Below are 111,214 nucleotides of genomic sequence, written 5' to 3' on the forward strand. Positions count from 1 at the left end.
CCAGGGTGTGCACATAAACCACAGGCTTGCCGGATTCGAAGCTCACATAGGCCAGTTTGCTGCCATCGGGCGACCAGGCGGGCGAGATCACGGGCTCGCGGGACCGCAGGGCCACTTGCGGGTTCTGGCCGTCGGCGTCGGCCACCTGCAGCTCGTAGGTATTGCCGCGCTTGAGTACGTAGGCGATGCGGGTCGAGAACACGCCGCGCACGCCGGTGATCTTTTCGTAGATGCGGTCGGCGATCTGGTGCGCCACCCGGCGCAGTTCCTGTTCGGAGCCGGAGAACGCCACGCCGTCGAGCTGGCCCTTCTGGACGGTGTCGGCCAGGCGGTAGCGCACGTCGTAGCGGCCGTCGGCGCCGCGCGTGACGCTGCCATAGGCCAGGAAGTCGGCGCCCTTGTTGCGCCAGTCGTCATGGGCGATGGGCGAATCGACATTCAGGCCCGAGCCGGCGGCGCTGATCAGGCGGAACTGGCCGGTACGGGTCAGGTCGGCGCGGATGACCTCGGCGATTGCCCGGCCATGGACGTCATCTACCGCGAAATCGGCGATCGCCACCGGATACTGGGTGGCTCCGGTGCCCGAGATATCGACCCGCAGCTGGGCGTGGGCCGGCTGCCAGACCAGCAGGGCGGCGGCCGTCAGCAGGGTGAACAGCGCGCCGTACATGCGCGCGAGCCCTGGTGGAAAGGGGCGGCTGGAGGCGGGAGTCATGGTCAGCAATCTCCTGTCAGTCATACATGCGGTACACGACATCGATGACGGGCGCGTAGCGGCCTGTCGAGGGTTTGGGGAACGGGTTGCAACGCCGGATGCCGGTTTCCACGGCGCGGTCGAAGCCGCTGTTGCCCGACGAGCGCGTCAGGGTCACATTGTTGACCTTGCCGTCTGAACTCAACTGTACCCGGTATTGGGCGGTGGGGTTGGCCGAGCCGCTGCGGGGCGGGGTCGGATACGACACGCCTGGCCGCACGCAGGCGCGCACCTTGGCGCCGTAGCCGTCGTCGCGGCCGCCGCCGGCCTGGTTGCGGTCGGCGGTGCCGCCCGGGATCCCGGCGGCGCCCAGCGCGTCATTGCGGAAGGCCTCGCGCAGGGCTTTGTCGGCCGCGGCTTTCTTGGCTGCGGCCGCTTTTTCGGCGGCAGCCTTCTTGGCCGCTTCTTCCTTGGCTTTTTTCTCCGCCGCCGCTTTCTTCTCGGCAGCGGCTTTCTCGGCCGCGGCCTTCTCCGCCGCCTTTTTCTCGGCCGCGGCCTTTTCAGCGGCGGCTTTTTCCGCGGCGGCCTTCTCGGCAGCGGCTTTTTCGGCGGCCGCCTTCTCGGCAGCGGCTTTCTTCTCGGCCGCAGCTTTTTCAGCCGCGGCCTTTTCGGCGGCCTTGCGTTCCTGGTCCAGGCGCTGCTTTTCCTTCAGTTCGGCCTGGCGGCGTTCTTCCTCCAGGCGAGCCTTTTCCTTGGCGGCCTCGGCTTCCTGGCGGGCCTGCTCTTCCTGCTCGCGCTTCTTGCGCGCTGCTTCGAGCGCGATTTCGGGATCGGGCTGCGGCGGCATGGGGCGCTCTACCGGCGGCGGGGCGGGCTGCGGCTGCGGCTCGGGCTCCGGCTCGGGCTGCGGCGCCGGCTCCGGCTGCGGCTCGGGTTCGGGCCGCGGTTGCGGCGTTGGCTCGTCGGGCTGTTCTTCCGGCGGCGGCGAGTCGGGCGAGTCGCCCGCGGCCCACAATTCGACCTGCACCGGGCCAGGGTTCTCGGAATGCCAGTTGACACCGAAAATGAGGGCGACCAGCAGCAGCAGGTGCACCAGGATGGCCAGCCCCAGCGCCTTGCGGTTGTCCTGCTTGGCGGGCGCGGCCGGCGCGGTGCTGTCGTGTCGGATGATAGGCGGCGTCATAAGCGTTGCGAAAGCGGCGCGTCCAGGGGGGCGCATCAGCGCTTTTGGGGTTCCTGCGCGGCTCCGCCCTGGTCGACCAGCAGGCCCAGCCGCGTTACCCCATTGCTGCGCAGCTCATCCATGATCTTGACCACGGTTTCATAGGGCACCTTGCCGTCGGCCGCGATCACCACCGGCGTTTCGGCCGTGATGCGCTGGCGTACCTGGTCGACCAGCTGGTCGCGCGGGATGTCCTGCGGCGTGGCGCCCGCTTCGCGCATGCGCAGCGCCACCTGGCCGTCTTCCGAGATCTGCACTTCCAGGGGTTTGACCGGCACGTCCGAGGCCTGCCCGACCGAGGGCAGGTTGATCAGTCCGGGGGTGATCAGCGGCGCGGTGACCATGAAAATCACCAGCAGCACCAGCATCACGTCGATATACGGCACGACGTTGATGTCCGCTTTCATGCGGCGGCCCGCGCGGCCGTTCGAACGTACCGAAGGCATCAGCGCACCTGGCGTTGGAGGATGTTCAGGAATTCATCGACGAAACTGTCGAAGCGGATCGACAGCCGGTCGATGTCGTGGGTGTAGCGGTTGTAGGCCACCACCGCCGGGATGGCCGCGAACAGGCCGATGGCCGTGGCGATCAGCGCCTCGGCGATGCCGGGCGCCACCGAGGCCAGGGTAGCCTGCTGCATGTTCGACAGGCCGATGAAAGCGTGCATGATGCCCCACACGGTGCCCAGCAGGCCGATGTACGGGCTGACCGAGCCGGCCGAGGCCAGGAAATTCAGGTGCGATTCGAGCGAATCCATCTCGCGCTGGTAGGCGGCGCGCATGGCGCGGCGGGGGCCGTCCAGCATGGTGTTGGCGTCGCCGCCGGCGCGGCGTGCCTTCAGGAATTCCGTCATGCCTGCGTCGAAGATGCGCGCCAGCGCGCCCTGTTCGTCGCGCCGGCTGGCGACCGCCTGCTGCAGCATGGACAGGTCGCCGCCCGACCAGAAATCGTCCTCGAAGCGGCGGGTCTGGGCGTGCGCGCGCTTGATCGCCAGCCGCTTGGCGAAGATGTAGGTCCAGGACATGATGGAAATGCCCAGCAGCAGCAGCATGATGAGCTGGACGGGGACGCTGGCGTGCGCGATCAGCGAAAGCAACGACATGTCGTTGGTGACTTGCATGGTTATTCCTGAAGGGATTCCAGTTTGGTGCGGACCACTGCCGGCAGGGCCGCCGGCCGCATGTGCACGGCGTCGACACAGCAGACTTGGATATTGCCTTGCGCGAGCAGTTCCCCGTCGCGCTCGGCGCGTTGGGCGAAATCGATCGACGCGCGGCCTACTCGGGTGACGCGGCTGCGTATGATAAGCAAATCGTCCAGCCGGGCCGGTTTACGGTAAGACATGTCCAGGGAATGGACGACAAACAGCCGGCCTTCGCCGGCGACCAGCGCCGATTGCTCCACGCCCAGTTCGCGCAGCCACTCGGTGCGCGCGCGCTCCATGTACTTCAGGTAGTTGGCGTAGAACACCACGCCGCCCGCGTCCGTGTCTTCATAGTAGACACGGATGTTCAGGGCGGATTCGGCGGACTTCGGTTCGATCACAATGGCAATGGCAGCGCTCGGTGCCCGCGGGCGGGGCGGTCTACAGCGTTTCCAGCCTGGCCAGCACCTGTTCCAGGGCCGACCCGGCGGGAATCCGCGCGGCTTCGCTTTCGCGGCGGGCCTGCAATTCCACCACACCGTCGTTGAGGCCGCGTTCTCCAACTGTTACTCGCAGTGGCACGCCGATCAGCTCCCATTCAGCGAACATGACCCCTGGCCGGGCGTCACGATCGTCCAGAATGACATCCACGCCGCGAGCGCGCAGTTCGTCATATAATTTTACAGATTCGTTACGTACGGTTTCACTTTTCCCCCAGCCCACCGGGCAGATCACCACTTCGAACGGCGCAATGGCGCGCGGCCAGATGATGCCGCGGGCATCGTGGTTCTGCTCGATGGCGGCGCCGGCGATGCGGGTGATGCCGATGCCGTAGCAGCCCATCTGCAGGGTGGCCGGCTTGCCGGTCTCGTCCAGGAAGGTGGCCTTCAGGGCGTCCGAATACTTGGTGCCCAGGAAGAACACGTGGCCGACCTCGATGCCGCGCTGGATCGCCAGCCGGCCGGTGCCGTCGGGCGCCGGGTCGCCCTCGACCACGTTGCGCAGGTCGGCCACCAGTTCGGGCTCGGGCAGGTCGCGGCCCCAGTTCGCGCCGGTGTAGTGGAAGTCTTCGCGGTTGGCGCCGCAGACGAAGTCGGCCATGTTGGCGACGGTGCGGTCGGCCACCACGCGGACCGGCAGCGCCGTGCCGATCGGGCCGAGATAACCCGGCTTGCAGCCGAAATGCGCGACGATTTCGTCTTCGGTGGCAAAGCGGAAGCCGGCCAGCCCCGGCAGCTTGCCGGTCTTGATCTCGTTGAGCTCGTGGTCGCCGCGCAGCAGCAGCAGCCATACCTGCACCTTGCCGGGCTCGGGCTCGGTGGCCAGCACGATGGATTTCAGGGTGCGCTCGAGCGGCAGGCCCAGCAGGCGGGCCACGTCCTCGCACTTGGCGGCGCCCGGAGTGGGCACCGCTTCCAGGGGCTGGCCGGCCGGCGCGCGCTCGGCCAGCAGGCCGGGCGCCTCGGCCAGCTCGATGTTGGCGGCGTACTGGGAGTCGGGGTTGTAGACCAGCAGGTCTTCGCCGGTGTCGGCGATCACCTGGAATTCATGGCTGCGCGACCCGCCGATCGAGCCGGTATCGGCCGCCACCGCGCGGAATTCCAGCCCGAGCCGGCCGAAGATGCGCATGTAGGCGTCATACATCCTGTCGTAGCTCTGCTGGGCGCCAGCTTCGTCGCGGTCGAATGAATAGGCGTCCTTCATGGTGAACTCGCGGCCCCGCATCAGCCCGAAGCGGGGGCGGCGCTCGTCGCGGAACTTGGTCTGTATATGGTAGAAGTTCAGCGGCAGCTGCCGGTAGCTGTGGATCTCGTTGCGGGCGATGTCGGTGATGACTTCTTCCGAGGTCGGCTGCAGCACGAAATCCCGCTGGTGGCGGTCCTTGATGCGCAATAATTCGGGGCCGTATTGCACCCAGCGGCCGGACTCCTGCCACAGCTCGGCCGGCTGGACCACCGGCATCAGCAGCTCGATGGCGCCGGCGGCGTCCATTTCCTCGCGCACGATGGCTTCGATCTTGCGGATCACCTTCAGGCCCAGCGGCATGTAGGTATAGATGCCGCCGGCCAGCTTGCGGATCATGCCGGCCCGCGTCATCAGCCGGTGGCTGGCGACTTCGGCCTCGGCGGGGGCTTCTTTCAGCGTGTTCAGGTGGTAGGTGGATGCGCGCATATTTAAAGGTGGCTGCAGATACGTATAATCGACCGTAATTGTATTGAATTCGGTGGGGGTGGCCCATGCTCGATCGTGAAGGCTACCGCCCCAATGTCGGCATCATTCTCGTCAACGGTAAAAACGAGGTCTTTTGGGGCAAGCGAATCCGGGAACACGCATGGCAATTCCCGCAAGGCGGCATCAAGTACGGCGAAAGCCCGGTGCAGGCCATGTATCGCGAACTCCACGAGGAAGTGGGCCTGAAGCCCGAACATGTCCGCATTTTGGGGCGCACGCGCGACTGGCTGCGTTATAACGTGCCGGATCATTTCGTCCGGCGTGAATGGCGTGGCCACTATAAAGGACAAAAGCAGATCTGGTTCCTGCTGCGGCTGGTCGGCCGCGATTGCGACGTGTGCCTGCGTGCCACGTCGCATCCCGAGTTCGACGCCTGGCGCTGGAGCCAATACTGGGTGCCGCTGGATGCCGTCATCGAGTTCAAGCGCGAAGTCTACACGCTGGCGCTGAACGAGCTGTCCGGCATCCTGTTCCGCCGCCAGCACGAAACCCGCTATCTGCGCCAGCGGGTGCATGGCCAGTCGCGCGCGGCCGAGAACGCGCCGGACCCCGACAACCATGCGCATCTTGCTGGTTGAAGACGAACTCGAAATGGCGTCGTGGCTGGTGCGCGCCCTGGCGCAAAGCGGCTTCACGCCCGAGCATGCGCCCGACGCCCGCACCGCCGAGGCGCTCATGGCCGAGCACGAGTACGACGCCATCGTCATGGACCTGCGCCTGCCCGACAAGCACGGGCTGGTGGTGCTGCGCGACATGCGCGGGCGCGACGACCGCACGCCGGTGCTGCTGCTGACCGCGCAAGGGGCGCTGCAGGACCGCGTGCGCGGGCTCAACCTGGGCGCCGATGACTTCCTCACCAAGCCGTTCGCCCTGGAAGAGCTCGAGGCCCGGGTGGCGGCGCTGGTGCGGCGCAGCCGTGGCCGGCAGTTTCCCCGCCTGCAATGCGGCTCGCTGTCCTACGACGGCGAAAGCCGCGCCTTCACCCTGGACGGCGCCCTGTTGTTCCTGACCCCGCGCGAACACGCGGCGCTGGTGGCGCTGCTCACGCGCAGCGGCTATCCGGTCGACAAGGCCCAATTGTTCGACAAGGTCTTCACCCAGGACAGCGAAGCCAGCCTCGACGCCATCGAAGTGGTGCTGCACCGCCTGCGCAAGAAGCTGGCCGGCAGCGACGTGCGCATCGTCACGGTGCGCGGCCTGGGCTACATGCTGGAAAGCGTCGCCAGTGAGCCCGCCGGAACCTGACCGCCCGCGTTTCCCGCTGCTCGGCATCCGGACCCTGCTGATCACGCTATTGTTGCCTGGCGTGATCCTGCTGCTGGTCATCGACAGCTGGAACGACTACCGCACCCTGGCGGCCATTACCAACGAAGCCTACGACAGCGCGCTGCTCGAGCCGGCGCGGGTGCTCGAGAGCAGCATCGAGTTCACGCCGGACGGCGAGCTGGTCGTTTCCACGCCCGTGTACGCGCAGGTCATCCTGGAATCCAAGGCCGGGCTGCGCAAGTATTTCCGCATCGAAGAGGTGGTGCCGCCACTGCCGGAAGGGGCGGCCGGCGTGCCGGCCGCCGGCCCGACGCTGGCCGGCATGCCGGAGATGCCGCGGCCGCCGGTCTGGCCGTCCGCCCGTGGCGAGCCGGTGTTTTTCAACAGCGTCTATCGCAACGATCCCGTGCGTGTCGTGGCGGTGCTGCGCGACCTCTATTACCGGGGCCAGCACCGGCAGGTATTGGTGCTGGTGGCGGAAAGCATCGGCCGCCGCCTGCAGGCTGAATCCAGCGCGCGGCGCCAGGAACTGTTGCGCGACGCCCGCATGCTGGCGCTCGTCGCGGTGCTGGTGTGGTGGGGCGTGGCCTGGTCGCTGCGTCCGCTGGCCCGCCTGCGCAACGACATCCGGGCGCGCCGGCCCGACGACCTGACGCCGCTGGACGCTTCCCGGGTGCCCGGGGAGGTCATCCCGCTGGTCGAAGCGGTCAACTATCACGTCGCGCGGCACCGGCGGGTGCTGGACGAGCAGTCCCAGTTCCTGGCCGACGCGTCGCATCAATTGCGGACGCCGCTGGCGATCATGCTGACCCAGGCCCAGTATGCCCTGCGCGAACCCGATCCCAAGCGCGCCCAGGAAGGGCTGCGCGCCATTGTCGACCAGCTCGGGCGCACCCGCCGGCTGACCGAGCAATTGCTATCGCTGGCACACGCCAGCCAGGCCGAGCCCACCACGCGCCAACCACTGGACCTCAACGAAGTCGCGCGCAGCGTCGTGTTGCAGTACCTGCCCCTGTCGCACGAGAAGCGGCAGGACCTGGGCTGGGCGGCGGCGCCCGGCGCAGACGGCGTGCGCGATGCGGCGGTTCCCGTCCTGGGCAGCGAGGTCGAGCTGCACGAGGCCCTCTCCAACCTGGTGCACAACGCCATCCACTATGCGCCCGCCGGTTCGCGCATAACCGTGTCGGTCGCGCGCGCGGACGGGCGCGCCGAGGTCTGCGTCTCGGACAACGGCCCCGGCATCGACGCCCAGGCCCGCGCCCGTGCCTTCGCCCGCTTCGACCGCCTGGGGCCGGGCCGCCCGCCGGCGTCTTCCGGCTCCGGGCTGGGCCTGTCGATCGCGCGCGCCTATGCGCGCCGCAACGACGGCGACATCGAGTTGCGCGATGGCGAGCCCAACGAGCAGGGCGGAGTAGGCCTGGCGGCGGTGCTGTGGCTGCCGCTGGCCGAGCCTGGCACGGCCGGGAGCCAGGCTTGAGTGTCCTGGCTCAGCGCGCCCCGCTTGTGCCGCGCTCCATCCGCGCATAGACATCCGGCAGCCGGTCGGAGATGAAATCCAGCAGCGCGCGCACTGCCGGCGCCATGCCGCGCCGCGACGGATAAATACAGTGGACGATGCCGGTGGGCGAGCGCCAGTCGGGCAGCACCGGCACGAGCTGGCCCTGGCGCAGTTCCTCGTAGGTCGCCACCGTGGGCAGCAGCGCGATGCCGCGGCCGCGCACCGCCGCTTCGGTCAGCACGATGAAATCATTGCAGCAAAGTTGCGGCCGCAGCGGCACCGACACTTCTTCGTCGCGGCTATTGCGCAATGGCCAGTGCACTTCCGGTTGCGGGTCGTTGAAGCTCAGGGTGGTATGCGCGGCCAGTTCGTGCGGCGTCTCGGGCATGCCATGGCGCTGCACGTAGGCGGGGCTGGCCACCAGCGTGCTGCTGGCGACGCCCAGGTGCTTGACGACCAGCTCGGCATCGGTGTCCAGGCGGGTGCGCACGCGCAGCGCCAGGTCCACGCCTTCGCGTATGACGTCGACCCGCCGGTTGGTGGCCAGCAGCTGCACCGACACGGCGGGCCAGGTATCCAGGAACTCGGGCAGCAGCGGCGCCAGCATCTGCTGGGCAATGGAAATCGGGCAGCTCACCACCACCGGCCCGCAGGGCTCGGCCTGGAATTGGCGCATCGCTTCGGTGGCGGCCCGCGCCGAGGCCGTCATTTCGCGGCAATAGTGCAGGTAGCGCTCGCCCGCCAGAGTCAGCCGCAGGCGCCGTGTCGTGCGCTGCAGCAGGCGCACCCCCAGTGTTTCCTCCAACTGCGAGATGCGGCGCGACAGGCGGGACTTGGGGATATTCAGTGCCCGGGAAGCGGCGCTGAAGCCGCCATGCTCCACCACTTGCGAGAAATAGAACAGATCGTTCAGGTCGTGCATGAGGCACCATTGTTCTGAAAATGGAACAAGCAGTTCATCTTAATCGGGTTTATGCATTCAATGGAGATCTTTACAGTGTCTTCATGTCCACAGCGCCGCCACGCGGCTCCAAGAGAACCCCATGAAGACTCTGGTCATCCTCTCGTCCATTCTCGGCGAACGTTCCAATTCCCGGCAGCTGGCCGACCACTTGGTGCAGCGCCTGCGCCAGGTCGAGCCCGGCGGCTCGATCCGCATTCGCGACCTCGGGGCTGATCCCGTCCCTTATTTTGATGGCGCCACGGCTGGGGCGCTCTTCACGCCGGCCGAGCAACGCACCGCGGAGCAGCGCGCCATCGTTGCCCGCAGCGATGAGCTGGTGGCCGAGCTGTTCGACGCCGACCGCATCGTGTTCGCGGTGCCGGTCTACAACTTCAGCCTGCCCGCCCAGTTCAAGAGTTATCTGGACTACGTCGCCCGTGCCGGCGTGACGTTCCGCTATACCGCCGAGGGGACGTCCGAAGGGCTGATCAAGAACAAGCAGGTGATCGTGCTCAGTACCCGAGGCGGCAAGGCCGTGGGCACGCCCGACGACACGCTCACGCCGTACCTGGCGCAGATGCTGGCGTTCATCGGGTTGGAGGGCCCCGTGTTCGTGCAGGCCGAGGGCATGGCCCTGGGCCAGCCGACCGCCGAGGCGGGTTTGGCGGCGGCCCAGCAGCGCATCGATGCGCTGCTGTCCGCTGCCGCCGAAGTCCGCCAGGCCGCCTGACGGCGGCCGGCGCGCCATGCCGGCTCAGTCCCGCAGGCGCTTGATCAGGCTGGAGGTATCCCAGCGGCCGCCGCCCAGTTTCTGCACGTCGCCATAGAATTGGTCGACCAGCGCGGTGAGCGGCAGGCGGGCGCCATTGTGGCGGGCCTCGGCCAGCACCAGCCCGAGATCTTTGCGCATCCAGTCGACAGCGAAGCCGAAGTCGAACTTGTCGTCGACCATGGTGCTGCCGCGGTTTTCCATCTGCCAGCTCTGCGCGGCCCCTTTGCTGATCACGTCCAGCACCAGCTTCATGTCCAGGTCGGCCGCCTGGCCGAACGCGATGGCCTCCGACAGGCCCTGCACGATACCGGCGATGCAGATCTGGTTCACCATCTTGGCGAGCTGGCCGGCGCCCGGGCCGCCCACGCGCGTCACGGCGCGGCCGTAGGCCTGGGCCACCGGCTTGATGGCGTCGAATACCTGGGCTTCGCCGCCGCACATCACCGTCAGCACGCCATTGACGGCGCCCGCCTGGCCGCCCGAAACCGGTGCGTCGATGAACTGCAGGCCCTGTTCGCGGGCCTTGGCGTAGAGCTCGCGCGCCACGTCGGCCGACGCGGTGGTGTGGTCGACGAAGATGGCGCCGGACGCCATGCCCGCGAACGCGCCGTCTTCACCCAGCACCACACTGCGCAGGTCGTCGTCGTTGCCGACGCAGGCGAACACGATCTGGGCCCCGGCCACGGCTTCCCGTGGCGTGGCGGCGCTCTTGCCGCCGAATTCCTGGGTCCAGGCCTGGGCCTTGGCGGGGGTGCGGTTGTAGACCGTGACCTCGTGGCCGGCGCGCGCCAGGTGGCCCGCCATGGGCAGACCCATGACTCCCAGGCCGAGGAACGCGACTTTCTGGGCCACGACCTTGTCGTAGTCCCTGGAACCGATGGATGCCATTGCTGTGTCTCCCGGGTTTGAGCAGTGTGGAAAGCAGAACATTACCCCAATCCGCCCGCCGTGCGCGACCGCGCGGGACCGGCCAGGCACCAGGCTCCCCGGGGGGATCAGGTGTCAGACACCCCGATGGGGTGTCTGACACCTCCGGCGCGCCTTGACCCAAGACAGGCCGGCCGCCAGGCCCTCCGTGCCGGTCGGTTGCCGCAAAAAAACCAGGCCCCCGAGGGGGCCTGGTTCGTCCGCCATGGCGCCGTCGCCGGCGCAACGGGTCAGTCTTCTTCGACGAAGGTTTCTTCGCGCTTCTTGCGGATCGACGGCAGGGCCACCAGCACCACCAGGATCACCGCGGCGGCCAGCAGCGAGGCCGACAGGGGCCGCTCGACGAAAGTGAAGAAATCGCCGCGCGACAGCAGCAGGGCGCGCCGGAAGTTCTCCTCCATCATGGGGCCGAGCACCAGGCCCAGCAGCAGCGGGGCGCCTTCGCACTTCAACTTGGCCCAGACATAGCCCACCACGCCGAAGATGGCCGTGGTGAAGATGTCGAAGGTGTTGTAGTTCAGCGAATAGACCCCGATGGTGCAGAACACCAGGATGGCCGGGAACAGGATGCGGTAGGGCACCTTCAGCAGCTTGATCCACAGGCCGATCAGCGGCAGGTTCAGCACCACCAGCATCAGGTTGCCGATCCACATCGAGGCGATCAGGCCCCAGAACAGTTCCGGATGGCTGGTCATGACCTGCGGGCCGGGCTGGATGTTGTGGATGGTCATGGCGCCAACCATCAGCGCCATTACGGCGTTGCCCGGGATGCCCAGGGTCAGCAGGGGGATGAACGAGGTCTGCGCCGCGGCGTTGTTGGCCGATTCCGGACCGCCCAGGCCGGCCGGGTGGCCCTTGCCGAAGCGTTCGGGGTTCTTGGACAGCTTCTTTTCCAGGGTGTAGGACGCGAACGACGACAGCACCGCCCCGCCGCCCGGCAGGATGCCCAGCATCGAGCCCAGCACCGTGCCGCGCACGGCGGCCGGCGCGGCTTCCTTGAACTCCTGCTTGTTGGGGTACAGCGTGCCGATCTTGTCGGTGATGTCGACGCGGTTCTCTTTCTGCTCCAGGTTGGTCATGATCTCGGCGAAGCCGAACACGCCCATGGCCACGATGGCGAAGTCGATGCCGTCCTGCAGTTCGGGGATGCCGAAGTCGAAGCGGGCCACGCCGGAGTTCACGTCGGTGCCCACCATGCCCAGCAGCAGGCCCAGCACGATCATGGCGATCGCCTTGGGCAGTGAGCCCGAGGCCAGCACCACGGCGCCCACCAGGCCCAGGGTCATCAGCGAGAAGTACTCGGCCGGGCCGAACTTGAACGCCACTTCGGCCAGCGGGGGCGCGAAGGCGGCCAGCAGCAGCGTCGCCACGCAGCCGGCGAAGAACGAACCGATCGCGGCGATGGCCAGCGCGGCGCCGGCGCGCCCGTTACGGGCCATCTGGTGGCCGTCGAGCACGGTCACCACCGCGGATGTCTCGCCTGGCAGCGCCACCAGAATGGCGGTGGTCGAGCCGCCGTACTGCGCGCCGTAGTAAATACCCGCCAGCATGATCAGCCCGGCCACCGGCGGCAGCACGTAGGTGATCGGCAGCAGCATGGCGATGGTCGGCACCGGGCCGATGCCGGGCAGCACCCCGATCAGCGTGCCCAGGATGCAGCCCAGCAGGGCGTAGGCCAGGTTCTCGGGCGTGAACGCCACCGAGAAGCCCAGCGACAAATGTTCCAGCAATTCCATGACAGTCTCTTCCCTTTAACTCAGTTCATGCCCAGAAACGACGGCCACAGCGGGAAGATCAAGCCCAGGCCCTTGATGAACGCCAGGTATGAGAACACCACCAGGAAAATGCCGTTGGCCACCGCCACTTTGAGATTGAACTCATGGCTTGCCAGGCTGCTCGCCACCACCAGCACGAAGACCGAGATATACACGCCCAGCAGCTTCAGGATCAGGGCGTACAGGACCACCGAGCCGATCACCAGGAAGGTGATCCGCCAATCGAATTTGTCGACATGGGTTTCCGTGGCGTTCTTGGCCAGCGAGCCGAGCAGCACGATGGCGCCCAGCACGGCCAGGACCAGGCCCAGCGCGAAAGGGAAATATCCCGGTCCCATCCGGGCGGCGGTACCCATTTGGTAGCTCGCCGCTTTCCAGGCGAATCCCAGTCCAAGGGCAATGAACATCACCCCCGACCAGAAGTCCTGCCTATTGCGTAGCTGCATGATGGTCTACTCCTATTTACAGCATGTGAGTTGAAGCCGGTCCCATGCGGAAGCGGCGCACGAAGGCATTCGGTATGCCATTTGTTCTTGGAGAAGGAGGCGCCTTTTGGGCAGCGCGCATGGTAATGGAGGGGTCAGGGGCTGCAAACCCGCGCAAACGGCCGCAAATATGGGGTTTTCCCTAGAACGGGCGTCCAAGTTGTAACCCCGGGGCAGAACGGCTCCGGAATGAAAGCAAAGTGAAAGTAAATAGAAAGAAGGGCGAAAGCCGCCACCGGCTCGACGGACGTTTTATGCTTCTGGTTCGTACGCCCGGGCCTGTCCCGAAGTCCTACCGAATATTGCCGTATTTCTCACCTTGCGTGCGGCCGCCCGGCCAGCCCGCGGATGGTTTACGATAGCGCCCATGCTGCAAGACCTCGATCAACTCGCCGCCCGTATCGGGCAACTGGTGCAACGCACGCGGCAACTGCATGCCGAGCGTGATGCGTTGCGTGTCCGCCTGAGCCAAAGTGAAGCCAGCCAGCGCTCGCTCGAGCAGCGTTGCGCCGAGCACCAGGCCGAAATCCAGGCCTTGCAAGCCAAGCTGCAGGAGCACGACGGCACCGTCGCCGGCATGCTGGCGGAAGCCCGCCAGGCCGAAGCCGACCTGCGCGAGCAGCTCGCCCGCGAAGCCGCCGAGCGCCAGGCCGTCGAGTCGCGCTCCAGCGCTCGCGAGGCCGAGCTGCAGGGCAGCCTCAGCGCGCGCGACACCGATCTCCAGCGCCTGCGCGTCGCCGCCGCCGCCGCGCGCGAACGCATCGACACCGTCCTGGCCAAGCTGCCGGGCGCGCCGACCGGAGAACAGCCGTAATGGAACGCATCGATGTCACCATCCTGGGCCGCGACTACTCGCTCGCCTGCTCCGCCGACGAAAAACCCGCGCTAATGGCCGCGGTGCGCCATGTCGACCACCTCATGCTTCGCATCCAGGGTTCCGGCAAGGTTTCCAGCAACGAACGCATCGCCGTCATGGCCGCGCTGCAGATCGCCGGCGAGCTGCTGGCCATGAAAGCGCCCGACGGACCTCTGGGCGGTTTGGCGGTCGGCGACTTCAAGCGTAGAATCGAGGACATGAACTCCTTGCTCGACGACGCCTTGTCCGGGCAGGAAAAATTGCTGTAGGGCGCAAGCCCCCAGCGTGTCGGTCATCACGCATTGTTTTTCAGTTTGTCCCTGCCGTGTTCGTGACTCGGCCATACATTCTCTGAACCTATGTCTTACGGCATATGGTTGCGTGAATGGCGAGCTGGAGCGATCGTCTCTCGCAGACGAACCCGACGCTCGACGGAACGCGACCACCTTGAACCTTACGGTTCGAGATGCCGGCCTAGACGGCACAGGCGGGGCATCTACTCCGGCGGGCCTGCACAGCGGCAGGTCCGCGCCGGACATCCACTTCCTCTCTTTCCCTCCACTCTGACAGGTTTGCCATGCACTCCTATCCCGCGTTCTCGTTGACTCGGATCGCCGCCGCGTGCTGCGCCGCCCTGGCCCTGGCGGCCGCCCAGCCGGCCTGGGCGCAGCCGCAGCAGGCGCCGCAGGCCGAAGCACCCGCCAAGCGCGCGCCCGAGCTCACGCTCCAGGCTTCCGCCTCGTCCGATGTGCAACAGGATACGGTACGCATCACCCTGGCCACCGAGCTCGAGGCGGCCTCCCAGGCGGCCGCCGGCAAGGCCCTGACCGCCGCGCTGGACGAAGTCGTCAAGCGGGCCCAGGGAACCAAGGGCGTGGAAGTGCGCACCGGCGGCTACAACGTCTGGCCCAATGCCAACGACAAGGGCAAGATCCAGAACTGGCGCGCCCGCGGTGAAATCACGCTGGAATCCAAGGACTTCGCCGCCGCCTCGGCGCTCGCGTCCAAGCTGGGCGACAAGGCCGCCATCGCGCAGATCAGCTTCCTGCTGTCACGCGAAGCGCGCGAGGCCGAAGAGCGCAAGCTGCTCGGCCAGGCCGCCGAAGCCTTCCGCGACCGCGCGCTGGCGGCCGCCACGGCCTTCGGCTTCAGCGGCTACCAGGTGCGGCAGCTCGAACTGAGCGGCGGCGGCTCGCCGGTGCCGGTGCCGCGCCCCATGGGCGCCCAGATGATGGCCAAGAGCAGCATGGCCGAAGCGGCCGATGTGCCGCTCGAGGCGGGCAAGGTCACCGTCAGCATCGCCGTCAACGGGACGGTTGTCTTGCACTGAGCACGTACATCGCGATTCCGGCCAGCACCATGGGCAGGGACAGCCACTGTCCCATGCTCATGCCGCCGGCCAGCAGGCCCAGGAAGTCGTCCGGCTCGCGGGTGAATTCCACCAGGAACCGGAACGCGCCATAGCCGATCAGGAACAGCGCGCTCACCTGGCCTGTGGGGCGCGGCTTGCTGGAAAACCACCACAACAGCGCGAACAGCGCGATGCCCTCCAGTCCCAGTTCATAGAGCTGCGACGGATGGCGCGGCAGCCCGTCGCCCGACTGCGGGAACACCATCGCCCAGGGCACATCCGTGGGCCGGCCCCACAGTTCGCCATTGATGAAGTTGCCCAGCCGGCCCGCGCCCAGGCCCAGGGGGATCAGCGGCGCGATGAAATCGCTGACCGTGAAGAACGACACGCCTTTCTTGCGCGCGAACAGCAGCATCACCAGGATGACGCCGATCAGCCCGCCGTGGAAGGACATGCCGCCTTCCCACAGGTAGAGCGTTTCCAGCGGGTGCGCCAGGTAATAGCCGGGCTTGTAGAACAGCACATAGCCCAGCCGGCCGCCCAGCACCACGCCCAGCACGCTGTAGAAAATCAGGTCTTCCAGGTCGCGCGGGGTGAAGGCCGGCGTGTGGCCGCGCGCCAGGCGCACGCGGCCCAGCGCATAGACGAGCGCGAAGCCCACCAAGTACATCAGGCCATACCAATGGATGGCCAGGGGGCCGATGCGCAGGGCCACGGGATCGAATTCGGGATAGTGCAGCATATTCCGCCACGCAGAAAAAGATTGGTCGATAATAACCGGCGAACGTGTCGCCCCGGCATCGCGGGCGACCGCGCCATCGCGCAATACCGGAGACAGACCATGCCGAACAACGAACGTTCACGCCATATCACCCACGGCGTCGCCCGCGCGCCCAACCGGGCCATGTACTACGCCCTGGGCTACCAGGAGGCGGATTTCGAAAACCCCATGATCGGCGTGGCCAATGGCCATTCCACCATCACGCCCTGCAACAGCGGCCTGCAGCGCCTGGCCGACGCTGCCATCGAGGCGGTGCGGGCGGCGCGCGCCAATCCGCAGGTGTTCGGCACGCCCACCATCTCCGACGGCATGTCCATGGGCACCGAGGGCATGAAATACTCGCTGGTGTCGCGCGAAGTCATCGCCGACTGTATCGAGACCGCCGTGCAGGGCCAGTGGATGGACGGCGTGGTGGTCATCGGCGGCTGCGACAAGAACATGCCGGGCGGCATGATCGCGCTGGCCCGCATGAACGTGCCCGGCATCTATGTCTACGGCGGCACCATCAAGCCGGGCCGCTACCAGGGCAAGGACCTCACCATCGTGTCGGTGTTCGAGGCCGTGGGCGAGTTCACCATGGGCCGCATGGACCAGGAGGACTTCAAGCAGATCGAGAAATGCGCCATTCCCGGGTCGGGCTCGTGCGGCGGCATGTACACCGCCAACACCATGAGCTCGGCCTTCGAGGCGCTGGGCATGAGCCTGCCGTATTCCAGCACCATGGCCAACGAAGACGACGAGAAGGTCGCCTCCGCGGCCGAGTCGGCGCGCGTGCTGGTGGATGCCGTGCGGCGCGGCGTGCGTCCGCGCGACATCATTACCCGCGAATCGATCGAGAACGCCGTCTCGGTCATCATGGCCACGGGCGGCTCCACCAACGCCGTGCTGCACTTCCTGGCCATTGCCCACGCCGCCGAAGTGCCCTGGACCATCGACGATTTCGAGCGCATCCGCCAGCGCGTGCCGGTCATCTGCGACCTCAAGCCGTCGGGCCGCTACGTGGCCACCGACCTGCACCGGGCCGGCGGCATCCCGCAGGTCATGAAGCTCCTGCTCGACGCCGGCCTCTTGCACGGGCATTGCATGACCATCACCGGCAAGACCATCGCCGAGACGCTGGCCGACGTGCCGTCCGCGCCGCGCGCCGACCAGGACGTCATCCGCCCCATCGACCGTCCGCTGTATCCGCACGGGCACCTGGCCATCCTCAAGGGCAACTTGTCGCCCGAAGGCTGCGTGGCCAAGATCACCGGCCTGAAGAATCCCTCCATTACCGGTCCCGCGCGCGTCTTCGATTCCGAAGACGACGCCATGGCCGCCATCATGGACCGCCGCATCCGCGACGGCGACGTGGTGGTGATCCGCTACGAAGGCCCCAAGGGCGGTCCCGGCATGCGCGAGATGCTGGCCCCCACCTCCGCCCTGATCGGCCAAGGACTGGGCGAGACCGTCGGGCTCATCACCGACGGGCGCTTCTCCGGCGGGACCTGGGGCATGGTCGTGGGGCACGTCGCGCCCGAGGCCTATGTGGGCGGCCCCATCGCCCTGATCCGCGAGGGCGATTCGGTTACCATCGACGCTCACCAGCTTTTGCTGCAACTCAATATTTCTGACGAGGAAATGGCGGCGCGCCGCGAGGCCTGGGTCCAGCCCAAGCCCCGGTACACGCGCGGTGTGCTTGCCAAGTTCGGCAAGCTGGCCGGCACCGCCAGCCGTGGGGCAGTCACCGATGCGTTTGAAGAGTAGTCTGGCGGCAGTGGCCGCCTGCGTCCTGTCTGCGGGCCTGCCGGCCGCCGCGCCGGCCCAGGAAACCGGCGCCGAGCTGGCGCGCAACAAGGCCTGCATGGCCTGTCACCAAGTCGATAGCAAGCGCGTAGGGCCGCCCCTGCGCAGCGTGGCGGAACGCTATGCCGGGCAGGGCGACGCCATGGTGCAGTATCTGGCGGACAAGATCCGCAACGGCGGCCGCGGCGCCTGGGGGGCGGTCCCCATGCCGGCCCAGCGCCAGGTCGGCGAAGACGAAGCGCGCCAACTGGCGCAATGGATCCTCTCCCTGGCGCCCGCCAAGCCCCAATAACCTCGCTCGGCGCGCCCGGCGGGCCGTCCGCGGCACCGCCCTTTGAACAAGGAATCGCCATGTCGGAACAAGCTTCTGCAGCAAATAACCAGGTCGCCGTGCTGGGCGGCGGCTGCTTCTGGTGCGTCGAGGCCGTGCTGGCCGACCTGCGCGGCGTGGTCAGCGTCGTGCCGGGCTATAGCGGCGGCCACGTCGACCACCCCACCTATGAGCAAGTGTGCGGCAAGCAGACCGGCCACGTCGAGGTGGCGCGGGTCGAGTTCGACCCCGCCGTGCTCTCGTACAGCGACCTGCTGCGCGTCTTCTTCGCCACCCACGACCCCACCACGCCGGGCCGCCAGGGCAACGACGTCGGCCCCCAATACGAATCCACCATCTTCTGGCAGGACGAATCGCAGCGCCAGCAGGCGCAGGAGGTCATGGCCGAGATCGAGGCGCAGCAAATCTACGACGCCCCGCTGGTCACGCACCTGCGTGAGCCGGCCACTTTCTGGCCGGCCGAAGACTACCACCGCAATTATTTCGCCATGCACCCCGAGCAGGGTTATTGCCAGTTCGTCATCGCGCCCAAGGTGGCCAAGTTCCGCAAGCAGTTCCGCGACCGCCTGGCGCGATGACGCTGCAGGCCGGTGTCAGTCCACGGCCTTGACGACGCCGCGACGCATCTGGTCCAGCTCGATGGATTCGAACAACGCCTTGAAATTACCTTCGCCGAAGCCGTCGTTGCCCTTGCGTTGGATGATCTCGAAGAAGATCGGACCGATCTGGTTCTCGGTGAAGATCTGCAGCAGCAGGCCGCCGCCGGGGGCGCCGTCGAGCAGGATGCGGTTCTTCTGCAGGCGCGCCACGTCTTCGCCATGGTTCGGCAGGCGCCGGTCCAGCAGCTCATAGTAGGTGTCCGGCGTATCCAGGAACGCCACGCCGTTCTGGCGCAGCGCCTCGACCGTCGCGTAGATGTCGTCGGTCGCCATGGCGATATGCTGGATCCCTTCGCCGCGGTACAGGTCCAGGTATTCCTGAATCTGGCCTTTCTCTTCCGTGCCTTCCTCGTTGATCGGGATGCGGATGTTGCCGCATGGCGAGGTCATGGCCTTGGACTTCACCCCGGTGACCTTGCCCTCGATGTCGAAATAGCGGATCTCGCGGAAGTTGAACAGCCGCTCATAGAATTCGGACCATTCGGCCATGCGGCCCTTGTGCACGTTGTGCGTCAGGTGGTCCACCAGCGTCAGCCCCGCGCCGGCGTGCGTCAGGTCGCTGGCGGCGGTCTGCACGTCCAGCGGCTCGAAGTCCACGTCATAGATGCTGATGTCCCCGATGCCGCCATGGCCGTTCTTGCCGCGCCAGCGGTCCACCAGGTAGATGAGCGAATCGCCAATGCCCTTGATGGCCGGAATGTTCAGTTCCATCGGGCCGCTGTGCGAATCAAAACCCCACGCGCCCAGCTCCAGCGCGCGCTTATAGGCCTTGGCCGCGTCCTGTACGCGAAAGCCAATGGCACAGATCGACGGGCCGTGCAGGCGGGCGAAGCGCTGCGCGAACGAGTCGGGTTCGGCGTTGATCAGGAAATTCACGCCGCCCTGGCGGTACAGCGTTACGTCCTTGTGGCGGTGCCGGGCGATCGCCTTGAAGCCCAGTGTCTCGAATACCTTGCGCAGCGCGGCCGGGTCCGGCGCGGCATATTCGATGAACTCGAAGCCGGCGGTCCCCATCGGGTTGTCCCAGGTCTGGAAAGAGGTGTTCATGAGAGGCGCTCCCTTGTGTCGTGTTGGAGGACTCGAAAATCAAGTCTAGGACGGAGATTGTAGGTAGCAAAGCGCAGCAGACGATTGCAAACATGCCCCGATAAGGCCGGTATTGAGCAATAATATTGCTCATCAATATATATTCGAGGCAGATAATGTCAGATACAGAGCTGGACAGGACAGATCGACGAATTCTGGCCGAATTGCAGCGCGACGGCCGCCTCAGCAACCAGGAACTGGCCGACCGGGTCTCCTTGTCGCCCAGCCCGTGCCTGCGCCGGGTGCGCCGGCTCGAAGAGCGGGGTTTCATCAAGCGCTACGTCGCCCTGGTCGACGCCGAGAAAGTCGGCCTGGGCCTGCTGGCGTACGTCACCATCCGCCTGAACAAGCATGTCGGCGGCAGCCACGCGCCCATGGGCGAGTTCGCCCGCGACGTGCAGCGCTGGCCCGAAGTGGTGGAGTGCTATGCCATGTCCGGCGACATGGACTACCTGCTGCGCGTGCAAGTGGCCGACCTGGCCCATTTTTCGCGCTTCGCCATGGACACGCTCATGCGCCATCCCGCGGTGGTGGACATGAAGTCCTTCTTCGCGTTGCAGCAAATCAAAGAAACCACCGAGCTGCGCCTGTAGCTATAGGTATAGAAGGGCGGTCTGCCCCTGGCCGTCCCTGTTTGTTTTGGCGGTTTCAAAAAATAGTGTCGTACTGGCCGTCACGCCGTTGTCATCTGTGCTATAGTCTCGCTCCTTCGCTTCCTGAACGTGATTTTCCAGGTGGCGAAGGGCCGGAATCTTTTGCGGCGAATGGCACGATGCCTCACAGCGTTGTTGCACGAATTGCAAAAGTCGTGTTAAGATTTCGGGCTTGGCAGTTGACGAAAACATCAGGGTTAACCCTGATGTCCAGGCAGCAAGCCAACAGCAAGTCAGATTCGATCGATTTGACAGGTTTTAAAAAAGGCCTCATAATCTCGTTTCTGTGCTGCTGAGACAGCAAGCCGGTTGCGAAGCAGCTGGCGGGCAGTGAGCGGTACCTGTTCTTTAACAACGAAACAACCGATAAGTGTGGGCGCTTGGTGGGCCGCGCGAGGCGGGTCTGGCGTAAGCCGGGCTTGCCAGGCCAAAGAGAACCAAGTGCTCACATCGAAGTGAAGAACCTTGAATATGTCAAAGATATTCATCGAACCTCACTTCCTTTGAGCAAAGTGCTGCTACTTCGGTAGCGGTGCGCGAACTACAGAGATTGAACTGAAGAGTTTGATCCTGGCTCAGATTGAACGCTAGCGGGATGCTTTACACATGCAAGTCGAACGGCAGCGCGGACTTCGGTCTGGCGGCGAGTGGCGAACGGGTGAGTAATGTATCGGAACGTGCCCAGTAGCGGGGGATAACTACGCGAAAGCGTAGCTAATACCGCATACGCCCCATGGGGGAAAGCGGGGGACCTTCGGGCCTCGCACTATTGGAGCGGCCGATATCGGATTAGCTAGTTGGTGGGGTAAAGGCCTACCAAGGCGACGATCCGTAGCTGGTTTGAGAGGACGACCAGCCACACTGGGACTGAGACACGGCCCAGACTCCTACGGGAGGCAGCAGTGGGGAATTTTGGACAATGGGGGCAACCCTGATCCAGCCATCCCGCGTGTGCGATGAAGGCCTTCGGGTTGTAAAGCACTTTTGGCAGGAAAGAAACGGCCCTGGCTAATACCTGGGGCAACTGACGGTACCTGCAGAATAAGCACCGGCTAACTACGTGCCAGCAGCCGCGGTAATACGTAGGGTGCAAGCGTTAATCGGAATTACTGGGCGTAAAGCGTGCGCAGGCGGTTCGGAAAGAAAGATGTGAAATCCCAGGGCTTAACCTTGGAACTGCATTTTTAACTACCGGGCTAGAGTGTGTCAGAGGGAGGTGGAATTCCGCGTGTAGCAGTGAAATGCGTAGAGATGCGGAGGAACACCGATGGCGAAGGCAGCCTCCTGGGATAACACTGACGCTCATGCACGAAAGCGTGGGGAGCAAACAGGATTAGATACCCTGGTAGTCCACGCCCTAAACGATGTCAACTAGCTGTTGGGGGCTTCGGCCCTTGGTAGCGCAGCTAACGCGTGAAGTTGACCGCCTGGGGAGTACGGTCGCAAGATTAAAACTCAAAGGAATTGACGGGGACCCGCACAAGCGGTGGATGATGTGGATTAATTCGATGCAACGCGAAAAACCTTACCTACCCTTGACATGTCTGGAATGCCGAAGAGATTTGGCAGTGCTCGCAAGAGAACCGGAACACAGGTGCTGCATGGCTGTCGTCAGCTCGTGTCGTGAGATGTTGGGTTAAGTCCCGCAACGAGCGCAACCCTTGTCATTAGTTGCTACGAAAGGGCACTCTAATGAGACTGCCGGTGACAAACCGGAGGAAGGTGGGGATGACGTCAAGTCCTCATGGCCCTTATGGGTAGGGCTTCACACGTCATACAATGGTCGGGACAGAGGGCAGCCAACCCGCGAGGGGGAGCCAATCCCAGAAACCCGATCGTAGTCCGGATCGCAGTCTGCAACTCGACTGCGTGAAGTCGGAATCGCTAGTAATCGCGGATCAGCATGTCGCGGTGAATACGTTCCCGGGTCTTGTACACACCGCCCGTCACACCATGGGAGTGGGTTTTACCAGAAGTAGTTAGCCTAACCGCAAGGGGGGCGATTACCACGGTAGGATTCATGACTGGGGTGAAGTCGTAACAAGGTAGCCGTATCGGAAGGTGCGGCTGGATCACCTCCTTTAAGAGCTTGAAGTGCGGACTATTAAGCGTCCACGCTTATCGGTTGTTGACATGTGTAGCCGGGATCGGTTGCGGGCGTTGGGTGAGGGGGAGTCCTCCCTGGGCCGCGACCCTGACTGCTGATCCGAAGAGGGTTTTTGGGTCTGTAGCTCAGTCGGTTAGAGCACCGTCTTGATAAGGCGGGGGTCGTTGGTTCGAATCCAACCAGACCCACCAGGTATTTCCTGTGGCGGCGGCCGGTAGTGGTCGCGGATGAGGGGATACGGGGGTGTAGCTCAGCTGGGAGAGCGCCTGCTTTGCAAGCAGGATGTCATCGGTTCGATCCCGTTCACCTCCACCACGCGCTAGAGTTCAACGCCCAGGGTTGCGAGTCGGCCCTGTGCGTTGGGTTTTGCCCAATGCAAGCTATACATCGTTCTTTAACAATTAGGAAGAAGCACAACGAAAGTGTGTTCATGTAGTAGTTGGCGCGAGCCGATGAAAATGAGCACGGGTTGTGATTGCATAGATTTAGTTCCAAGTCTCAAGATTCCGGTCGCAGTTGGATCGGGATAGCTTTGAAACTTATGAACGGCACAAACGCGAAACATATCAGCGTCCTATAAGACGGTAGTGTTATAGGATCAAGCGACTAAGTGCATATGGTGGATGCCTTGGCGATCACAGGCGAAGAAGGACGTGGTAGCCTGCGAAAAGCTGCGGGGAGCTGGCAAACAAGCTTTGATCCGCAGATGTCCGAATGGGGAAACCCACCGCGCAAGCGGTATCCCTGGCTGAATACATAGGCCAGTGGAGGCGAACCGGGTGAACTGAAACATCTCAGTAGCTCGAGGAACAGACATCAACCGAGATTCCGAAAGTAGTGGCGAGCGAAATCGGAGTAGCCTTTACGATTTAGCCAATCAGATAGTCGAACGGGATGGAAAGCCCGGCCGTAGCAGGTGATAGCCCTGTAGACGAAATCTGGCTGGTGGAACTAGGCGTAAGAGAAGTAGGGCGGGACACGTGAAATCCTGTCTGAAGATGGGGGGACCATCCTCCAAGGCTAAATACTCGTGATCGACCGATAGTGAACCAGTACCGTGAGGGAAAGGCGAAAAGAACCCCGGAAGGGGAGTGAAATAGATCCTGAAACCGTATGCATACAAACAGTCGGAGCCTCTTAATGGGGTGACGGCGTACCTTTTGTATAATGGGTCAGCGACTTACATTCAGTGGCGAGCTTAACCGGATAGGGAAGGCGTAGCGAAAGCGAGTCCGAACAGGGCGAATCAGTCGCTGGGTGTAGACCCGAAACCAGATGATCTACCCATGGCCAGGTTGAAGGCACGGTAACACGTGCTGGAGGACCGAACCCACTAGTGTTGAAAAACTAGGGGATGAGCTGTGGATAGGGGTGAAAGGCTAAACAAATCTGGAAATAGCTGGTTCTCTCCGAAAACTATTTAGGTAGTGCCTCAAGTATGACTGCGGGGGGTAGAGCACTGTTATGGCTAGGGGGTCATGGCGACTTACCAAACCATGGCAAACTCCGAATACCCGCAAGTCCAGCTTGGGAGACAGAGCACCGGGTGCTAACGTCCGGACTCAAGAGGGAAACAACCCAGACCGCCAGCTAAGGTCCCAAATTATCGCTAAGTGGGAAACGAAGTGGGAAGGCATAGACAGTCAGGAGGTTGGCTTAGAAGCAGCCATCCTTTAAAGAAAGCGTAATAGCTCACTGATCGAGTCGTCCTGCGCGGAAGATGTAACGGGGCTCAAGCGATAAACCGAAGCTGCGGGTGTGTACTTTGTACACGCGGTAGGAGAGCGTTCTGTAAGCCTGCGAAGGTGGCTTGTAAAGGCTGCTGGAGGTATCAGAAGTGCGAATGCTGACATGAGTAGCGATAAAGGGGGTGAAAAGCCCCCTCGCCGTAAGTCCAAGGTTTCCTGCGCAACGTTCATCGGCGCAGGGTGAGTCGGCCCCTAAGGCGAGGCAGAGATGCGTAGCTGATGGGAAGCGGGTTAATATTCCCGCACCGTCGTACAGTGCGATGGGGGGACGGATCGCGGAAGGTCATCAGGGTGTTGGATGTCCCTGTTGCTGCATTGGAGAAGGCGCTTTAGGCAAATCCGGGCGCGTAATTCAAGGGTGTGGCACGAGATCCCATGTGGATCGAAGTGATTGGAAGTGGTTCCAAGAAAAGCCTCTAAGCTTCAGCTGTACGAGACCGTACCGCAAACCGACACAGGTGGACGGGATGAATATTCCAAGGCGCTTGAGAGAACTCAGGAGAAGGAACTCGGCAAATTGATACCGTAACTTCGGGAGAAGGTATACCCCGGTAGGGTGAGGCGCCTGCGCGCCAAGCTCGATGGGGTCGCAGAGAATCGGTGGCTGCGACTGTTTATTAAAAACACAGCACTCTGCCAAGACGAAAGTCGACGTATAGGGTGTGACGCCTGCCCGGTGCCGGAAGGTTAAGTGATGGGGTGCAAGCTCTTGATCGAAGCCCCGGTAAACGGCGGCCGTAACTATAACGGTCCTAAGGTAGCGAAATTCCTTGTCGGGTAAGTTCCGACCTGCACGAATGGCGTAACGATGGCCACACTGTCTCCTCCTGAGACTCAGCGAAGTTGAAGTGTTTGTGATGATGCAATCTACCCGCGGCTAGACGGAAAGACCCCATGAACCTTTACTGTAGCTTTGCATTGGACTGTGAACCGGCCTGTGTAGGATAGGTGGGAGGCGCAGAAACCGAGTCGCCAGATTCGGTGGAGCCGTCCTTGAAATACCACCCTGGTTTGTTTGCGGTTCTAACCTTGGTCCGTTATCCGGATCGGGGACAGTGCATGGTAGGCAGTTTGACTGGGGCGGTCTCCTCCCAAAGCGTAACGGAGGAGTTCGAAGGTACGCTAGGTACGGTCGGAAATCGTGCTGATAGTGCAATGGCATAAGCGTGCTTGACTGTGAGACTGACAAGTCGAACAGGTGCGAAAGCAGGACATAGTGATCCGGTGGTTCTGAATGGAAGGGCCATCGCTCAACGGATAAAAGGTACTCTGGGGATAACAGGCTGATACCGCCCAAGAGTTCATATCGACGGCGGTGTTTGGCACCTCGATGTCGGCTCATCTCATCCTGGGGCTGTAGCCGGTCCCAAGGGTATGGCTGTTCGCCATTTAAAGAGGTACGTGAGCTGGGTTTAAAACGTCGTGAGACAGTTTGGTCCCTATCTGCCGTGGGCGTTGGATACTTGACGGAGCCTGCTCCTAGTACGAGAGGACCGGAGTGGACGTACCTCTGGTGTACCGGTTGTCATGCCAATGGCATTGCCGGGTAGCTAAGTACGGAAGAGATAACCGCTGAAGGCATCTAAGCGGGAAACTCGTCTGAAGATTAGGTATCCCGGGGGCTTGACCCCCCTGAAGGGTCGTTCGAGACCAGAACGTTGATAGGTCGGGTGTGGAAGCGCAGTAATGCGTTGAGCTAACCGATACTAATTGCCCGTGCGGCTTGATCCTATAACTCTGCGGGTTTTATAGACCTGGTATGAGCGCGTAGCATTCAAGTGCCGTTCAAACAAACTTCATAACCCTCGCCCCATCCCGGGCGCGATGTGCTTCTTCCGAATTGGGGCGCCGGCCACAGGCCTGCGCCCAACCCGCTACGCCTGACGACCATAGCAAGGTGGTCCCACTCCTTCCCATCCCGAACAGGACAGTGAAACGCCTTCGCGCCGATGATAGTGCACATCCGTGTGTGAAAGTAGGTCATCGTCAGGCTCTTATCCCCCAAAACCCCAGTGAGCATCCCTCACTGGGGTTTTGCTTTTGCAGCGCCATAAGTCCATCTCGCGTCGCGACCCCGCCACATCGCGGTAACACGGCCTGCCGCCAACCCCGGGCATGCGTCTTTGTGCGGTAAGATTGACTAAATCTATTCGATGGAGCGGCTATCGTGAGCGATCCCCAGACTTCCCTACCCAGCAATTCCCCCGATTTGCGCACGTTGACCCATGTGGCCTATGGCCTGTATGCGCTGGGTTTTCTCACGGGCGGCTTCCTTGGCATTGCCACGCTGGCGGCTGTAGTGCTGATGTACGTCAAGCGTGCCGATACGGCGGGCACCATGTATGCCGCGCATTTCGATTGGCTGCTGCGCACCTTCTGGTGGGCATTGCTGTGGCTGGCCATCAGTGCCATCGCCACGCTGATTTTCATTGGCTGGATCGGCCTGGCCGCCACCGTGGTGTGGGTGCTGTACCGCCTGATCAAGGGCTGGCTGGCCTTGCTGGAAGGGTCTGCGCCTACATCCTACGCCTGAAGGCCATGCCATATGACAACGGCTGACCAATAGGTCAGCCGTTTGTATTTTGGGAGTCCGCCAGGCGGGTGCATCGGCGCCGGCCGGAGTGCACTGTGCGGGCAGGGGGCTCGGACGAGGAATACAGGCTTGTAGAGCCTGGAGCAGCGGCCCTGGCGCGCGCGTCGGGCGGAGGGCAGGGACGTACCAGGTACGCCCTTTGCCGGCTTACTTCAGATGGGCGTTGACCAGCTTGGTCAGTTCGAACATCGTGACCTGGTCTTTGCCGAAGATCGGACGCAGCTTGGCATCGGCGTTGATGTTGCGCTTGTTGCTGGCATCTTGCAGGTTGTGTTTCTTGATGTATTCCCAGATCTTTTTGGTGACCTCGGTGCGCGGCACGGCTTCGGAGCCAATGACGGCGGCCAGCTCTGCGCTGGGGGTCAGCGGCTTCATGAATGCGGCGTTCGGCTTGCGTGCGGTCGCGGGTTTGGAGGTTGTAGCCATAATGCGGCGCTCCTTCTCTGGCTGTTGGAAAAATTGTCCTGCGGGCGGAGCATAACGTGTCTCCCAGCCAAAGACAAAGCCATTTATGCTCTGTAGCAACTAAAATGGGGACTTGGACACCCCATTACCAAGGTGTGTAACGTCTCATGTACGCCAGATCCGCGCTCGAATCCATCCGCCTGTTTCACGACGAATTGACGGCCATACGCCGCGATTTGCACGCCCATCCGGAACTGGGTTTCGAAGAGGTGCGCACGTCCGGCATCGTGGCCGGCGCGCTGGAGGCCCTGGGCCTGGAAGTGCACCGGGGCATCGGCAAGACGGGCGTCGTGGGGGTGATACGCGGACGGCGCTGCGATAGCGGGCGCATGATCGGTCTGCGCGCCGACATGGACGCCTTGCCCATGACCGAAGACAACGACTTCGCCTACAAGTCGAGCAAGCCGGGTCTGATGCACGGCTGCGGGCACGATGGCCATACCGCGATCCTGATCGGCGCGGCGCGCTATCTGGCGCAGACGCGCAACTTCGACGGCACTGCCGTGTTGATCTTCCAGCCGGCCGAAGAAGGCAGGGGCGGCGCCAAGGCAATGATCGAGGACGGGCTGTTCGACACCTTCCCGTGCGATGCCATTTACGCACTCCACAACTGGCCAGGCCTCAAGCCGGGCACGGTCGGCATCAACCCGGGCCCCATGATGGCGGCCGCAGACCGTTTCGAGATCACCATCACCGGGCGGGGCGGCCATGGCGCGCATCCGTACCAGACCATCGACCCAGTCACCATCGCCGGCCACGTCATCACGGCGCTGCAGACCATTGTGTCGCGCAATGTGAATCCGCTCGACTCCGCGGTGCTGTCGATCGGCTCGCTGCAGGCCGGGCACCCGGGCGCCATGAGCGTGATCCCGCGCGAGGCCAAGATGGTCGGCACGGTGCGCACGTTCCGCAAGTCGGTGCAGGAAATGGTGGAAACGCGCATGCGCGAATTGGTCGGCGCGGTGGCAGGCGGCTTCGGCGCCACCGCGGAAATCGAGTACCAGCGCATTTATCCGGCCACCCTGAATACGCCGCAGCATGCCGACTTGGTGGCCGACATCGCGACCGACATGGTCGGCAAGGAAAACGTGGTGCGCGACCTGACGCCTTCGATGGGTTCCGAGGATTTTTCGTTCATGCTGCAGACGCGGCCCGGCGCGTATTTCCGGTTGGGGCAGGGCGGCGCCGAGTCGGGCTGCCTATTGCATAATTCCCGTTTCGACTTCAATGATGCCGTGATTCCGCTGGGCAGCGCGATGTTCTGCGCCCTGGCCGAACGCGGCATGCCTCTGGCCGATTGAGCCGCCATTTTCCGCTTTCATGTCCTCTCAGAACGCTACGCAACTGACCATCACCCGCCCGGACGACTGGCACCTGCACCTGCGCGACGGCGCCGCACTGCAAGCCGTGGTGGGTGACACGGCCCGCCAATTCGCGCGCGCCATCATCATGCCGAACCTGCGGCCGCCGGTGACCACCACCGAGCAGGCGCTGGCCTATCGGCAGCGCATCGACGACGCGCTGCGCCGGCATGGCGACGTGGGAGATTTCACGCCGCTGATGACGCTGTACCTGACCGACAACACGCCGGCCGAGGAAATCATCCGCGCCCACGCGTCGGGCCAGGTCCACGCCGTGAAACTATATCCGGCGGGCGCCACCACCAATTCGGATGCCGGCGTGACCGACCTGCTGGGCAAGTGCGGCAAGGCCCTGCAGGCCCTGGAGCATTGCGGCATGCCCTTGCTGGTGCATGGCGAGGTGACCGACCCGGACATCGATGTGTTCGACCGCGAGGCGGTGTTCATCGAGCGCGTCATGCAGCCGCTGCGCCGTGCCTACCCGGGCCTGAAAGTGGTGTTCGAGCACATCACCACCAAGGACGGCGCCGAGTACGTGCGCGACGCCGAAGGCCCCATCGGCGCCACCATCACCCCGCAGCACCTGCTGTACAACCGCAATGCCATTTTTACGGGCGGGGTGCGGCCGCACTGGTATTGCCTGCCCATTCTCAAGCGCGAAGTGCACCGGCAGGCGCTGGTCGAGGCTGCCACCAGCGGCAGCCCGCGCTTCTTCCTGGGTACCGACAGCGCGCCGCATGCGCGCGGGCTGAAGGAACATGCCTGCGGCTGCGCGGGATGCTATACCGCGCTGCATGCCATGGAGCTGTACGCCACCGCGTTCGAGCGGGCCGGGCGGCTGGACCGGCTGGAGGGTTTCGCCAGTTTCCATGGCCCGGACTTCTACGGCCTGCCGCGCAATACCGGCACGCTGACGTTGCGACGCGAGGCGTATGTGATTCCGGACGAAGTGCCATTCGGCGAGACATCGCTGGTGCCGCTGGCCGCCGGCGAAGCGCTGGAGTGGCGGGTGGCGTGACCACCCGCGCCGCGGCGCTCAGGTATTGGCGCGGCGGCTTTCCAGCAGTTCCCAGCGCGCGAACTTGTCTTCCAGTTCGGTTTCCAGCGCCGCCAGTTCGGCATTGATGCGCTCGACTTCGTCCGGCGCGTCGCGATACAGGCTGCCGTCGGCCAGCCGCGCCGACAGGGCTTCCTGACGCGCTTCGATGTCGGCGATTGCCTCCGGCAGCGCTTCCAGTTCGCGCAGTTCCCAGGCGCTGAGCCGGGCCGGCCGCGCCGGGCGCGCGCGCGGCGCGGCCGTGGGGGCTTCGGGCGCTGCCTCGGCCGGCCGCGCCGGCCTGGCCGGCTGCACCGGCGCGGGGCGCTGGGCAACCCATTCATCGTAGCCGCCGACATAGTCGCGCCAGCGCCCGTCGCCTTCGCTGGCGATGGTCTGGGTGACGACGTTGTTCAGGAACGCGCGGTCATGGCTGACCAGCAGCACGGTGCCGGTGTATTCCTGCAGCAGTTCTTCGAGCAGCTCGAGCGTTTCGATGTCGAGGTCGTTGGTCGGCTCGTCGAGCACCAGCACGTTGGCCGGCCGGGCGAACAGGCGGGCCAGCAGCAGCCGCGCGCGCTCTCCGCCCGACAGGCTGCGCACTGGCGAGCCGGCGCGCGCCGGCGAGAACAGGAAGTCGCCCAGGTAGCTCATGACGTGCTTGCGCGCGCCGCCGATCTCTACCCATTCGCTGCCAGGGCTGATGACATCGGCAAGCGTGGCGTCCTCGTCGAGCTGGGCGCGCATCTGGTCGAAATAAGCGACCGCGACATTGGTGCCCAGGCGGGTCGATCCGCTGTCGGGCGCCAGTTCGCCGAGGATGAGCTTGAGCAGCGTGGTCTTGCCCGCGCCGTTCGGCCCGACGATGCCGATACGGTCGCCGCGCAGGATGGTGGTGCCGTAGTCACGCACCACGACCTTGTCGCCGAACGCCTTGTCGACATGCTTGAGTTCCGCCACGAGCTTGCCCGAGCGCTGCCCCTCGGCCAGCGCCAGGCTGACATTGCCCATGCGCTCGCGGCGTTCGGCGCGCTCCACTCGCAGGCGCTCGAGCCGCCGGACCCGGCCTTCGTTGCGGGTGCGGCGCGCCTCGATGCCTTTGCGGATCCAGACTTCTTCCTGGGCCAGCAGCTTGTCGAAGCGTTCCTGCTCGAGCCGCTCGGATTCCAGCCACTGGGCCTTGCGCTCTTGCCATTGCGAGAAATTGCCGGGAAAGCTGAGCAGTCGGCCACGGTCGAGTTCGACGATGCGGGTGGCCACCGCGTCGAGAAAGCGGCGGTCGTGGGTGATGATGACCGCGGCGCCTTTCCAGTTGCGCAGCAGTTCTTCGAGCCAGGCGATGCCGTCGAAATCCAGGTGGTTGGTGGGTTCGTCCAGCAGCAGCAGGTCGGGCTCGTCGACCAGGGCGCGCGCCAGCGCCACGCGCTTGCGGGTGCCACCGGACAGGCCCGCCAGCGGCGCGTCGGCCGGCAGGCCGAGGCGCTCGAGCGCGGCCCGCACGCGCGCCGGGCGCTGCCAGTCTTCGTGGTCGTCGCCGATGGCGTGCACGACATCGAAGACAGTGGCCTGGTCGTCCAGGACCGGTTCCTGCTCGACAGTGGCCACGCGCAGGCCCGAGGCGCGCGCGACCTCGCCGTCGTCCGGCTGGGCGCGGCCATCGAGCAGGCGCAGCAGCGACGACTTGCCGGCGCCGTTGCGGCCGATCAGGCCGATCCGTTCGCCGGCCTGGATGGTGAAGTCGGCGTGGTCGAGCAGGGCATGGTGGCCGTAGGCCAGTTGCACGCCAGTGAGGGTAATGAGAGTTGCCAAAGCCATGAGACGGGATTGCCGGATGCGGAGCAGCCCGTATTGTCGCAGGAAGCGTGCCGGCCGCCGGCTGTACTAAAATGGGCAGGCAAGACAGGTCGGGCAATCGCGGCGGATGCGAATCCGTCGAGGAAGGTCCGGACTCCACAGGGCAGGATAGCGGCTAACGGCCGTCCGGCCGCGCCGCGGGGCTTTGCCCGGCGGTGCGGGCGAGGAACAGGGCCACAGAGACGAGTCTGCGGGGCGGGCGCGCCTGGCGCGCACCGGCACGGCCATCTCCGTGCCGCGCCGTCCGTCAAGGGCGGCGGCATCGCAGGGTGAAACGCGGCAACCTCTATCCGGAGCAACACCAAATAGGCATGCGCGGGCCCACGGGCCCGGAGGGCGGCTCGTCCAAGCATGCGGGTAGGTGGCTACAGCGGTCCAGCAATGGCCCGCGCAGAGGAATGATTGCCCGCCGGGGCGACCCGGCGTACAGAATCCGGCCTATAGACCTGTCTTGCCGCTGAATCCGGGCCGTCAGGCCGGCCCCGCGCGTGCGGGGCCGAACGTAAAACAATGAAAGCACGCCCGATCCGGGCCATTTCTGAAGAAGGACTTTTAATTGTTACTGCAACCCCCTGATTTATCAGGGGGTTTTTGTTTTTGAAATTCTTGAAAGTGTCCTAAGTCCTTGTTGTGATTGAAAAAATTGCAACCACGCGCTTGACCGGGTTTGTCCATTACCGTAGAGTGGGAAAAAGTAGGAATTTGTGCAATTAAGTGGGGTAACTGTGGTGTTCCAGGGAAGCAGCGCGCTGACGCTCGATGCCAAGGGACGGATCTCGATTCCGACCCGGTATCGTGACGCGCTCGTCGCGCAGGCCGAAGGCCGGCTGACCCTGACCCGCCACCCTGACGGCTGTCTGCTGGTGTATCCGCGGCAAGAGTGGGAAAAGAAGCGCGAGCAGATCGCCGCGTTCCCGATGTCCGCGCGTGCGCTCCAGCGGCTGCTGCTGGGCAACGCCCAGGACGTCGAGCTCGACGGCTCTGGTCGCGTGCTGATCGCGCCCGAACTGCGCAACGCTTCCGGTATGACGCGCGACGTGATGCTGCTCGGTATGGGCGCGCACTTCGAGCTCTGGGATGCCGCTTCCCTGGCCCGCCGCGAGGCGGAAGACCTGGCTCAGGGGATGCCGGACGTGTTGAACCAGTTTTCGTTCTGAAACCGCGTATGGAATTCGAACATCGGCCCGTGTTGCTGGAGCCGACGGTGGATGCGTTGCTGCTGGCCGGTTTCGGCGGCAAGGGCGCGGCACGGTCGGGCCGGCAGGACGACGCGCAGGCCGGCGAACGGGCCCAGCGCGGGGTGTTCGTCGATGGCACCTTCGGGCGCGGCGGCCACAGCCGGGAACTGCTGCGCCGCCTGGGCGGGCAGGCCAGGCTGGTGGTGTTCGACAAGGATCCCCAGGCAATAGCCGTGGCCACGGAACTGGCCGCGGACGATGCGCGGGTGACGGTAGTACATGGCGGCTTCGGCGCCATGCAGGAAGCATTGGCGGCGCGCGGCATCGAGGCCGTCGATGGGGTGATGCTGGATCTGGGCGTTTCGTCGCCCCAGTTGGATGATGCCGGGCGGGGTTTTTCGTTCATGCGCGAAGGCCCGCTCGACATGCGGATGGATACGACCCGCGGCCCCACGGTAGCGGATTGGCTGGCGCAAGCCAGCGTGGATGAAATGCGGGAGGTCATAGCGGATTATGGCGAAGAACGGTTTGCTTTTCAGGTTGCAAAGGCGATTGCTGCTCGCCGCGCAACACGGCCGCTGCGCACCACGCTCGAGCTTGCCGAGTGCGTCGCCAGCGCCGTCCGCACGCGCGAAAAGGGGCAGCATCCGGCCACACGCACCTTTCAAGCTTTACGGATTTACATCAATCGGGAACTCGAAGAGCTCGCGCGCGCCCTCGCGGCAGCTCTAGAGCTGCTCGCCCCGGGGGGGAGGTTGGCGGTGATCAGCTTTCATTCGCTTGAGGACCGCATGGTCAAGCAGTGCATTGCGGCGGCGGCCAGGCCGGCGGCCGCCCATGCGCGCCTGCCCCTGCGCGAAAGCGAATTGCCGCAGCCCCTGGTGCGCTCGCTCGGCCGGGTGCTGGCCGACGAAGCGGAAACCGCCGCCAATGCGCGCGCCCGTTCGGCGGTGCTGCGCGTTGCCGAGCGCACCGCCACGCCGTTCGGCGCCGAGGGCGCCGCGGCCTTCGTGCCGGATGTCCACGTGCCCGGCGAGGGCGGCACCGGCCGGCGCGCCGCGAAGCGGAGGCCGCACTGATGGGACGCACCGGCCTGCTCCTGGCGGTCTTGCTGATGCTGTCGGCCATCTCGCTGGTCACCAGCCGCTATCACTCGCGCCAGTTGTTCATTGAACTGGACCGTAGCAACGCCCAGGCCCGCTCGCTGGATACCGACTGGCGACGCCTGCAGCTCGAGCGCGCCGAACTGGCACGCAATGCCCGCATCGACCGGGCGGCGCGGGAGGATCTGAAAATGATCCCCATCGTGCCCGACCGCACCCTTTACCTGAACCAGCCGCCCATTCCAGGCGCCGGAGGCGCGCAATGAAGCGCGTGCCGTTCTTCGACAATCCGGTGCTGCGCGGACAGTTGCCGACCTGGCGCGCCCGCCTGGTGCTGATCATGCTGCTGGGCAGCTTCGTGGTGCTGGCCGGCCGCGCCCTGTACCTGCAGGGCTTGTCCACCGAGTTCCTGCAGCAGCAAGGCGAGCGCCGCTACGAGCGCACGCTGACGCTGGCGGCCACGCGCGGCAAGATCCTCGACCGCAATGGCGTGGTGCTGGCTTCCAGCGTGCCGGCGCGCGCCATCTGGGCCATCCCCGAGGACGTCAAGCCGGCCACGGCCGCGCAATTGACCGAGCTGGCCAAGCTGCTCGACACCTCGGTGGCGGACCTGCGCGGCCGCCTGGCCGATGAAGACCGCAATTTCGTCTACCTGAAGCGCCAGGTGCCGATGGAGCTGGCCGACCAGATCAAGAAGCTCGACGTGCCCGGCATCCACCAGCAGCCTGAAACCCGCCGCTACTATCCGGACGGCGAGGTCACCGCCCACCTGGTCGGATTCACCAATGTCGAGGACAAGGGCCAGGAAGGCATCGAACTGGCCTTCGACGACCTGCTGTCCGGTCGTCCGGGCAGTCGCCGCGTCATCAAGGACCGCCTGGGCCGCGTGATCGAGGATGTGCAGGCGGTGACGCTGCCGGTCAATGGCCGCGACCTGCACCTGTCGATCGACGCGCGCCTGCAATACCTGGTCTACCGCGAACTGAACGACGCCATGGAGCGGCACCAGGCCGCCGCCGCCAGCGCCATCATCATGGATGTGCGCACCGGCGAGATCCTGGCCATGACCAGCCTGCCGACTTTCGATCCGAACCGCCGCGAGACTTTCCACGCGCCGAACCTGCGCAACCGGGCGATCACGGACACTTTCGAGCCTGGCTCGATCATGAAGCCGTTCACTGCCGCGCTGGCCCTGGACCTGGGCCGCATCAACATCAACACGCAGTTCGAGACCGGCAACGGCAGTTTCCGCTACCAGGGCAATACCATCCACGACGTCAGCCGCAATGGCACGATAAACGTGGCCGGTGTGCTGCGCCGCTCGAGCAATATCGGCATGACGCTGATCTCGGAAAAACTCGAGTCGCGCGAGATGTGGGAACGCTTCACCGAGCTGGGCCTGGGGCGCGCCCCGGAGCTCGGATTTCCTGGCGCGGCGCCTGGCCGGCTGCGTCCGTGGGACCGCTGGCGCCTGATCGAAAAGGCGACCATGGCCTACGGCTACGGCCTGTCCGTGTCGCTTTTGCAAATGGCTCGCGCCTACACGGTGTTTGCCCGCGACGGCGCCATGGTGTCCCCCACGCTGGTCAAGCGCGACAGCGATCCGACCAGCGTCAAGGTATACAGCCCGCAAACCGCGCGGATGGTGCGCGCCATGCTCGAAGCCGCCGCCGGGCCCGACGGCGCCAAGGCGGCGCAAGTGCAGGGCTACCGGGTGGCTGGCAAGAGCGGCACCGCGCGCAAGATCATCGATGGCAAGTACAGCAAGCGCTACCGCAGCTCGTTCGTCGGCTTCGCGCCGGTGTCGGACCCGCGCATCGTGGTGGCGGTGTCCATCGACGATCCCAAGGCGGGCGGCTACTACGGCGGCGCGATCGCCGCCCCGGTGTTTTCGACCATCGTCGGCGGCAGCCTGCGCATGATGAGCGTGCAGCCCGACGCGCCGTTCGAGTCGACCATCGTGGCGGGCGTGCAGGAGCAGTCGCGATGAGCGCGCGCACCACCTTGTCCCTTGAAGCTGTCGATGCGCTGGCCTGGTTGCGCGCGCGCGTGCCGGCCGGCGCCGACCTGCGGCTGGATTCGCGCGACGTGGCGGCGGGCGATGTATTCGTGGCCTGCGAGGGCGGCTCCGCCGACGGGCGCCACTATATAAGCCAGGCGTTCGCGCGGGGCGCCGCGGCCGTGTTGTGCCAGGCCCCGGCACCGGCCGACGCGGCGGGCGATTCCCGGGTGCGCGAGGTCGCCGGCCTGCGCAGCCTGCTGGGCGAACTGGCCGATGACTGGTACGGGCATCCTTCGGCGGCCCTGAGCGTGGTTGCGGTGACCGGCACCAATGGCAAGACATCCTGCGTCCAGTGGGTGGCGCAGGCGCTGAGCCGCGCCGACAAGCCGTGCGGCAGCATCGGCACGCTGGGCGCGCTGCTGCCCGACGGCCGTTCGCTGGGCGGCGACCTGACGACCCCCGACGTGCTGACCGTGCATCGCCTGCTGGCGTACATGCTGGCCGAGGGCGCCCAGGCCGTCGCGCTGGAGGCTTCGTCCATCGGCCTGGAGCAGGGGCGCCTGGATGGCGTGCGCATCGCCGTGGCGGGTTTCACCAACCTGACGCGCGATCATCTGGATTACCACGGCTCGATGGAACGCTATGAGCAGGCCAAGGCCCTGCTGTTCCAGTGGCCCGGCCTGGAAGCGGCCGTGGTCAATGCCGACGATGCCGCCGGCGAGCGCCTGCTGCGCGCGCTGCCGCGCGAGCTGGCGGTCGGCTATACGCAGCAGGACAGCCCGGCCGCCTTCCAGGCCCGCGACCTGCAGGCGACGGCCCATGGACAAGTATTCACGCTGGCCACCCCCGACGGCGAGGCGCAGATCGTCACCTCGCTGCTGGGCCGCCACAACGTCTCGAACCTGTTGCTGGTCGCCGGCGTGCTGTACAAGCTGGGGTGGCCGCTGGGGCAGATCGCCCGCGCGCTGGCGTCCACCGAACCGGTCGATGGCCGCCTGCAGATGGTGGCGCCGCTGCCGACGCGCACGCTGAGCGCCGGCGGCCGCGGGCCGCTGGTGGTCGTGGATTACTCGCATACGCCGGATTCCCTGGCGCGCGCCCTGGTGGCGTTGCGGCCGGTGGCCGACGCGCGCGGCGGCAGGCTGGCATGCCTGTTCGGCTGCGGCGGCGAGCGCGATCCCGGCAAGCGGCCCGAGATGGGGCGCATCGCGGCGGAGCTGGCCGACAAGGTGACGGTGTCCAGCGACAACCCGCGCGGCGAGGATCCGGCCGCGATCATTGCGCAGATCCTGCCGGGCATTCCGCGCGGCACCCGCCATGTCGTCGAGCCGGACCGCGCCCGCGCGATCATGCAGACCGTCTGGGCCGCCGATCCGGACGACGTGGTGCTGCTGGCCGGCAAGGGCCACGAAACCTACCAGGAGATCCGCGGCGTCAAGCTGCCGTTCGACGACCGCGAATGGGCGCGGCTGGCCTTGCTGCTGCCGCACGCCGGCGGCCTGTCGACCGACACGCGGCGGATCGGCGCCAACGAGATTTTCCTGGCACTGGCCGGCGAACAGTTCGACGGCCATCATTACCTGGCCCAGGCCGAGGCTGCGGGCGCCTGCGCGGCCGTGGTCGCGCATCGGGTGGACGGCGTGGCGCCGCCCCAGCTGGTGCTGGGCGATACCCGCCAGGCCCTGATGCGCATTGGCGCGGCGTGGCGCGCGCGCTTCGCGCTGCCGGTCATCGCCGTGGCGGGCAGCAACGGCAAGACCACCACCAAGGAAATGGTCGCCGCCGTCCTGGCCGATTGGCAAGGCGAGGCCGGGCGGCTGGCCACGGCCGGCAATTTCAACAACGATATCGGCGTGCCGCTGACGCTGCTGCGGCTGCGCCCGCAGCACCGCGCCGCCGTGTTCGAGCTGGGCATGAACCATCCGGGCGAGATTGCGCTGCTGGCCGCCGCGGCCGCCGCGTCCGTCGCGTTGATCACCAATGCGCAGCGCGAGCATCAGGAGTTCATGCATTCCGTCGAGGCCGTGGCGCAGGAGAACGGCGCCTGCATCGAGGCCTTGCCGGACGACGGCGTGGCCGTGTTCCCCGGCGACGATCCGCATTGCGGTGTGTGGGAGGCCCAGGCGGGCGCGCGGCGCGTGCTGCGCTTCGGCTTGCAGCCCGGCCTGGATGTCTATGCCGAGCATGTCCGGGCCACGCCGCAGGAGACGCGCTGCCGGGTGGTGACGCCGGCGGGCAGCGCCGACCTGGTGCTGCCGGTGCCCGGCGTGCACAACCTGCGCAACGCCCTGGCCGCCATTGCCGCCACCCTGGCCGCCGGCGCGCCGCTGGACAGCGCGGTGCGCGCGCTGGCGGCTTTCAGCGCGGTGGCGGGCCGGATGCAGCGCAAGGCGCTGGCCGACGGCACGATCCTGATCGACGACACCTACAACGCCAATCCGGATTCGGTGCGCGCGGCGGTCGATGTGCTGGCGCAGTTGCCGGCTCCGCGCGCGCTGGTGCTGGGCGACATGGGCGAAGTGGGGGACAACGGGCCGGCGATGCACCGTGAAGTGGGCGAATACGCGCGCCAGCACGGTATCGACGCCCTGTACACCCTGGGCGAAGCCAGCCGCGACAGCGCGGCCGCGTTCGGCCAGGAAGCGCTGGCGTGCGGGTCGGTCGACGAGGTCGTGGCGGCGCTGCGCAACGCGCGGCCGGCCAGCATATTGGTGAAGGGTTCGCGCTTTATGCGCATGGAGCGGGTAGTGACGGCGCTTTCGACCAACAATAACAACACCACGGCCGGGCGCCAGGGGGATCCGCATGCTGCTTGAAATCGCCCGCTGGCTGTCCGACGATGTGCGCGCGATCGGCGTGCTGGAATACATCACCATGCGCGCCGTGCTGGCCTGCGCGACGGCCCTGCTGATCGGCCTGGTGGCGGGCCCGCGCGTGATCCGCAAGCTGACCGAAATGAAGATCGGCCAGGCGGTGCGCGCCTATGGCCCCGAATCGCACCTGGTCAAGACCGGCACGCCGACCATGGGCGGCGCGCTGATCCTGATCGCCATCGCGATCAGCACGCTGCTGTGGGCCGACTGGACCAACCGCTTCGTGTGGGTGGTGCTGATGGTCACCTTCGGCTTCGGCTGGATCGGCTGGATGGATGACTACCGCAAGGTGGTCTATCGCGATCCCGAAGGCATGCCGGCGCGCCAGAAATTTTTCTGGCAGGCCACGATCGGCCTGGTGGCGGCGGTATACCTGGCGTTCGCCGTGTCGGCGCCGGCCAATACCGAGCTGTGGCCGCTGTTCAAGGCCTGGGTCAGCAGCGGCTTCGCCATGCCGCTGCCCACCCGCGCCGACCTGATCGTGCCGTTCTTCAAGTCGGTCAGCTACCCCCTCGGCGTGCTGGGCTTCGTGGCGCTGACCTGGGCGGTCATCGTCGGCACCAGCAACGCGGTCAACCTGACCGACGGCCTGGATGGCCTGGCCATCATGCCCACCGTCATGGTCGGCAGCGCGCTGGGCATCTTCGCCTATGTGGTGGGCCGGGTCGACTATTCCAAGTACCTGCTGTTTCCCTACATTCCCGGCGCGGCCGAGCTGATGGTGCTGTGCGCGGCCATCGCCGGCGCGGGCCTGGCGTTCCTGTGGTTCAACGCTTATCCCGCCCAGGTGTTCATGGGCGACGTGGGCGCCCTGGCGCTGGGCGGCGCGCTGGGCACCATCGCCGTGATCGTGCGGCAAGAAATCGTCCTGTTCATCATGGGCGGCGTGTTCGTGGTCGAGACGCTGTCGGTGATGATGCAGGTGACCTGGTTCAAGTACACCAAGCGCAAGTACGGGCAGGGGCGACGGATTTTCCGCATGGCGCCGCTGCACCACCACTTCGAGGTGGGCGGCTGGAAGGAAACCCAGGTCGTCGTGCGTTTCTGGATCATCAGCATGATGCTGGTGCTGGTAGGTCTTTCCACATTGAAGTTGCGATGAACAGTCCCGAAACCTCCCGTGCCGATGCGCCGCTCGTCCTGATCCTCGGATTGGGCGAGACGGGTGTCGCCGCCGCGCGCTGGAGCGCCCGCCAGGGCGCCAGCCTGCGGGTGGCCGACACGCGCGCGGAGCCGGGCGGGCTGCAGGCGCTGCGCGACGCGCTGCCGGATGCGCAGGTGGAGTACCGCCTGGGCTGCGGCGAGGCGTTCGATCCAGCCCTGCTCGACGGCGTGTCGCAACTGGTGCTCAGCCCCGGCCTGGCGCCGGGCCAGGCGCCGGCCCGCGCCTTGCTGGACCTGGCCGCCGAGCGCGGCATCGAGGTCGTGGGCGAAATCGAATTGTTCGCGCGGGCGCTGGCCGGCCTGGCCGAGACGCGCGACTATCGTCCGCGCGTGCTGGCGGTCACCGGCACCAACGGCAAGACCACTGTCACGGCCCTGACGCGCCAGCTGGTGCTGGCGGGCGGGCTGAGCGTGCGCGCGGCGGGCAATATCGGCCCGGCGGCGCTGACGGCCCTGATCGACGCGCTCGATGCCGATGATCTGCCGCAGGTGTGGGTGCTGGAGCTGTCCAGTTTCCAGCTCGAGACCACGCATACCCTGGCGCCTGATGCCGCCACGGTGCTCAATGTGACCCAGGACCACCTGGACTGGCACGGCGACATGCAGGCCTACGCCAACGCCAAGGCTCGCCTGCTGAAGCTTGCTCGCGTGGCGATCGTCAACCGCGACGACGCGCGCGTGGCCGGCATGGTCGAGGCGCTCGACGGCATGGACGTGCGCAGCTTCGGCCGCGACATGCCGGCGCTGGTGGGCGACATGGGCCTGGAACTGGGCCAGGGCGTGGCCTGGCTGGTGGCCTGCGAGCCCAATGATTTCGACGAGCCGGCGCCGCCGGTGCGGCGCAAGAAAGGCGCGCCGCCGCCGCGCCGCGCGGCCGGCCGCATCAGCCGGCTGATGCCGCTGGACGCCATGCGCATCCGCGGCCAGCACAACGGCCTGAACGCGCTGGCCGCGCTGCAGCTGGCGCGCGTGCTCGACATTGGCTGGGGGCCGATGCTGCGCGCGCTGCGCGACTACGCCGGCGAGCCGCATCGCGCCGCATTCGTGCGCAGCGTCGGCGGGGTCGACTACATCAACGACAGCAAGGGCACCAATGTCGGCGCCACGGTGGCCGCCCTGGAAGGGCTGGGCCAGTCGGTGGTGCTGATCGCCGGCGGCCTGGGCAAGGGGCAGGATTTCTCGCCGCTGGCGCCGGTGGTGGCCCAGCATGCGCGCGCCGTGGTCCTGATCGGCACCGACGGCCCCGAGATCGGCCGCGTGCTGGCCAATACCGGTGTGCCCTGCGTGGCGGCCCAGGACATGCGCGCGGCGGTGCGGCGCGCGGCCGAGCTGGCGCAGGCCGGCGACGCCGTCCTGCTGTCACCGGCCTGCGCCAGCATGGACATGTTCCGCAACTATCCGCATCGCGGCGCGGTGTTCGCGGAAGAGGTCGAAGACCTGGCCCGCGACCGGGGAGAGGTGTGATGAGCCTGTTCGCCGAACTGACCGCCAGCGTCAATGCCGTCCGGCCGGGCCGCACCCGCATGCGCAATTACGATCCGCCGCTGGTGCTGGCCGCCACGACCCTGCTGCTGCTGGGGCTGCTGATGGTGTATTCGGCCTCGATCGCCCTGGCCGACGGGCCGCGCTATGCGTCCTACGGCCGTTATTACTTCGTGATCCGGCATGGGCTGTTCCTCGCCGCCGGGCTGGTGGCCGGCGCCGTGGTGTTGTCCATTCCGATCCGGGTCTGGCAGCGCCTGGCGATGCCGTGCTTCATGGCGTCGCTGGCGTTGCTGGTGCTGGTCCTGATCCCGGGTGTGGGCCGCGAGGTCAACGGCGCGCACCGCTGGATTCCGCTCGGGCCGCTCAATTTCCAGCCGTCCGAGCTGATGAAGCTGGGTGCGCTGCTGTACGCCGCCGACTATACGGTGCGCAAGCAGGAGCATATGCAGGCGTTCTCGCGCGGCTTCCTGCCCATGGCGTGCGCGCTGGGCGGCGTGGGCATGCTGCTGTTGCTGGAGCCCGACCTGGGTGCTTTTATCGTCATCGTGGCCATCGCGGTCGGGATCCTGTTCCTGGGCGGCATCAACGGCAAGTATTTCAGCAGCCTGCTGGCGGTGCTGGTCGGCACCTTCCTGGCGCTGATCTGGCTGTCGCCGTGGCGGCGCGCGCGCCTGTTCGCGTACCTGGATCCCTGGAACGATGCCAATGCCTACGGCAGCGCCTACCAGTTGTCGCATTCGCTCATCGCGCTGGGGCGCGGCGAATGGCTGGGCGTGGGGCTCGGCGCCAGCGTGGAAAAGCTGCATTACCTGCCGGAAGCGCATACCGACTTCCTGATGGCGGTGGTGGGCGAAGAGCTGGGTTTCGTGGGCGTGCTGCTGGTGATCGTGTTGTTCGCGGTGGTCATCTACCGCGGCTTCGACATCGGCCGCCAGGCCATCGCCATGGAACGCACTTTTGCCGGGCTGGTCGCGCACGGCGTGGCAATCTGGATCGGCGTGCAAGCTTTCATCAACATGGGCGTGTGCCTGGGCTTGCTGCCCACCAAGGGCCTGACCTTGCCGCTGATGAGCTACGGCGGCTCGGGCATCGTGATGAACCTGTGCGGGCTGGCGATGCTGCTGCGCGTCGATATCGAGAACCGCATCATGATGCGCGGGGGACGGACATGACCGCGCGCACCGTGCTCATCATGGCAGGCGGCACCGGCGGGCACATCATGCCCGGCCTGGCGGTGGCCGATGTGCTGCGCGAGCGCGGCTGGCGAGTGTTCTGGCTGGGCAACCCCGACAAGATGGAGGGCCGCCTGGTGCCGCCGCGCGGCATCGAGCTGGTGCCGCTGCACTTCCAGGGCGTGCGCGGCCGGGGCGTCGCCGCCATGCTGAAGCTGCCGTTCCTGCTGCTGCGCGCGGCCGGGCAGGCGTGGCGCCGTTTGTCGCAGGTGCGCCCCGACGTGGTGCTGGGCATGGGAGGCTACGTGGCCTTCCCGGGTGGCCTGGTCGCCGCGTTGCGCGGCCTGCCGCTGGTGGTGCACGAGCAGAACGCGGTGGCCGGCACGGCCAATCGCTGGCTGGCCCGGCTGGCGCGCCGCGTGCTGAGCGGCTTCCCCGGTGTGTTGCCGCGCGGCGAGGCCCTGGGCAATCCCGTGCGCGCCGACCTGTGCGCCTTGCCCGGGCCGGCCGTGCGCTATGGCGCGCGCAGCGGGCCGCTGCGCATCCTGGTGGTGGGCGGCAGCCAGGGCGCGCAGGCACTGAACGCGGCGCTGCCGCGCGCGCTCGCCCTGGTCGAGCCGCAGGCTCGTCCGCAGGTCGTCCACCAGGCCGGCGCGCAGCATGTCCAGGCCCTGCGCGACGCCTACGCCCAGGCCGGCGTGCAGGCGGATTGCCGCGATTTCATCGAGGACATGGCGGGCGCCATGGCCGATGCCGATGTGCTGGTGTGCCGCGCCGGCGCCATGACGGTATCCGAAGTGGCGGCGGCCGGCGTGGCGGCGCTGTTCGTGCCTTTCCCGCATGCCATCGACGACCACCAGACCGCCAACGCGCGCTTCCTCAGCGACGACCAGGCCGCATGGCTGCGGCCACAGGCCGACCTGACACCCGAGTGGCTGGCGGCATGGCTGCGCCAGCTCACCCGCCCGGAACTCCAGGCCGTGGCCGAGCGGGCGCGCCAGCATGCGCGCCCGCAGGCCGCCGCCCATATCGCCGATGTCTGCGAACAGGCAGCGAGGCGTTCATCATGAAACACAGAATCCAGCACATTCATTTTGTCGGCATTGGCGGCTCGGGCATGAGCGGCATCGCCGAAGTGTTGCTCAACCTAGGCTATACCGTCAGCGGTTCCGACCTGCACGAATCGGCCGTGACGCAGCGCCTGGCCGCCCTCGGCGCGCGCATCGCGCTGGGCCATACCGCCGGCAACGTGGCCGGCGCGGGCGCTATCGTGACCTCGACCGCCGTCGCAGGCGACAACCCCGAGGTGATCGCCGCGCGCGCGGCCGGCATCCCCGTGGTGCCGCGCGCCATCATGCTGGCCGAGCTGATGCGCCTGAAGCGCGGCATCGCGGTGGCTGGCACGCACGGCAAGACCACCACCACCAGCCTGGTGGCCAGCCTGCTGGCCGCCGGCGACCTGGATCCCACTTTCGTGATCGGCGGCCGCCTCAATTCGGCCGGCGCCAACGCGCGGCTGGGGCAGGGCGAATACATCGTGGTCGAGGCCGATGAGTCGGATGCCTCGTTCCTGAATCTGCTGCCCGTCATGGCGATCGTCACGAATATCGACGCCGACCACATGGACACCTATGGCCACGACGTGGCGCGGCTCAAGAGCGCCTTCATCGAGTTCACCCAGCGCCTGCCTTTCTACGGCAGCGCGGTGCTGTGCGCCGACGACGCCAACGTGCGCGAGATCATGCCGTTCGTGTCGCGGCCCATCACCACCTACGGCCTCAGCCCGGACGCGCAGGTGCGCGCCGAGGACGTGCAGGCCGACGGCACCCGCATGCGGTTCACGGTGCGCCGCCGCGATCGCGCCGCAGAACTGGCGCCGCTGGCGGTGGAACTGAACCTGCCCGGGCTGCACAACGTGCGCAACGCGCTGGCAGCCGTGGCCGTGGCCACCGAGCTGGGCGTGCCGGACGCCGCCATCGGCCAGGCGCTGGCCTCGTTCAAGGGCGTCGGACGGCGCTTCACGCAGGTGGGCGAATTTGCCGCGCCCGCCGGCGGCGCCTTCACGCTCATCGACGACTACGGCCATCATCCCGCCGAAATGGCCGCCACCCTGGCGGCGGCGCGCGGCGCCTGGCCGGACCGCCGCATCGTGCTGGCGTTCCAGCCGCATCGCTACACCCGCACGCGCGATTGCTTCGAAGATTTCGTGCGGGTGCTCGGCAACGCGGACGCGGTGTTGCTGACGGAGGTCTATTCAGCCGGCGAGCCGCCGCTGGTGGCGGCCGACGGCCGGGCGCTGGCTCGCGCGCTGCGGGTAGCCGGCCGGATCGAACCGGTTTTTGTCGAGGACGTGGCGGAGCTGCCGCAGGCCATCCTGGATTTCGTGCGCGACGGCGACGTGGTGGTGGTCATGGGGGCCGGGTCGATCAGCAAGGTGCCCGCCCAAGTAGGAGAACTGGCATGAATCAACCGGTGAAAGCGCCCGTCGACGTGCAAGCGCTGGGCAAGGTAGGCGTCCTGTACGGCGGCCGTTCCGCCGAGCGCGAGGTCTCGCTGATGTCCGGCAAGGGCGTGCACCAGGCGCTGCAGTCGGCGGGGGTCGATGCGCACCTGTTCGATACTGGCGAGCGTTCCCTGGCCGAGCTGGCCGCTGCGGGTTTCGATCGCGTGTTCATCGCCTTGCATGGCCGCTATGGCGAAGACGGCACCTTGCAGGGCGCGCTGGAATTGCTGGAACTGCCCTATACCGGCAGCGGCCCCATGGCATCCAGCCTGGCCATGGACAAGACCATGACCAAGCGCGTCTGGCTGCAGCACGGGCTGCCCACGCCGGCTTTCGAGCTGCTCGACGAGGCCTCGGACTTACGCACCGTGCCGGACCGGCTGGGCCTGCCGCTGATCCTCAAGCCGCCGCACGAAGGATCGACCGTGGGCATCACCAAGGTGGCGGGTTACTCGGACATGAAGGAAGGCTATGCCCAGGCAGCGCGCTTCGACGCCGCCGTGCTGGCCGAGCAGTTCATCGCCGGACGCGAGCTCACGGTCGCCGTGCTGGGCACCGGCGGCTCGGCGCGCGCCCTGCCGGTCATCGAGATCGTGGCGCCCGGCGGCAACTATGACTACGAGCACAAGTATTTCTCGGACGAGACCCAATACTTCTGCCCGGCCGACCTGCCCGCCGAGGTAGCGGAGCAGGTGGCCGACCTGGCGGTGCGCGCCTATCGGGCGCTGGATTGCGCCGGCTGGGGCCGCATCGACTTCATGCTGGACCGCGGCAACCAGCCGTGGCTGCTGGAGGCCAATACCTCGCCGGGCATGACCGGCCATTCGCTGGTGCCCATGGCGGCCAAGGCGGTCGGCATGAGCTATGCCGAACTGTGTGTATCCATTTTGTCCGACGCTGCGTGCAAAGTGCGCAGCCCGGCCCGCAACCCCTGACCGGAACGATCCGTGTGGAACGACGCCCGAACCACCAACCTGATCGCCAACACGCTGGCCGTGCTGGCGGTGGTGGCCATCCTAGCCGCTGGCGTGGTGTGGGTCGCGCATCGTCCGTACTTCACGCTGTCGGCCATCGAGCTGGAGGCCGCGCCCGATACGGAATTGCGCTATGTGTCGCCGGAGGCGGTGCGGGCGGTGATCGCGCGACGCTTCCAGGGCAACTTCTTCACCGTGGACCTGGACCACGCGCGCGAGGTGTTCGAGTCCGTGCCGTGGGTGCGGCGCGCTTCCATTCGCCGCATCTGGCCGGACACGCTGCGCGTGCGCATCGAGGAGCAGCAGCCGCTGGCCCTGTGGAACGAGAACCAGATGATCAATACCTGGGGCGAGGCGTTCACGGCCAATACCGGCGAACTGGACGACGACACCGTGCTGCCGCAGTTCTCGGGCCCGCAAGGGTCGGAAGGGCTGGTGGTGCAGCGCTACGCGGAACTGGCGCGATGGTTCGCGCCGCTGGACCTGCACGTGCGCGAACTGGACTTGAGCCCGCGCTATGCCTGGAAGGCCACGCTGTCCAACGGCATGGTGCTGGACCTGGGGCGCGACCCGGGCGCCGATGCACCGGATCCGCACGGCCTGCCGGGTGCGCTGCCGTTCGCCGCGCGCATCCAGCGCTTCGTCCAGGCCTGGCCGGCGGTGGCCAGCCGCCTGGAAGGCCGCACCGTGGCGCAGGCGGATTTGCGCTATCCGAACGGGTTCGCCCTGGCGTTGGTGCCGCTGGAAGGGCAGTCCAAACCGAAATCTCCATCCACATCTCCGAAGAAGCGTTAACGCCATGACCCGTGACATCAAGGACCTCATCGTCGCCCTGGATATCGGCACCAGCAAGGTGGTGGCCGTGGTCGCCGAAATCCTGCCGGAAGGACGCTTCGAAGTGCTCGGCCTGGGCCAGCACGAATCGCGCGGCATGCGCAAGGGCGTCGTGGTCAACATCGAGACCACCGTCAATTCGATCCAGCGCGCGCTGGAGGAAGCCGAGTTGATGGCCGACTGCAAGATCCGCGACGTATACACCGGCATCGCCGGCAGCCACATCCGCAGTTTCAACTCGAGCGGCATGGTGGCGGTCAAGGACAAGGAGGTCACCGCCACCGACGTGGCGCGCGTGATCGAGACGGCCAAGGCGGTCAACATCCCGACCGACCAGCAGGTGCTGCATGTGCTGACCCAGGAGTTCATCGTCGACGGCCAGGAAGATATCCGCGAGCCGATCGGCATGAGCGGCCTGCGCCTGGAGGTCCGGGTGCATATCGTCACCGGCGCGGTCAGCGCCGCGCAGAACATCGTCAAGTGCGTGCGGCGCTGCGGCCTGGAAGTGCAGGACCTGATCCTGCAGCCGCTCGCCTCCAGCCTGTCGTGCCTGACCGCCGACGAGAAAGAACTGGGCGTGGTGCTGGTCGATATCGGCGGCGGCACCACCGACGTGGCCATTTTCACCGGCGGCGCGATCCGCCATACCGCCGTGCTGCCGATCGCCGGCGACCAGATCACCAACGACATCGCGGCCATGCTGCGCACGCCCACGCCGGATGCCGAGGAAATCAAGCTGCGCTATGGCGTGGCCAAGCAGGTGCTGGCACGGCCCGACGAGACGGTCGAAGTTCCGGGCCTGGGCGACCGCGGCCCGCGCCAGGTCAAGCGCCAGGCGCTCGGGGCGGTGATCGAGCCGCGGGTGGAAGAGCTGTTTTCGCTGGTGCAGCAGGTGGTGCGCGATTCGGGCTATGAGGACCTGCTGGCTTCCGGTGTGGTGCTCACAGGCGGATCGGCGCAACTGCCCGGCATGATCGAGCTGGCCGAGGACGTGTTCCTGAAGCCGGTGCGCGTGGCCGTGCCCGAATACGAAGGCAGCCTGTCGGACGTGATGCGCAATCCGCGCTTTTCGACCGTCATGGGCCTGCTGCAGGAGGCGCGCATGCAGCGCGTGCGCGGCCGCAAGGTCGCGGCGCAGACCGGCAACTTCAAGAGCCTGCTGGCGCGCATGAAGGAGTGGTTCATGAACTGACCTTGGGGACAGACTGGGGCCTGTTCCTGGCACGCGCCGCGCTTTGCGCGCGGGGCGGACCGAAAGGGGAGACGTTTCAAACCCGTTGCGGACCGCGAGGCCGGCTTCGGCTTTGAGGCGATTCACAAAAGATAGGTTGTTGGGGAATTTTTGTGATTTGCTTATTCAGACTTGTGAGGGAGTCATCATGATGAACTTTGAGATGCTTGAGAACAACACCAAAGGGACCGTTATCAAGGTCGTGGGTGTTGGCGGCGCGGGCGGCAATGCCGTCGCGCACATGATTCGCAGCGGTGTCAACGGCGTGGATTTCATCTGCGCCAATACCGACGCGCAGGCGCTGGCGGCCACCAATGCGCCGGTGCAGATCCGCCTGGGCCGCACCGGCCTGGGCGCCGGCGCCAAGCCCGAGCAGGGCCGCGCTTCGGCGGAAACCGCGCGCGAGGAAATCCGTTCGGCCCTGAACGGCGCGCACATGGTGTTCATCACCGCCGGCATGGGCGGCGGCACCGGCACCGGCGCGGGCCCGGTCGTGGCCGAAGTCGCCAAGGAACTGGGCATCCTGACCGTCGGGGTGGTCACCAAGCCGTTCTCCTTCGAGGGCACCAAGCGCCTGAAGATGGCCGAAGACGGCATCGCCGAGCTGGCCAAGCACGTGCATTCGCTCATCGTGGTCCTCAACGAGAACCTGTATGAGCTGATGGACGAGGATGCCACCCAGGAAGACTGCTTCAAGTCCGCCGACGACATCCTGCACAACGCCTGCGCCGGGATCGCCGAGATCATCAACGTCGAGGGCAACGTCAACGTCGACTTCGAAGACGTCAAGACGATCATGGGCGAGCAGGGCCAGGCCATGATGGGCACGGCGACCGCCAGCGGCGCCGACCGCGCCCGCGTGGCGGCCGAGCAGGCCATCGCGTGCCCGCTGCTGGAAGGCGTGGACCTGAACGGCGCGCGCGGCGTGCTGGTCAACATCACCGCCAGCCGCACCCTGAAGATGCGCGAGACCCGCGAAATCATGGAAACGATCCGCAGCTACGCTTCGGAAGACGCCACCGTGATCTTCGGCACGGCCTACGACGAATCGATGGGCGACAACCTGCGCGTGACCGTGGTCGCCACCGGCCTGGGTCGCAACGTGGCGCGTCCGCAGCTGGTCCAGAACGTGGCCGAAACCCTGCGCACCGGCACCGACAACCTGCCCATGGGCGGGATGCAGCAAGGCGACTACCGCAACCTGGACATGCCCTCGGTGATGCGCAACCCGCGCACGCAGGCGTCGGCCCAGGTGCGCGCGCTGGAAAGCTCGGGCATGGATCACTTCGACATCCCGGCCTTCCTGCGCAAGCAGGCTGACTGACGTCGCGCAGAGGGCCGGGCAACCGGCCCGACTCCCTCAGCTCCGGCCCGTCTTCCCCAGGCGGGCCGGACGCGGGGCGGGGCGCGCCTCGCAGGATGTAAAAGGGGACGCACTAACCGGCAAATGTTTCAGGCGCGTGGCGCGCAACGCCCGCGGAGGTTACAATGCGCACTTATGCCGGTGATTTCATTGGTTTTTGGTGATGCCGGTGCAACATACACAGCCCATGTTTCGACAACGCAGCATTCAGAATCTCGTTCGCACGACCGGCGTAGGCGTTCACTCCGGCCGGCGGGTCGAGCTCACCCTGCGTCCGGCTGAAGCGAATACCGGCATCGTCTTCCACCGCATCGATCTGCCACAGGTCGTGGACCTGCCCGCGCAGGCCGCGGCGGTGGGCGACACCCGCATGGCTTCGGTGCTGCAGCAGGGCGATGTGCGCGTGTCCACCGTCGAACACCTGATGTCGGCCCTGGCCGGCCTGGGCATCGACAACCTGCATGTCGACCTGACCGCCGAAGAAGTCCCGATCATGGACGGCAGCGCCGCCACGTTCGTGTACCTGCTGCGCTCGGCCGGCATCGTCGAACAGAATGCCCCCAAGCAGTTCATCCGGGTGCTCAAGCCCGTCGAGATCCGCGAGGGCGAGGGCCGCAACCTGAAATGGGCGCGCCTGGAACCCCACGAAGGTTTCGCCTTGGCGTTCTCCATCGACTTCCGGCATCCGGCCATCGATTCCACGGCCAACTTCGCCGAGATCGACTTCGCCACGCATTCCTACGTGCGCGAGATCGCCCGCGCGCGCACCTTCGGCTTCGTCAACGAAGTGGAAGCCCTGCGTTCCATGGGCCTGGCGCGCGGCGGCAGCCTCGACAACGCCATCGTCATGGACGAGTACCGCGTGCTGAACAGCGACGGCCTGCGCTACGACGACGAGTTCGTCAAGCACAAGATCCTCGACGCCATCGGCGACCTCTACCTGTTGGGCAAGCCCCTGGTGGCGCGCTACGTGGCGTGCAAGTCCGGCCATGGGCTGAACAACCAGCTGGCCCGCGCGCTGCTGGCCCAGCGCGACGCCTGGGAACTGGTCACCTACGAATCGCAGGCCGACGCTCCCCAGGCCTTTCGCCACGAATGGAAGCTGGCCTGAGGCCAGCCGCCCGCCCCTAGCGGGGTTTGTGGTGCGCCAGCAGCCTGGCCACCGCATCGGCCAGCGGGCCGGGCTGCAGTTTCTCCCGCAATGTCTCGAACGCATCCAGGGCGGTGGCCCCCAGGGGCTCGGCCTCCTTGGGCGGGCGCGGTGATTTTGCCCCGGGCTTGGGCATTCCCGCTTGAACCTTGACCGCAATTTCGTTAAGGTTCCAGCCTTGGGCGCCGAGTGCTTGTGCGATCCGCGGGCCAAGCTGACGGAGCTTGGCGGCATGCGCGGCACTGGGTACGGCCAGTTGCAGCCGCTGGTTTTCCAGCTTGGCTACCACGCACACGGCGCCTAGCGCCGGCGGCAGCACCGCCGCCACGGCGCGCTGTATTTGCAGGTGCGCGCGCGCCGTCGCCAACACGCCGGCGCCGCGCGCATCATGACCCAGCCATCCCAGCGCGGTGTTTTCTCCCCGCCGGCTGGCAGAAGAACGTGAGCGGTATGAGCCAGGTCTGTTCATGCCAGTTCGATAACAGGATACGTATCTTGAAGATCGTCATTATGCACGCCCGCGACGGGCAGCCCGGGCAGGTCGCCCTGGGCGGCGCGCGCCTGGGCCTGATGGTGGCCGCCCTGCTGGCCACCGCGGCGCTGATCGGCGCCACCGTACAACGCTACCTTACTCCGGTTGTTCCGACCCCATATTCTGTCGACTGGCCCGCCTATGCGCAGAACGCGCAGCCCGAGCGCGATGCGGCGTTCCTGCGCGAAAACGTCGGCATGCTGGCCGCCAAGGTGGGCGAATTGCAGGCCAAGCTGGTCGGCATCGACGGCCTGGGCCGGCGCGTGGCCCAGGTGGCCGGGGTGGCCTATACCGACCCGGAACTGGCCGCCGAACTCAAAGGCCCGACCGAGGCCGCCCACGTCATGGACGACCTGTTCACCGACCGCCAGCCGCCCTCGGCAGAATCGGCCGAAGAGTTGGGCCGCCAGCTTGACGAACTGCAAGCCCGGCTGACGCAGCAGACCGACAACCTGCGCATGCTCGATGTCGCCCTGACGCGCCGTTCGGCCGACCAGGCACGCCTGCCCAGCACCCTGCCGGTGACCGACTATCCCTTCCTCAGCTCTTCCTACGGCTGGCGGCGCAACCCGGTGACGCACCGCTACGCCATGCATGAAGGGCTGGATTTCGCCGCGCCCTCGGGCACGCCCATCCTGGCGGCGGCGGGCGGCGTCGTGCTCGAGGCAAGCTACCTGGCCGGCTACGGCAACACGGTCGAGGTCGACCACGGCGACGGCCTCATCACCCGCTACGCCCATGCTTCCAAGCTGCTGGTCAAACCCGGCGACCTGGTCGGACGCGGCCAGGAGATCGCCCGCGTGGGCTCGACCGGCCGCTCGACCGGCCCGCACCTGCATTTCGAAGTCAGGCTGGCCGGCCAGCCGCTCGACCCGCGGCTGTTCCTGCAGTCTCCCGAGGCCCGCCCGCCCGTCGTGGCGCAGGCCCCCGACACGGCCGCGACCCAGTCCGTCACGCGCTGAGACGCGTTTGGCATCCTGTGGCGCGCCGGGCGGGGCCGATGCCTTCCAGGTGCGTTACACTCGATTGTTTCCCAGCGGCATTCGCCGCTCAACCAGACAATAATCCGTCACCGGCGGAGTCGGGCCCATCCGGGGCCGGGCGTCGCCGGCGCCGCCACCGACACGCATGGTTTCTCTGCTCAAAAAACTCATAGGCAGCCGCAACGACCGGCTGCTTAAGCAGTATCGCAAGCTGGTTACCCAGATCAACGCCCTCGAATCCAAGATCGCGGCGCTATCCGATTCGGAACTGGCGGCCAAGACCGAAGAATTCCGCAACCGCCACGCTCAGGGCACCTCGCTGGACGACCTGCTGCCCGAGGCCTTCGCCGTCGTGCGCGAAGCCGGCAAGCGGGTCTTCGGCATGCGCCATTTCGACGTCCAGCTGCTCGGCGGCATTGCGCTGCACAACGGCAAGATCGCCGAAATGCGCACCGGCGAGGGCAAGACCCTGATGGCGACCCTGCCGGTGTACCTGAACGCCATTGCCGGCAAGGGCGTGCACGTGGTCACGGTCAACGATTACCTGGCCCGCCGCGATGCCGAATGGATGGGCCGGCTGTACCGCTTCCTGGGCATGAGCACCGGCGTGGTGGTGCCCCAGCAGCCCAACGACGAGAAGATCGCCGCCTACCGGGCCGACATCACCTATGGCACGAACAACGAGTTCGGTTTCGACTACCTGCGCGACAACATGGAATACCGCGTCGAGGACCGGCGCCAGCGCGGCCTGTCGTACGCGATCGTCGACGAAGTGGACTCCATCCTCATCGACGAAGCCCGCACGCCGCTGATCATTTCCGGCCAGGCCGAAGACCATACCGAGCTGTACGTGCGCATGAACGCCGTGCCGCCGCTGCTGACGCGCATGGCGTCCGAGCCCAAGCCGCACGAGCCCGAGCCCGAGGGCGACTACTGGGTCGACGAAAAGAGCCAGCAGGTGTTCCTGTCCGAGAAGGGCCACGAGAACGCCGAGCGCATCCTGTCCCAGCAGGGGCTGCTGCCCGAGGGCGAGTCGCTGTACGACCCGCGCCATATCGCGCTGATGCACCACCTGATGGTGGCGCTGCGCGCCAATACGCTGTTCTTCCGCGACCAGCAGTATGTGGTGCAGGACGGCGAGGTCGTCATCGTCGACGAATTCACCGGCCGCCTGATGGTCGGCCGCCGCTGGTCCGACGGCCTGCACCAGGCGGTCGAGGCCAAGGAGGGCGTGAAGATCCAGCACGAGAACCAGACGCTGGCTTCCATCACGTTCCAGAACTACTTCCGCATGTACGACAAGCTGTCGGGCATGACCGGCACGGCCGACACGGAAGCGTATGAATTCCAGGAGATCTACGGCCTGGAAACCGTCATCATCCCGACCAACAAGCCGATGGTCCGCAAGGACCAGAACGACCAGGTCTTCAAGACCGCGCAGGAAAAGTACAACGCCATCCTGGGCGACATCCGCGACTGTCACGAGCGTGGCCAGCCGGTGCTGGTGGGCACCACCAGCATCGAGAATTCCGAGCTGCTGTCGGGCCTGCTCAAGCAGGCCAAGTTGCCGCATGAAGTGCTCAACGCCAAGCAGCACGCGCGCGAAGCCGAGATCGTGGCCGAGGCCGGCAAGCCGGGCCACATCACCATCGCCACCAACATGGCCGGCCGCGGCACCGACATCGTGCTGGGCGGCAGCGTCGACAAGCAGGTCGACCTGCTCCGCGCCGACGAATCGCTGTCCGATGCCGAAAAGGAAGCGCGCATCGAGAAAGTGCGCGCCGACTGGAAGCCGGCCAATGAACAGGTCAAGGCCGCGGGCGGCCTGCGCATCATCGGCACCGAACGCCACGAATCGCGCCGTATCGACAACCAGCTGCGCGGCCGGGCCGGCCGCCAGGGCGATCCGGGCTCGTCGCGCTTCTACCTGTCGCTGGAAGATCCGCTGATGCGCATCTTCGCGGGCGACCGCGTGCGCGGCATCATGGAACGCCTGAAGCTGCCCGAGGGCGAGCCCATCGAGGCGGGCATGGTGACGCGTTCCATCGAGACGGCCCAGCGCAAGGTCGAAGGCCGCAACTTCGATATCCGCAAGCAACTGCTGGAATACGACGACGTCGCCAACGACCAGCGCAAGGTGCTGTACGCGCAGCGCAACGAGGTGCTGGAGGCCACGTCGATCCGGGCGTCCGTCGAGGGCCTGTGCGAAGCCGCTGCCACCGAGCTGGTGCGCCAGTACATTCCCGCGGATTCGGTCGAGGAACAATGGGATGTCGCCGGCCTGGAGAAGGCGCTGGCCGCCGACTGGCAGATCCAGCTTCCGCTGGCGGACATGCTGGAGAAGGAGTCCAGCCTGACCGACGAAGACGTGCTGGCGCGCGTGATCGAGGCGGCCCGCAAGGTCTATGACGGCAAGATCGCCCAGGTGGGCGACGAGGCCTGGTCGCAGTTCGAGCGCTCGATCATGCTGCAGGCCATCGATACGCACTGGCGCGAGCACTTGTCCGCGCTGGATTACCTGCGCCAGGGCATCCACCTGCGCGGCTATGCGCAGAAGAATCCCAAGCAGGAATACAAGCGCGAAGCGTTCGAATTGTTCTCCGGCATGCTCGACCGCATCCGCGACGACGTGGTGCGCGTGCTGTTGACGGTACGGGTGCAGTCGGCCGAGCAGGTCGAACAGGCCGCCGAGGCCGAGGCCAGCCAGCCGCATGTGCAGAACGTGCAGTATCACCATTCCGATTACGACGAGGCGCTGGCCGGCACCGATGCCGACGCGCAGCCCGCGCAGCAGCCGGTGCGCAATTTCGTGCCCAAGGTCGGCCGCAACGACCCGTGCCCGTGCGGCAGCGGCAAGAAGTACAAGCACTGCCACGGCAAGCTGGCCTGAGACGCCGCCATGCTGCACAGCGCCGACTGCACCGAGTTCGACCATGCCGTGGTCATGGTGCGGGACCGCCTGGAGTCTCTGGCGCCGCACTTCGAGCGGCAGGGCTTCCGCCTGAGCGAAACGGCGGTGCACAACCTGGGGTCGTGCAATCGCCTGATCGTGCTCGATGGCACTTACATCGAACTGCTGGGCTGGCCGCCCGGCCCGCCACCGGCGCGCAAGGAGATCGCCGATTCGCCCTTCGGCCTGGAGGCGCTGGTCTTCCGCACCCACGACGCGGAAGGGACTTACCGGCGCCTGCGCGATGCAGGGTTCGCCGTGAACCCCGTGCAGGAACTGACCCGTCCCGCACGGATCGATGGCCGCGAGATGCAGGCGCGCTTTCACACGGTGCGTTTCGCCGAGCAGCCCATACCGGGCATCCGCATGTATTTCTGCCGGCACCTGACGCCGGAGTGCGTCTGGGCGCCCGCGCTGATGGCGCACCCGAACGGCGCGCTGCGCATCCATCGCATCGAGGCGCGCGCCGCCGACCCGCGCGCCGTGGCGCAACGGCTGGCCACGGTGGCCGATGTGACGGCGGTGCCGGTCGGGGCGGGTTGGGATGTGCCGTTGGGCAACCTGCGCCTGCATGTGACGCAGGATGCGGGTACGCCGGCGGCCCTGTCGTCCTTGACGCTCGAGAACCGCGACGGGTCCCACTACGCGCTGGATACGGGCGTTTAGCGGCGCGACGCAGACGCTCTGTCCATAGATCGAGCGGCTTCGGTTTTGAGCGGGGAAGGATGTCTTGGTAGGACGTCCAGGCCGGCGCTGGGGAAGGCGGACCGGCCACGTCGCTCGGCTCGGGCGCGCTACCAGGCGCCCTCGGCCCCCTGCGGGGGCTGCCCTCCCTCCAACTGGCCGGCCCGCCTTCCCCAGCGCCGGCCTGGACTCACAGCGGTGGCATGCCTCACATTGCTGGTGTCAGACACCCCGCGCGCACAGCCGCGCTAGACGACGTGCATGGGGTGTCTGACACCGATCAGACACCGGCGTCGCCTATTGCGCGCTACACGTTGGTGCCTGCACCGCCATGGGACATTGCGAGCCCACGCGTGCCGGCGGGGCCTGGGCGGCCAGTTGGAGCGAGGGGAGCCCCCGCAGGGGGCCGAGGGCGCCTGGTGGCGCGCCCGAGCCGAGCGACGTGGCCGCCCAGGCCCCGCCGGCGCGCGCGGGCGTTAAGAACTCAATACCGGCCCATCAGACCTGAAAACACCGCCTAGCCTCCGGCACTCGCGACCACATGGTTGATACCCGTCTGGGCATCCGCCCGCGCCACGCCGTAGATGTGCAGCGAGATGGCGATATCGTCCCCGGCGTTGCGCAGCCGGTGGATACGGTCCAGTCCCTGCGTCGCCGTGACCGCATCGCCGGGCCGGCGCAGCGCTTCTCCCACGGGCCGCGCCAGTTCACTGTCCGCATCCCACCGGTAATGGGTCTCGCTGAGCTCCCCCTGCAATACCCGGTAAGTGCACCAGGTCTTGTGGCCGTGCACAGGCGTTGCCTGTCCGGGACGCCAGACCAAGTAGAAAATAGTGAAACTGCCGTGCGGATCGCTGTAGGCGATGTGGCGCAGATAGGTGTCCGGGCTGCCCTGGCGCAGCGTCTCCGGCAGGTGGGCCAGCATGCCGCGCAGGTCGGCATCGGCGGAAGCCAGTTCGTCCAGCAGGCCGCGCGCTGCATTTTGCTGCGCCGCACGCACCGTGGCGCATAGCGAGTCCAGGCAGGAGTAGGCAAGCGTGGCAGCAGGCATGGCGAGGCAATGGCAGAGTAGACGAGACCTTCCATGCTAGGCCTTGCGCCTGGAATCATTTTGCGAAATCGGGGGCGATCGACCGGGTCGCGGGAAAAATTTTTGCCTTGGCTGTCCCGCCGGCCCGCCAGGCTTTATGACACCCGCCGCAGCCGTCATAATGCGCGCTGGCAGGGGCCCGCGCGGTGCGGCACCCGAAGGAGCTTGCATGAAGGTCGCAGTATTGGGGGCGGGTGTGGCCGGCGTCGCGGCCGCTTATTACCTGTGGCGCGACGGGCATGAAGTCGTCGTGCTGGAACGCCAGCCCGGCCCGGCGCGCGAAACCAGCTTCGGCAATGCCGGCGGCCTGTGCCCCAGCTTCGCCGGCCCCTGGGCGGCGCCCGGCATGATCGGCAAGGTGCTGAAAATGGCCTTGCAGCGCCAGGCGCCGATCCGGTTCTCGCTGTCGCCCAATCCGCGCAAGCTGGCCTGGCTGGCGCGCTGGCTGGGCAACTGCAACGCCGAACGTTTTCGCGCCAACAAACTGCGCATGCAGCGCGTCGCCCACTATAGCGATGCCTGCCTGAAAGCCTTGGCTGGCGCGGGCCTGCCGGTCTCGTTCGACTACCACCAGGACGGCACGCTGCAGGTGTTCCGCAGCGAGGCCGACCTGAAAGCCGTGCCCGCCATCACCCAGGCGCTGGATGAATACGAAGTGCCCTGGCAGCGGCTGGACGAAGCCGGCGCGCGCCGTCTGGAGCCGGCCCTGGCCGCCACCCGCGCGCCCATTGCCGGCGCCCTGTACCTGCCGCGCGACGGCTCCGGCGACAGCCACAAATTCGCCACCGGCCTGGCCGACTACCTGGCGGGACAGGGGGTAGTGTTTCGCTATGGCGCCCGCATCCGTGCGCTGGTACGCCAGGGCGACCGCATCGAGGGGGCATGGGTCGAGGGCGAGGCCGGCCTGTGCGCCGCCGACGCCTACGTAGTGGCGCTGGGCCCGCAGGCGCCGTTCCTGCTGCGGCCGCTGGGCATCGCCCTGCCCATCTACCCCCTGAAAGGCTATTCGATCACGGCGGCCATTGCCGATCCGGCGCGCGCGCCACGGGCGGCCATCATGGACGAATACAACAAGGTCATGATCTCGCGCCTGGGCGACCGCCTGCGCGCGGCCGGCATGGCGGAACTGAAGGGCTACGGGCTGGCGGTGGACCCGGCGCGCGTAGCCTTCCTGAAAGGCGTGGCGCGCGAATGGTTCCCGGCCGGCATCGACATCGATGGCGCGCAATCGTGGGCCGGCCTGCGTCCCATGACGCCGGACGGCCCGGCCATCCTTGGCAAGACCCGCTACGCCAACCTGTACCTGGACTGCGGCCATGGCTCCAATGGCTGGACGCAGGCCTGCGGAACAGGCAAGATTGTGGCCGACATCGTGGCCGGCCGTCGGCCCGAAGTCGACCTGGAAGGCCTCACGGCCGACCGCTATGCCTGAACGCTGCCCTGCCGCTGCCCGAGAGAACGCCATGGACCAGACGGATCTGAAGATCCTGAGCCTGCTGCAGAAGGATGCCACGCGCCCGGTGGCCGATATCGCCGAGCAGGTCAACCTGTCGGTCACGCCGTGCTGGCGCCGCATCCAGAAAATGAAGGAAGACGGCGTCATCGAGCGTACCGCCGTGCTGCTGGACCCAAAGGCGCTGGGGCTGAACCTGACCGTGTTCGTGTCCATCAAGACCAGCCAGCACAACGCCAAATGGACGCAGAGCCTGATCGGCGCCGTCATGTCGCTGCCGAACGTCGTCGAGTTCCATCGCATGGCGGGCGACATCGACTACCTGCTCAAAGTGGTGGTCGAGGACATGGCCGCCTACGACCGCTTCTATCGCCGCCTGATCGAAGCCGTGGACCTGCTCGACGTGAGCGCGAGCTTTTCCATGGAAGTGATCAAGAGCACCACCGAGCTGCCGCTGGACGGCCAGGGCTAGCCGTCCCGGTCCTAGAACGACCAGCGGCCGAACATGAACAGCACATTGCCGTTGCCCTTGCCGCCGGGAATGTACGTGGCATACAGGGTCGCGTCGCGGTAGCCGGCCGAAACCAGCGGTAGCAGCCCCGGGAACGGGATGTGGTTGAAAATGTCGGCGCGCGAAGTCAGGAACACCGTATAGCCGGCCCCCAGGCGCCAGTTGTCGCCGACCCGGCCGATTTTCTGGAATGCATAGCCCGCCAGCGGCTCGATCTTGCTGTGTGAATCCAGGAACGCCATGGCGTACAGGGCCTGCCAATCGCCGTCCTCGTCGTACAGGCTCTTGCCCAGCCCGCCGCCCCAGGCCAGCTCGTTGAAGCTGTCGATCTTCTTCTTGCTGTAGGTAGCGCGGTTGTGCCAGGAATAGCCCGTGAGATAGAGGTCGTTGCCGCCCTCGTTCCAGATCTGGCCGATGCGCTGGCAGGCCGCCTGCGTCCAGGAGGGCAGGTCCGTGCATGCGGAAGCGGCAAACGCGGGGAGGCAGAGCAGGCAGAACACCGCTGCCCGGAGCTTGGCGGTCATGATGTCTCCGAAGGCGAGGGGCGCGGGCGCATGGCGCGCCCGGCGGTTGCTTTCAATGATGCCGCGCCCGGGCGCGCCGTGCGCTACGGGATGTTTCCCAATGTGGACCGGGTGTATCAGCCTACAGCAGGAAGATCGTCGCCAGGCCCAGGAAAATGAAGAAGCCCAGCGAGTCGGTGGCGAAGGTCAGCAGCACCGACGACCCGATGGCGGGATCCTTGCCGAAGCGGGCCCGCACCATGGGCACCATGACGCCGACCGAGGCGCCCACCAGCATGTTGCAGATCATGGCGGCCATCATCACGATGGCGATCGACAGCGAGCCGGAGATGGTCCAGGCGAACAATGCCGCCACCACGCTGCCGCACAGGCCCACCAGCAGGGTGACCAGCATTTCGCGCTTGACCAGTTGCCACAGGTTGCGGCCGGTGATGCGGCCCACCGCGAGCGCGCGGATGATCATGGTCATGGTCTGGTTGCCCGAGTTGCCGCCGATGCCGGCGACGATGGACATCAGGAACGCCAGGATGACGATCTGGCTGACCGTGGCCTCGAAGCGCGAGGCCACGAACGAGGCGGTGGCCGCGGTGCACAGGTTGAACAGCAGCCAGGGCGCGCGGTTGCGCAGCGCCATCGCCACCGGCGCGAAGATGTCTTCTTCCTGCAGGCCGGCGCGCGACAGCGCTTGCTCCTGCGAGTCTTCGCGCATGACGTCGACCACGTCCGCGATGGTGACGCGGCCGATCAGGCGGCCCTGGTCGTCCATGACCGGCGCGGACACCAGGTCGTAGCGTTCGAAGGCGCCCGCCGCGTCGGCGTCGGAATCGAGCGGGTTGAGCGTGAGGAAGTCGGTGCTCATGACCGCGCGTACTTCGGTTTCCGGCTCGCTGACCAGCAGCCGCGACAACGGCAGGATGCCCTGCAGCTTGTCCTGGCGGTCTACCACGAACACCTGGTCGGTGTGGTCCGGCAATTCGTGCAGGCGGCGCAGGTAGCGCAGCACGACTTCGAGCGTGACGTCCTCGCGGACGCGCACCATTTCGAAGTCCATGATGGCGCCCACGCTGTCCTCGGGGTAGCCCATGGCCTCGAGCAACTGGGCGCGCTCTTCGTCGGTGAGGCCCTTCTGCACTTCGGCCACCACGTCGGGCGGCAGGTCGGGCGCCAGGTCGGCCAGCTCGTCGGCATCCATGTTGCCGGTGGCGGCGACCAGGTCCTGGCGGTCCATGGCCTCGATGAGGGATTCCCGCACCCAGTCCTCGACCTCGAGCAGCACGTCGGCGTCGTGCTCGGGGCTGACCAGGCGCCAGACGTTCTGGCGCTCGTCCTTGGGCAGCGATTCGAGGATGAAGGCGATGTCGGCCGGATGCAGCGCGTCGACCAGCGCCTTGAGCTCGGCCTCGTGCTGGCGATGCACCAGGTCTTCGACCAGCGAGGCCTTGTTGTCGCCCTGTTCCTGGCGATGGACGAGGTCCTCGACCAGTTGCTGGCGGCGCAGGCGTTCCTGGACCTCGGCCAGCGCGTGCTGGGCGTCTTCCGGGTCCAACCGGCGAGGCGTCTTGGTCGCGGCGTCGGGCTGCGTCATACGGATACGGCTCAGAGGGTGGGCAGGGGGCGGCTGCGCCGGGCTTCGTCGGTGGCGACGTAGGTCAGGGTCGCCTCGGTGACCTTGACCACTTCGGCGTCGAGGCGCTGGCGCTCGGCGTAGACCTCGACCGATACGGTAACCGATGTCGTGCCCGTCTTGACGATGGATGCGTAGAAACTGAGCAGGTCGCCCACGAATACCGGCTGCTTGAACTGGAACGCGTTGACGGCCACCGTGGCCACGCGCCCGGCGGCGCGGCGGGCCGCCGGCACCGAGCCGGCAATGTCGACCTGGGACATGATCCAGCCGCCGAAGACGTCGCCGTGGATGTTGGCGTCGGCCGGCATCGGCATGACGCGCAGGACGGGCTCCCGGCCGGTGGGCAGCGTGGCGGAGGTATGGGTGGCGGAAGGCATGGCCGGCTCCTGTGTAGAGACCGGCCGATTATGCAGGAAAACGCCGCCGCGATGCGGCTCAGGTGGCGAGCTTGACGATGCCGTAGCCGCCCAGCAGCAGCCAGGCATACAGGATGAGGCCCAGCGCCATGACCCGGGGCCCCGCCTTGCGGATCTGGCCGAAGCGCGTTTCGATGCCCAGCGCGGTCATGGCCATGGTCAGGGCGAACACGTCGAGCCGGCGGATGGCGGTGACGACGTCGTCGGGCAGGATGGCCAGCGAGTTGACGATGGCCAGGGCCAGGAAGCCGACCGCGAACCAGGGCACCGGCAGGCGCGCCTTGGCATGGCCGGGCTCCGCGTGCGCGGCCTTGCTGCGCAGCCACAGGCCCAGCACCAGCAGGACGGGCACCAGCAGGGCGACGCGGGTCATCTTGACGATGGTCGCGACTTCCGTGGTGGCGGGATCGATGTTGCTGGCCGCGCCGACCACCTGCGCCACTTCGTGCACGGTGCCGCCGATGTAGATGCCGAGCGCCTGGGTGTCCAGCGGCAGCCAGCCCGCGTGGTACAGCACCGGGTACAGGAACATGGATAGCGTGCCGAACAACACGACCGTGGCCACCGCCACCGCGCTTTTGTGGGGAGCGGCGCGCAGGGTGGGTTCGAAGGCCAGCACGGCGGCGGCGCCGCAGATGGCGCTGCCCGCCGCGGTCAGCATCGCGGTGTCGCGGTCCAGGCCGAGCAGGCGCTGGCCGAGGGCGGTGCCCAGCACCAGGGTGCCGACCACCACCGCGACCGAAACCGCCAGGCCGGGCAGGCCGACCGCGGCGATCTGCTGGATGCTGATATTCAGGCCATAGAACGCCACGGCGATGCGCAGCAGGCGCCGCGCCGTGAAATTGACGCCGGCCGCCCAGTCCACCGGCATGGTGCCGCGCAGGAAATTGCCATACAGCATGCCGCACACAATCCCGACCACCAGCGGCGAGAAGCCGAGCGCGCGGATGGCCGGCAGGTCGCTCAGCTGCATGACGGCGACCGTCATCAGCGCCACGAACAGCACGCCATTGAGCTTGTCGCGCCAGGGAGTTGGCAAGGAAAGGGCAGATGTGGAGGACATGGTGTAATGCAATAACTAAATAACTAGAAGCAATATTATTAAATTCCGCCGTACTATTTGGGAAATTTTTAATTTTGATATTAAATATTGGAAATCCTGATATCTAGCCGCGCATGACCCCAGACCAGCTCCTGACCTTCGCCTATGTAGCCGATACCGGCAATATCAGCCGGGCGGCGGGCCTGCTGCATTTGTCACAGCCGGCGGTATCCGGGCAATTGCGCCTGCTGCAGGACTGGTTCGGCGAGCCGCTGTACCGGCGCAGCGGCCATGGGGTCGCGCTGACTGCGGCCGGCGAGCGCCTGGCCGAGCAGGCACGCCAGCTGCGCCAGGTATACAACCAGGCCCATGCCGCCCGGGAAGCCTGGCGCGGCCTGGAAACCGGCACCTTGCGGCTGGGCGCCAGCACCACTCCCGCCAGCTACTTGCTGCCGGCCCTGGTGGCGGATTTCCGGCGCCGCTTCCCGGCGGTCAGCCTGCACCTGTCCGATGGCAACACGCGCGACATTGTCGAGCGCCTGCCGGGGTTGGACCTGGCATTCATCGAAGGCGAAGTGCCGGCGGGGCTGCCGGCCGACACGGCGGTCCACAGCTGGCAGCAGGACGAGGTGGTGGCGATCGCGCGCGCGGATCATCCGCTGGCCGCCAAACGGCAGGCGCGCCTGCGCGACCTGGCCGACTCGCCGTTGGTGATGCGCGAACCGGGTTCCGGGGTGCGCCAGTTGGTCGAGCGCGCTTTCGAGGCGGCCGCGCTGGCGCCCGCGGTGGGGCTGGAGCTGGCAGGGGTCGAGGGCGTCAAGCAGGCCGTGCGCGCGGGCCTGGGCATCGGCTTCGTGTCGCGCATGTCGATGCAGCACGAAGACGGCTCGCTGGCCATCCTGCGGCTGGCGCCGCGCCCGTTGACGCGCACGCTGAGCATCCTGGTGCCGCATGCCAACGCGTCGGCGCGCGTGGCCGGGCGCTTCCTGCAGGCTTGCCTGGCGCTGCCGCCGGTCGAGCTGGCGCGCTAGGGCCTGTTGCCGCTAAAACGCGCGCCGCGCAGGCGGCCCGTCTGCTAGCCGGCTGGCCGCGCCAGCCACTGGCGCGCCAGCTCCACCCAATAGGTGCCGCCCAGCGGCAGCAGTTCGTCGTTGAAGTCGTAGCTGCCGTTGTGCAGCATGCACGGGCCCATGCCGTGGCCGGCGGCGCGGTGCGTGCCGTCGCCGTTGCCGATCCAGACGTAGCAGCCGGGCATTTCCTGCAGCATGAAGGCGAAGTCCTCGGCGCCCATGGTGGGCTGCACGTGGTCGTCGACGTTGTCGGCGCCGACGATGCCGCGCAGCACCTCGGCGCAGAAGGCCGCCTCGCGCGCGTGGTTGATGGTGGGCGGGTAATTGCGGAAGAACTCGAACTCGACTTCGCAATCGAGCGCGGCGCAAGTATGGCGGGCGATTTCCCGCATGCGGCGCTCGATCAGGTCGAGGGTTTCGAGCGTGAAGGTGCGCACCGTGCCGCGCATCACGGCCTGGTTGGGCACCACGTTGTCGGCGCTGCCGGTGTGGATTTGTGTGATGCTGAGCACCGCGGCGTCCAGCGGATTGCGGTTGCGCGTGATGATGGTCTGCAGCGATTGCGCCAACTGCACCGCCGTCATGACCGGGTCGATGCCCAGGTGCGGCATGCCGGCGTGCGAGCCCTTGCCCTGGATGGTGATGACGAATTCGTTGCTGGAAGCCATGATAGGCCCGGCCGTCAACCCGAACTGGCCCACTTTCAGGCCGGGCCAGTTGTGCATGCCGAACACTGCCTCCATGGGAAAGCGCGTGAACAGGCCGTCGTCGATCATGCGGCGGGCGCCGCCGCCGCCTTCTTCGGCCGGCTGGAAAATGACATATACCGTGCCGGCGAAATCGCGATGTTGCGCCAGGTAGCGCGCGGCGGCCAGCAGCATGGCGGTATGGCCGTCGTGGCCGCAGGCGTGCATCTTGCCGGGGTGCTGGCTGGCGTGCGCGAAGGTGTTGGCTTCCTGCATGGGGAGGGCGTCCATGTCGGCCCGCAGGCCGACCGCGCGCGGGCTGTCCGCCTGGCCGCGGATGATGCCAACCACGCCCGTGCCGCCCAGGCCGCGGTCCACCTCGATGCCCCATTCCTGCAGGCGGGCGGCGACCAGGTCGGCGGTGCGGAATTCCTCGAAGGCCAGTTCGGGATGGGCGTGGATGTCGCGCCGGATGCCGGCGATGTCGTCGCGCCACGCGACGATGGGTTCGATCAGGTTCATCGGTAGTCTCGCTGGAATGGGCCGCAGGCAACAAGGGTATTATCAGACAAAATTTCCTATAACGATGCACGGAGGCCCACCATGTCGCGTCCCTGGCTCGCTCACTACCCCGAGGGCGTTCCCGCCGAAATCTCCATCGAACCCCATGCCTCGCTGACCGGCCTGCTGGACCAGGCGTGCAGCCGTTATGCGACGCGCGTGGCCTGCACGGCCATGGGCACCGACATTACCTACGCCGAGCTGGACCGCCAGGCGCGCGCCTTTGCCGGCTGGCTGCAGAGCCTCAGCCTGGCGCATGGTTCGCGGGTGGCCCTGATGATGCCCAACGTGCCCGCCTACCTGGCCTGCCTGCTGGGCACGCTGCGCGCCGGCCACGTGGTGGTCAACGTGAACCCGTTGTACAAGTCCGACGAGCTGCAGCGCCAACTGCTGGACAGCGGCGCCGAGGTCATAGTCATCCTGGAGAACTTCGCGCGCACCCTGCAGGACGTGACCGACCGGGGCGCATTGCGGCACGTGGTAGTGACCGGGCCTGGCGATCTGCTGGGCGGCCTGAAGGCGCCGCTGGTCAACCTGGCGGCGCGCTACGTCAAGCGCATGATCCCCGACTGGCGCATCGACGACGCCCGGCGCCTGCCCGCCGTGCTGGCGGCCGGCGCGGCCGCCTCGTTCACGCCGCCGGCGCTCAAGCTGGATGACGTGGCGGTGCTGCAGTACACGGGCGGCACCACCGGCGTGCCCAAGGGCGCCATGCTGTCGCACGGCAACCTGGTGGCCAACGTGCTGCAACTCGAGGCGGTGGCGCGGCCGGCCCTGCGCGACCTGGAGCGCACCCAGCTCACCATCATCAGCGCCTTGCCGCTGTATCACGTGTTCGCCATGACCGTCTGCGGCCTGTTCGGCATCTACGCGGGCATGCGCAACCTGCTCATCATCAACCCGCGCGACCAGGCCGCGCTGATCTCCGCGTGGCGCCGCGCCAATGTGAACATCTTCCCCGGCGTCAATACGCTGTTCAACGCGCTGGCCAACAATGCCGAGTTCGCCAAGCTGGATTTTTCCGGCCTGCGGCTGACCCTGGGCGGCGGTATGGCGGTGCAGCGCCACGTGGCCGAACGCTGGCTGCAAATTACCGGCCACCCGCTGATCGAAGGCTACGGCCTGTCCGAGACCTCGCCCGTGGCGACCGTGAACCCGACCAACACCAAGGAGTATTCCGGCTCGATCGGGCTGCCGCTGCCGTCCACCGACGTGGCCATCCTGGACGACGATGGCCGCGCCGTGCCGTTGGGCGAGCGCGGCGAGGTCTGCATCCGCGGCCCGCAGGTCATGCTGGGCTATTGGCAGAAACCCGAGGAAACCCGGCGCTGCATGACCGCCGACGGCTTCTTCCGCAGCGGCGACATCGGCATCATGGACGAGCGCGGCTATACGCGCATCGTCGACCGCAAGAAAGACATGATCGCGGTGTCGGGCTTCAAGGTCTACCCCAACGAGGTCGAGGCGGTCATCGCGGCGCATCCCGGCGTGCTGGAATGCGCGGTGGTGGGCGTGCCCGACGAACATTCGGGCGAGGCCGTGAAGGCGTTCGTGGTCAGGAAGGACCCCGCCCTGACCGAGGCGCAGGTGATCGCCTGGTGCAAGGAAAAGCTGACCGGCTACAAGCGGCCGCACGCGGTGGAGTTCCGCGACGAACTGCCCAAGAGCAACGTCGGCAAGATCCTGCGGCGCGAATTGCGGCCGGACGCCCAGTAGGCGGCCGGGGAGTCAGGGCGCCTGCAGGTGCGGACCGATCAGTTCGTGCAGGGCCTCGACGATGGCCGGGTTGCCGGCCACCACCCGCCCACCCACCGGCCATGGGTCGCGCCGGTGCATGTCGTGGCAGACGCCGCCCGCCTCGCGCAGGATCAGCGTGCCCGCGGCCACGTCCCAGGGCGCCAGGCCCATTTCCCAGTAGCCGTCGTAACGGCCGCAGGCGGTCCAGGCCAGGTCCAGGGCCGCCGCGCCCATGCGCCGCACGCCGCGCGAGGTGCAGATGGCGTCCTGCAGCATGGGCATGTATTGGCTGGCGAAGGAAAAGTCGCGGAAGGGGAAGCCGGTGGCCAGCACCGCGTCGCCCAGCGACTGGGTGCGCGAGCACGCGATGCGGCGGCCGTTGAGCCAGGCGCCGATGCCATGCACCGCGGTGAAGAGCTCTTCGCGGCTGGGGTCGTACACCACGCCGATGACCGGCGTGTCTTCGGAGACCGGGCCGCTGGTGGCCATGCGCGTGCCGGCGTGCGCGACCAGCGCGATCGACACGGCGTAGTGCGGAATGCCGTGCAGGAAGTTGGTGGTGCCGTCGAGCGGGTCGATATACCAGGTGGCGGGTCCGTGCGCCGCGCCGCCGGTTTCTTCGGCGACGATGCCGAACTCGGGCGTGCGTTCCCGCAGGGACTCGATGATGGCGGCCTCGGCTTCGCGGTCGGCCTGCGAGACCAGGTCGTTGCGGGCCTTGTGGTCGATGACCAGGTCGGCGCGGTGATGCGCGTACGATTGCAGGATGGCGGCGCCCGTGTGGGCCGCCGAGACGGCGGCATCGATGGCGGCGCCCAGGTCGAGCGGCGGGGCCTGTGTCGGGGTCGGTTGAGTCGTCGGCATGAAACCCAGTGTAAGCCTTTGAGATGACGAGCCGGCTGCTTCGCCGCAAATCGCGCCGGCCAGCGTGGCTTTCAACCAACGTAACGCGCGCCGCTTTGGGTATGCTGGCGACCGCGCGCGGCGATCGTCGCAAATTCGAATGCATTCATGTCTTCTTACGTTCCCCTGACGCCTTCCGATGCCGGCCTCGACGCTGACGGGCGCTTGCGCAGCGAGCGCTATGGCGATGTGTACCACTCCGTGGCCGGCGCGCTGGGCCAGGCCGAGCATGTGTTCCTGCGCGGCAATGGCCTGCCCGGGCGCTGGCGCGGCCGCCACGCCTTTACCGTGTGCGAGACCGGTTTCGGGCTGGGGCTGAATTTCCTCGCGCTATGGCGCGCCTGGCGCGACGATCCGGCGCGCGCGCGGCGGCTGCATGTGCTGTCGATCGAAGCCCATCCGTTCGCGCGCGAGCAGTTGCGCCGCTGGCTGGCGCAGCTGGCGCCGCCGGCGCTGCGTGGGCTGGCGGAGCAATTGGCGGATCAGTGGCCCGAGCGCCTGCCCGGCCTGCATCGCCTGGAATTTGAGGGCGGCGCCCTGACCTTGACCCTGGCTTTCGGCCAGGCGGCGGCGTTGGCGCCGTTGCTGCAGGCGCGGGTGGACGCGTATTTCCTGGATGGCTTCGCGCCCGACCGCAACCCGGATATGTGGCAGCCCGGGCTGCTGCGCGAACTGGCCAGGCTGGCCGCTCGCGACGCCACGCTGGCCACCTGGGCCAGTGCCGGCTTCGTGCGCCGCGCGCTGGCCGAGGCCGGCTTCGAGGTGCGCAAGGGCGCGGGTTATGGCGGCAAGCGGCACATGACGGTGGGGGCGCGGACGGCCGGCGCGCCGGCTGGCGCCGCCATGGCGGCCGCATGGGCGCAGGCTCGCGCGGCCGCCGCAGCGGCGGGCGACGACGCGGTGGTGGTAGTGGGCGGCGGGCTGGCCGGCGCCGGCATGGCCCAGGCGCTGGCGCTGCGCGGCCGGCCGGTCGTGGTGATCGATTCCGCCGCGCCGGCGGGCGCGGTCCATGCGGGGCACGCGGCCGCGGCGCTGACACCCCTGATCGCCCGCGACGACAATCCGCGCGCGCGCCTGTCGCGGGCCGGCAGCCAGCGCGCATGGGCCCGTTGGGCCGCCTTGCCGGGCGCCGCCGCGCCGCTGCGTTGCGGCACGCTGCAGCTCGAGCGGGACAGCGGGCGCGCGGCCGCCCTGGCCGATACCCTGCAGACGCTGCAGTTCCCGGCCGACTGGGTGAGGGCGGTGGACCGCGACGACGCCGCGGCGCTGGCCGGCTTGCCGGTGGCGCGCGGCGGCCTGTATTTCGCCAGCGGCATGCTGCTGCGGCCGGACGCCTTGATTACGGCGCTGCTCGACATGCCGGGCATTCGCCGCGTGACCGCCCAGGCCGCGCGAGTGCAACGGGTGGATGGCCAATGGCAGGTGCTCGACGGTCGCGCACAGGTGCTGGCGCAGGCCGACAGCCTCGTGCTGGCCAACGCCCATGGCGCGCAGGCCGTATTGCGCGACAGCGGCTTGCTGGAGCCGTTGCCGCGCCTGGCGCAAATGCATGCGCTGGCCGGCGAGGTGACGCTGCTGCCGGCCGGCAGCCTGGGCGGCGGGCCGCGCTGCATCGTGGGAGGCGAGGGCTACCTGTTGCCGGCGGTGGCGGGCCTATGCGTGGCTGGCAGCACGTATGAACACGGCGCCGCCACGGCGCGCGTCAGCGCCGAAGGGCAGCAGGTCAACCTGCGCAAGGCCGCCGGCCTGCTGGGCCATGCGCCCTCCGCCTGGGCTGATTGCACGGCCGGGCGGCTGACAGGCTGGGCCGGCTGGCGGGCCGTACTGCCGGGACGCTTGCCGGCGATCGGGCCCGTGGCGCATGCGCCGGGCTTGTGGCTGGCCACGGGATACGCCTCGCGCGGGCTGACCTGGTCAGCCTTGGCGGGCGACCTGGTGGCCGCCTGTCTGTGCGACGAACCCGTGCCTCTGGAGGCCGACCTGCTGGCTGTAATCGCGCCGCGCTAGATGGCCGGTCGACGCAGAAGCCGGGGCGTTGCCGGACGATAGCCGTAGAACTACGCCATAGCCGTCGATTCCACGGCTGGCGATAGGTCTGCAAGTGAGTGGTCGCTTCGCTGGTTGGCATCGGCTTTGGCGGGTCCAGCGCGGCATGCCCGGCCGACTAAAAAAGGGACCGAGTTTATTTCGAGGGCCAAATCCGTCAAAATAGCGTCTTTTAATGGTTTTTTGGCTTAAGCCGGGGGAAGCTCTGTGCCGCCCAATTTCGACTTTGCCCATACTACCCAGCTCGAGTCCATCGAGTTGCTGTCGTCGCGATCCAGCCGTGTCGATTTCGACGCGGGCGACGGGCTGCACCTGGTAGTCGAGGCGCATGCGCCTGGTGTGTTCCGCCTGCGCTGCGGCGAGGCGAACCTCCTTACCGACGAGAAACCCGGAGCCCGTGCGCGGGCCGCTGCTGAAATGCTGCTCGCCCGCCAGGAAGCGGTGGGCGAGTGCACCATCGTGCCGCGCGACGACGGCAATGGCTGGCGCATCGCGCAGGGAGACATCGCGCTGGACATCCAGTCCAGCCCCGTGCGCATCGCGCTGTATCGCGGCGAGACGCAGGTGCTGGCGTCGGACGTGTCCGTGCACGAGCCCGCCTTCGGCCATAACGCGCTCGACGAAATCGAGCACGCCGTGTGGAATGCCGCGTTCGCCCTGGACGCGGGCGAGCGCGTCTACGGCCTGGGCGAAACTCCCGGCGACCTCAATCGCCGCGACGAGGCGGTGGTGTCGGACGACCCCGAACACCGCGCCCTGCCGCTGGCCTGGAGCCCGCGCGGCTGGGGCGTCTATGCCAACACGCTGCGCCGCGTGCAGCACGGCGTGGGCGTGCCGCCCACCGAATCCGCCTACACGCTGACCATCGACGACCCGGTGCTGGACCTGTTCCTGTTCGCCGGCGAGCCGGGCGAGATCCTGAACCAGTACACCGCGCTCACCGGACGGGCGGGCCAGCCCGTGCTGTGGGCCATGGGCGCCTGGCTGCAGCAGGCCGAGGGCGAGATGCCCACCCAGACCGCCGCGCTGGTCGCGCAGATGCGCGAACTGCAGTTGCCGCTGGACGCCGTCAAGCTGGCCGGGCCGGCCGCCTGGGCTTTCCAGGCCGACAAGGCGGTGTTCGAATGGGACGCCCAGCGGTTTCCCGATGCCCGCCAGATGCTGGCGCTGTTCCACAAGCACCACGTCCATGTGGCGGCGGTCGGGTTTCCCGGCGTGATCCAGTCCACCCCGCTGTTCGAGGAACTGGAGGACCGCGGCTGGCTGCTGACCTGCGCGGATGGCAGCGCGCAAGTGTTCGACGGCAACGAGGCCACCGCCGGCCGTCCCTATGGCCTGCTCGACCTGACCTACCGCGACGTCTACAACCTGTGGATCGAGCGTCATCGCCAACTGATCGAAGACGGCCTGGATGCGCCGGTCTGCGACGCCCAGATCGCCATCCCCGACGATGTCAGCGCGCGTAACGGCGAAACCGGCCCGGCGCTGCGCACCATGTATCCGTTGCTGGCGCGCCGCGCCCTGTTCGATGCCGTGGCAGGCCACAAGGTGCCGCCGGAAGGCGTGGTGCCCAGCACCGACCTGTTCCCGGCGGCCCAGCGCCTGCCATGGCAGCTCGGCCCGCGCGTCACCAACGACTGGCAGGGCCTGGAGCACACGCTGCGCACGGCGCTGTCCATCGGCGCCAGCGGCGTGCCGGTGCAGGTGCATGCCATTGGCTCGGCCACCGCGCCGCTCGACGGCATGACGCCCGAGCTGTACCTGCGCTGGCTCACCGCCGGCGTGTTTTCCGCCAATTTCTGCTTCCAGGGCATTCCGGCCTTGCTGCCGTGGTCGTTCGGCGACGCGGCGCTCGAGCAGGCGCGCACTTGGCTGCAATGGCGCTACCGCCTGATCCCGTACGTGCTGGGCGCCATCGAGGATTCCGTGCGCACTGGCCTGCCGGTGCAGCGATCCATGGCGCTCAGCTTCCCGCACGATGCCCACGCGCACGAGTGGGACCTGCAATACCTGCTGGGCCCGGCCCTGCTGGTGGCGCCGGTGACGCGGCCGGGCAACAGCGTGCGCGTCTACCTGCCCAAGGGCGAGGCCTGGTGGGACCTGAACACCGGCCATCGCTACGAGGGCGGCACCACCTGGACGGTGGAATGCGGGCTGGACAAGTTCCCCGTGTTCGGCCGCGAAGGACACATGCTGTGCCTGGGCCCGGTGGCCCAGCATGCGGGCGAATTCAATTCCGCGCGCATCCTGGACGAGGTCTGGATGTTCGGCATGCCGGTGCACAACCCGGTGGTCATGCGCAATAAAATCCGCGTGATGCAGATGCAGGGCTCCAGCTACATCAAGGGGCTTGAAGGGCTGCGCATCCTGCCCTCCGAGGGGCTGGAGGTCAAGCGCCGCGGCGCCGAGGTGCGCATCTCGCGCGCCCGCTGAAGCCGCCTGCCGGGGCGGCGGCCGTGCGGCGCCGCCCGGTGTGCTATGGTTCGGCGCGCCATGCCCGCCGGCATCGCCGTTTTCCTGGGCCGCAGGGTGCCGCCGGGCATCCTGGTCAGCTTCTTTATATAACTATTAGTTATTAAAAAGAGAACAATCAGTCGTTCTCTTTAGAAGCACGGTCCGCCACAATCGCAACGTCATGATTCACATCGAGAACCTCTCAAAGACCTACGCGACCCCGCATGGGCGCTTTGAGGCATTGCGCGACATCAGCCTGCAGATCGAGCAGGGCGAGGTGTTCGGCATCATCGGCCCCAGCGGGGCCGGCAAGAGCACGCTGGTCCAGTGCATCAACCTGCTCGAGCGTCCCGACCGCGGCGAGATCGTGATCGGCGGCACGCCGCTGACCGGCCTGGACGAGGCGCGCCTGCGCAGCCAGCGCCGCCGCATCGGCATGGTCTTCCAGGGTTTCAACCTGCTGGCGCGCCGCACCGTCTATGGCAACGTGGCGCTGCCGCTGGAAATCGCCGGCGTGCCGCGCGCGCAGATTCCCGCCAAGGTCGAGCGCCTGCTGGCCCTGGTGGGGCTGGAGCACCTGCGCGACCGCTATCCCAGCCAGATCAGCGGCGGCCAGAAGCAGCGCGTGGGCATCGCCCGCGCGCTGGCCAACGACCCCGACGTACTGCTGAGCGACGAGGCCACCTCGGCGCTGGACCCGGAAACCACCCACAACATCCTGGCGCTGCTGCGCGACATCAACCGCCAGACCGGCGTGACGGTGGTGATGATCACCCACCAGATGGAGGTGGTGCGCGAGATCTGCGACCGCGTCGCCGTGCTGTCGCAGGGCCAGGTGGTCGAGCTGGGGCGCACCCAGGATATTTTCGCGTCGCCGCGCCATGAGGTCACCCGCGCCATGGTCTCGGCGGCCACCGCCTCCGACCTCACCGACGGCACGCTGGCCGCCACGCGCCAGCGCATCGCCGAGCTGGCGGCGGCGCGGCCCGGCAGCGCCGTGCGGCTGCTGCGCGTGCGGCTGGCCGGCGGCGCCTCGGCCGGCACCCTGCTGTCGGACCTGACGCGCCAGCACGCGCTCGACGTCAGCCTGGTGCAGGCCCGCGTCGAAGACATCCAGGGCGTGGCGGTCGGCACCTTGTTCGTGCTGGCGCAAGGCACGCCCGCCGCGCTGGCCCAGGCCCTGGCCGACCTGGCCGCGCAAGACATCCCCGTAGAAGAAATCGCCCATGAGTCCGCAACTGATCGACCTGCTCACCACCTCGCTGCTTGAGACGCTGCTGCTGGTGGGGGTGCCCAGCCTCATCGCGGTGCTGGTGGGCATTCCGCTGGGCGTGGTGCTGGTGGTGACGGCGCGCGGCGCCATGCTGCAGAACCTGCCCGTCAACCGCGTGCTGGGGGCGGTCGTCAATATCACCCGCTCGGTGCCGTTCATCATCCTGATGGTGGCCATCATTCCGTTCACGCGCCTGATCGCGCAGACCTCCATCGGCACCACCGCGGCCATCGTGCCGCTGTCGGTGGCCGCCATCCCGTTCATGGCGCGCATCGCCGAGAACGCCATGCGCGAAGTGGACGCCGGCCTGCTGACCGCCGCCCGCGCCATGGGCGCCAGCCCGCTGCAGATCATCGCCAAGGTGCTGCTGCCCGAATCGCTGCCCGGCCTGGTGGCCGCCACCATCGTCACCGTGATCAGCCTGATCGGCTATTCGGCCATGGCGGGCGCCATCGGCGGCGGCGGCCTGGGCGACCTGGGCATCCGCTATGGCTACCAGCGCTTCCAGCCAGAGGTCATGCTGGCCGTGGTGGTGGTGCTGGTCGTGCTGGTGCAGGTCGTGCAGGGCCTGGGCGACTGGCTGGTACGCCGCATGTCGCATCGCTGAAGATTTCCCCCACTCGCAACTCACGCATCATGAACACCAAGTTTTTCAAGTCGCTGGCCGCGCTGGCCCTGGGCGCCACGTTTGTCGCGCAAGCCGCCCTGGCGCAGGACAAGCCGTTGAAAGTCGGCGTCACCGCCGGCCCGCACGCGCAGATCTTCGACGTGGTCAAGCAGGAGGCCGCCAAGCAGGGCCTGCAGATCGAGGTCATCGAGTTCACCGACTATGTGCAGCCCAACGTGGCGCTGGCCGCCGGCGACCTGGACCTGAACAGCTACCAGCACCAGCCCTACCTGGACTCGGCCAACGCCGACCGCGGCTACAAGCTGGCCAGCATCGCCAAGACGGTGATCTTCCCCATCGGCATCTATAGCAAGAAGGTCAAGAGCCTGGACGAGCTGAAGCCGGGCGCGCAGATCGGCATTCCGAACGATCCGACCAACGGCGGCCGCGCCTTGCTGCTGCTGCAGGCCCAGGGGCTGATCAAGCTGGACCCCGAGGCCGGCCTGAAGGCCACGCCGATCGATGTGGTGGAGAACCCGCGCAAGCTGCGCTTCGTGGAGCTGGACGCCGCGCAACTGCCGCGCTCGCTGGACGACACCGACGCCTCGGCGGTGAACACCAACTTCGCGCTGGAAGCCGGCCTGGACCCCAACAAGGACGCCATCGCCCGCGAATCCGCCGAGTCGCCGTACGCCAACGTACTGGTGGTGCGCCAACAGGACCTGGACAAGCCCGAGCTGCGCAAGCTGGTGGGCATCTACCAGAGCGCGGCGGTCAAGGCCTTCATCGCCGAGAAATTCAAGGGCGCCGTGGTGGCCGCCTGGTAAGCTTCCTTGACGGAAAAGCGCGGATCGGTCATAATCTCGCGCTTCGGTCGGGTCGTTAGCTCAGTCGGTAGAGCAGCGGACTTTTAATCCGTTGGTCGCGCGTTCGAGTCGCGCACGACCCACCAAAAAAACATCAGCAATATCAAGCAAATAGCGCCACGCTGCCCGTGGCGTTTTTTGTTCCTCGGCCGGCTGTGGCCCAAGCGTGACTGGTCCGGCGTGCCCGGCCAAGTGGCTCGGCGCCAGATGCGAGTACTTCGGACCATTTCAACGGTTCTATCCGCCCAACTCCTTCAGCGCCATGAGCGGCGGCCGGCCTGGGACTTGCCCAGGTGTGGCGCGGATCATGAAAATGGACGTCATTAATACCCGCGGCGGCGCAGGCTCGCTTGAGGCGCACCACTGTTCGGACTCGGGCGGCAGCCGGTACCGCCTGCCGCCCGCAGTGATGGCCATTTCGCCAGCCACCTGGACCGGTGCCAGCCGGCGCAGTAGGCCATGGATTGCAACTGATCGTTGAGTGGTTGCAGTGCCTGGCCCAGGATGTCGTCCGGAATCCCCTTTTTGCGACAGCGCGTCGCCAATGGCGTCCCCTGCCATTACCTTGGCGTGCCAGGCGGCCGCGTCCTGCGCGCGCAACGGCGCTGCCGATTAGAACCGCCGCGCCATACTGCGAGCGTGCCGAGGTGTTCCGCTGGCAGTCTCAGGCTGAGCTGGATGCCACGCCCATGCTGGTGGTGCAGCACATTGCGCGAGAGAGCGAAACGTGGGCGCGTCGTTGTGAGTGGCCTGGAATCTAGCTGCTGCAGTTGTCGTGTCATATATGCTGTATTACCCTGGCAGGCCGATGTCCTTTGCGGAGTATGCGATGCCCCTCGATGGAATTCTGTCTGTGCGTGAGTTCATAACCACTCCGGTCGATGGCGTAACCAGCAATCAAAGCGGCATCGTTGCAGCTGTTTCAGCAGCAAGTTCGGCGGGTGCGCGACTTTTCTGGCCGGTAGGGACCTATGTGTCCGATGCCAATATTCCGGAATTTCACTCAGTCCGCCACGTGGGGCCCGGAGTGGTTAAACGTGGCAGCGACTTATTTCACGTCGATCCGGTAGAGGGCAACATCAATGTTATTTACGTGCGGCCTTCGGGAGCATCGGCCACGGCTGATGGTTTGGCGTATGCCAACGCGATTTCCGTCGACAGGATAGGTTCGATTCTGCTGAATTATGGTCCTGTGCTTGGCGGCACCTGGCGCGTAAAGCTTAGAGCGGGGACCTATCTTGACGGCGTGACAAATCGACTTGTAGTCGGCCCCGCATTAGATACGGATCAAACGCCCGGCGATAGCCCTAAGGCGAAGGATACGGTCCTAAATGGCAACTATGTGATTTTCGAAGGGCCGGATGTCGGCTATGACCCTGTCAACAATTCCCGACCTACACCTGGCGCTCTTTTTGACGGGCGCGGTGCGAACGCCGTTGCCTTCAATTTTCGGGGTGGGTTTAGAGCGATCGTTCGCGACATAAAGTTCCAAGACTATCGAGGGGGAGGTATCGCAGTCGTAGAAGGGTGCCTACGTTGTGAGAACGTTCATACTTCTGGGTGTGGATACGGCATCTCTGGATTGCACTCCTTTTTAGAGGTTAAGGGAGGATGGATTTACGGTGGGATTCCCAGTACTGCCTATACTGGAATCCGATCACTATTTTTGACTAAGCATGACATTGGAAGTCAGAGCGCCGGATCAGCTGGACAGGGGCCCCTCATTTCGCACTGCAATGTCGGGTTCCTCGCGCAGGAGGGCTCTACGGGGCACTCTGATTTTGTGTCCTATGAAGACAATACGTTTGCTATTAACGCTACTGTGAACGCGAGAGTTAACGCGAACGGATCAAATTTCAAAAGGAACACGGTTGCGATTTCTTCACGTCTAGGCGCCGTTGTTTTCGCCCCCAGCAACGTTGAATGGAATACAGGCACGGTCGACGCCAATGTGGATAACATGCGGCTGCAGACAGGGCAGGTTCTTCTGCCTGCGACTAACGAAGCGTATGCTCAGTCGTACGAGCAAGTGTATGTTGATCACGACAGCACGTCGGTTTCCGGATCTACGGTTGAGACGACGGTTCGCACGTACACGATTGCCGCTAACCGGCTGACGTGTACTCCTGGGTCTATCTATAAAGGGAAGGCTATCCGAGTCCGTGGTTCTGGCACGATTTCGGGAACTAATGGAACGAAAGCTTTCAGGCTCCGGCTCGGCCCGTCTAATGCGTTGCTTGTTGGTGGCACGCTGACCGCTGCTACCGCCGGTGGTTTTGTGATCGAGGCAGCAATCTATCTTACCGGCCCAGCTTCGCAAAAGTCATGGATGAGATTAACCGCATCATTTGGCGATTTGACCGCTCGCGCTTCTTCAACAAGCTCTACCGTCGATACTGGATCACCAAACCCAATTGACCTCACGCTCACCTGCGAACTCTCTAGCGCCGAAGATTCCTTTGCCATGGAAACCTTTGAGGTAGAGTTGAGTGGTTGAAATGGGCCTCGGAACCTACCGGCCCGCGCTACCCCCGATGGGCCCGTCGCCAGGCGCTTGCGCCTAGCACTGCAGCTTCAGTCGGCCGCTCCAGTATGTCGACGCAGGCCGCCACAACGCACCGGCAGCATGCTGGTGCTCGCCAGCATTGCTTGGCGCTTACGCGCCAGTAGTTCGTAGTCGGGTGCGCGCCGCGTCCAGCGATCGATATCTGTTCCGTCCATACCGCCAGGGTGGCCGCCAGACGCCCTTGGGTCTTTCGTAGTTCTGATCTCATTCCAGCCTGCCGAATTTCGTGGCATACAGCTCGCACAGCCAGTCCACGAAGACGCGGACCCGCGGGGAAAGCTGGCGGTGCGACGGGTACAGCGCGCTGACAGGCAAGTCGGGGCACGCCCATTGCTCCAGGACCTGGACCAATCTGCCCGCCTGCAGGTGCTCTTCCAGGCGGAAGCGCGGCACTTGGATCAGCCCGCAGCCGGCCAGGGCCGCGCTGGTATAGCACTCCGCGTCGCTGACCGACATCCAGCCGCTGGCCTCGAATTCCTGCCGCGTCCCGTCGACGATGACGGAAAAGGGATAGCGGTAGTCGTTGCCCCGTGAGAAGAAGCCAATGCCCTGGTGCCGCTCCAGGTCGCTGGGATGCTGCGGCGTGCCGTGCCGGGCCAGGTAGTCCGGGCTGGCGCAGATGATCTCCGGCAGGTTCGCCAGCTTCCTGGCGACCAATGACGAGTCGCGCGGCTGGCCCGCGCGCACGACGCAGTCGATGCCTTCCCTGACGAGGTCGACCAGGCGGTCTCCGCTGCTGAGCACCACGTTGATGTGGGGATAGCGCGCCCTGAATTCGCCGATGCGCGGCAGGATGATCGTCGTGGCATGCGCGCCGTGCAGGTCCAGTCTCAAGGTGCCGTGGGGGTTGGCGACGTGGGTGCTGATGGAGGATTCGGCATCCTCCAGGTCGGCCAGTACGCGCCGGCTGCGCTCGTAGAAGGCTTGCCCGTCCACGGTCGGCTTGACCTGGCGGGTGGTGCGGTCCAGCAGGCGCGCGCCCAGGCGGCTTTCCAGCTGCTTGATCGCATGGGTGGCCGTGGCGCGCGGAATATTCATCATTTCGGCCGCTTCCGTGAAACTGCCGAGTTCGACGATCCGATTGAACAACTGCAATGCGACGAAGCGGTCCATGGAAGGCTCTCTAGTTATCGCTGCGGCGGAACCCGCGTCGGCTCATCGCGGCGTGCCGGGGCGGGCAACAACGCCGGCGCCGGGCGATTCTATGGCGCAAGGGAAGCGCGAGTGTCCGGCGCGACATTGCCCAGCACCTGCCGCATGACGCCGCCCTGCCACTCGAAGTAGGGATTGAACGTCAGCCGGGCGTGCGCTTTCCCTTCCTCGATATAGCCCCAGTCGGAATACCATACCGCAGCGCCGCGCTCGCAATCCGCGCGCGCGGCGTCGGACTGGCCATTCCAGCACAGCCGCAGGCTGCCGGCGGCGCCGTATAGCGCATTGCCAGGTGAAAACAGCAGGCCCATGTGGGAAAACTGGCTGATCCGCAAGTCAGGCAGGTAATCGGTGCGAACCAGCACCCGCGGGTCGCGGCCGAAGCCGTCTTGCTTGTCGCCATACCAGACCAGGCGGCTGGCGGGATGCGTGAACTGGGCGCTGAAGCCTTGCGCCAGGTAGGCGGTGTCCAGCACGGAATCGTGCTCTGCCACCACCATCAATACAGGCTTGCCGTACGGTCCGCTGGCCAGCGCCTGGCGGGCCCGGCGGCTGCTGCGGTAGAACTGCGCGAAACCGTTGGTGGGCACGGTCATGTAGCGCACGGCATTCTGCATCGGGCGGATGCCATCGGGCTCGCGCAGCCAGGGCCGCGCCCAGGCGATCAGCGGCGCCAGCCAATCGTAGGCGCTGTTGGACATGAAGGCGGGAGAGAAAAGCAGCAAGCCCGCCACGTCCGGGTTGGCATAGGCATACTCGACGACCAGGTTCGCGCCGGTCGAGAACCCGCCCAGGTAGACCGGCTTTACCTCGCGCCGCAATGCCCGGGCCTGCTCGTCCACGACCCGGCGCCAATCCTCCAGGGTGACGTCCAGCAGGTCGTCGGGACGTGTGCCATGGCCGGGCAACAGGACGGTGCGCACCAGGAAGCCGGCCGCGGCCAACTGTTCGCCAATGTCGCGGAACGACCAGGGCGAGTCTCCCAGCCCATGCACCAGCAAGATGCCGCCGCGCGGTTGTGCCCGGGGGCGCCATTCCCGCGGGGCGTTCCAGTCGATCTCGAGCGCGGGGTCCGGGCTTTGGTAAATGCGGCGTTGTTGCAGGAGCCGTACCGTGTCCTGCCGATAGGCGTCGAAAGAGACCTGGCGAGCCGCGGGGGCGTCATGGCCGGTGCCGGTGCAGGCCGCGGCTGCCAGCAACACGGCCGCGCTCGCGGCGCAGCGGGACAGGAAGCGTCTGGGGCGGCGAAAGGCTTGCACGGTAGCTGATGTGTCGATGCACCAAGAAGCCGGCCGGATATTCCATGTGGAAAAAGTCCGGCCTGGACGGTGAATGATGATACTGCGCCAGGAGCCAGCGCCGCCGGCGGCGCCCGCCGGAGGTCACGCGCGCAGCAAGGCCTGGACGCGCTCCGGCGTGAACGGCATGGCGCGTATACGCTTGCCGGTCAGCGCATGGAAGGCGTTGGCGACGGCGCCGCCGGTCATGGGCACGCCGATCTCGCCCGCGCCCGATGGCATGGCGCCGGATTCGACAATCCGGACCTGGACTTCCGGCGCCTCGTGCATGCGCAGCGGCTGGTAGTCATAGAAGTTGCTCTGGCGGATTTCGCCGGCGGCGACATCGATGCGTTCTTTCAACAGGCCGGACAGGCCGAAGATCACGCCGCCTTCGACCTGGGCTTCCAGGTTCCGGGGATGGATGGCGATGCCGGGATCGACGGCTGCCCAGAAGCGGTGAACCCGGATCTGTCCTGTTTCCGGGGCCAGGGATATCTCGGCCACGCCGGCGCCCAGCGTGGCTTTGTAGCCCGCGAAGGCGAGGCCATGCGCCCGCCCGGCCGGCGCCTTGCCGAAGTCCGACATGGCGACCACGGCGTCCAGCACCGCGCGGCCGCGCGGGCTGTTGGCGAGCAGGCGCCGCCGGAAGGCAACCGGGTCGCTGTGGGCCGCCGCGGCGAGTTCGTCGATGAAACATTCGCGGGCGAAGCAGTTGGGCGCCCAGCCGATACCGCGCCAGGCCGAGACGCGCGCGCCGCGTTCCAGGATGACATGCTCCGCCAGGTAGTCGCGGATGTCGTAGTCCAGGCTTTCCGCCCCTTCCATGACCAACAGGTCGCGGTTCTGCGCGCCCTGCCAGCGCGACGGCGCGGCGTACTCCAGGATCGACGGGCTGGCGACGCGATGACGGAACGCCGCGACTTCGCCGTTCTTGTTCAGCGTGGCTTGCATGCGGTGCGCGGTAATCGGTCGCAGCCAGCCGTTCTTGACGTCGTCTTCGCGGGTCCATATCAACTTGACCGGCCGTTTTAGCTGGCGCGACAGCAGCAGGGTGTCGCGCAGGTTGTCGCGCGCGAAGAACGTCCGGCGGCCAAAGGCACCGCCCATCTGCATGGCATGGAAACGGATGCGGTCCGGAGTGGTCTGCAGTGTCTGCGCCGCCACGCCGATCGATATGGACTGGCTTTGCGTGCCCAGCCAGATTTCGGCGCCCTTGCCGTCGGCGTCGACCGCGGCCACGGCATTGAGCGGTTCCATTTGCCCGTGATAGAGGTATTCCGTGGTGAAGCTGGCTTCGACCAGCCGATGCTGCTGGTCGCCCAAGGCGGCCACGGCATCCCCGCGCTGCGCCCAGGTGACCGCCGTGCGCTGCATGTCGTCCGCGGCCTGCAGCGTGGCGGCGCGTTCGGCGGCGCTGTCCGCCGAACGAAACGGCGACGTCCTGCTCCACTCCACTTTCAACGCGGCCCTTGCCTTGAGCGCCGTTTCCCAGCGCTCGGCGACCACCACCACCGAATGGGGCAAGGTGACCACATCGACCACGCCGTCCCAGGCCGTTACCCCGGCATGGTCCACCGACACGGGCGATTCGCCCTCTACGGGAGCCAGCAGCTGCGCGGCGTAGACCATTCCCGGCAGCCGCACATCGATCGAATACAGCGCCGCGCCCCGGACCTTGCCGGGAATATCGCGACGCTCGAGATCCGTGCCGAGCAATCGATACGCCGCGCGCGGCTTCAGGTCGGAATCGGCGATCTCGGGAACCTGGCTGATGATCCGCGGCAGGGCGGCGACTTCGCCGAACGTCATGCGGCGCCCGCTGGGCGGGTGCACCACGACGCCCGGCTCGGTCGTCACTTCGGCCGCCGGCGCGTTCCAGGCCGCGGCGGCGGAGTAGACCAGGATGCGGCGCGCGCCGGCGCCCGCGCGCCGCATGATGTTGAAGTAGCCCGCCACGGATGAACTGCCGGCGGTGAACAGCATGCCGCCGGTATCCGGATTCCCGTAGACGCTGGCCGGCCCCTGGTCGAGCTGCTGCACGCGCACCCGGGTCCAGTCGGCATCGAGCTCTTCGGCCAGGATCATGGGCAGCGAAGTCATCACGCCCTGTCCCATCTCGGTCGATCCGAAGCGGATGGTGACGGTATTGTCGGGGCCGATCGTGACCCAGGCATTGGCCGGCGGCGCGGCGGCCTCCTGCGCCATGGCCTTGCCCACGAGCACCCGGACGGCTCCTTCCGCCAGCACGGCGAAACTCAGCGCGCCCGTGGCGCGTAGAAAGCCCCTGCGCGACACTTCGGCGGCCAGCGTCATGACGAGACCTCCTGCGCCGCGCGTTCGACGGCGCGGACAATCCGCTGGTAGGTGCCGCAACGGCACAGGTTGGCCGCCATGGCGTCGACGATTTCCTCGCGCGAGGGCTGGGGCCGGGCTTGCAGCAAGGCGGCGGCCCGCATGATCTGCCCCGATTGGCAGTAGCCGCATTGCGGCACTTGCTCAGCGATCCACGCCTTCTGCAAGGGATGGCCGCCGTCCGGCGACAGGCCCTCGATTGTCGTCACGGAGCGGCCCAGCGCGCTTTCCAGCGGCGTCAGGCAGGCGAACACCGCCGTGCCGTCGAGGTGTACGGTGCAAGCGCCGCACAGGCCCGCGCCGCAGCCGAACTTCGTGCCGACCAGGCCGAGATGTTCGCGCAATACCCACAACAGTGCGGTGTCGGGAGCGGCTTGTACATCAAGCTCGCGCCCATTGATCGTCAGGCTGGCCATGCTGTCTCTCCAGGATAGCGGCGATGCTGTGGTTGCATCGGGCGCGCCACCCGAGGGGTTGCGCGCTGTAGATTCCACGGGGCACAGACTAGCAGTCGCGGTCGACGAAAAAATCCCGCCAAACTTGGCAAGACTATTTAAGCTTGCTCAACAATGGCGGCGGCACGCGGCGGACGAGGGCGGCCGAACCCGGCCGCCGGCGCACGGCCTGTCCGCGCCAGGGGCGCGCGGCATGGGCCCCTAGCTGGCGCGCCTGCGCCACGCCAGGATCACCGCCGCGACCGGGGCCAGTATGGCCAGCCACGACAGCGCGTCCCAGGCGTCATCGCCCAACAGCGCCGACACCAGGCCGATGGTGGAAGCGGCCCCCAGCCAGATCGGGATACGGAACACCTCGCGCGCCGATTGCAGGTGGTCGGTGCGCGCCTGGCGCGAATCATGGCGGGTCATGGCGCGGCCTCGTTGGTGTTGGCCTGGCGCAGCGCATGCGCGGGCTCCGGCGGGTTGCCGGCATGCGCCTTGGCAACCGCCGCCTTGGGCTTGCGCAGCCACAAGTACACGCCGCTGCCCAGCACGACGATCGCGAAAATGTCCAGCACCGCCCACAGCAGCTTCAGCGGCAGGCCGCCGTAGTCGCCGAAATGCAGCGGCTGCGACAGGAACAGGGTCTTCACGTACCAGGGCATGTCGCGCGTATCGGTCAGCTTGCCGGTCGTGGCATCGACCAGGGCCGGCTTGAGCAGGCGCGCCGTCACCGGCGTGCTGCCCTTCAGGAAGAAGGTGTAGTGATGCGGGCTGGAGAACATCGTTCCCGGAAAGGCGACCAGGCTGACCGTCATGTCGGGCACCGCGGCGCGGGCGGCGCGGATGGACTGTTCGAGGTGCGCGGGCTGGGTCACGGGCGGCAGGCCACGGTAGGGCGCCGTCATTTCGGCCATCTGGTCCATTTGCCAAAGGCCGAGGATGACCCGGTTCAGCGTGTTGATGGTGCCCGTGAGGCCTACGACCGTCAGCCATACGACCGTGACGATGCCCAGCAGGTTGTGCCAGTCGAGCCACTTGACGCGCGCGCTGCGCCGGGTGCGCAGCGCGCCGAACTTCAGGCGGCGCATGAACGGGTAGTACAGCACCACCCCCGAGACAATGGCCACTACCATCAGCAGGCCCATGAAGCCCAGGAACAGCATGCCCGGCAGCCCCGCGAACATGTCCGTGTGGAGCTTGAGCATGACGTACATGAAGCCTTCATCGGTCTTGGGCTCGTCCAGTACCTGGGCGCTGCGCGAATCGACGATGACGGCGTTGTTTTCCTCGGGCGGCGCGTCGATGGCGCTGGCCATCGATACGTACGTGATGTCGGGGTGCTCGTCCTGCTCCCAGAACATGTAGCGGATGACCTCGCCCGGGCGGCGTTCCAGGGCGGCTTGCGCGATCCGGTCCAGGCTGGCGTTCGGCGTGCCGGCGGGCATGGGCGGGGCCTCGACCACGCCCGTGAGGTGCTCGATTTCCTCGTGGAAGATCAGCGGCAGCCCGGTCAGGCACAGCAGCAGCATGAAGACGGTGCAGACCAGGCTGCTCCATTTGTGGATCCACGACCATGTATGGGTAGACATGCGAGCGTCCTCAGAAGCCGATGCTGGCCGACAGCGTGTAGGTGCGCGGCGCGCCCACGAACAGGTAGCCGGCGGTCGCGGTGCCCCAGTAGTCCCGGTCGAACAGGTTCTCCACGTTCAGGCGGAAGGTGACGGGCTTGCCGCTGATCTTCGTCTCGTAGCGCGCGCCGGCGTCGACCCGGGTCCAGCTGGGAACGGACAGCGTGTTGGCGGCGTCGGCGTAGGTGCTGGCGGTGTAGATGACGCGCCCGGTCAGCGTCAGGCCCGGCACGAACGGCGTGTCCCATTCGGCCCCCAGGTTGAATTGCCAGTCGGGCACGCCGATCGCCTTCTTGTCTTCCAGGTCGGCCGTCGCGGCCTTGGTGATGACGCCGTCGATGTAGCTGATGCCGCCCAGCAGCCGCACGCCGCGCGCCACCTCGCCGGCGAAGGTCGCTTCGACGCCGCGGTTGCGCTGTTCGCCGAAGACGCCGAAGGTATTGCCGGAGATGCCGGAACTGGGCCGGGTCAGTTCGAACAGGCTGATCGTGGCCAGCATGTCGTCGTTCAGGTTGAACTTGGCGCCGAGCTCTTTCTGCTTGGACTTGAACGGCGGCAGGGACTCGCCGGGGTTGCTGATGGCCGCGCTGGTGGGCGCGGTATCGCCGCGCGACAGGCCTTCGACATAGCTGGCGTACAGCGAGATGTCGGGCCGCACCTTGAACACGACGCCGGCGAAGGGTGTAGTGGCGCGCTTGTCGTAGTAGGACCCGCTGGGTTCGCCGGTCATGAAGTTGTAGTCCTGGCCGGCCACTTGCTGCCGGCGCACGCCCAGGGTCAGTTGCAACTGGTCCTGCATGAACGACATCGTGTCCGCCAGGGCATAGCTGGTCAGCTTCGTGCGCAGGTAGCGCTGCAGCGGGTTGTCGATGCCGGCCGTGGAGGGGGTGTCGAACACATCGCCCGAGTAGATGTTGGAGCTGCCGCCCGGATAGCCCGTGTAGAAGCCCAGCCGCTGGTCCTGGTCCAGCCTGGTGTAGCTGAAGGCCACGTTGTGGCTCACCGGCCCGGTGGAGAACCTGCCGCGCAGTCCGGCCTCGGTCGACTTGCTGTCGACCGTCATCCGTTGCCAGCCGCCGAAGTAGGAATAATCGCCCTGGGTATTCAGCAGCACGGGATTGGCGGCGATCGAATCCCAGTTCAGCTTGCGCTGGCCGTAGCCGGCGTAGGCGGTAATGTGCTCGTTCAGGTCGTATTCGACCTTGAAGACGCCCGAGCCATTGCAGCCGTCGCTCCAGCCCAGGCCGGGGTAGGGGTTGTTGTTGCTCGGCGCCTCGGGGATGGACGTCAACGTTGGACCCAGCTGGAACTGGCGCACCACGTTGTCGATGCGCTCCTTCTGCCACAGCAGGTCCAGCGATGCGCGCAGCGCCTCTCCCCGGTAGTCCAGCGCCAGGGACGCCAGGCTTTCGCGCGTGGACTGGTCCTTGATCGGCGTGTCGCCGTCGCGGGTCATGGCGTTGATGCGTATGCCGAAAGCGTTGTCGGGACCGAAGCGGCGGCCGATGTCCGCATGCACGCCGAACACCGAGTCCGACGACACGCTGCCCGTGATGCGGGTGATCGGTTCGTCGGTCGCGCGTTTCGGCACGAGATTGACGACCCCGCCCACGCTGCCGCCGGGCGTCATGCCGAACAGCGCCGCGGACGGGCCCTTGATGATCTCCACCCGCTCCAGCGTCTCAACCGGGGCGCGCCAGTAGGGCGCCAGCCCGAACATGCCGTTCAGCGCGAAGTCCGCGGTGGGGACGGTGAAGCCGCGGATGGTGAGGTCTTCGTTGATGTTGGAGCGGGCGCTGCCCATGCGCACCGACGGGTCGGTGGTGGCTACGTCGGCCACCGAACGCGCCTGCTGGTTCTCGATGGTCTGGGCGGTGTAGCTGGTGACGCTGAAGGGCGTATCCATGACCGACGTGTTGCCGAGGATGCCCATGCGGGCGCCGCTGCCGAGCTGGCCGCCGGCGATCGGCGCGGGCGCCTCGTCCATGGCCGCCGCGGCGCCGGACACCGTGATGGCCGGCAACAGGGTGGCGGCGGCCGCGTCCGGATCCGGCGCCTGCGCCGCCGCGCCTGCCGCATAGAGCGCCGCCCCGCCGGCCAGCGCACCCTTGATGACTGCGCTTCTGCGTCTTTTCGCGCTTGCGCGGCTTGCGGATGCCTGTCGCACCATGATCTCCGTCTTCAAGTAATCAAAACGCAGATGATAAGCATTATTGTTTAAAAATAATACTGGGGTTTGCCATGCCGGGGCGGCTTGCCCGCACGCTCAAGCGGGCTTCGGCTTTCCTTGATTCCCCCCAAGAGCTTGCGGCGGGCAGCTGCCGGATTTCGTTATATAGTTAACTACATAACGAAACCGATCCCTCTACTGCACCGGAGCTTCCATGCGTCCCCACCGCTTGCGTCTTGCCTTGTCCCTGGCCGCCATCACCCTGGCGGCATCCGCCGCGGCGGCCGAAGTCCAGGTCGCCGTGGCCGCCAATTTCACCGCGCCCATGCAGGCCATCGCCAGGCAGTTCGAGCAGGCCACTGGCCACAAGGCGGTGGCCTCGTTCGGCGCCACCGGGCAGTTCTATGCGCAGATCAAGAACGGCGCGCCGTTCGACGTGTTCCTGGCGGCCGACGACGACCGGCCGGCCCGGCTCGAGGCCGAGGGCCAGGCCGTGCCGGGCTCGCGCTTCACCTATGCGGTGGGCACCCTGGCGCTGTGGTCGGCCAGGGAAGGCTATGTGGATGACCAGGGGGCGGTACTGAAGCAGGGCGGGTTCAGGCACCTGTCGATCGCCAACCCCAAGGCCGCACCCTACGGGCTGGCGGCCACCCAGGTGCTGGCCCGGCTGGGCCTGGCCGACGCCATCAAGCCGAAGATCGTCGAGGGCCAGAGCATTGCGCAGGCGTACCAGTTCGTGGCCAGCGGCAACGCCGAACTGGGCTTCGTGGCGCTGTCGCAAATCTATAAAGACGGCAAGCTGGCCGCCGGTTCGGCCTGGCGGGTGCCGGGGTCGATGCACGACCCGATCAGGCAGGACGCTGTTATCCTCGCGCAAGGCCGGGACAATCCCGCCGCCCAGGCCTTCGTCGACTACCTGAAAGGCCCCGAGGCGGCCCGCATCATCCAGTCGTACGGCTACGAGGTTTCCGCGCAATAGGGCACACGGACCACCCCATGCACCTGGATTCATCGGACCTGGCGGCGATCTGGCTGACCATAAAGCTGGCCTCGCTGACCACCGTCCTGCTGCTGATCGTCGGCACGCCCATCGCCTGGTGGCTGGCGCGCACGCGCTCGCGCCTGAAAGGTCCGGTCGGGGCGGTAGTGGCGCTGCCGCTGGTGCTGCCGCCCACGGTACTGGGCTTCTACTTGCTGGTGCTGCTGGGGCCGCACGGCGCGGTCGGGCAGGTCACCCAGGCGCTCGGCCTGGGCGTGCTGCCGTTCACCTTCGCCGGGCTGGTGGTCGGCTCGGTGGTGTATTCGCTGCCGTTCGTGGTGCAGCCGTTGCAGAACGCCTTCGAGGCGATCGGCGCGCGCCCGCTCGAGGCCGCCGCCACGTTGCGCGCCAGCCCGCGCGACTGCTTCTTCTCGGTGGTGCTGCCGCTGGCCCGGCCCGGCTTCATTACGGCCGGCATCCTGGGGTTCGCGCATACGGTGGGCGAGTTCGGCGTGGTGCTGATGATCGGCGGCAACATCGAAGGCAGGACCCGCGTCGTGTCGGTGCAGATATTCGATCACGTCGAGGCGCTGGAATATGCCCGGGCGCACTGGCTGGCCGGCGGCATGGTGGTGTTCTCGTTCGTGGTCCTGCTGCTGCTGTACACGCGGCGCCGCGCCGTGGCCGCGCTGTAGCCCGCCATGGACCACCGCACCTCCATCCGTCCGCCGGGCGCCGAGATTTCCGCCGCCATCGAAGCCCGCTTCCGCGTGGAATATGCCGACTTTTCGCTGGACGTGGACCTGCGCCTGCCCGGGCGCGGCGTGACCGCGCTGTATGGGCATTCCGGCTCGGGCAAGACCACCTGCCTGCGCTGCCTGGCGGGGCTGGAACCGGCCGCGCGCGGCTACTTGCGCGTCAATGACGAAGTCTGGCTGGACTCGCGGCAGGGCGTCGCGGTGCCGACCCACCGGCGGCCGCTGGGCTATGTATTCCAGGAAGCCAGCCTGTTCCCGCACCTGACGGTGCTGCGCAACCTGCAGTTCGGGCTGAAGCGGGTGCCGGCGGCGGCGCGCCGCGTCGAGCTGGAGCAGGCGGTCGAGTTGCTGGGCATCGGCCACCTGCTGGCGCGCATGCCGGCCAAGTTGTCCGGCGGCGAGCGCCAGCGGGTCGGGATTGCCCGTGCCCTGCTGACCAGCCCGCGGCTGCTGCTGATGGACGAGCCGCTGGCTTCCCTGGACCAGGCGCGCAAGCAGGAGATCCTGCCGTACCTGGAGCGCCTGCACGACGAACTGGATATTCCGGTGGTCTACGTCAGCCACGCGCCGCAGGAAGTGGCGCGGCTGGCCGACCACCTGGTGCTGCTGCATGAGGGGCGCGCCGTGGCCAGCGGGCCCATCGGGCAGACGCTGGCGCGGCTGGACCTGCCGCTGGCCATGGCCGAAGACGCCACGGTGGTGGTGGATGGCACCGTGGCGGAATTCGACCCGCAGTACCGGTTGATGTCGGTGGGCCTGCCCGGCAGCAGCGCCTGCCTGCGTGTCGTGCACGCCGGCCTGCCGCCGGGCAGCCCGGCGCGGCTGGCGGTCAAGGCGCGCGACGTGAGCGTGGCGCTGGCGCATCCCGCAGGCAGCAGCATCGTCAATGTCATACCGGTGCGCGTGCTGGACATGGCGCCGGCCGACAACCCCGATCACATCCTGGTGCGCCTGGACGCCGGCGGCACGCCGCTGCTGGCCCGCATCACCCGCTATTCGCGCGACCAGCTGCGGCTGGCGCCCGGCACGCACGCCTGGGCGCAGATCAAGGCGGTATCGGTGCTCGGCTGATGGGCGCCGGCCGGCGGCCGCTCAGGCGAACAGCCGCTTTATGTCCAGCGCGCGGATGATCGCGGCGGCGGCCTCGACCGCCGCCGGCAGCGGGCGGTCGGCCGGCGTGGCGAGGGTAAGGTTGTTCATGATGGTGGGGTCGACGATTTCCGAGCAGGTCAGGTAGGTCTGGCCCGGCATGTCATTGAGGGCCGAGCGCGGCAGGATCGTGTAGATGTTGTCGTCCGTCATGGTCTCGAGGATGGTGTGCACCACGTCGACCTCGGCCACCACATTGAGCGCCACGTTGAGTTCGCGGCAGGTCCGGTCGACCAGCATGCGGATGGTGTTGGGCGCGCTGGGCAGCACCAGCGGGTAATCGCCCAGGTCGCGGGCGCGCACGCGCGGCGGCGGTGCGGGACGGCAGGCCCTGCCGTAGGCCAGCACCAGGTCCTCGCGGTAGACGGATTCGTAGCGCACCAGCGAAGAGGGCGGCGGGTCGTACAGCAGCGCCAGGTCGACGCGGTCCTTGGCCAGCCACTCGTTCATCTCGGAACTGAGCCCTTCGGCCAGCGCCAGGGCCGCGCCGGGGTGCTGGCGGCGGAACGACTGCACGATGTGCGGCGCCAGCCGGCGCGCCACGCGGTGCGGCATGCCGAGCCGCACCTTGTGCTGCGTCGGCGGCGCGAAGGCGCGCATGTCCTGCCTGGCCTGCTGCGCCATGGCGTCGAGCGCCTTGGCGTGCGCCAGGAAACGCAGCCCGGCCGGGGTGGGCTCGACCCCGCGGCCGGTGCGCAGCAGCAAGTGGTGCCGCAACTCGGCCTCCAGCAACTGGATCTGGCGGCTGAGCGACGGCTGCGACAGGCCCAGCACCTCGGCGGCGCGGGACAGGCTGCGCATTTCGCAGGCCATGATGAAGTAGCGGATTTGCTTGAGATCCATGGCGCCAATGGTATACGTTTTTTCTATATCAGAAGTCAGCCGGGACACATTGCCGGGGCCGCACAGGCTGCGCATCATGCGGGATTCTCGTCAACCACACGGTTTCCCATGCCTGATTGCGCGCCTCCGCTCGCTGAAGTCACGCCGCCCAGCCACGCGCTGCCGGCGCATGCCTGCGACAGCCATTTCCACGTGTTCGGGCCGGCCGACGTCTTCCCCTATGCGGCGGACCGCCCGTATACGCCGCCCGACGCGCCATTCGAGTGGGTGCGGGCGCTGCACCGGCGGCTGGGCTTTGCCCGCGGCGTGATCGTGCAGCCGGGCTGTCATGGCTACGACATGTCGGCCACCCTGGACGCGCTCGACCAGGGCGCGGGGCAGTACCGGGCGGTCGCCCTGCTGGCGCCCGACGCCGACGAGCGGCGCATCGCCGAGCTGGACCGCCGCGGCGTGCGCGGCGTGCGCTTCAACTTCGTGGCGCACCTGGCCAATGCCGGCTGGGACGAGCTGGCCCGGGTGGCGCCGCGCATCGCGCCGTTCGGCTGGCATGTCTGCATTCATTCGGACCACGCCTCGCTGATCGACCTGCTGCCGCGCCTGCGAACCCTGCCGGTGCCGTTCGTGATCGACCACATGGGGCGGGTGCCGGCGCAGCAGGGCGTCGACAGCGCGGCCTTCCGCGCGCTGCTCGCGCTGCGCGACCATGCGCACGCCTGGGTGAAGATCTCCGGGCTGGACCGCGTATCGAGCAGCGGCGCGCGGCCGTTCCACGATGCCGAGCCGCTGGTGGCCGCGCTGCTGGAGGCGATGCCGGAGCGCCTGCTGTGGGGCACCGACTGGCCACATCCCAATGTGGCGGGCGACATGCCGGACGACGGCGAGTTGCTCAATACCTTCCTGCGGCTGTGTCCCGACGCGGCCCTGCGATCGCGCATCCTGGTGGACAACCCGGACCGCCTGTATCGCTTCCAACCCTGATTCCGACCCCGCGAGCATTGGCCATGCACCACCTGTTGATCAAGATTCCGCAAGCGGCCGCTTCCCGCGCGGAGCTGCACGCCGCCCTGGCCGGCGTGGATCCGGCGCGACTGGCGCTGTACCACGCCGCCGATCACGCCGAGACCTACGCCATGCTGGCCGCGCCTGCCGATCCGGCGCCCTTGCTGGTGGCATTGCGCGCGTCCTATCCGGGGGCCGAAGCCGTCGCGCTGGACTTGACCACCGACGTGGCCGGCCAGGCAGCCGGCCAGCCCGCGCCGTGGTTCTATGTGGTCGAGACCGACATCCAGCCCGGGGCCGAGGACGACTTCGACCGCTGGTACGAGACCGAGCACCTGCCCGGCCTGGCCGCGGTGCCGGGCACCGTGCGCGCGCGCCGCTACCTGGCCCGCGCGGGTTCGCCGCGCTATTACGCCTGCTATGACCTGGCCAGCCGCGAGACCTTCGGCTCGCCGGCCTGGCTGGCGGTGCGCGCGACCGACTGGAGCAGCCGCGTGCGCCCCAATTTCATCAACACCAAGCGCACCATGTTCCGCCTGGTGCCGCCGAACCGCGAGGCTTGAGCATGGCCAGAATGGATCCCCCCGAAGTGCACGACATGTCGGCGCACCAGCGTCGCGTCCACGATGCCATCGCCAGCGGCCCGCGCGGCAGGGTGCGCGGGCCGCTGGCGATCTGGCTGCATCGTCCCGGGCTGGCCGAGCACGCGCAGGCGCTGGGGCAGTATTGCCGTTACGACTCCAGCCTGCCGCCGCGCCTGTCCGAGCTGGCCATCCTGGTCATGGCGGCATGGTGGCGCGCGCCGTTCGAATGGTGGGCCCATCACCCTATCGCCCTGCGGGAGGGCCTGGACGCGGAAGCCGCCGAGCAGATCCGCCTGGGCGCCGCGCCGCGCTTCACGGCGCGCGACGAGGAGCTGGTCTACCGCTTCGTGCGCGAATTGCTGGAGACCCGCCGCGTCGGCGACGCGCTGTACCGGGAAGCCACCGAGGTGCTGGGCAAGGACGGCGTGGTCGACCTGGTCGGCATCGCCGGCTACTACACGCTGATCTCGATGACCATCAATGTATTCGACGTGCAGCCGCCCGATGGCAGCACCGTCGAGTTCGGCCGCTGAATGCGGCGCGCGCAACAGGAGGAGACCACATGACAGGACGGCTGCAAGGCAAGATCGCGATCGTGACCGGCGCGGGCAGCGTAGGGCCCGGTTGGGGCAATGGCCGCGCCATCGCCTATCGGTTCGCGCAGGAAGGCGCGCGCGTGTTTGCCGTGGACCTGGACGAGGCCGCGATGGCGGAGACCGTGGCGCGGGTGCGCGAAGCCGGCGGCGAGATCGCCACCTGGCGCGCCGACGTCACGTCCTCGGACGCGGTGCGCGACTTGGTGCGGGCCTGCGTGGACCAATGGGGGCGGGTCGACATCCTGGTCAACAACGTCGGCGGCTCGCGCAAGGGTGGGCCGGTGGACCTGGACGAACGGGCCTGGGACCGCCAGATCGATTTCAACCTCAAGAGCGTCTACCTGGGCTGCCGCCACGTGCTGCCGCACATGACGGCGCAGGGCGGCGGCGCCATCGTCAATGTGGCCTCGACCTCGGGCATCCGCTGGACCGGTTCGGCCCAGGTCGGCTATGCCAGCGCCAAGGCGGGCGTGATCCAGTTGTCGAGAGTGGTCGCGCTGGAATACGCGAAGCGGAATATCCGCTGCAATACCGTGATACCCGGGCAGATGCATACGCCCATGGTGGAGGCCCGGCTGGCCGGCCAGCGCGCCGGCGGCGATGTCGCGCAGCTGCTCGCGCAGCGCCAGGCGCGCATTCCGCTGCCGTTCATGGGCGATGGCCTCGACACGGCCAACGCGGCGCTGTTCCTGGCCTCGGACGAGGCCCGCTTCATCACCGCCACGGAACTCGTGGTCGACGGAGGCATGAGTGCGCGCTGCGACTGACGCGCCCGGGCGCTATCCCGATCCGGCGGTCATCGCGCTGGACCCGCGTTTCGAGAAGCTGGTGCTGCCGCTGGCCGCGGTGGAGCGGCTGGCCTCAGGCTGCCGCTGGGCCGAAGGGCCGGTGTGGTTCGGCGACGGGCGCTACCTGCTATGGAGCGATGTGCCCAACGACCGCATCATGCGCTGGGACGAGATCACCCAGCAAGCGCATGTGTGGCGGCCGGCCGCCGGCCATGCCAACGGCAATACGCGCGATCGCCAGGGGCGGCTGGTCACCTGCGAACACCTGGGTCGCCGCGTGACCCGCACGGAGCACGACGGGCGCATCACCGTGCTGGCCGACCACTATGGCGGCAAGCGCCTGAACTCGCCCAACGACGTGGTGGTGAAGTCCGACGGTTCTATCTGGTTCACCGATCCGCCGTTCGGCATTGTCGGGTACTACCAGGGCGAGAAGGCCGAGCAGGAACTGCCCGCCGGCATCTACCGCATCGACCCGGACAGCGGCGAGGTCGCGCTCATGTGCGATACGGTCAACGGCCCCAACGGCCTGGCGTTTTCGCCCGACGAGCGGCGCCTGTACGTGATCGAGTCGCGCGCGCGGCCGCGCAACGTCCTGGTGTTCGACGTGGCGGCCGACGGCCGCGCGCTGGGGCCGTCGCGCGTGCTGTTCGACGCCGCCGAGGGCACGCCCGACGGGTTCCGCGTCGATATCGAGGGCAACCTGTGGTGCGGCTGGGGCATGGGCAGCGCCGAGCTCGATGGCGTGCGCGTCTATTCGCCCGCCGGGGAGCTGCTGGGGCGCATTGCGCTGCCCGAGCGCTGCGCCAACCTGTGCTTCGGCGGCAAGCACCGCAACCGCCTGTTCATGGCGTCGTGCACGTCCATTTATTCGTTGTTCGTCAACACGCAAGGCGCCCCGGGCGGCTGAGCGTCGATCCAACTCCAATAACCCAGAGAGGAGAAAACCATGTTCCGTTCACGTCATAGTCGCATGCTGATGCGGCTGGCCGCCGGCCTGCTGGCCCTGGCGGCCGCCGGCGCGCGCGCCGATTCGACCACCAGCCTGGTGGTGGCCTTCCCGGCCGGCGGACCGGCCGATTCGCTGGCGCGCGTGGTGGCCGCGCAGCTGGAAAAAGAGCTGAAGCACCCGGTGCTGGTCGAGAACAAGCCGGGCGGCAACGGCGCTATCGCCGCCACCTACGTGGCGCGCGCGCGTCCCGACGGCCAGACGCTGTTCCTGAGTTCCGTGGGCGCGATCTCGATCAACCCGTCGCTGTATCCCAAGCTGATCTACGATCCCGCCAAGGACTTCGTGCCCGTGTCGCTGCTGGTGTCCGTGCCCGAGGTGCTGGTGGTGGGGCCGGGCAGCCCGGACCGGGACGCCAAGGCCTTCGTGGCGCGCGCCAAGGGCGACGGCCTGTCGATGGCTTCCTCCGGCGTGGGCAGCATGCCGCACATGGCCATCGTGCAGCTCAAGCTGGCCACCGGCTCGAACATCCTGCACGTGCCCTACAAGGGCGCCGCCCCGGCCATCACCGACACGATCGGCGGCCAGGTCGCCGGGTTCATCGGCGACGTGTCGGGACTGATGTCCAACATCAAGGGGGGCAAGGTCAAGGCGCTGGCCATCGCCGCGCCGAAGCGCTCGCCGGTGCTGCCGGACGTGCCTACCTTCGATGAACTGGGCGTGCCGAATGTCTATGCCAACAACTGGTATGGCGTGCTGGCCCCCAAGGACACGCCGGCCGACAAGGTGGCGGAAGTGAACGCCGTCCTGCAGAAGGTGCTGGCTTCGCCGGAACTGAAGGCCTATGCCGACTCCACCGGCGTGGAGCTGTCGCCCACCACCCCGCAGGCGTTTGGCGACATCATCCGCGACGACACCAGGAAATGGGGCGACCTGATCCGCGCCGAGGGCATTACCGTCAACAACTGACGCCATTCTTCGCCCGCCGGCGGCCGGCTTGAAAACCGCCGCGCCGCTGGCTACACTGCCGGCGTTTCTTGCGCCCATTCCGCTGGCAACCTCCCCATGACCCGGCTCGAGCCGAACCCCGTCGACCTCGTGTCGCCCGCCATGCTGGGCGGCGACGCCGCCGCCAATCCGTGCCTGGATTGCGGCGCGTGCTGTGCCCATTTCCGCGTGTCCTTCTACTGCGGCGAAGTCGCCGGCGAAAACGGCGGCACCGTGCCGGTGGAGCTGGTGCGGTCCATCAGCCCGCTGCGCGTCTGCATGGCCGGCACCGAGCAGGGCGGTGGGCGCTGCGTCGCGTTGCGCGGCGAACTGGGGCAGCCCGGCATCCACTGCGCCATCTATCCCCAGCGGCCCACCCCCTGCCGCGAGTTCGAGGTGTGGCAGCCCGACGGTTCCGTCAACCCGGACTGCCAGCGCTTGCGCGCGCGCCTCGGCCTGCCCGCGCTGGCGCCGCGCCCCGACGCCGAGAACGATCCGCAAGGTCCGCTGCATCCGGGACACCCCGCCGCGGCGTAGTAGCATCGGCGTATCGTTCATCGCCAAGGAAGCCGCATGACCGTGCGCACCGATTTCCAGGACGGCCTGCCGCGCTGCGCCTGGCTGGACCATTCGCCGGGCTACCGGGACTACCATGACCGCGAATGGGGCCGGCCGGTCGCCGACGACCGCGACCTGTTCGAGCAACTATGCCTGGAAGGGTTCCAGTCAGGCCTGAGCTGGCGCACCATCCTGGACAAGCGCGACGGGTTCCGCCGCGCCTTCGCCGATTTCGACATCGACAAGGTGGCACGCTACGGCGCGGCGCGGGTCGAGGCGCTGGTCGCCGATGCCGGCATCGTGCGCCACCGCGGCAAGATCGAGGCGGTGATCAACAACGCCCGCCGCGCCCAGGAAATGCGCGCCGCGCACGGCTCGCTGGGCGCCTACTTGTGGCGCTACGAGGCGCCGGCCGGCCCGCGCGCAACGCAGCCGGTGTCCGTGTCGGCGCAATCGCTGGCCATGTCCAAAGACCTGAAGAAACTCGGCTGGAAATTCGTCGGCCCGACCACGGTATATGCCTTCATGCAGGCGGTGGGCATGGTCAACGACCACAGTCCCGGCTGCCACCATCACGCCGAATGCGAGCAGGCCCGGGCACGCTTCGTGCGTCCCGCCTAGCGTCGCGGCGCCAGGGCGAACCGGCCCCGGCGGGCAGATTTGGAAAAATCCGCACACATTCGCTGGCAGAAATTCCCATATCCGCCTATACCCTGATAGTCAGGCCGGGCTGCATCGGGCGCGCCCGGCAAAGGAACAGCGGCCATGACGCGTACCAAGAAAGTACTGATCGGGCTGGGCGGCACCCTGGTCGTGCTGGTGGCGGCCCTGGTGCTGGTCGTTGCCTTGTTCGACTGGAACCAGCTCAAACCCACCATCAACGAGCGCGTGTCGGCCGCTATCGGGCGGCCCTTCGCCATCAATGGCGAACTGACCGTGCAATGGCGGCGCCCGGCCGACGAGACCGGCTGGCGCAGCTGGGTGCCATGGCCGCGTATCGCCATGGAGGACGTGGCCATCGGCAACCCCGACTGGGCCGAAGGCCCGCACATGGCCACGCTCCAACGCGCCGAATTCAGCCTGTCGCCATTGCCGCTGCTGGCGCGGCGCGTGATGATCCGGCAGATCCAGCTGACCGGGCCCGCCGCCAGTCTGCAGCGCCTGAAGGACGGCCGCGCCAACTGGGTGTTCACGCTGCCCGAAAGCGGCGAGCCGTCGCCCTGGGTCATGGACATCGACAAGATCGGCTTCGACCAGGGCAAGGTGCGGTTCCGCGACGAGACCCTGCGCGCCGATGTCGAGGCGCAGATCGACCCGCTGGGCAAGCCCATCCCCTTCGCCGCCATCGCCGGCAAGCCGGCGGGCCCGCAGCAGCAGCAAAAGCCCGACCGCAAGGCGGACGATCAGAAACAGAGCAAGGCGGACGATCAGAAACAGAAAGAGCAAGCCGGGAAAGAGCAAGCCGCCGCCAGGGAGCCGGACGCCAACACGGACGGCCCGCAACCGGACGCGGCCGGGCAGGGCGCCGCGCCGCCCGATTATGTCTTTGGCTGGAAGGTGAAAGGGCGCTACAAGGGCTTGCCGCTGCGTGGCGAGGGCAAGATCGGCGGCATGCTGGCGATGCGCGACGCCACCCTGCCGTTCCCCTTGCAGGCCGACGTGTCGGTGGGCGACACGCGCATTGCGCTGGCGGGCACCTTGACCGACCCGGCCAACCTGGGCGCGCTGGACCTGCGCCTGGAGCTGTCGGGCGCCACCATGTCCGACCTGTATCCCCTGACCGGCGTGACGCTGCCCGACACCCCGCGCTACGCCACCGACGGCCGCCTGGTCGCGCGCCTGCGCGAACCGGGCGGCGCCGTGTTCCACTACCGCGACTTCAACGGCAAGGTGGGCGCCAGCGACCTGCATGGCGACCTGACCTTCACGGCCGGTGAGCCGCGCCCCAAGCTGGCGGGCAAGCTGAATTCGCGCCTGCTGCGCATGCGCGACCTCGGCCCGCTGGTGGGCGTGCAGCCGGGCGCCAAGTCTGGCAAGCCGGCCGCCGGCGACAAGAAGCGGCCAGCCTCGGGCAAGGTGCTGCCGACCCAGGAATTCCGCACCGACCGCTGGCGCGTCATGGACGCCGACGTGACCCTGACGGCCGACCGCATCATCTACGACGAAGACCTGCCGATCACCAAGTTCGACGTCCACCTCGTCATGGACAACGGCCTGCTGACGCTCGACCCGCTGCGCTTCGGCATGGCGGGCGGCTCCATCGATACCAAGCTGCGCCTGGACGGCGGCCGCACGCCGATGGCGGGCAAGGCCGAGATCGCCGCGCGCGGCCTGCGCCTGAAGCAGTTGTTTCCGAAGGTGGAATCGATGCAGCGGGCGCTTGGCCAGCTCAACGGCAACGCCGCGCTCACCGGCACCGGCAATTCGGTGGCGGCGCTGCTGGGCAGCGCCAGCGGCGACACACGACTGCTCATCAACGACGGCGTCATCAGCCGCGCCTTGATGGAGATCGCCGGCCTGAACGTGGGCAACTACGTGGTCAGCAAGCTGTTCGGCGACGAAGAGGTCAAGATCAACTGCGGCGCGGCCGACCTGCAGATGCAGCGCGGCGTGATGACGCCGCGCGTGTTCGTGTTCGATACCGAGAACGCCCTGGTGCAGATCGAGGGCAACGCCAATTTCAAGGACGAGACCCTGGACCTGGACATCACGCCGCGCAGCAAGGGCGTGCGCCTGTTCTCGCTGCGCTCGCCACTGTATGTGCGCGGCACTTTCGGCGACCCGCAGGCCGGCGTGCAGGTGTTGCCGCTGGCCGCGCGCGGCGCGGGCGCCGTGGCGCTGGGCGTGCTGCTGACCCCGGTGGCCAGCCTGCTGGCTCTGGTGGCGCCCAGCGCCGGGGCGGAAGAAAACCAGTGTGCCCAGTTGCTGCAGCAAATGCGCCAGCCGCCGAAAGCACCGCCCGCCAAGGGCCGGGCCGGCGGCAAATGAGCCGCGGGTAGCCGCGCGCCGGCGCTCAGGCGGCCGGCGCGGCCAGCGCGTCCCAGGCGTGCATGGCCAGCCGCGCCGATTGCTGCAGGGCCTTGCGCGAGGCGCCGTCGCGCGCCTGGATCGCCATGCCGTGCAGCACCGTGGCGTAGAAGCCCGCCAGGGCGGGCAGGTCGGCGTCGGCCGGCAGCTCGCCCTGGCGCACGCCGTCGCGCAGCCGCTGCAGGATCAGGGCCTGCATCTGGCGCCGGCTGTCGCACAGCATCTTGCGCACCGGGGCGTGGCCTTCGGCGCCGGCGGCCGCGCTCAGCACGATCATGCAACCGCGCGGCCGGCCCGGCTGGGTGCCGGCGCGCGCCGCCGCCAGCAGCATGTTCTGGATGCCGTCGCGCGCGCTGGGCGCGCGCATCAGCTCGACATGCGTGCAACTGCCTTCGCCGTTGCTGTAGAGCGCGACGGCCTCGCGGAACAATTGTTCCTTCGAGCCGAAGGCGCTGTACAGGCTGGGCGCGTTGATGCCCATCGCGGCCGTCAGGTCGGCCAGCGACGTGCCTTCGTAGCCTTTCTCCCAGAACAGGTCCATGGCCTTGCGCAAGGCGGCGTCACGGTCGAAAGTGCGGGGGCGTCCTCGTTCTGCCATGACCGGATTCTACCCGCCGCACCGCGGGCTTGACGCGGCGTGCCGGCTGGGCGATGATATTTGTACTGATCACTACATATATTGGACTCAACATGTCAGACTTGAAAGGCAAGATCGCATTCGTCACTGGCGGCAGCCGCGGTATCGGGGCGGCCATCGCGCGCCGCCTGGCCGCGCAGGGGGCCGATGTGGCCATTACGTACGTCAGCTCGCCGGACCGGGCCGAGGCGCTGGTCGCCGAACTGCGCCAGGCGGGGCGGCGCGCCCACGCCTACGCGGCCGACGCGGCCGACCACGAGCAGGTGCGGGCCGCGGTGGCGCGCGCCGCGCAGGACCTGGGCGGGCTGGACATCCTGGTGAACAACGCCGGCATCTTCCTCGCCGGCGACATCCACGCCCTGCCGCACGCCGATTACCAGCGCACCATGGACGTCAACGTGGGCGCCGTCTACGCGGCCATCCAGGCCGCCGTGCCGCACCTGCCCGACGGCGGGCGCATCATCAACATCGGCAGCTGCCTGGCGGTGCGCACCGGCGAGCCCGGCCTGGCGGTCTATGCCGCCAGCAAGGCGGCGCTGGTGGGGCTCACCAAGGGGTTGGCCCGCGACCTGGGGGCGCGCGGCATCACGGTGAACGTGGTGCACCCCGGGCCCATCGACACCGACATGAACCCGGCCGACCGCCAGGGCGCCGCCGAAAGCGCCGCCGGGCTGGCGCTGGGCCGCTACGGGCACGTGGACGACATCGCCGGCATGGTGGGCTACCTGGCCAGCGGCGATGCGCGCTACGTGACGGGTTCCGAAGTGTCGGTAGACGGCGGCTTCGGCGCCTGAACCTCGCGCCCCGCCGGCGCCGGCGCGAGCATCAGCCCGCGCCGGCCTGCATGTATTCGGCCGCGATCTGCTCGCTGGCGGTCCACAGGCGCTGCGCGCTTTCCTCGATGACCGCGTCGGTCATCGATTCGGACGGCAGCGTCTGCGCCAGGCTGCCGACCACGCGCTTGTCGGCCGGCAGCAGGATCGGCACGGCCACGCCGCCCAGGTTGGGCGTGATGCGCTCGCGGCTGATGGCATAGCCGCGCCGCCGGATGGCGGCCAGGTTGCGGCGAAAGCCGTCCCAACTGTCGCCCAGGTCGGCCGCGGCGATGGCGGGCGCATTGCGCAGGTAGGTCTGGCGCACCCGGTGCGGCGACAAATATGCCAGCAGCGCCAGCGAGGCCGCGCCCTGGAACAGCGGGAAGGGCACGCCGCGCGCGCGCCGCACCACGATGCGCCGGCCCTTGTGCACCAGCGTGTCGGGGCCTTCCTTGTAGATGCACAGCACCCGGTCGCGATACAGATTGTGCAGCAGCAGCACGCGGTTCTCGCCGTGCAGCGCCCGCAGCACCTTGCGGCCCGCTTTGTAGAGCGGGTCGGTCAGCTGCAGCAGATGCTCCAGTTCGATGATGCGCGGCCCCAGCGCGTAGGTGGCGCCCGAGGAGGGCGCCAGCAGGCCGGCGTCGCACAGCGCCTTCAGGTACCGGTAGGCCGTGGAGCGGGTATAGCCCAGCAGCGACGAAATCTCTTCGATGCGCAGGATGGGCCTGTCCAGCGAAAACAGGTCGAGTATCTCGAAAGCCTTGCCCAGGCTGGATGAAGCGGTTTCCTTGGCGGTCACGGAAGCGGTCCGAACGGTGGTCGAGCGATGGACATGTCAGCAAGCCCCACATGATAAGCGTGGCCCCGGGCAGGGCAGCCATGCACGCCAAAATAATAAAAAATCCCAATATGCGAGAATATTGACATTACCTAAATGGAGGGATATCTTTCATTCCATCGCGGGCCAGCGTCCGCCACCGTCGCAAGGTCCCGAGCCCCATGGTCGATCGCGCCGCCCCCCAGCAGAAGCCGCTCACCGGCCGCGTGCCGCCGGAAGCCGTGCGGCGCCGCGCCTTTCCGGCCCTGGCGCCAGGCCTGCTGGAGCGCTACGCCGCCATCGGCGACCTGACCCCCACCGCTTCCGACGCCATGGACAACCTGGGCCTGGCCGGCGTGGTGCCGGCCTCGGTGCTGGCGCCACAGCTGCCCGCCGGCCGCCTGGTCGGACAGGCCGTCACCGTGCGCAACGCCGAACGCCCCGACACCGTGGCCGCCGCGGTGCGCGAAGGCAAGAGCCGCATGGGCGAGCACGAGGCCTACAACCTGGCCGAGCCGGGCAACGTGGTGGTCATCGAGGGCCTGGCGGGCGTGTCCAACCTGGGCGGCCAGTCGGCCATGGTGGCGCATCGCGCGGGCTGCGTCGGCGCCATCGTCGACGGCGGCTTCCGCGACCCCGATACTTCGCGCGGCCTCGGTTTTCCCATCTGGTCGCGCGGCGTCACGCCGGTAACCGGCAAATGGCGCCTGCAGACCGTGGAAATCAACGGGCGCGTGCGCATCGCCGGCGTCTCGGTGGATGCCGGCGACCTGGTACTGGCCGACCAGGCCGGCGTGGCCTTCATTCCCTACGCCCACGCGCAGGCAGTGCTGGCGGAAATGGAGCGCATCCAGGACGGCGACCGGCGCCAGCAGCGCGACATCGCCGCCGGCATCGACCTGCGCACGCTGGCCGCCACTAAGTACAAGTAGGCCGATAACAAGCAGTCCGATAAACGTTCCTCGAAGCAGGGAGCCATGGAGACAAACATCGAATGCGTGGTCGGCGGCGCCGACATCCTGGGCGAAGTGCCGCTGTGGTGCGCACGCACCCGGCGCCTGTGGTGGATCGACGTGCGGCGCTGCGCGCTGCAGTCATACGATCCGGCCACCCGCCGGCACGAGGCCCGGCGCATGCCGGAAGGCATGCTGGTGGGCTCGATCGCGCTGCGCGAAGCCGGCGGCTTCCTGCTGGCCACCAATGCCGGCCTGTACCGGTACGACCCGGCGCAGCCGCGCCCGCCCGAGTTCCTGGCCAACCCCGAGGCCGACAAGCCGGACAACCGCCTGAACGACGGCAAGTGCGACCGGCGCGGCCGCTTCTGGGTGGGCAGCATGCGCGATGCCCAGCGCGTGCCCGAAGGCACCCTGTACCGGTTCGACCCGGACCATACCTGCCACGCGCAGTTCGGCGGCATCGTGGTGCCCAATTCCATCGCCTGGAGCCCCGACGACCGCACCATGTATTTCGCCGACACGCACCGGCAGGTCATCTGGGCATTCGACTTCGACCTGGACGATGGCGTCATTTCGAACCGGCGCGTCTTCAAGGACTGGACCCAGCATCATGGCCGCCCCGACGGCTCGACGGTGGACCGCGAAGGCTACCTGTGGAACTGCATGGTGGCCAGTGGCGAGCTGGTGCGCCTGGCGCCCGACGGCAGCGTCGACCGCGTCATCGCGCTGCCGGTCACCAATCCCACATGCCCGGCCTTCGGCGGCGAGAACCTGGACACCCTCTACATCACCAGCCATTCGCAGCGCATCCCGCCCGAGCGGCTGGCGGCCGAGCCCTGGGCGGGGGCATTGCTGGCGCTGGACGTGGGCGTGCGGGGCTTGCCCGAACCGCGCTTCGCCGGCTGACTCCTCGAGGAATCGTCATGCGTATCCTATCCCTATGGCTGGCGCTGGCCGGCATGCTGGCGGCCGCCCCGGCCGGCGCCAGCGACGTCGTGCGCCTGGTGGTGCCGTTCTCGGCCGGCGGGCCGGTCGACCAGGTGGCGCGCATCCTGGCGCCCGGGCTGGAAGCGGCGCTGGGCGCCACGGTCGTGGTCGAGAACCGCGGCGGCGCCGGCGGCACCGTGGGCACCAACCACGTCGCCAAGTCGGCGCCCGACGGCCGCACGGTGCTGATGGCCACCTCCGGCTTCGTGATCTCGTCCGAGACCACGCCCAACCTGCCCTATGACCCGCACAAGGACCTGGAGCCGATCGCGCTGGTCGGCCAGGTGCAGACCCTGCTGGTGGTGCGGCCCTCGCTCGGGGTCGACAGCCTGGCCGAACTGGTCGCGCGCGCCAAGGCGGGCGAGCCGCTGTCGTTCGGCTCCACCGGCGTCGGCGGCACCATGCACGTGGGCGGCGAACTGCTCAACCGCGCCGCCGGCATCCATGCGCTGCACGTGCCGTATCGCGGCGCCGCGCCCGCCATCACCGCGCTGATCGGCGGCGAGATCGACATGGTCAACGCCGACGTGCCGGTGCTGCAGCCCTATGTGAAGAGCGGCCGCGTCAAGGCCCTGGTGATCTACGACACCAAGCGTTCCGTCGAGCTGCCCGACGTGCCCGACGCCGTCGAGGCGGGCTACCCGCAATTGCTGATGAGCAACTGGTACAGCGCCATGGTGCCGGCCGGCACGCCCGCCGCTGAAAAGCAGAAGCTCGAGCAGGCCTTCCTGGCCGCCATCCATACGCCCGCCATCGCCAAGCGCCTGGCCGAAGCCGGCCTGCGCGGGCCGCTGGGCACGGCCGAATTCCGCAAGAAACTCGATGCCGAGTTCGCGCGCTGGGTGCCGTTCCTGCGCGAAACCGGGCTGAGCGCGCGATGAGCGCCGCCGCCCGCCACCGCCTGCTGCAGCTCGGGCCCCTGCCGCCCGACCTGCAGCGCCGCGCCGCCGAACAATACGTGCTGGAGCCGCTGTGGACCCAGCCGGCGCCGGCCGATTTCCTGGCCGCGCAGCATGGCGCGTTCGACGGCGCCATCATGATGTCGCGCCACGGCTGCCAGGCGCCCGTCATCGCCTGCCTGGGCGCCGCGCCGCGTCCCGGCGTGGTGGCCTGCTTCGGCGTGGGCTACGACAGCATCGACCTGGCGGCCGCCCGCCGGCACGGCGTGCAGGTCAGCACCACGCCCGACGTGCTCACCGATTGCGTGGCCGACACCGCCCTGGGCCTGATGCTGGCCTGCGCGCGCCGACTGGTGGCCGCCGACCGCCACGTGCAGAGCGGCGCCTGGCTGCAGGGCCCGTTCCCGCTGGCCACGCGCGTCAGCGGCAAGCGCGTCGGCATCGTCGGGCTGGGGCGCATCGGCCAGGCCATCGCGCGGCGCGCCCAGGGCTTCGACATGCCGGTGCGCTACCACGCGCGCAGCGCGCGGCCCGGCGTCGCATATCCCTTCGTGGCCGAGCTCGCCGAACTGGCGGACTGGGCCGACTTCCTGGTGCTGGCCTGTCCGGGCGGCCCGCAGACCCGCCACCTGGTGTCGGCCGCGGCGCTCGAGGCCCTGGGGCCGGACGGCTACCTGATCAACATCGCGCGCGGCAGCGTCGTGGACGAGGACGCGCTGGTGGCAGCCATCCGGGCCGGGCGCATCGCCGGCGCCGGGCTGGACGTGTACGCCGACGAGCCGCGCGTGCCCGCCGGCCTGCTGGGCAACGACCGGGTCGTGACGCTGCCGCACATCGCCGCCTCGACCCGCGAGACGCGCCGCGCCATGGAACAACTGGTGCTGGACAACCTGGCGGCCTTCTTCGCCACCGGCAAGGTCCTGACGCCGCCCTGCTGAACCCGCCATCGCCCGCCCATGACCATCATCGAGCATCGCACCTACACCGTGCCCCACGGCGCGCTGGAAGACTACCTGGCCCGCTACGAGCAGCAGGCGCTGCCCGTGCTGGTGCGCCACCTGGGCCACTTGGTGGGCACCTTCGTCAGCGAGATCGGCCCGCTGAACCAGGTGCTGCACATCTGGGCCTACGACAGCCTGGCCGACCGCGAACGCCGCCGCGAGCGCCTGGACGCCGACCCGGAGTGGATCGCCTTCAAGATCCGCAACCGCGGCTCGTTCACCGCGCAGGAAGTGAAGATACTGCGCCCGGCGCCGTTCTCGCCGCGGCTCTGGTAGGCGCCATGGAAGCCCCGGCCCCCTGGCGCAACGCCCTGAAAGCCAAGCTGGCGCGCGGCGAGCTGGCCGTATCCATGATCGTGCGCGCCGCGCGCGGGCCCGAGATCGCCCTGGTGGCGCACAGCAGCGGCTGCGATGCGCTATACATCGACCTGGAACACAGCCCCATGGCGCTGGAGACCGCCGGCGCGATCTGCATCGCCAGCCAGGCGGCCGGCGTGACGCCGCTGGCCCGCGTGCCCGAAGCCAGCGCCGCCTGGGTGGCGCGCGTGCTGGACGCCGGCGCGGCGGGCGTCATCGTGCCGCACGTGGAAGACGCCGCGGCCGCGCGCGCCGCCGTGGCGCTGGCCAAGTACCCGCCGCAGGGCCGGCGCTCGGTGTCGACGACCTTGCCACAACTGGCCTTCCGCAGCCTGCCCGGGGCGCAGGCGCACGAACTGCTCAACCGCGAAACGCTGGTCGTGGCCATGATCGAAAGCCGCCAAGGCCTGCAGCAGGCCGAGGCCATCGCCGCCGTGGACGGGGTGGACATGCTGCTGGTCGGCGCCGGCGACCTGGCGGTCGACCTGGGCGTGGCCGGCCAGCCGGGCCACGCGCTGGTGGCTTCGGCCTTCGACACCGTCATCGCGGCCTGCCGCCGCCATGGCAAGGCGGCTGGCGCGGGCGGCCTGGCCGGCCACCCCGAGGCCCTGGCCCAGGCCGTGGCGCGCGGCGTGCGCTTCGTCTCCGCCGGCACGGATACCGGCTTCCTGCTGGCGGCCGCTACCGCCAAGGTCGCGGCGATCCGGGCGCTGGGGCCGCCCGGCGCGGCCAGCGGCTAGGTTGTCCACGTATTTGTACACGGGGTTATGCACGGGGTTTTCACTGGCTTATCCACAGTCTTGTCCCCAGGGTGGGCGACGGGGCAGGGCGGGCGCGTGATCGATTCTGGAAAACTGTGTATAATCTTCGTCTTTCCTGCAGCAGGGCGCTGGTTGGCCCGGCACGCAGCAGGGGCTGTTAGCTCAGTTGGTAGAGCAGCGGACTCTTAATCCGTAGGTCGAGTGTTCGAGCCACTCACAGCCCACCAGGTATTCATGCGGGTTCCAAGGCAATTTCAGCTTTGGAACCCGTTTTCACATCTGGGCCTGGTGCCAGTCCCCGCACCCATCCTCCATCACGCCCCATTGGCCCCCACCGCTTCGGCCAGGCTCTGCAACAACAGGCGCAGCGCCGGGGTTTCATGCTCGCGCCGCCATAGCGCGCGCACTTCCTGGGCGGTGCGCGAGAAGGCCAGCGGCAGGATGGCGAGCGTCTGGCGGTGGACGTATTCCTGCGCATAGGCGCGCGGCATCAGGCCGACGAGCTGGCCGTCGGCCAGCAGCCTGGGCAACACGGTGATCGAGTTCGCCGTGATGGCGCCGGGCCCGGCCCGCAGGGCGTGGCGTTCGAACAGGCGCATCAGGCCGTCATGGATGGCGGAGCCTTCCGGCGGAAGCACCCAGGAGCATTCGGCCAGGTCGGCCCATCGCAGCGACTTGCGGCCGGCCAGCGGGTGCTGGCCGGCGCAGGCGATGACCAGCGGGTCGCGGCCCAGCAGACGTTCTTCCAGCATGTCCTGCCGATCCGCGGTCCGGCCCATGCGAGTGCGCGACACAACGACGTCCAGTTCTCCTTCGCGCACCAGCGGGAACAGCGTGTCGGTGGTCGCCTCCATCAGGGTTATCGTGACGGCCGGCGCGCGCTGGCGCAGCCGCGCGACGCCTTCGGCGACCAATGTGGGCATGGTGGTGGCGACGGCCCCGATGCGCAGCGTCCCGGCCAGCCCTTCGCGCAGGTCCTCGAGTTCGCGCCGCGCGGCTTCCAGGTTGTAGAGCACCTGCCGGCCATGTCTTGCCAGGATTTCCCCGGTGGGCGTCAGCACGACCCGGCGTCCGGACCTGGCCACTACCGGCATGCCGAGCAGCATTTCCAGTTCGCCCAGTTGCTTGGAGATCGCCGGCTGTGTCACGTTGAAGAGTTCGGCGACGCGGCTGACGCGTCCGACCTTGGCCAGCGCCGCGAGGATGCGCAGATGCCCGAGCTTCAATCCCGAGCGGAAGGCTCTTTCCAGGGCTGTGGGCGGCAGGACGTCCATGCGGTCAATTCATTACTGTTCAGTAATGCCAAGGTGAATATATATCACTTTTCGTTGATTTCTCCGTAGCCGATACTGGCGCCACGCATACCAATAACAGGAGAGAGACATGCGAATGCGCGCGTTGAGCCGCGTCCTGGCGGTGTTCGCCCTGGCGGCCTGTGCCGGCGCGGCCGCCCAGGCCGCGGAGCCTGCCACCCGCCTGATCGTCGGGTTCCAGGCCGGCGGCGGGCTCGATTCGGTGGCGCGGGCATTGGCGGATGCATTGAACCGGGACGGCGGGCAGAAGGTCATCGTCGAGAATCGGCCGGGCGCCAGCGGCATCATCGCCATCGACGCGGTCCGCAACGCCAGGGATGGCGATTCCGTGCTGGTGATCCTGCCCAGCGGCAGCATCACCATGACGCCGCACACCAACAAGCATTTCAAGTACGACCCGCGCCGCGACCTGGCGCCCGTTGCCCGCCTGGCGACGTATACGCTCGGCATCGCGGTGGGGCCGCAGACCGGCGCCGCGACGCTGCCCGACTTCCTGGCGCGGGCGCGGCGCTCGAGCGCGCTGGCTGCCTATGGCACGGCTGGCGTGGGCCTGTCGCCGCATTACATCGGCGTGCAGTTGGCCAGTGAGTCCGGCGTGAACCTGGTCCATGTGCCGTACAAGGGCGCCGGCCCGGCAATCAATGACGCGCTGGGCGGGCAGATTCCGGCCGTTATTTCGACGGTTCCCTCGCTGCTGCCGGCGGCGCGCGACCAGCGGCTGACGCTGCTGGCCACGACGGGGGCGCGGCGCGACCCGATCGCCGCTGATGTGCCGACGCTCGCCGAGCTGGGCTACGAGGGACTGGAGCTGGAGGAGTGGTTTGGCGTCCTGGCGCCGGCCGCCACGCCGCCAGGGACGGTGGCGCGATGGAACGCCGCCATCAACCGGGCGCTGGAATCGAAGGCCCTGCGCGATGCGCTGGCGTCGCAAGGTTTCGCGCCGGCGCCGGCTTCGGTCAGCGCTTTCCGCGACCTCGTCATTGCCGACTATGAGAAGTGGGGCAATGCCCTGCGAGGCACCGGCGACACGTTCAGCAACTGAGTTTTTTCACCGACTGATAGGCAGACAAGCCATGCCCGCCACCAATGTCCTGATTCTGTTGTCCGACGAGCACAATGCCCGCGTCATGGGTTGCGCCGGCCATCCGCTGGTCCGGACGCCGCGCCTCGACCGGCTCGCTCGCGAGGGCACGCGGTTCGCCAACGCCTACACTTCCTCGCCGATCTGCGTGCCGGCCCGGGCCAGCATTGCCACGGGCCGTTACGTGCACGAGCACCGGTGCTGGGACAACGCCCTGGCGTACCAAGGCAGCCCGGCAAGCTGGGGGCACCGCCTGCAGTCCGCCGGCGTGGCGGTCGAATCGATAGGAAAGCTCCACTATCGCAACCAGGGCGACGATACCGGCTTCGACCGCCAGCAATGGGCGGCGCACATCCTGGACGGTATCGGGCAAGTATGGGGGTCGGTGCGCGAGCCGCTGCCCGAGGCACATCCGGCCGCCGCCTTGTTCAAGGATATCGGCGCCGGCGAATCGAGCTACAACCGCTTCGATCGCGCGGTGGCGGAGGAGGCCGTGCGCTGGTTGCACGAGCGCGCCGGCCGGCGCGATTCATCCCCCTGGGTGTTGTTCGTCGGCCTGGTGGCCCCGCATTTTCCGCTCATCGTCCCGCGCGAGTATCTGGACCGCTACCCGATCGACGACATGCCGCTGCCGCGCTTGCACCCCGACCGCGGCTATCGCCGCCATCCGTGGGTAGAGCGGCATGCCCGCTTCAGCCGGCACGACGAGCAACTGGGCACCGACGCCCGGCGCCGGCTGGCCCTGGCGTCGTACCTGGCGCTGACCTCTTTCATGGACGAACAGATCGGCAAAGTACTGGATGCGCTGGCGCAGTCGGGCCAGGCGGACCGCACCACGGTCATTTATTCCAGCGATCATGGGGACAATCTGGGCGAGCGCGGGCTGTGGAACAAGTGCACGCTGTACCGGGAGTCGACCGCGGTCCCGATGATCGTCCGGGGGCCCGGCATACCGGCGGGGCAAGTCACCCGGACCAACGTGTCGCTGGTCGACTTGTTCCCCACCGTGCTGCAAGCAACCGGCATCGCGCCTGACCAGGCCGACGCCGACCTGCCAGGCCGGTCCCTGATTGCCAGCGCCTGCGGGCCGGACGACCCCGGGCGCCTGGCGTTCTCCGAGTATCACGCAGTGGGTTCGGAATCCGCCGGCTATATGCTGGCCGACGGCCGCTACAAATATCATCACTATGTCGGCCATGCTCCCGAGCTGTTCGACCTGCAGGGCGATCCGCAGGAAGCCAATGACCTGGCCGGCGACCCGGCGTACGCGCCGGTGCTGGAGCGGTTCCGGCGCCGGCTGCTGGACATGCTGGATCCGGTCGAAGTCGATCGCCGGGCGAAGTCCGACCAGCGGCAATTGATCGAGCGCTTCGGCGGCCGCGAGGCCGCCCTGCGGATCGGCACCCCCGGCGCGACGCCGGTGCCCGCGGCCTGAATCACGGAGGCCTCCATGAGTCTTCCCGCCACCGACTTGCCCGAGGCCGAACGGGATATCGATGCGCGTTTTCTTGCCGACTGGAGCGGCATGGTCCGCGGCGTTCCCAGCGCCTTGTATCGGCCGCGCAGCGTGGAGGAAGTCAGCGCGATCCTGCGGCACTGCCACCAGCAGTCACTGCCGGTAACGATCCAGGGCGGCCTGACCGGGCTGGCCGGGGGCGGGGTGCCCGCCGACGGCGACGTGGTCGTCAACCTGGAACGCATGGCGCAGATCGAACATATCGACGAGCTGGAAGGCATCATGACCGTGCAGGCGGGCGCCACCCTGCAAGCGGTGCAGGAGGCCGCCAGCCGGGCGGGGTGGTACTTCCCGGTGGATTTCGGCGCGCGCGGCTCGTGCCAGATAGGCGGCAACGCCGCCACCAATGCTGGCGGAGAGCGCGTGGTCCGCTATGGCACCATGCGCGACAGCATGCTCGGGGTGGAAGCGGTGCTGGCCGATGGCACCGTGTTGAGTTCCATGACCCGCCTGGTCAAGAACAGCGCGGGACTGGACCTCCGTTTCCTGTTCATTGGCTCGGAGGGCACGCTGGGCATCATTACCCGCTTGCGGCTCAAGCTCCAGCCGATGCCGGCGCCCGCCGCCGCCGCGTTCGCCGCGGCGCCCGATATGCACGCGCTGGCTTGCCTGCTGCGAGACCTGAAGCGTGCACCCGGCGTGAGCTTGACGGCGTTCGAGTTCATGTCGGGCGAGTTTGTGGCGGCCGCCAGCCGGTTGGCCGGCCGTTCATGTCCCCTGGATGACAGCTACCCGTGGTACGTGCTGGTGGAGTCGGCCGAGCAGGCCGAGAGCGGCGGCGCATTGCAGCGCGCGCTCGAACGGGCGCTCGAAAGCGGGCTGATCGTCGATTGTGCCGTGTCCGCCAGCCTGGCCGACACGGACGCGTTCTGGCAGTTGCGGCATAGTATTCCGGAGTTGCTGGCCGGATCGAAGCCTACCGTGAACTTTGATTGCGGCCTGCCCTGGGCCGAAATGGAAGGCTTCGTCGACCGCGTCAATGCCGCGATGCGCGCGCGCTATCCCGATGCGGCTCATCTGTTCTTCGGCCATATGGGCGATAACAACATTCACCTGATGAGCGGTCCGCACCGCGTGGAAGATCTGCACGCGGTGGAGGCGCAGGTGTACGCGGAATTGCGCGGGCGCGAAGGCACGATCAGCGCCGAGCACGGCATCGGCTTCATCAAGAAGCCTTTTCTGGGCTACACGCGCAGCGCCGCCGAACTCGACGTCCTGCGCCGCCTGAAGGCCGCCCTGGATCCGCGCAACATCTTGAATCCGGGGCGCGTACTGGATTGACGCCAACGGTCCGTCTTCCATGTACCGGCAGGCCCCGGAGCCGGCCACCGTCTGGCCCGCCTACGCGACCCGATACCGCTCGATCACGTCCTCGCGCAGCCGCACGCCCAGCCCGGGTTCCTGTGGCACCTGCATGTAGCCGTTCTCGATCTTGGGGAAGCCGTCGGGCAGTTCCCACAGCAGCGGGTCGCGCTGCTTGTTGGCGAAGATCTCGACGAACAAGGCGTGCGGGTTGGCCGCCATCAGGTGGACGGCCACTTGGGGCTCTTCATGGTGCGCCATTTCGACGTTCATGAAGCGCGCCATGTCCGCCA

99 protein-coding genes, 4 tRNA genes, 3 rRNA genes and 2 other RNA genes (2 of these 108 only partly in view) are annotated in these 111,214 nt (G+C 67.4%); 73 read left to right on the plus strand and 35 right to left on the minus strand.

All coding sequences use genetic code 11. The features are described 5' to 3' along the window. The 6 genes in view from tolB to ACKTT0_RS12285 are tightly spaced (at most 40 nt apart) and all read right to left on the minus strand, a layout consistent with a single transcriptional unit that may run on beyond the window. On the minus strand, positions 1 to 715 hold the 5' portion of the coding sequence (gene tolB / locus ACKTT0_RS12260) for a Tol-Pal system beta propeller repeat protein TolB (protein ID WP_407850169.1). It extends 605 nt beyond the left edge of the window; only the first 715 of its 1,320 coding nucleotides appear in the window; it begins with the start codon at positions 713 to 715; the stop codon falls past the left edge of the window. Between the two features lie 16 nt (positions 716 to 731). After that, positions 732 to 1,877: a cell envelope integrity protein TolA gene (gene tolA, locus ACKTT0_RS12265; protein ID WP_407850170.1), complete on the minus strand. Its 1,146-nt coding sequence runs from the start codon at positions 1,875 to 1,877 to the stop codon at positions 732 to 734. Positions 1,878 to 1,912: 35 nt separating this feature from the next. Beyond that, complete coding sequence (gene tolR / locus ACKTT0_RS12270) at positions 1,913 to 2,362, minus strand: protein TolR (RefSeq protein WP_407850171.1); 450 nt, start codon at positions 2,360 to 2,362, stop codon at positions 1,913 to 1,915. Continuing rightward, positions 2,362 to 3,036, minus strand: coding sequence for a protein TolQ (gene tolQ, locus ACKTT0_RS12275; protein WP_407850172.1), 675 nt, complete (start codon positions 3,034 to 3,036; stop codon positions 2,362 to 2,364). Before tolQ ends, tolR begins: the two co-directional genes overlap by 1 nt. A gap of 2 nt (positions 3,037 to 3,038) precedes the next feature. Beyond that, positions 3,039 to 3,461 carry a tol-pal system-associated acyl-CoA thioesterase gene (ybgC, locus tag ACKTT0_RS12280; RefSeq protein WP_407850173.1) on the minus strand — a complete coding sequence of 141 codons (423 nt, stop codon included), beginning with the start codon at positions 3,459 to 3,461 and terminating at the stop codon, positions 3,039 to 3,041. Between the two features lie 40 nt (positions 3,462 to 3,501). Further along, positions 3,502 to 5,232: a proline--tRNA ligase gene (locus tag ACKTT0_RS12285; RefSeq protein ID WP_407850174.1), complete on the minus strand. Its 1,731-nt coding sequence runs from the start codon at positions 5,230 to 5,232 to the stop codon at positions 3,502 to 3,504. A gap of 65 nt (positions 5,233 to 5,297) precedes the next feature. On the opposite strand from ACKTT0_RS12285, the gene ACKTT0_RS12290 reads away from it, so the two are divergent. The 3 genes from ACKTT0_RS12290 to ACKTT0_RS12300 are packed head-to-tail and all read left to right on the plus strand — an operon-like array spanning position 5,298 to position 8,035. Next, positions 5,298 to 5,870: an RNA pyrophosphohydrolase gene (locus tag ACKTT0_RS12290; RefSeq protein ID WP_407850175.1), complete on the plus strand. Its 573-nt coding sequence runs from the start codon at positions 5,298 to 5,300 to the stop codon at positions 5,868 to 5,870. Beyond that, positions 5,851 to 6,537 (plus strand): response regulator, encoded by a 687-nt coding sequence (locus tag ACKTT0_RS12295; protein WP_407850176.1) that lies wholly within the window; start codon positions 5,851 to 5,853, stop codon positions 6,535 to 6,537. Before ACKTT0_RS12290 ends, ACKTT0_RS12295 begins: the two co-directional genes overlap by 20 nt. Positions 6,538 to 6,553: 16 nt before the next feature. Continuing rightward, positions 6,554 to 8,035 (plus strand): sensor histidine kinase, encoded by a 1,482-nt coding sequence (locus ACKTT0_RS12300; protein ID WP_407852421.1) that lies wholly within the window; start codon positions 6,554 to 6,556, stop codon positions 8,033 to 8,035. 10 nt (positions 8,036 to 8,045) lie between these two features. Here ACKTT0_RS12300 and ACKTT0_RS12305 read toward each other — a convergent pair whose 3' ends face one another. Then, entirely contained in the window at positions 8,046 to 8,978 is a 933-nt protein-coding gene (locus tag ACKTT0_RS12305; protein ID WP_407850177.1) for a LysR family transcriptional regulator, read from the minus strand. Between the two features lie 121 nt (positions 8,979 to 9,099). Here ACKTT0_RS12305 and ACKTT0_RS12310 point away from each other — a divergent pair, with 121 nt between their 5' ends. Next, positions 9,100 to 9,729, plus strand: a complete 630-nt coding sequence (locus ACKTT0_RS12310) for an FMN-dependent NADH-azoreductase (RefSeq protein WP_407850178.1) — start codon at positions 9,100 to 9,102, stop codon at positions 9,727 to 9,729. Positions 9,730 to 9,753: 24 nt separating this feature from the next. Here the strand turns inward: ACKTT0_RS12310 and ACKTT0_RS12315 are convergent, their stop codons facing one another. The 3 genes from ACKTT0_RS12315 to ACKTT0_RS12325 form a co-directional block, all read right to left on the minus strand. Next, complete coding sequence (locus ACKTT0_RS12315; RefSeq protein ID WP_028354821.1) at positions 9,754 to 10,659, minus strand: NAD(P)-dependent oxidoreductase; 906 nt, start codon at positions 10,657 to 10,659, stop codon at positions 9,754 to 9,756. Between the two features lie 269 nt (positions 10,660 to 10,928). Then, positions 10,929 to 12,434 (minus strand): tripartite tricarboxylate transporter permease, encoded by a 1,506-nt coding sequence (locus ACKTT0_RS12320; protein ID WP_094805701.1) that lies wholly within the window; start codon positions 12,432 to 12,434, stop codon positions 10,929 to 10,931. A gap of 20 nt (positions 12,435 to 12,454) precedes the next feature. Further along, entirely contained in the window at positions 12,455 to 12,919 is a 465-nt protein-coding gene (locus ACKTT0_RS12325; protein WP_028355625.1) for a tripartite tricarboxylate transporter TctB family protein, read from the minus strand. Positions 12,920 to 13,325: 406 nt separating this feature from the next. Between ACKTT0_RS12325 and ACKTT0_RS12330 the strand changes: the two genes are divergently transcribed. From ACKTT0_RS12330 to ACKTT0_RS12345, 4 genes are all read left to right on the plus strand, one after another. Further along, a complete protein-coding gene (locus ACKTT0_RS12330) occupies positions 13,326 to 13,772 on the plus strand; it encodes a hypothetical protein (RefSeq protein ID WP_038853907.1) in 447 nt (148 codons plus the stop codon). Beyond that, complete coding sequence (locus tag ACKTT0_RS12335; RefSeq protein WP_028355623.1) at positions 13,772 to 14,083, plus strand: cell division protein ZapA; 312 nt, start codon at positions 13,772 to 13,774, stop codon at positions 14,081 to 14,083. The genes ACKTT0_RS12330 and ACKTT0_RS12335 overlap by 1 nt, the downstream gene beginning before the upstream one ends. A gap of 45 nt (positions 14,084 to 14,128) precedes the next feature. Beyond that, a non-coding RNA gene (gene ssrS, locus ACKTT0_RS12340) (6S RNA) lies at positions 14,129 to 14,312 on the plus strand. Positions 14,313 to 14,391: 79 nt separating this feature from the next. Beyond that, positions 14,392 to 15,144, plus strand: coding sequence for an SIMPL domain-containing protein (locus tag ACKTT0_RS12345; protein ID WP_407850179.1), 753 nt, complete (start codon positions 14,392 to 14,394; stop codon positions 15,142 to 15,144). Here the strand turns inward: ACKTT0_RS12345 and lgt are convergent. Beyond that, the gene (gene lgt / locus ACKTT0_RS12350; RefSeq protein WP_407850180.1) at positions 15,119 to 15,907 is read right to left on the minus strand and encodes a prolipoprotein diacylglyceryl transferase; all 789 of its coding nucleotides are present in this window, start codon (positions 15,905 to 15,907) and stop codon (positions 15,119 to 15,121) included. The two genes, ACKTT0_RS12345 and lgt, sit on opposite strands and share 26 nt — an antisense overlap. Before the next feature lie 99 nt (positions 15,908 to 16,006). On the opposite strand from lgt, the gene ilvD reads away from it, so the two are divergent. The 3 genes from ilvD to msrA are packed head-to-tail and all read left to right on the plus strand — an operon-like array spanning position 16,007 to position 18,640. After that, positions 16,007 to 17,692: a dihydroxy-acid dehydratase gene (gene ilvD, locus ACKTT0_RS12355; RefSeq protein ID WP_407850181.1), complete on the plus strand. Its 1,686-nt coding sequence runs from the start codon at positions 16,007 to 16,009 to the stop codon at positions 17,690 to 17,692. Next, positions 17,676 to 18,023 (plus strand): c-type cytochrome, encoded by a 348-nt coding sequence (locus ACKTT0_RS12360; protein ID WP_407850182.1) that lies wholly within the window; start codon positions 17,676 to 17,678, stop codon positions 18,021 to 18,023. The genes ilvD and ACKTT0_RS12360 overlap by 17 nt, the downstream gene beginning before the upstream one ends. A 59-nt stretch (positions 18,024 to 18,082) precedes the next feature. After that, a complete protein-coding gene (gene msrA / locus ACKTT0_RS12365) occupies positions 18,083 to 18,640 on the plus strand; it encodes a peptide-methionine (S)-S-oxide reductase MsrA (RefSeq protein WP_407850183.1) in 558 nt (185 codons plus the stop codon). A 15-nt stretch (positions 18,641 to 18,655) separates the two neighbouring features. Here the strand turns inward: msrA and hppD are convergent, their stop codons facing one another. Beyond that, on the minus strand, positions 18,656 to 19,768 hold the full coding sequence (gene hppD / locus ACKTT0_RS12370; RefSeq protein WP_407850184.1) for a 4-hydroxyphenylpyruvate dioxygenase: 1,113 nt from the start codon (positions 19,766 to 19,768) through the stop codon (positions 18,656 to 18,658). Positions 19,769 to 19,923: 155 nt separating this feature from the next. Here hppD and ACKTT0_RS12375 point away from each other — a divergent pair, with 155 nt between their 5' ends. Further along, the gene (locus ACKTT0_RS12375; RefSeq protein WP_028355613.1) at positions 19,924 to 20,400 is read left to right on the plus strand and encodes an Lrp/AsnC family transcriptional regulator; all 477 of its coding nucleotides are present in this window, start codon (positions 19,924 to 19,926) and stop codon (positions 20,398 to 20,400) included. 293 nt (positions 20,401 to 20,693) lie between these two features. Here the strand turns inward: ACKTT0_RS12375 and ACKTT0_RS12380 are convergent, their stop codons facing one another. Further along, positions 20,694 to 20,948 (minus strand): hypothetical protein, encoded by a 255-nt coding sequence (locus tag ACKTT0_RS12380; RefSeq protein WP_407850185.1) that lies wholly within the window; start codon positions 20,946 to 20,948, stop codon positions 20,694 to 20,696. Between the two features lie 64 nt (positions 20,949 to 21,012). On the opposite strand from ACKTT0_RS12380, the gene ACKTT0_RS12385 reads away from it, so the two are divergent. From ACKTT0_RS12385 to ACKTT0_RS12410, 6 genes are all read left to right on the plus strand, one after another. Continuing rightward, positions 21,013 to 22,543 (plus strand): 16S ribosomal RNA (locus ACKTT0_RS12385). 138 nt (positions 22,544 to 22,681) lie between these two features. After that, a tRNA-Ile gene (locus ACKTT0_RS12390) sits at positions 22,682 to 22,758 on the plus strand. A gap of 48 nt (positions 22,759 to 22,806) precedes the next feature. Then, positions 22,807 to 22,882: transfer RNA gene (locus ACKTT0_RS12395), tRNA-Ala, on the plus strand. A gap of 281 nt (positions 22,883 to 23,163) precedes the next feature. Further along, a 23S ribosomal RNA gene (locus ACKTT0_RS12400) occupies positions 23,164 to 26,046 on the plus strand. Between the two features lie 148 nt (positions 26,047 to 26,194). Then, a 5S ribosomal RNA gene (gene rrf / locus ACKTT0_RS12405) occupies positions 26,195 to 26,307 on the plus strand. Together the 16S, 23S and 5S rRNA genes with 2 tRNA genes alongside form the textbook arrangement of a ribosomal RNA operon. Before the next feature lie 175 nt (positions 26,308 to 26,482). Next, positions 26,483 to 26,848, plus strand: a complete 366-nt coding sequence (locus tag ACKTT0_RS12410) for a DUF4870 family protein (RefSeq protein ID WP_407850186.1) — start codon at positions 26,483 to 26,485, stop codon at positions 26,846 to 26,848. 207 nt (positions 26,849 to 27,055) lie between these two features. Here ACKTT0_RS12410 and ACKTT0_RS12415 read toward each other — a convergent pair whose 3' ends face one another. Then, a complete protein-coding gene (locus ACKTT0_RS12415) occupies positions 27,056 to 27,334 on the minus strand; it encodes an SWIB/MDM2 domain-containing protein (protein WP_006217453.1) in 279 nt (92 codons plus the stop codon). Between the two features lie 146 nt (positions 27,335 to 27,480). Here ACKTT0_RS12415 and ACKTT0_RS12420 point away from each other — a divergent pair, with 146 nt between their 5' ends. Together ACKTT0_RS12420 and pyrC are read left to right on the plus strand one after the other, a co-directional pair. Beyond that, positions 27,481 to 28,674: a M20 aminoacylase family protein gene (locus ACKTT0_RS12420; protein ID WP_407850187.1), complete on the plus strand. Its 1,194-nt coding sequence runs from the start codon at positions 27,481 to 27,483 to the stop codon at positions 28,672 to 28,674. Positions 28,675 to 28,693: 19 nt separating this feature from the next. Next, positions 28,694 to 29,752, plus strand: a complete 1,059-nt coding sequence (gene pyrC, locus ACKTT0_RS12425; RefSeq protein ID WP_407850188.1) for a dihydroorotase — start codon at positions 28,694 to 28,696, stop codon at positions 29,750 to 29,752. A gap of 18 nt (positions 29,753 to 29,770) precedes the next feature. Here pyrC and ACKTT0_RS12430 read toward each other — a convergent pair whose 3' ends face one another. Next, positions 29,771 to 31,585, minus strand: coding sequence for an ATP-binding cassette domain-containing protein (locus ACKTT0_RS12430; RefSeq protein ID WP_407850189.1), 1,815 nt, complete (start codon positions 31,583 to 31,585; stop codon positions 29,771 to 29,773). 81 nt (positions 31,586 to 31,666) lie between these two features. On the opposite strand from ACKTT0_RS12430, the gene rnpB reads away from it, so the two are divergent. From rnpB to lpxC, 16 genes are all read left to right on the plus strand, one after another. Beyond that, positions 31,667 to 32,081: RNase P RNA component class A (gene rnpB / locus ACKTT0_RS12435), an RNA gene on the plus strand. A gap of 271 nt (positions 32,082 to 32,352) precedes the next feature. Then, the gene (mraZ, locus tag ACKTT0_RS12440; protein ID WP_028356849.1) at positions 32,353 to 32,781 is read left to right on the plus strand and encodes a division/cell wall cluster transcriptional repressor MraZ; all 429 of its coding nucleotides are present in this window, start codon (positions 32,353 to 32,355) and stop codon (positions 32,779 to 32,781) included. Between the two features lie 8 nt (positions 32,782 to 32,789). Continuing rightward, a complete protein-coding gene (rsmH, locus tag ACKTT0_RS12445) occupies positions 32,790 to 33,881 on the plus strand; it encodes a 16S rRNA (cytosine(1402)-N(4))-methyltransferase RsmH (protein WP_407850190.1) in 1,092 nt (363 codons plus the stop codon). Continuing rightward, the gene (ftsL, locus tag ACKTT0_RS12450; RefSeq protein WP_407850191.1) at positions 33,881 to 34,171 is read left to right on the plus strand and encodes a cell division protein FtsL; all 291 of its coding nucleotides are present in this window, start codon (positions 33,881 to 33,883) and stop codon (positions 34,169 to 34,171) included. Before rsmH ends, ftsL begins: the two co-directional genes overlap by 1 nt. Continuing rightward, positions 34,168 to 35,895 (plus strand): peptidoglycan D,D-transpeptidase FtsI family protein, encoded by a 1,728-nt coding sequence (locus ACKTT0_RS12455; protein ID WP_407850192.1) that lies wholly within the window; start codon positions 34,168 to 34,170, stop codon positions 35,893 to 35,895. Before ftsL ends, ACKTT0_RS12455 begins: the two co-directional genes overlap by 4 nt. Beyond that, on the plus strand, positions 35,892 to 38,723 hold the full coding sequence (gene murF / locus ACKTT0_RS12460) for a bifunctional UDP-N-acetylmuramoyl-L-alanyl-D-glutamate--2,6-diaminopimelate ligase MurE/UDP-N-acetylmuramoyl-tripeptide--D-alanyl-D-alanine ligase MurF (RefSeq protein WP_407850193.1): 2,832 nt from the start codon (positions 35,892 to 35,894) through the stop codon (positions 38,721 to 38,723). The genes ACKTT0_RS12455 and murF overlap by 4 nt, the downstream gene beginning before the upstream one ends. Beyond that, a complete protein-coding gene (gene mraY, locus ACKTT0_RS12465; protein WP_028356844.1) occupies positions 38,713 to 39,882 on the plus strand; it encodes a phospho-N-acetylmuramoyl-pentapeptide-transferase in 1,170 nt (389 codons plus the stop codon). The genes murF and mraY overlap by 11 nt, the downstream gene beginning before the upstream one ends. Further along, on the plus strand, positions 39,879 to 41,408 hold the full coding sequence (gene murD, locus ACKTT0_RS12470) for a UDP-N-acetylmuramoyl-L-alanine--D-glutamate ligase (protein ID WP_407850194.1): 1,530 nt from the start codon (positions 39,879 to 39,881) through the stop codon (positions 41,406 to 41,408). Before mraY ends, murD begins: the two co-directional genes overlap by 4 nt. Continuing rightward, complete coding sequence (gene ftsW, locus ACKTT0_RS12475) at positions 41,408 to 42,601, plus strand: putative lipid II flippase FtsW (RefSeq protein WP_407850195.1); 1,194 nt, start codon at positions 41,408 to 41,410, stop codon at positions 42,599 to 42,601. Before murD ends, ftsW begins: the two co-directional genes overlap by 1 nt. Beyond that, on the plus strand, positions 42,598 to 43,671 hold the full coding sequence (murG, locus tag ACKTT0_RS12480) for an undecaprenyldiphospho-muramoylpentapeptide beta-N-acetylglucosaminyltransferase (RefSeq protein WP_407850196.1): 1,074 nt from the start codon (positions 42,598 to 42,600) through the stop codon (positions 43,669 to 43,671). Before ftsW ends, murG begins: the two co-directional genes overlap by 4 nt. Further along, positions 43,668 to 45,065 carry a UDP-N-acetylmuramate--L-alanine ligase gene (gene murC, locus ACKTT0_RS12485; RefSeq protein WP_407850197.1) on the plus strand — a complete coding sequence of 466 codons (1,398 nt, stop codon included), beginning with the start codon at positions 43,668 to 43,670 and terminating at the stop codon, positions 45,063 to 45,065. Before murG ends, murC begins: the two co-directional genes overlap by 4 nt. Further along, positions 45,062 to 46,039 carry a D-alanine--D-alanine ligase gene (locus tag ACKTT0_RS12490; RefSeq protein ID WP_407850198.1) on the plus strand — a complete coding sequence of 326 codons (978 nt, stop codon included), beginning with the start codon at positions 45,062 to 45,064 and terminating at the stop codon, positions 46,037 to 46,039. The genes murC and ACKTT0_RS12490 overlap by 4 nt, the downstream gene beginning before the upstream one ends. Before the next feature lie 12 nt (positions 46,040 to 46,051). Next, positions 46,052 to 46,873: a cell division protein FtsQ/DivIB gene (locus ACKTT0_RS12495; protein WP_407850199.1), complete on the plus strand. Its 822-nt coding sequence runs from the start codon at positions 46,052 to 46,054 to the stop codon at positions 46,871 to 46,873. A 4-nt stretch (positions 46,874 to 46,877) separates the two neighbouring features. After that, positions 46,878 to 48,104: a cell division protein FtsA gene (gene ftsA, locus ACKTT0_RS12500; protein ID WP_028356837.1), complete on the plus strand. Its 1,227-nt coding sequence runs from the start codon at positions 46,878 to 46,880 to the stop codon at positions 48,102 to 48,104. Positions 48,105 to 48,291: 187 nt separating this feature from the next. Then, the gene (gene ftsZ / locus ACKTT0_RS12505; protein WP_028356836.1) at positions 48,292 to 49,467 is read left to right on the plus strand and encodes a cell division protein FtsZ; all 1,176 of its coding nucleotides are present in this window, start codon (positions 48,292 to 48,294) and stop codon (positions 49,465 to 49,467) included. 226 nt (positions 49,468 to 49,693) lie between these two features. Further along, complete coding sequence (lpxC, locus tag ACKTT0_RS12510; protein ID WP_094805715.1) at positions 49,694 to 50,617, plus strand: UDP-3-O-acyl-N-acetylglucosamine deacetylase; 924 nt, start codon at positions 49,694 to 49,696, stop codon at positions 50,615 to 50,617. A gap of 16 nt (positions 50,618 to 50,633) precedes the next feature. Here lpxC and ACKTT0_RS12515 read toward each other — a convergent pair whose 3' ends face one another. After that, entirely contained in the window at positions 50,634 to 51,125 is a 492-nt protein-coding gene (locus tag ACKTT0_RS12515; protein WP_028356834.1) for a flagellar hook-length control protein FliK, read from the minus strand. A gap of 41 nt (positions 51,126 to 51,166) precedes the next feature. Between ACKTT0_RS12515 and ACKTT0_RS12520 the strand changes: the two genes are divergently transcribed. The 3 genes from ACKTT0_RS12520 (at position 51,167) to ACKTT0_RS12530 (ending at position 55,787) form a co-directional block, all read left to right on the plus strand. Next, positions 51,167 to 52,150, plus strand: coding sequence for a M23 family metallopeptidase (locus ACKTT0_RS12520; RefSeq protein ID WP_407852422.1), 984 nt, complete (start codon positions 51,167 to 51,169; stop codon positions 52,148 to 52,150). A 166-nt stretch (positions 52,151 to 52,316) separates the two neighbouring features. Then, positions 52,317 to 55,061, plus strand: coding sequence for a preprotein translocase subunit SecA (gene secA / locus ACKTT0_RS12525; RefSeq protein WP_407850200.1), 2,745 nt, complete (start codon positions 52,317 to 52,319; stop codon positions 55,059 to 55,061). 9 nt (positions 55,062 to 55,070) lie between these two features. Continuing rightward, positions 55,071 to 55,787 carry a VOC family protein gene (locus ACKTT0_RS12530; protein ID WP_407850201.1) on the plus strand — a complete coding sequence of 239 codons (717 nt, stop codon included), beginning with the start codon at positions 55,071 to 55,073 and terminating at the stop codon, positions 55,785 to 55,787. 535 nt (positions 55,788 to 56,322) lie between these two features. Here the strand turns inward: ACKTT0_RS12530 and ACKTT0_RS12535 are convergent. After that, positions 56,323 to 56,856 (minus strand): cysteine dioxygenase family protein, encoded by a 534-nt coding sequence (locus tag ACKTT0_RS12535; RefSeq protein WP_407850202.1) that lies wholly within the window; start codon positions 56,854 to 56,856, stop codon positions 56,323 to 56,325. Positions 56,857 to 57,064: 208 nt separating this feature from the next. Between ACKTT0_RS12535 and ACKTT0_RS12540 the strand changes: the two genes are divergently transcribed. Together ACKTT0_RS12540 and ACKTT0_RS12545 are read left to right on the plus strand one after the other, a co-directional pair. Then, positions 57,065 to 58,327, plus strand: a complete 1,263-nt coding sequence (locus ACKTT0_RS12540; RefSeq protein WP_407850203.1) for a D-amino acid dehydrogenase — start codon at positions 57,065 to 57,067, stop codon at positions 58,325 to 58,327. A 31-nt stretch (positions 58,328 to 58,358) separates the two neighbouring features. Further along, a complete protein-coding gene (locus ACKTT0_RS12545; RefSeq protein ID WP_407850204.1) occupies positions 58,359 to 58,820 on the plus strand; it encodes an Lrp/AsnC family transcriptional regulator in 462 nt (153 codons plus the stop codon). A gap of 11 nt (positions 58,821 to 58,831) precedes the next feature. On the opposite strand, the gene pagP is transcribed toward ACKTT0_RS12545, so the two are convergent. The 4 genes from pagP to ACKTT0_RS12565 all read right to left on the minus strand — a co-directional run bounded on the left by pagP (position 58,832) and on the right by ACKTT0_RS12565 (position 62,489). Next, positions 58,832 to 59,383, minus strand: a complete 552-nt coding sequence (pagP, locus tag ACKTT0_RS12550) for a lipid IV(A) palmitoyltransferase PagP (RefSeq protein WP_407850205.1) — start codon at positions 59,381 to 59,383, stop codon at positions 58,832 to 58,834. A gap of 121 nt (positions 59,384 to 59,504) precedes the next feature. Further along, positions 59,505 to 60,968, minus strand: a complete 1,464-nt coding sequence (mgtE, locus tag ACKTT0_RS12555) for a magnesium transporter (protein ID WP_407850206.1) — start codon at positions 60,966 to 60,968, stop codon at positions 59,505 to 59,507. An 11-nt stretch (positions 60,969 to 60,979) separates the two neighbouring features. Beyond that, complete coding sequence (locus tag ACKTT0_RS12560) at positions 60,980 to 61,387, minus strand: acyl-CoA thioesterase (protein WP_407850207.1); 408 nt, start codon at positions 61,385 to 61,387, stop codon at positions 60,980 to 60,982. A 58-nt stretch (positions 61,388 to 61,445) separates the two neighbouring features. Further along, the gene (locus tag ACKTT0_RS12565) at positions 61,446 to 62,489 is read right to left on the minus strand and encodes a YeiH family protein (RefSeq protein ID WP_407850208.1); all 1,044 of its coding nucleotides are present in this window, start codon (positions 62,487 to 62,489) and stop codon (positions 61,446 to 61,448) included. Positions 62,490 to 62,602: 113 nt separating this feature from the next. Here ACKTT0_RS12565 and ACKTT0_RS12570 point away from each other — a divergent pair, with 113 nt between their 5' ends. Beyond that, positions 62,603 to 63,499 carry a LysR family transcriptional regulator gene (locus tag ACKTT0_RS12570; protein WP_407850209.1) on the plus strand — a complete coding sequence of 299 codons (897 nt, stop codon included), beginning with the start codon at positions 62,603 to 62,605 and terminating at the stop codon, positions 63,497 to 63,499. A gap of 44 nt (positions 63,500 to 63,543) precedes the next feature. On the opposite strand, the gene ACKTT0_RS12575 is transcribed toward ACKTT0_RS12570, so the two are convergent. Continuing rightward, entirely contained in the window at positions 63,544 to 64,746 is a 1,203-nt protein-coding gene (locus tag ACKTT0_RS12575; protein ID WP_407850210.1) for a M20 aminoacylase family protein, read from the minus strand. Between the two features lie 81 nt (positions 64,747 to 64,827). On the opposite strand from ACKTT0_RS12575, the gene ACKTT0_RS12580 reads away from it, so the two are divergent. Continuing rightward, a complete protein-coding gene (locus ACKTT0_RS12580; RefSeq protein ID WP_407850211.1) occupies positions 64,828 to 66,501 on the plus strand; it encodes an AMP-binding protein in 1,674 nt (557 codons plus the stop codon). A gap of 12 nt (positions 66,502 to 66,513) precedes the next feature. Here the strand turns inward: ACKTT0_RS12580 and ACKTT0_RS12585 are convergent, their stop codons facing one another. After that, on the minus strand, positions 66,514 to 67,386 hold the full coding sequence (locus tag ACKTT0_RS12585) for an inositol monophosphatase family protein (RefSeq protein ID WP_407850212.1): 873 nt from the start codon (positions 67,384 to 67,386) through the stop codon (positions 66,514 to 66,516). A gap of 147 nt (positions 67,387 to 67,533) precedes the next feature. Here ACKTT0_RS12585 and mnmC point away from each other — a divergent pair, with 147 nt between their 5' ends. The 7 genes from mnmC (at position 67,534) to ACKTT0_RS12620 (ending at position 77,168) form a co-directional block, all read left to right on the plus strand. Further along, positions 67,534 to 69,432, plus strand: a complete 1,899-nt coding sequence (gene mnmC, locus ACKTT0_RS12590) for a bifunctional tRNA (5-methylaminomethyl-2-thiouridine)(34)-methyltransferase MnmC2/FAD-dependent 5-carboxymethylaminomethyl-2-thiouridine(34) oxidoreductase MnmC1 (protein WP_407850213.1) — start codon at positions 67,534 to 67,536, stop codon at positions 69,430 to 69,432. Between the two features lie 246 nt (positions 69,433 to 69,678). Then, positions 69,679 to 71,904 carry a glycoside hydrolase family 31 protein gene (locus ACKTT0_RS12595; RefSeq protein ID WP_407850214.1) on the plus strand — a complete coding sequence of 742 codons (2,226 nt, stop codon included), beginning with the start codon at positions 69,679 to 69,681 and terminating at the stop codon, positions 71,902 to 71,904. A 202-nt stretch (positions 71,905 to 72,106) separates the two neighbouring features. Beyond that, complete coding sequence (locus tag ACKTT0_RS12600) at positions 72,107 to 73,195, plus strand: methionine ABC transporter ATP-binding protein (RefSeq protein WP_028356817.1); 1,089 nt, start codon at positions 72,107 to 72,109, stop codon at positions 73,193 to 73,195. Beyond that, positions 73,152 to 73,805, plus strand: a complete 654-nt coding sequence (locus ACKTT0_RS12605) for a methionine ABC transporter permease (RefSeq protein ID WP_407850215.1) — start codon at positions 73,152 to 73,154, stop codon at positions 73,803 to 73,805. The genes ACKTT0_RS12600 and ACKTT0_RS12605 overlap by 44 nt, the downstream gene beginning before the upstream one ends. Positions 73,806 to 73,834: 29 nt before the next feature. Beyond that, complete coding sequence (locus ACKTT0_RS12610) at positions 73,835 to 74,632, plus strand: MetQ/NlpA family ABC transporter substrate-binding protein (protein ID WP_407850216.1); 798 nt, start codon at positions 73,835 to 73,837, stop codon at positions 74,630 to 74,632. A gap of 49 nt (positions 74,633 to 74,681) precedes the next feature. After that, a tRNA-Lys gene (locus ACKTT0_RS12615) sits at positions 74,682 to 74,757 on the plus strand. Positions 74,758 to 75,500: 743 nt separating this feature from the next. Beyond that, complete coding sequence (locus ACKTT0_RS12620) at positions 75,501 to 77,168, plus strand: hypothetical protein (protein ID WP_407850217.1); 1,668 nt, start codon at positions 75,501 to 75,503, stop codon at positions 77,166 to 77,168. Positions 77,169 to 77,441: 273 nt separating this feature from the next. Here the strand turns inward: ACKTT0_RS12620 and ACKTT0_RS12625 are convergent, their stop codons facing one another. From ACKTT0_RS12625 to ACKTT0_RS12655, 7 genes are all read right to left on the minus strand, one after another. Further along, positions 77,442 to 78,350: a LysR family transcriptional regulator gene (locus tag ACKTT0_RS12625; protein WP_407850218.1), complete on the minus strand. Its 909-nt coding sequence runs from the start codon at positions 78,348 to 78,350 to the stop codon at positions 77,442 to 77,444. Positions 78,351 to 78,439: 89 nt separating this feature from the next. Beyond that, the gene (locus tag ACKTT0_RS12630; RefSeq protein ID WP_407850219.1) at positions 78,440 to 79,591 is read right to left on the minus strand and encodes an alpha/beta hydrolase; all 1,152 of its coding nucleotides are present in this window, start codon (positions 79,589 to 79,591) and stop codon (positions 78,440 to 78,442) included. 180 nt (positions 79,592 to 79,771) lie between these two features. Then, positions 79,772 to 81,982 (minus strand): xanthine dehydrogenase family protein molybdopterin-binding subunit, encoded by a 2,211-nt coding sequence (locus ACKTT0_RS12635; RefSeq protein ID WP_407850220.1) that lies wholly within the window; start codon positions 81,980 to 81,982, stop codon positions 79,772 to 79,774. Next, on the minus strand, positions 81,979 to 82,437 hold the full coding sequence (locus ACKTT0_RS12640; RefSeq protein WP_407850221.1) for a (2Fe-2S)-binding protein: 459 nt from the start codon (positions 82,435 to 82,437) through the stop codon (positions 81,979 to 81,981). The genes ACKTT0_RS12635 and ACKTT0_RS12640 overlap by 4 nt, the downstream gene beginning before the upstream one ends. Positions 82,438 to 82,677: 240 nt before the next feature. After that, entirely contained in the window at positions 82,678 to 82,887 is a 210-nt protein-coding gene (locus ACKTT0_RS12645; protein WP_407850222.1) for a hypothetical protein, read from the minus strand. Continuing rightward, positions 82,884 to 84,050 (minus strand): PepSY-associated TM helix domain-containing protein, encoded by a 1,167-nt coding sequence (locus ACKTT0_RS12650; protein WP_407850223.1) that lies wholly within the window; start codon positions 84,048 to 84,050, stop codon positions 82,884 to 82,886. Before ACKTT0_RS12650 ends, ACKTT0_RS12645 begins: the two co-directional genes overlap by 4 nt. A 10-nt stretch (positions 84,051 to 84,060) precedes the next feature. Continuing rightward, entirely contained in the window at positions 84,061 to 86,259 is a 2,199-nt protein-coding gene (locus ACKTT0_RS12655) for a TonB-dependent receptor (RefSeq protein WP_407850224.1), read from the minus strand. A gap of 214 nt (positions 86,260 to 86,473) precedes the next feature. Here ACKTT0_RS12655 and modA point away from each other — a divergent pair, with 214 nt between their 5' ends. From modA to modC, 3 genes are read left to right on the plus strand one after another with little or no spacing between them, the layout of a single operon-like run. Next, positions 86,474 to 87,238, plus strand: coding sequence for a molybdate ABC transporter substrate-binding protein (modA, locus tag ACKTT0_RS12660; RefSeq protein WP_407850225.1), 765 nt, complete (start codon positions 86,474 to 86,476; stop codon positions 87,236 to 87,238). A gap of 17 nt (positions 87,239 to 87,255) precedes the next feature. Continuing rightward, complete coding sequence (modB, locus tag ACKTT0_RS12665; protein ID WP_407850226.1) at positions 87,256 to 87,933, plus strand: molybdate ABC transporter permease subunit; 678 nt, start codon at positions 87,256 to 87,258, stop codon at positions 87,931 to 87,933. A gap of 6 nt (positions 87,934 to 87,939) precedes the next feature. Then, positions 87,940 to 89,067 (plus strand): molybdenum ABC transporter ATP-binding protein, encoded by a 1,128-nt coding sequence (gene modC / locus ACKTT0_RS12670; protein WP_407850227.1) that lies wholly within the window; start codon positions 87,940 to 87,942, stop codon positions 89,065 to 89,067. A gap of 21 nt (positions 89,068 to 89,088) precedes the next feature. On the opposite strand, the gene ACKTT0_RS12675 is transcribed toward modC, so the two are convergent. Next, entirely contained in the window at positions 89,089 to 89,988 is a 900-nt protein-coding gene (locus tag ACKTT0_RS12675; RefSeq protein ID WP_407850228.1) for a LysR family transcriptional regulator, read from the minus strand. Between the two features lie 108 nt (positions 89,989 to 90,096). Between ACKTT0_RS12675 and ACKTT0_RS12680 the strand changes: the two genes are divergently transcribed. The 9 genes from ACKTT0_RS12680 (at position 90,097) to ACKTT0_RS12720 (ending at position 98,437) form a co-directional block, all read left to right on the plus strand. Continuing rightward, positions 90,097 to 90,966 (plus strand): amidohydrolase family protein, encoded by an 870-nt coding sequence (locus ACKTT0_RS12680; RefSeq protein WP_407850229.1) that lies wholly within the window; start codon positions 90,097 to 90,099, stop codon positions 90,964 to 90,966. Positions 90,967 to 90,989: 23 nt separating this feature from the next. Then, a complete protein-coding gene (locus tag ACKTT0_RS12685) occupies positions 90,990 to 91,550 on the plus strand; it encodes a hypothetical protein (RefSeq protein WP_407850230.1) in 561 nt (186 codons plus the stop codon). 2 nt (positions 91,551 to 91,552) lie between these two features. Then, entirely contained in the window at positions 91,553 to 92,104 is a 552-nt protein-coding gene (locus ACKTT0_RS12690) for a carboxymuconolactone decarboxylase family protein (RefSeq protein ID WP_407850231.1), read from the plus strand. Between the two features lie 29 nt (positions 92,105 to 92,133). Next, positions 92,134 to 92,934 (plus strand): SDR family NAD(P)-dependent oxidoreductase, encoded by an 801-nt coding sequence (locus ACKTT0_RS12695; RefSeq protein WP_407850232.1) that lies wholly within the window; start codon positions 92,134 to 92,136, stop codon positions 92,932 to 92,934. Then, positions 92,918 to 93,865, plus strand: a complete 948-nt coding sequence (locus ACKTT0_RS12700; RefSeq protein WP_407850233.1) for an SMP-30/gluconolactonase/LRE family protein — start codon at positions 92,918 to 92,920, stop codon at positions 93,863 to 93,865. Before ACKTT0_RS12695 ends, ACKTT0_RS12700 begins: the two co-directional genes overlap by 17 nt. A 39-nt stretch (positions 93,866 to 93,904) precedes the next feature. Further along, positions 93,905 to 94,873, plus strand: coding sequence for a Bug family tripartite tricarboxylate transporter substrate binding protein (locus ACKTT0_RS12705; protein WP_407850234.1), 969 nt, complete (start codon positions 93,905 to 93,907; stop codon positions 94,871 to 94,873). A 96-nt stretch (positions 94,874 to 94,969) separates the two neighbouring features. After that, the gene (locus ACKTT0_RS12710) at positions 94,970 to 95,428 is read left to right on the plus strand and encodes a YkgJ family cysteine cluster protein (protein ID WP_407850235.1); all 459 of its coding nucleotides are present in this window, start codon (positions 94,970 to 94,972) and stop codon (positions 95,426 to 95,428) included. A gap of 36 nt (positions 95,429 to 95,464) precedes the next feature. Beyond that, positions 95,465 to 96,070, plus strand: a complete 606-nt coding sequence (locus tag ACKTT0_RS12715) for a DNA-3-methyladenine glycosylase I (protein WP_407850236.1) — start codon at positions 95,465 to 95,467, stop codon at positions 96,068 to 96,070. 144 nt (positions 96,071 to 96,214) lie between these two features. Continuing rightward, positions 96,215 to 98,437 carry an AsmA family protein gene (locus ACKTT0_RS12720; protein ID WP_407850237.1) on the plus strand — a complete coding sequence of 741 codons (2,223 nt, stop codon included), beginning with the start codon at positions 96,215 to 96,217 and terminating at the stop codon, positions 98,435 to 98,437. Positions 98,438 to 98,462: 25 nt separating this feature from the next. Here the strand turns inward: ACKTT0_RS12720 and ACKTT0_RS12725 are convergent, their stop codons facing one another. Continuing rightward, the gene (locus ACKTT0_RS12725; RefSeq protein ID WP_407850238.1) at positions 98,463 to 99,074 is read right to left on the minus strand and encodes a TetR/AcrR family transcriptional regulator; all 612 of its coding nucleotides are present in this window, start codon (positions 99,072 to 99,074) and stop codon (positions 98,463 to 98,465) included. Positions 99,075 to 99,166: 92 nt separating this feature from the next. Between ACKTT0_RS12725 and ACKTT0_RS12730 the strand changes: the two genes are divergently transcribed. After that, positions 99,167 to 99,907 carry a glucose 1-dehydrogenase gene (locus tag ACKTT0_RS12730; RefSeq protein ID WP_407850239.1) on the plus strand — a complete coding sequence of 247 codons (741 nt, stop codon included), beginning with the start codon at positions 99,167 to 99,169 and terminating at the stop codon, positions 99,905 to 99,907. 31 nt (positions 99,908 to 99,938) lie between these two features. On the opposite strand, the gene ACKTT0_RS12735 is transcribed toward ACKTT0_RS12730, so the two are convergent. Then, a complete protein-coding gene (locus ACKTT0_RS12735) occupies positions 99,939 to 100,730 on the minus strand; it encodes an IclR family transcriptional regulator (RefSeq protein WP_407850240.1) in 792 nt (263 codons plus the stop codon). Between the two features lie 200 nt (positions 100,731 to 100,930). On the opposite strand from ACKTT0_RS12735, the gene ACKTT0_RS12740 reads away from it, so the two are divergent. From ACKTT0_RS12740 to ACKTT0_RS12770, 7 genes are all read left to right on the plus strand, one after another. Further along, a complete protein-coding gene (locus tag ACKTT0_RS12740) occupies positions 100,931 to 101,680 on the plus strand; it encodes an RraA family protein (RefSeq protein WP_407850241.1) in 750 nt (249 codons plus the stop codon). 45 nt (positions 101,681 to 101,725) lie between these two features. Then, a complete protein-coding gene (locus ACKTT0_RS12745) occupies positions 101,726 to 102,610 on the plus strand; it encodes an SMP-30/gluconolactonase/LRE family protein (protein WP_407850242.1) in 885 nt (294 codons plus the stop codon). Between the two features lie 17 nt (positions 102,611 to 102,627). Further along, positions 102,628 to 103,572 carry a tripartite tricarboxylate transporter substrate binding protein gene (locus ACKTT0_RS12750; protein ID WP_407850243.1) on the plus strand — a complete coding sequence of 315 codons (945 nt, stop codon included), beginning with the start codon at positions 102,628 to 102,630 and terminating at the stop codon, positions 103,570 to 103,572. Next, positions 103,569 to 104,528 carry a 2-hydroxyacid dehydrogenase gene (locus tag ACKTT0_RS12755; RefSeq protein ID WP_407850244.1) on the plus strand — a complete coding sequence of 320 codons (960 nt, stop codon included), beginning with the start codon at positions 103,569 to 103,571 and terminating at the stop codon, positions 104,526 to 104,528. Before ACKTT0_RS12750 ends, ACKTT0_RS12755 begins: the two co-directional genes overlap by 4 nt. Positions 104,529 to 104,546: 18 nt before the next feature. Further along, entirely contained in the window at positions 104,547 to 104,867 is a 321-nt protein-coding gene (locus ACKTT0_RS12760) for an NIPSNAP family protein (RefSeq protein ID WP_407850245.1), read from the plus strand. 5 nt (positions 104,868 to 104,872) lie between these two features. Beyond that, a complete protein-coding gene (locus tag ACKTT0_RS12765) occupies positions 104,873 to 105,688 on the plus strand; it encodes an HpcH/HpaI aldolase family protein (RefSeq protein WP_407850246.1) in 816 nt (271 codons plus the stop codon). A 172-nt stretch (positions 105,689 to 105,860) separates the two neighbouring features. Further along, positions 105,861 to 105,936 (plus strand) — tRNA-Lys (locus tag ACKTT0_RS12770). A gap of 87 nt (positions 105,937 to 106,023) precedes the next feature. On the opposite strand, the gene ACKTT0_RS12775 is transcribed toward ACKTT0_RS12770, so the two are convergent. Further along, on the minus strand, positions 106,024 to 106,983 hold the full coding sequence (locus ACKTT0_RS12775; protein ID WP_407850247.1) for a LysR family transcriptional regulator: 960 nt from the start codon (positions 106,981 to 106,983) through the stop codon (positions 106,024 to 106,026). A 109-nt stretch (positions 106,984 to 107,092) separates the two neighbouring features. On the opposite strand from ACKTT0_RS12775, the gene ACKTT0_RS12780 reads away from it, so the two are divergent. Genes ACKTT0_RS12780 through ACKTT0_RS12790 form a run of 3 tightly spaced genes read left to right on the plus strand, consistent with a single transcriptional unit; the run spans position 107,093 to position 110,900 of the window. Beyond that, on the plus strand, positions 107,093 to 108,064 hold the full coding sequence (locus ACKTT0_RS12780; RefSeq protein WP_407850248.1) for a Bug family tripartite tricarboxylate transporter substrate binding protein: 972 nt from the start codon (positions 107,093 to 107,095) through the stop codon (positions 108,062 to 108,064). Positions 108,065 to 108,095: 31 nt separating this feature from the next. Then, positions 108,096 to 109,538 (plus strand): sulfatase family protein, encoded by a 1,443-nt coding sequence (locus ACKTT0_RS12785; protein ID WP_407850249.1) that lies wholly within the window; start codon positions 108,096 to 108,098, stop codon positions 109,536 to 109,538. Between the two features lie 15 nt (positions 109,539 to 109,553). Further along, positions 109,554 to 110,900 (plus strand): FAD-binding oxidoreductase, encoded by a 1,347-nt coding sequence (locus ACKTT0_RS12790; RefSeq protein ID WP_407850250.1) that lies wholly within the window; start codon positions 109,554 to 109,556, stop codon positions 110,898 to 110,900. Between the two features lie 60 nt (positions 110,901 to 110,960). On the opposite strand, the gene ACKTT0_RS12795 is transcribed toward ACKTT0_RS12790, so the two are convergent. After that, positions 110,961 to 111,214: the end of a mandelate racemase/muconate lactonizing enzyme family protein gene (locus ACKTT0_RS12795; RefSeq protein WP_407850251.1), read on the minus strand. 898 nt of this gene lie beyond the right edge of the window; only the last 254 of its 1,152 coding nucleotides appear in the window; the start codon falls outside the window, past its right edge; it ends in the stop codon at positions 110,961 to 110,963.

The organism is Bordetella saccharivorans (genome assembly GCF_045862855.1).
GTDB classification, from domain to species: Bacteria; Pseudomonadota; Gammaproteobacteria; order Burkholderiales; family Burkholderiaceae_B; genus Bordetella_A; species Bordetella_A petrii_F.

What these genes read in the sequence shown, in the direction of transcription:
- ACKTT0_RS12775 (WP_407850247.1), bottom strand. Translation starts at nt 106,983, where the DNA reads ATGGACGTCCTGCCGCCCACAGCCCTGGAAAGAGCCTTCCGCTCGGGA.
- ACKTT0_RS12715 (WP_407850236.1), top strand. Translation starts at nt 95,465, where the DNA reads ATGACCGTGCGCACCGATTTCCAGGACGGCCTGCCGCGCTGCGCCTGG.
- ACKTT0_RS12530 (WP_407850201.1), top strand. Translation starts at nt 55,071, where the DNA reads ATGCTGCACAGCGCCGACTGCACCGAGTTCGACCATGCCGTGGTCATG.
- ACKTT0_RS12325 (WP_028355625.1), bottom strand. Translation starts at nt 12,919, where the DNA reads ATGCAGCTACGCAATAGGCAGGACTTCTGGTCGGGGGTGATGTTCATT.
- ACKTT0_RS12750 (WP_407850243.1), top strand. Translation starts at nt 102,628, where the DNA reads ATGCGTATCCTATCCCTATGGCTGGCGCTGGCCGGCATGCTGGCGGCC.
- tolR (WP_407850171.1), bottom strand. Translation starts at nt 2,362, where the DNA reads ATGCCTTCGGTACGTTCGAACGGCCGCGCGGGCCGCCGCATGAAAGCG.
- ftsA (WP_028356837.1), top strand. Translation starts at nt 46,878, where the DNA reads ATGACCCGTGACATCAAGGACCTCATCGTCGCCCTGGATATCGGCACC.
- murG (WP_407850196.1), top strand. Translation starts at nt 42,598, where the DNA reads ATGACCGCGCGCACCGTGCTCATCATGGCAGGCGGCACCGGCGGGCAC.
- modC (WP_407850227.1), top strand. Translation starts at nt 87,940, where the DNA reads ATGGACCACCGCACCTCCATCCGTCCGCCGGGCGCCGAGATTTCCGCC.
- murD (WP_407850194.1), top strand. Translation starts at nt 39,879, where the DNA reads ATGAACAGTCCCGAAACCTCCCGTGCCGATGCGCCGCTCGTCCTGATC.
- ACKTT0_RS12310 (WP_407850178.1), top strand. Translation starts at nt 9,100, where the DNA reads ATGAAGACTCTGGTCATCCTCTCGTCCATTCTCGGCGAACGTTCCAAT.
- ACKTT0_RS12315 (WP_028354821.1), bottom strand. Translation starts at nt 10,659, where the DNA reads ATGGCATCCATCGGTTCCAGGGACTACGACAAGGTCGTGGCCCAGAAA.
- secA (WP_407850200.1), top strand. Translation starts at nt 52,317, where the DNA reads ATGGTTTCTCTGCTCAAAAAACTCATAGGCAGCCGCAACGACCGGCTG.
- ACKTT0_RS12320 (WP_094805701.1), bottom strand. Translation starts at nt 12,434, where the DNA reads ATGGAATTGCTGGAACATTTGTCGCTGGGCTTCTCGGTGGCGTTCACG.
- ACKTT0_RS12635 (WP_407850220.1), bottom strand. Translation starts at nt 81,982, where the DNA reads ATGACGCTGGCCGCCGAAGTGTCGCGCAGGGGCTTTCTACGCGCCACG.
- ACKTT0_RS12560 (WP_407850207.1), bottom strand. Translation starts at nt 61,387, where the DNA reads ATGCCTTCCGCCACCCATACCTCCGCCACGCTGCCCACCGGCCGGGAG.
- ACKTT0_RS12745 (WP_407850242.1), top strand. Translation starts at nt 101,726, where the DNA reads ATGGAGACAAACATCGAATGCGTGGTCGGCGGCGCCGACATCCTGGGC.
- mraY (WP_028356844.1), top strand. Translation starts at nt 38,713, where the DNA reads ATGCTGCTTGAAATCGCCCGCTGGCTGTCCGACGATGTGCGCGCGATC.
- ACKTT0_RS12605 (WP_407850215.1), top strand. Translation starts at nt 73,152, where the DNA reads ATGAGTCCGCAACTGATCGACCTGCTCACCACCTCGCTGCTTGAGACG.
- ACKTT0_RS12740 (WP_407850241.1), top strand. Translation starts at nt 100,931, where the DNA reads ATGGTCGATCGCGCCGCCCCCCAGCAGAAGCCGCTCACCGGCCGCGTG.
- pagP (WP_407850205.1), bottom strand. Translation starts at nt 59,383, where the DNA reads ATGACCGCCAAGCTCCGGGCAGCGGTGTTCTGCCTGCTCTGCCTCCCC.
- ACKTT0_RS12295 (WP_407850176.1), top strand. Translation starts at nt 5,851, where the DNA reads ATGCGCATCTTGCTGGTTGAAGACGAACTCGAAATGGCGTCGTGGCTG.
- ACKTT0_RS12580 (WP_407850211.1), top strand. Translation starts at nt 64,828, where the DNA reads ATGTCGCGTCCCTGGCTCGCTCACTACCCCGAGGGCGTTCCCGCCGAA.
- ACKTT0_RS12690 (WP_407850231.1), top strand. Translation starts at nt 91,553, where the DNA reads ATGGCCAGAATGGATCCCCCCGAAGTGCACGACATGTCGGCGCACCAG.
- ACKTT0_RS12645 (WP_407850222.1), bottom strand. Translation starts at nt 82,887, where the DNA reads ATGACCCGCCATGATTCGCGCCAGGCGCGCACCGACCACCTGCAATCG.
- ACKTT0_RS12430 (WP_407850189.1), bottom strand. Translation starts at nt 31,585, where the DNA reads ATGGCTTTGGCAACTCTCATTACCCTCACTGGCGTGCAACTGGCCTAC.
- ACKTT0_RS12535 (WP_407850202.1), bottom strand. Translation starts at nt 56,856, where the DNA reads ATGCCTGCTGCCACGCTTGCCTACTCCTGCCTGGACTCGCTATGCGCC.
- ACKTT0_RS12585 (WP_407850212.1), bottom strand. Translation starts at nt 67,386, where the DNA reads ATGCCGACGACTCAACCGACCCCGACACAGGCCCCGCCGCTCGACCTG.
- ACKTT0_RS12710 (WP_407850235.1), top strand. Translation starts at nt 94,970, where the DNA reads ATGACCCGGCTCGAGCCGAACCCCGTCGACCTCGTGTCGCCCGCCATG.
- ACKTT0_RS12380 (WP_407850185.1), bottom strand. Translation starts at nt 20,948, where the DNA reads ATGAATATCTTTGACATATTCAAGGTTCTTCACTTCGATGTGAGCACT.
- rsmH (WP_407850190.1), top strand. Translation starts at nt 32,790, where the DNA reads ATGGAATTCGAACATCGGCCCGTGTTGCTGGAGCCGACGGTGGATGCG.
- ACKTT0_RS12490 (WP_407850198.1), top strand. Translation starts at nt 45,062, where the DNA reads ATGAATCAACCGGTGAAAGCGCCCGTCGACGTGCAAGCGCTGGGCAAG.
- ACKTT0_RS12755 (WP_407850244.1), top strand. Translation starts at nt 103,569, where the DNA reads ATGAGCGCCGCCGCCCGCCACCGCCTGCTGCAGCTCGGGCCCCTGCCG.
- ACKTT0_RS12570 (WP_407850209.1), top strand. Translation starts at nt 62,603, where the DNA reads ATGACCCCAGACCAGCTCCTGACCTTCGCCTATGTAGCCGATACCGGC.
- ACKTT0_RS12725 (WP_407850238.1), bottom strand. Translation starts at nt 99,074, where the DNA reads ATGGCAGAACGAGGACGCCCCCGCACTTTCGACCGTGACGCCGCCTTG.
- ACKTT0_RS12360 (WP_407850182.1), top strand. Translation starts at nt 17,676, where the DNA reads ATGCGTTTGAAGAGTAGTCTGGCGGCAGTGGCCGCCTGCGTCCTGTCT.
- ACKTT0_RS12650 (WP_407850223.1), bottom strand. Translation starts at nt 84,050, where the DNA reads ATGTCTACCCATACATGGTCGTGGATCCACAAATGGAGCAGCCTGGTC.
- ACKTT0_RS12655 (WP_407850224.1), bottom strand. Translation starts at nt 86,259, where the DNA reads ATGGTGCGACAGGCATCCGCAAGCCGCGCAAGCGCGAAAAGACGCAGA.
- tolA (WP_407850170.1), bottom strand. Translation starts at nt 1,877, where the DNA reads ATGACGCCGCCTATCATCCGACACGACAGCACCGCGCCGGCCGCGCCC.
- ACKTT0_RS12455 (WP_407850192.1), top strand. Translation starts at nt 34,168, where the DNA reads ATGAAGCGCGTGCCGTTCTTCGACAATCCGGTGCTGCGCGGACAGTTG.
- ilvD (WP_407850181.1), top strand. Translation starts at nt 16,007, where the DNA reads ATGCCGAACAACGAACGTTCACGCCATATCACCCACGGCGTCGCCCGC.
- murF (WP_407850193.1), top strand. Translation starts at nt 35,892, where the DNA reads ATGAGCGCGCGCACCACCTTGTCCCTTGAAGCTGTCGATGCGCTGGCC.
- hppD (WP_407850184.1), bottom strand. Translation starts at nt 19,768, where the DNA reads ATGAACACCTCTTTCCAGACCTGGGACAACCCGATGGGGACCGCCGGC.
- modB (WP_407850226.1), top strand. Translation starts at nt 87,256, where the DNA reads ATGCACCTGGATTCATCGGACCTGGCGGCGATCTGGCTGACCATAAAG.
- ACKTT0_RS12540 (WP_407850203.1), top strand. Translation starts at nt 57,065, where the DNA reads ATGAAGGTCGCAGTATTGGGGGCGGGTGTGGCCGGCGTCGCGGCCGCT.
- ACKTT0_RS12420 (WP_407850187.1), top strand. Translation starts at nt 27,481, where the DNA reads ATGTACGCCAGATCCGCGCTCGAATCCATCCGCCTGTTTCACGACGAA.
- ACKTT0_RS12565 (WP_407850208.1), bottom strand. Translation starts at nt 62,489, where the DNA reads ATGTCCTCCACATCTGCCCTTTCCTTGCCAACTCCCTGGCGCGACAAG.
- ACKTT0_RS12620 (WP_407850217.1), top strand. Translation starts at nt 75,501, where the DNA reads ATGCCCCTCGATGGAATTCTGTCTGTGCGTGAGTTCATAACCACTCCG.
- ACKTT0_RS12515 (WP_028356834.1), bottom strand. Translation starts at nt 51,125, where the DNA reads ATGAACAGACCTGGCTCATACCGCTCACGTTCTTCTGCCAGCCGGCGG.
- ACKTT0_RS12720 (WP_407850237.1), top strand. Translation starts at nt 96,215, where the DNA reads ATGACGCGTACCAAGAAAGTACTGATCGGGCTGGGCGGCACCCTGGTC.
- ACKTT0_RS12625 (WP_407850218.1), bottom strand. Translation starts at nt 78,350, where the DNA reads ATGGACCGCTTCGTCGCATTGCAGTTGTTCAATCGGATCGTCGAACTC.
- ACKTT0_RS12335 (WP_028355623.1), top strand. Translation starts at nt 13,772, where the DNA reads ATGGAACGCATCGATGTCACCATCCTGGGCCGCGACTACTCGCTCGCC.
- ACKTT0_RS12290 (WP_407850175.1), top strand. Translation starts at nt 5,298, where the DNA reads ATGCTCGATCGTGAAGGCTACCGCCCCAATGTCGGCATCATTCTCGTC.
- msrA (WP_407850183.1), top strand. Translation starts at nt 18,083, where the DNA reads ATGTCGGAACAAGCTTCTGCAGCAAATAACCAGGTCGCCGTGCTGGGC.
- ACKTT0_RS12780 (WP_407850248.1), top strand. Translation starts at nt 107,093, where the DNA reads ATGCGAATGCGCGCGTTGAGCCGCGTCCTGGCGGTGTTCGCCCTGGCG.
- ACKTT0_RS12305 (WP_407850177.1), bottom strand. Translation starts at nt 8,978, where the DNA reads ATGCACGACCTGAACGATCTGTTCTATTTCTCGCAAGTGGTGGAGCAT.
- murC (WP_407850197.1), top strand. Translation starts at nt 43,668, where the DNA reads ATGAAACACAGAATCCAGCACATTCATTTTGTCGGCATTGGCGGCTCG.
- ACKTT0_RS12330 (WP_038853907.1), top strand. Translation starts at nt 13,326, where the DNA reads ATGCTGCAAGACCTCGATCAACTCGCCGCCCGTATCGGGCAACTGGTG.
- ftsZ (WP_028356836.1), top strand. Translation starts at nt 48,292, where the DNA reads ATGATGAACTTTGAGATGCTTGAGAACAACACCAAAGGGACCGTTATC.
- ACKTT0_RS12760 (WP_407850245.1), top strand. Translation starts at nt 104,547, where the DNA reads ATGACCATCATCGAGCATCGCACCTACACCGTGCCCCACGGCGCGCTG.
- ACKTT0_RS12285 (WP_407850174.1), bottom strand. Translation starts at nt 5,232, where the DNA reads ATGCGCGCATCCACCTACCACCTGAACACGCTGAAAGAAGCCCCCGCC.
- ACKTT0_RS12345 (WP_407850179.1), top strand. Translation starts at nt 14,392, where the DNA reads ATGCACTCCTATCCCGCGTTCTCGTTGACTCGGATCGCCGCCGCGTGC.
- lgt (WP_407850180.1), bottom strand. Translation starts at nt 15,907, where the DNA reads ATGCTGCACTATCCCGAATTCGATCCCGTGGCCCTGCGCATCGGCCCC.
- ACKTT0_RS12685 (WP_407850230.1), top strand. Translation starts at nt 90,990, where the DNA reads ATGCACCACCTGTTGATCAAGATTCCGCAAGCGGCCGCTTCCCGCGCG.
- ACKTT0_RS12520 (WP_407852422.1), top strand. Translation starts at nt 51,167, where the DNA reads ATGCACGCCCGCGACGGGCAGCCCGGGCAGGTCGCCCTGGGCGGCGCG.
- ACKTT0_RS12790 (WP_407850250.1), top strand. Translation starts at nt 109,554, where the DNA reads ATGAGTCTTCCCGCCACCGACTTGCCCGAGGCCGAACGGGATATCGAT.
- ACKTT0_RS12610 (WP_407850216.1), top strand. Translation starts at nt 73,835, where the DNA reads ATGAACACCAAGTTTTTCAAGTCGCTGGCCGCGCTGGCCCTGGGCGCC.
- ACKTT0_RS12680 (WP_407850229.1), top strand. Translation starts at nt 90,097, where the DNA reads ATGCCTGATTGCGCGCCTCCGCTCGCTGAAGTCACGCCGCCCAGCCAC.
- modA (WP_407850225.1), top strand. Translation starts at nt 86,474, where the DNA reads ATGCGTCCCCACCGCTTGCGTCTTGCCTTGTCCCTGGCCGCCATCACC.
- mgtE (WP_407850206.1), bottom strand. Translation starts at nt 60,968, where the DNA reads ATGACGCAGCCCGACGCCGCGACCAAGACGCCTCGCCGGTTGGACCCG.
- ACKTT0_RS12675 (WP_407850228.1), bottom strand. Translation starts at nt 89,988, where the DNA reads ATGGATCTCAAGCAAATCCGCTACTTCATCATGGCCTGCGAAATGCGC.
- pyrC (WP_407850188.1), top strand. Translation starts at nt 28,694, where the DNA reads ATGTCCTCTCAGAACGCTACGCAACTGACCATCACCCGCCCGGACGAC.
- ACKTT0_RS12600 (WP_028356817.1), top strand. Translation starts at nt 72,107, where the DNA reads ATGATTCACATCGAGAACCTCTCAAAGACCTACGCGACCCCGCATGGG.
- ACKTT0_RS12640 (WP_407850221.1), bottom strand. Translation starts at nt 82,437, where the DNA reads ATGGCCAGCCTGACGATCAATGGGCGCGAGCTTGATGTACAAGCCGCT.
- ACKTT0_RS12375 (WP_028355613.1), top strand. Translation starts at nt 19,924, where the DNA reads ATGTCAGATACAGAGCTGGACAGGACAGATCGACGAATTCTGGCCGAA.
- tolQ (WP_407850172.1), bottom strand. Translation starts at nt 3,036, where the DNA reads ATGCAAGTCACCAACGACATGTCGTTGCTTTCGCTGATCGCGCACGCC.
- lpxC (WP_094805715.1), top strand. Translation starts at nt 49,694, where the DNA reads ATGTTTCGACAACGCAGCATTCAGAATCTCGTTCGCACGACCGGCGTA.
- ACKTT0_RS12730 (WP_407850239.1), top strand. Translation starts at nt 99,167, where the DNA reads ATGTCAGACTTGAAAGGCAAGATCGCATTCGTCACTGGCGGCAGCCGC.
- ACKTT0_RS12785 (WP_407850249.1), top strand. Translation starts at nt 108,096, where the DNA reads ATGCCCGCCACCAATGTCCTGATTCTGTTGTCCGACGAGCACAATGCC.
- ACKTT0_RS12575 (WP_407850210.1), bottom strand. Translation starts at nt 64,746, where the DNA reads ATGAACCTGATCGAACCCATCGTCGCGTGGCGCGACGACATCGCCGGC.
- ACKTT0_RS12695 (WP_407850232.1), top strand. Translation starts at nt 92,134, where the DNA reads ATGACAGGACGGCTGCAAGGCAAGATCGCGATCGTGACCGGCGCGGGC.
- ACKTT0_RS12705 (WP_407850234.1), top strand. Translation starts at nt 93,905, where the DNA reads ATGTTCCGTTCACGTCATAGTCGCATGCTGATGCGGCTGGCCGCCGGC.
- ACKTT0_RS12545 (WP_407850204.1), top strand. Translation starts at nt 58,359, where the DNA reads ATGGACCAGACGGATCTGAAGATCCTGAGCCTGCTGCAGAAGGATGCC.
- ACKTT0_RS12415 (WP_006217453.1), bottom strand. Translation starts at nt 27,334, where the DNA reads ATGGCTACAACCTCCAAACCCGCGACCGCACGCAAGCCGAACGCCGCA.
- ftsL (WP_407850191.1), top strand. Translation starts at nt 33,881, where the DNA reads ATGGGACGCACCGGCCTGCTCCTGGCGGTCTTGCTGATGCTGTCGGCC.
- ftsW (WP_407850195.1), top strand. Translation starts at nt 41,408, where the DNA reads ATGAGCCTGTTCGCCGAACTGACCGCCAGCGTCAATGCCGTCCGGCCG.
- ACKTT0_RS12765 (WP_407850246.1), top strand. Translation starts at nt 104,873, where the DNA reads ATGGAAGCCCCGGCCCCCTGGCGCAACGCCCTGAAAGCCAAGCTGGCG.
- mnmC (WP_407850213.1), top strand. Translation starts at nt 67,534, where the DNA reads ATGTCTTCTTACGTTCCCCTGACGCCTTCCGATGCCGGCCTCGACGCT.